This window comes from Knoellia altitudinis, from assembly GCF_042666355.1.
GTDB lineage: Bacteria > Actinomycetota > Actinomycetes > Actinomycetales > Dermatophilaceae > Knoellia > Knoellia altitudinis.
Genome location: NZ_JBHTDK010000001.1, coordinates 610,384 through 723,709, shown reverse-complemented (window position 1 = coordinate 723,709; position 113,326 = coordinate 610,384). Strand labels below are relative to the sequence as shown.

At 70.3% G+C, this 113,326-nt stretch carries 104 protein-coding genes and 2 tRNA genes (1 of these 106 cut by a window edge); 70 read left to right on the top strand and 36 right to left on the bottom strand.

What is annotated here, in order from left to right:
* The first annotated feature begins 19 nt into the window (after positions 1–19).
* The 4 genes from ACFQW8_RS03310 to ACFQW8_RS03295 are packed head-to-tail and all read left to right on the top strand — an operon-like array spanning position 20 to position 4,945.
* The gene (locus ACFQW8_RS03310) at positions 20–1,825 is read left to right on the top strand and encodes an ABC transporter substrate-binding protein (RefSeq protein ID WP_380085553.1); all 1,806 of its coding nucleotides are present in this window, start codon (positions 20–22) and stop codon (positions 1,823–1,825) included.
* Positions 1,822–2,688 (top strand): PIG-L family deacetylase, encoded by an 867-nt coding sequence (locus tag ACFQW8_RS03305; protein ID WP_380085552.1) that lies wholly within the window; start codon positions 1,822–1,824, stop codon positions 2,686–2,688. Before ACFQW8_RS03310 ends, ACFQW8_RS03305 begins: the two co-directional genes overlap by 4 nt.
* Entirely contained in the window at positions 2,685–3,191 is a 507-nt protein-coding gene (locus ACFQW8_RS03300) for a flavin reductase family protein (protein ID WP_380085551.1), read from the top strand. The genes ACFQW8_RS03305 and ACFQW8_RS03300 overlap by 4 nt, the downstream gene beginning before the upstream one ends.
* A gap of 38 nt (positions 3,192–3,229) precedes the next feature.
* A complete protein-coding gene (locus tag ACFQW8_RS03295; protein WP_380085550.1) occupies positions 3,230–4,945 on the top strand; it encodes a VanW family protein in 1,716 nt (571 codons plus the stop codon).
* 9 nt (positions 4,946–4,954) lie between these two features.
* Here ACFQW8_RS03295 and ACFQW8_RS03290 read toward each other — a convergent pair whose 3' ends face one another.
* Positions 4,955–6,004: a GNAT family N-acetyltransferase gene (locus tag ACFQW8_RS03290; RefSeq protein WP_380085549.1), complete on the bottom strand. Its 1,050-nt coding sequence runs from the start codon at positions 6,002–6,004 to the stop codon at positions 4,955–4,957.
* A gap of 20 nt (positions 6,005–6,024) precedes the next feature.
* Between ACFQW8_RS03290 and fdxA the strand changes: the two genes are divergently transcribed.
* The 3 genes from fdxA (at position 6,025) to ACFQW8_RS03275 (ending at position 8,986) form a co-directional block, all read left to right on the top strand.
* Positions 6,025–6,351: a ferredoxin gene (gene fdxA, locus ACFQW8_RS03285; protein WP_380085548.1), complete on the top strand. Its 327-nt coding sequence runs from the start codon at positions 6,025–6,027 to the stop codon at positions 6,349–6,351.
* 87 nt (positions 6,352–6,438) lie between these two features.
* Positions 6,439–7,575 carry a succinyldiaminopimelate transaminase gene (gene dapC / locus ACFQW8_RS03280; protein WP_380085547.1) on the top strand — a complete coding sequence of 379 codons (1,137 nt, stop codon included), beginning with the start codon at positions 6,439–6,441 and terminating at the stop codon, positions 7,573–7,575.
* 112 nt (positions 7,576–7,687) lie between these two features.
* Positions 7,688–8,986, top strand: coding sequence for a citrate synthase (locus ACFQW8_RS03275; RefSeq protein ID WP_380085546.1), 1,299 nt, complete (start codon positions 7,688–7,690; stop codon positions 8,984–8,986).
* Positions 8,987–9,129: 143 nt separating this feature from the next.
* Here ACFQW8_RS03275 and ACFQW8_RS03270 read toward each other — a convergent pair whose 3' ends face one another.
* The 4 genes from ACFQW8_RS03270 to dapD form a co-directional block, all read right to left on the bottom strand.
* Positions 9,130–11,493, bottom strand: coding sequence for an MMPL family transporter (locus ACFQW8_RS03270; RefSeq protein ID WP_380085545.1), 2,364 nt, complete (start codon positions 11,491–11,493; stop codon positions 9,130–9,132).
* 82 nt (positions 11,494–11,575) lie between these two features.
* Positions 11,576–12,157 (bottom strand): TetR/AcrR family transcriptional regulator, encoded by a 582-nt coding sequence (locus ACFQW8_RS03265; protein WP_380085544.1) that lies wholly within the window; start codon positions 12,155–12,157, stop codon positions 11,576–11,578.
* 283 nt (positions 12,158–12,440) lie between these two features.
* The gene (locus ACFQW8_RS03260; RefSeq protein ID WP_380085543.1) at positions 12,441–13,322 is read right to left on the bottom strand and encodes a hypothetical protein; all 882 of its coding nucleotides are present in this window, start codon (positions 13,320–13,322) and stop codon (positions 12,441–12,443) included.
* A complete protein-coding gene (gene dapD / locus ACFQW8_RS03255; RefSeq protein WP_380085542.1) occupies positions 13,322–14,245 on the bottom strand; it encodes a 2,3,4,5-tetrahydropyridine-2,6-dicarboxylate N-succinyltransferase in 924 nt (307 codons plus the stop codon). The genes ACFQW8_RS03260 and dapD overlap by 1 nt, the downstream gene beginning before the upstream one ends.
* Before the next feature lie 93 nt (positions 14,246–14,338).
* Here dapD and dapE point away from each other — a divergent pair, with 93 nt between their 5' ends.
* From dapE to ACFQW8_RS03210, 9 genes are all read left to right on the top strand, one after another.
* Positions 14,339–15,421, top strand: coding sequence for a succinyl-diaminopimelate desuccinylase (gene dapE, locus ACFQW8_RS03250; RefSeq protein ID WP_380085541.1), 1,083 nt, complete (start codon positions 14,339–14,341; stop codon positions 15,419–15,421).
* Between the two features lie 81 nt (positions 15,422–15,502).
* On the top strand, positions 15,503–16,237 hold the full coding sequence (locus ACFQW8_RS03245) for an LOG family protein (RefSeq protein WP_380088576.1): 735 nt from the start codon (positions 15,503–15,505) through the stop codon (positions 16,235–16,237).
* 21 nt (positions 16,238–16,258) lie between these two features.
* Positions 16,259–16,552 (top strand): hypothetical protein, encoded by a 294-nt coding sequence (locus ACFQW8_RS03240; RefSeq protein ID WP_380085540.1) that lies wholly within the window; start codon positions 16,259–16,261, stop codon positions 16,550–16,552.
* Positions 16,533–16,952 (top strand): SRPBCC family protein, encoded by a 420-nt coding sequence (locus ACFQW8_RS03235; RefSeq protein ID WP_380085539.1) that lies wholly within the window; start codon positions 16,533–16,535, stop codon positions 16,950–16,952. Before ACFQW8_RS03240 ends, ACFQW8_RS03235 begins: the two co-directional genes overlap by 20 nt.
* A complete protein-coding gene (locus tag ACFQW8_RS03230; RefSeq protein ID WP_380085538.1) occupies positions 16,949–19,066 on the top strand; it encodes a hypothetical protein in 2,118 nt (705 codons plus the stop codon). Before ACFQW8_RS03235 ends, ACFQW8_RS03230 begins: the two co-directional genes overlap by 4 nt.
* Complete coding sequence (locus ACFQW8_RS03225; RefSeq protein ID WP_380085537.1) at positions 19,063–20,364, top strand: hypothetical protein; 1,302 nt, start codon at positions 19,063–19,065, stop codon at positions 20,362–20,364. Before ACFQW8_RS03230 ends, ACFQW8_RS03225 begins: the two co-directional genes overlap by 4 nt.
* Before the next feature lie 122 nt (positions 20,365–20,486).
* Complete coding sequence (locus tag ACFQW8_RS03220) at positions 20,487–20,663, top strand: DUF3117 domain-containing protein (protein WP_082569572.1); 177 nt, start codon at positions 20,487–20,489, stop codon at positions 20,661–20,663.
* Between the two features lie 76 nt (positions 20,664–20,739).
* Positions 20,740–22,260 (top strand): leucyl aminopeptidase family protein, encoded by a 1,521-nt coding sequence (locus tag ACFQW8_RS03215; RefSeq protein ID WP_380085536.1) that lies wholly within the window; start codon positions 20,740–20,742, stop codon positions 22,258–22,260.
* The gene (locus ACFQW8_RS03210) at positions 22,257–22,622 is read left to right on the top strand and encodes a hypothetical protein (RefSeq protein ID WP_380085535.1); all 366 of its coding nucleotides are present in this window, start codon (positions 22,257–22,259) and stop codon (positions 22,620–22,622) included. The genes ACFQW8_RS03215 and ACFQW8_RS03210 overlap by 4 nt, the downstream gene beginning before the upstream one ends.
* Positions 22,623–22,727: 105 nt before the next feature.
* On the opposite strand, the gene ACFQW8_RS03205 is transcribed toward ACFQW8_RS03210, so the two are convergent.
* Complete coding sequence (locus tag ACFQW8_RS03205; protein ID WP_380085534.1) at positions 22,728–23,363, bottom strand: O-methyltransferase; 636 nt, start codon at positions 23,361–23,363, stop codon at positions 22,728–22,730.
* A gap of 102 nt (positions 23,364–23,465) precedes the next feature.
* Between ACFQW8_RS03205 and sigE the strand changes: the two genes are divergently transcribed.
* From sigE to ACFQW8_RS03185, 4 genes are read left to right on the top strand one after another with little or no spacing between them, the layout of a single operon-like run.
* Positions 23,466–24,113, top strand: coding sequence for an RNA polymerase sigma factor SigE (gene sigE / locus ACFQW8_RS03200; protein WP_380085533.1), 648 nt, complete (start codon positions 23,466–23,468; stop codon positions 24,111–24,113).
* Positions 24,110–24,679 carry a hypothetical protein gene (locus tag ACFQW8_RS03195; protein WP_380085532.1) on the top strand — a complete coding sequence of 190 codons (570 nt, stop codon included), beginning with the start codon at positions 24,110–24,112 and terminating at the stop codon, positions 24,677–24,679. Before sigE ends, ACFQW8_RS03195 begins: the two co-directional genes overlap by 4 nt.
* Positions 24,676–26,190: a S1C family serine protease gene (locus ACFQW8_RS03190; RefSeq protein WP_380085531.1), complete on the top strand. Its 1,515-nt coding sequence runs from the start codon at positions 24,676–24,678 to the stop codon at positions 26,188–26,190. Before ACFQW8_RS03195 ends, ACFQW8_RS03190 begins: the two co-directional genes overlap by 4 nt.
* A gap of 27 nt (positions 26,191–26,217) precedes the next feature.
* Entirely contained in the window at positions 26,218–26,622 is a 405-nt protein-coding gene (locus tag ACFQW8_RS03185; protein ID WP_380085530.1) for a hypothetical protein, read from the top strand.
* 55 nt (positions 26,623–26,677) lie between these two features.
* Here the strand turns inward: ACFQW8_RS03185 and ACFQW8_RS03180 are convergent, their stop codons facing one another.
* The 4 genes from ACFQW8_RS03180 to ACFQW8_RS03165 form a co-directional block, all read right to left on the bottom strand.
* Complete coding sequence (locus ACFQW8_RS03180) at positions 26,678–27,823, bottom strand: Mrp/NBP35 family ATP-binding protein (RefSeq protein WP_380085529.1); 1,146 nt, start codon at positions 27,821–27,823, stop codon at positions 26,678–26,680.
* Between the two features lie 9 nt (positions 27,824–27,832).
* The gene (locus tag ACFQW8_RS03175; RefSeq protein WP_380085528.1) at positions 27,833–28,426 is read right to left on the bottom strand and encodes a DUF1003 domain-containing protein; all 594 of its coding nucleotides are present in this window, start codon (positions 28,424–28,426) and stop codon (positions 27,833–27,835) included.
* Positions 28,419–29,699: a magnesium transporter MgtE N-terminal domain-containing protein gene (locus ACFQW8_RS03170; protein ID WP_380085527.1), complete on the bottom strand. Its 1,281-nt coding sequence runs from the start codon at positions 29,697–29,699 to the stop codon at positions 28,419–28,421. Before ACFQW8_RS03170 ends, ACFQW8_RS03175 begins: the two co-directional genes overlap by 8 nt.
* Positions 29,700–29,778: 79 nt before the next feature.
* Entirely contained in the window at positions 29,779–30,324 is a 546-nt protein-coding gene (locus ACFQW8_RS03165) for a hypothetical protein (RefSeq protein ID WP_380085526.1), read from the bottom strand.
* Positions 30,325–30,378: 54 nt separating this feature from the next.
* Between ACFQW8_RS03165 and ACFQW8_RS03160 the strand changes: the two genes are divergently transcribed.
* The 3 genes from ACFQW8_RS03160 (at position 30,379) to ACFQW8_RS03150 (ending at position 33,152) form a co-directional block, all read left to right on the top strand.
* A complete protein-coding gene (locus tag ACFQW8_RS03160) occupies positions 30,379–31,479 on the top strand; it encodes an HpcH/HpaI aldolase/citrate lyase family protein (RefSeq protein WP_380085525.1) in 1,101 nt (366 codons plus the stop codon).
* A complete protein-coding gene (locus tag ACFQW8_RS03155) occupies positions 31,479–32,348 on the top strand; it encodes an HpcH/HpaI aldolase/citrate lyase family protein (protein ID WP_380085524.1) in 870 nt (289 codons plus the stop codon). The genes ACFQW8_RS03160 and ACFQW8_RS03155 overlap by 1 nt, the downstream gene beginning before the upstream one ends.
* A gap of 96 nt (positions 32,349–32,444) precedes the next feature.
* The gene (locus tag ACFQW8_RS03150) at positions 32,445–33,152 is read left to right on the top strand and encodes a L,D-transpeptidase family protein (RefSeq protein WP_380085523.1); all 708 of its coding nucleotides are present in this window, start codon (positions 32,445–32,447) and stop codon (positions 33,150–33,152) included.
* 39 nt (positions 33,153–33,191) lie between these two features.
* On the opposite strand, the gene ACFQW8_RS03145 is transcribed toward ACFQW8_RS03150, so the two are convergent.
* On the bottom strand, positions 33,192–34,052 hold the full coding sequence (locus ACFQW8_RS03145; RefSeq protein WP_380085522.1) for a serine protein kinase RIO: 861 nt from the start codon (positions 34,050–34,052) through the stop codon (positions 33,192–33,194).
* Positions 34,053–34,276: 224 nt separating this feature from the next.
* Here ACFQW8_RS03145 and ACFQW8_RS03140 point away from each other — a divergent pair, with 224 nt between their 5' ends.
* The 4 genes from ACFQW8_RS03140 (at position 34,277) to ACFQW8_RS03125 (ending at position 38,052) form a co-directional block, all read left to right on the top strand.
* Positions 34,277–35,200 (top strand): hypothetical protein, encoded by a 924-nt coding sequence (locus tag ACFQW8_RS03140; RefSeq protein WP_380085521.1) that lies wholly within the window; start codon positions 34,277–34,279, stop codon positions 35,198–35,200.
* A 164-nt stretch (positions 35,201–35,364) separates the two neighbouring features.
* On the top strand, positions 35,365–36,579 hold the full coding sequence (locus ACFQW8_RS03135) for an acyl-CoA dehydrogenase family protein (RefSeq protein ID WP_380085520.1): 1,215 nt from the start codon (positions 35,365–35,367) through the stop codon (positions 36,577–36,579).
* 80 nt (positions 36,580–36,659) lie between these two features.
* Entirely contained in the window at positions 36,660–37,238 is a 579-nt protein-coding gene (locus ACFQW8_RS03130) for a general stress protein (protein WP_380085519.1), read from the top strand.
* A 67-nt stretch (positions 37,239–37,305) separates the two neighbouring features.
* Entirely contained in the window at positions 37,306–38,052 is a 747-nt protein-coding gene (locus tag ACFQW8_RS03125) for a PIG-L deacetylase family protein (RefSeq protein WP_380085518.1), read from the top strand.
* Positions 38,053–38,071: 19 nt separating this feature from the next.
* On the opposite strand, the gene ACFQW8_RS03120 is transcribed toward ACFQW8_RS03125, so the two are convergent.
* Positions 38,072–39,565, bottom strand: coding sequence for an aminopeptidase P family protein (locus tag ACFQW8_RS03120; protein WP_380085517.1), 1,494 nt, complete (start codon positions 39,563–39,565; stop codon positions 38,072–38,074).
* Between the two features lie 18 nt (positions 39,566–39,583).
* On the opposite strand from ACFQW8_RS03120, the gene ACFQW8_RS03115 reads away from it, so the two are divergent.
* Entirely contained in the window at positions 39,584–40,615 is a 1,032-nt protein-coding gene (locus ACFQW8_RS03115) for a DUF2332 domain-containing protein (RefSeq protein ID WP_380085516.1), read from the top strand.
* 12 nt (positions 40,616–40,627) lie between these two features.
* Here ACFQW8_RS03115 and ACFQW8_RS03110 read toward each other — a convergent pair whose 3' ends face one another.
* Positions 40,628–42,346 carry a glycerol-3-phosphate dehydrogenase/oxidase gene (locus tag ACFQW8_RS03110; protein ID WP_380085515.1) on the bottom strand — a complete coding sequence of 573 codons (1,719 nt, stop codon included), beginning with the start codon at positions 42,344–42,346 and terminating at the stop codon, positions 40,628–40,630.
* 29 nt (positions 42,347–42,375) lie between these two features.
* On the opposite strand from ACFQW8_RS03110, the gene ACFQW8_RS03105 reads away from it, so the two are divergent.
* A complete protein-coding gene (locus ACFQW8_RS03105) occupies positions 42,376–43,266 on the top strand; it encodes a serine hydrolase (protein ID WP_380085514.1) in 891 nt (296 codons plus the stop codon).
* A gap of 28 nt (positions 43,267–43,294) precedes the next feature.
* Here the strand turns inward: ACFQW8_RS03105 and glpK are convergent, their stop codons facing one another.
* On the bottom strand, positions 43,295–44,809 hold the full coding sequence (gene glpK, locus ACFQW8_RS03100) for a glycerol kinase GlpK (protein WP_380085513.1): 1,515 nt from the start codon (positions 44,807–44,809) through the stop codon (positions 43,295–43,297).
* A 149-nt stretch (positions 44,810–44,958) separates the two neighbouring features.
* Here glpK and ACFQW8_RS03095 point away from each other — a divergent pair, with 149 nt between their 5' ends.
* The 3 genes from ACFQW8_RS03095 (at position 44,959) to ACFQW8_RS03085 (ending at position 46,977) form a co-directional block, all read left to right on the top strand.
* Entirely contained in the window at positions 44,959–45,903 is a 945-nt protein-coding gene (locus tag ACFQW8_RS03095; protein ID WP_380085512.1) for a type IV toxin-antitoxin system AbiEi family antitoxin domain-containing protein, read from the top strand.
* Positions 45,904–46,005: 102 nt separating this feature from the next.
* Entirely contained in the window at positions 46,006–46,548 is a 543-nt protein-coding gene (locus ACFQW8_RS03090; RefSeq protein ID WP_380085511.1) for a MaoC family dehydratase, read from the top strand.
* Between the two features lie 24 nt (positions 46,549–46,572).
* Complete coding sequence (locus tag ACFQW8_RS03085; RefSeq protein WP_380085510.1) at positions 46,573–46,977, top strand: VOC family protein; 405 nt, start codon at positions 46,573–46,575, stop codon at positions 46,975–46,977.
* A gap of 1 nt (position 46,978) precedes the next feature.
* Here ACFQW8_RS03085 and ACFQW8_RS03080 read toward each other — a convergent pair whose 3' ends face one another.
* Together ACFQW8_RS03080 and ACFQW8_RS03075 are read right to left on the bottom strand one after the other, a co-directional pair.
* A complete protein-coding gene (locus ACFQW8_RS03080) occupies positions 46,979–48,007 on the bottom strand; it encodes a hypothetical protein (RefSeq protein ID WP_380085509.1) in 1,029 nt (342 codons plus the stop codon).
* A complete protein-coding gene (locus tag ACFQW8_RS03075; RefSeq protein WP_380085508.1) occupies positions 48,000–48,497 on the bottom strand; it encodes a SigE family RNA polymerase sigma factor in 498 nt (165 codons plus the stop codon). Before ACFQW8_RS03075 ends, ACFQW8_RS03080 begins: the two co-directional genes overlap by 8 nt.
* Before the next feature lie 190 nt (positions 48,498–48,687).
* Between ACFQW8_RS03075 and ACFQW8_RS03070 the strand changes: the two genes are divergently transcribed.
* From ACFQW8_RS03070 to ACFQW8_RS03040, 7 genes are all read left to right on the top strand, one after another.
* Entirely contained in the window at positions 48,688–49,533 is an 846-nt protein-coding gene (locus ACFQW8_RS03070; RefSeq protein ID WP_380085507.1) for a PHP domain-containing protein, read from the top strand.
* The gene (gene purU / locus ACFQW8_RS03065; protein WP_380085506.1) at positions 49,530–50,438 is read left to right on the top strand and encodes a formyltetrahydrofolate deformylase; all 909 of its coding nucleotides are present in this window, start codon (positions 49,530–49,532) and stop codon (positions 50,436–50,438) included. Before ACFQW8_RS03070 ends, purU begins: the two co-directional genes overlap by 4 nt.
* Positions 50,439–50,504: 66 nt before the next feature.
* The gene (locus ACFQW8_RS03060) at positions 50,505–51,386 is read left to right on the top strand and encodes a RecB family exonuclease (RefSeq protein ID WP_380085505.1); all 882 of its coding nucleotides are present in this window, start codon (positions 50,505–50,507) and stop codon (positions 51,384–51,386) included.
* Between the two features lie 90 nt (positions 51,387–51,476).
* On the top strand, positions 51,477–54,848 hold the full coding sequence (gene fdh, locus ACFQW8_RS03055) for a formate dehydrogenase (RefSeq protein ID WP_380085504.1): 3,372 nt from the start codon (positions 51,477–51,479) through the stop codon (positions 54,846–54,848).
* A complete protein-coding gene (locus ACFQW8_RS03050; RefSeq protein WP_380085503.1) occupies positions 54,848–55,957 on the top strand; it encodes a 4Fe-4S dicluster domain-containing protein in 1,110 nt (369 codons plus the stop codon). Before fdh ends, ACFQW8_RS03050 begins: the two co-directional genes overlap by 1 nt.
* Positions 55,954–57,096: an NrfD/PsrC family molybdoenzyme membrane anchor subunit gene (gene nrfD / locus ACFQW8_RS03045; RefSeq protein WP_380085502.1), complete on the top strand. Its 1,143-nt coding sequence runs from the start codon at positions 55,954–55,956 to the stop codon at positions 57,094–57,096. Before ACFQW8_RS03050 ends, nrfD begins: the two co-directional genes overlap by 4 nt.
* Positions 57,097–57,123: 27 nt before the next feature.
* Entirely contained in the window at positions 57,124–58,416 is a 1,293-nt protein-coding gene (locus ACFQW8_RS03040; RefSeq protein WP_380085501.1) for an L-lactate MFS transporter, read from the top strand.
* A 9-nt stretch (positions 58,417–58,425) separates the two neighbouring features.
* Here the strand turns inward: ACFQW8_RS03040 and ACFQW8_RS03035 are convergent, their stop codons facing one another.
* Both ACFQW8_RS03035 and selD read right to left on the bottom strand, forming a co-directional pair.
* A complete protein-coding gene (locus tag ACFQW8_RS03035; protein WP_380085500.1) occupies positions 58,426–58,821 on the bottom strand; it encodes a rhodanese-like domain-containing protein in 396 nt (131 codons plus the stop codon).
* Positions 58,822–58,835: 14 nt separating this feature from the next.
* A complete protein-coding gene (gene selD / locus ACFQW8_RS03030; protein ID WP_380085499.1) occupies positions 58,836–59,852 on the bottom strand; it encodes a selenide, water dikinase SelD in 1,017 nt (338 codons plus the stop codon).
* A 37-nt stretch (positions 59,853–59,889) separates the two neighbouring features.
* Here selD and ACFQW8_RS03025 point away from each other — a divergent pair.
* The 5 genes from ACFQW8_RS03025 to ACFQW8_RS03005 all read left to right on the top strand — a co-directional run bounded on the left by ACFQW8_RS03025 (position 59,890) and on the right by ACFQW8_RS03005 (position 64,166).
* Positions 59,890–59,985: transfer RNA gene (locus tag ACFQW8_RS03025), tRNA-Sec, on the top strand.
* Positions 59,986–60,027: 42 nt separating this feature from the next.
* Positions 60,028–61,362, top strand: a complete 1,335-nt coding sequence (gene selA, locus ACFQW8_RS03020) for an L-seryl-tRNA(Sec) selenium transferase (RefSeq protein ID WP_380085498.1) — start codon at positions 60,028–60,030, stop codon at positions 61,360–61,362.
* Positions 61,359–63,215, top strand: a complete 1,857-nt coding sequence (locus ACFQW8_RS03015; RefSeq protein ID WP_380085497.1) for a SelB domain-containing protein — start codon at positions 61,359–61,361, stop codon at positions 63,213–63,215. Before selA ends, ACFQW8_RS03015 begins: the two co-directional genes overlap by 4 nt.
* Before the next feature lie 124 nt (positions 63,216–63,339).
* On the top strand, positions 63,340–63,723 hold the full coding sequence (locus ACFQW8_RS03010; protein WP_380085496.1) for a VOC family protein: 384 nt from the start codon (positions 63,340–63,342) through the stop codon (positions 63,721–63,723).
* 5 nt (positions 63,724–63,728) lie between these two features.
* Positions 63,729–64,166, top strand: coding sequence for a VOC family protein (locus ACFQW8_RS03005; RefSeq protein ID WP_380088575.1), 438 nt, complete (start codon positions 63,729–63,731; stop codon positions 64,164–64,166).
* 67 nt (positions 64,167–64,233) lie between these two features.
* Here the strand turns inward: ACFQW8_RS03005 and ACFQW8_RS03000 are convergent, their stop codons facing one another.
* Positions 64,234–65,298, bottom strand: a complete 1,065-nt coding sequence (locus ACFQW8_RS03000; RefSeq protein ID WP_380085495.1) for a hypothetical protein — start codon at positions 65,296–65,298, stop codon at positions 64,234–64,236.
* A gap of 196 nt (positions 65,299–65,494) precedes the next feature.
* Between ACFQW8_RS03000 and ACFQW8_RS02995 the strand changes: the two genes are divergently transcribed.
* Both ACFQW8_RS02995 and ACFQW8_RS02990 read left to right on the top strand, forming a co-directional pair.
* Positions 65,495–66,277, top strand: a complete 783-nt coding sequence (locus ACFQW8_RS02995; protein ID WP_380085494.1) for a ParA family protein — start codon at positions 65,495–65,497, stop codon at positions 66,275–66,277.
* Positions 66,278–66,353: 76 nt separating this feature from the next.
* Complete coding sequence (locus ACFQW8_RS02990) at positions 66,354–67,418, top strand: NAD(P)-dependent alcohol dehydrogenase (protein WP_380085493.1); 1,065 nt, start codon at positions 66,354–66,356, stop codon at positions 67,416–67,418.
* Between the two features lie 72 nt (positions 67,419–67,490).
* Here the strand turns inward: ACFQW8_RS02990 and ACFQW8_RS02985 are convergent, their stop codons facing one another.
* Positions 67,491–69,116, bottom strand: coding sequence for a DEAD/DEAH box helicase (locus tag ACFQW8_RS02985; protein WP_380085492.1), 1,626 nt, complete (start codon positions 69,114–69,116; stop codon positions 67,491–67,493).
* Between the two features lie 201 nt (positions 69,117–69,317).
* Between ACFQW8_RS02985 and ACFQW8_RS02980 the strand changes: the two genes are divergently transcribed.
* Entirely contained in the window at positions 69,318–69,995 is a 678-nt protein-coding gene (locus ACFQW8_RS02980) for a ferritin-like fold-containing protein (RefSeq protein ID WP_380085491.1), read from the top strand.
* Positions 69,996–70,222: 227 nt separating this feature from the next.
* Here the strand turns inward: ACFQW8_RS02980 and ACFQW8_RS02975 are convergent, their stop codons facing one another.
* The 3 genes from ACFQW8_RS02975 to ACFQW8_RS02965 all read right to left on the bottom strand — a co-directional run bounded on the left by ACFQW8_RS02975 (position 70,223) and on the right by ACFQW8_RS02965 (position 71,619).
* Positions 70,223–70,492: a GlsB/YeaQ/YmgE family stress response membrane protein gene (locus tag ACFQW8_RS02975; RefSeq protein WP_380085490.1), complete on the bottom strand. Its 270-nt coding sequence runs from the start codon at positions 70,490–70,492 to the stop codon at positions 70,223–70,225.
* Positions 70,493–70,690: 198 nt separating this feature from the next.
* A complete protein-coding gene (locus ACFQW8_RS02970) occupies positions 70,691–70,915 on the bottom strand; it encodes a DUF3107 domain-containing protein (protein WP_380085489.1) in 225 nt (74 codons plus the stop codon).
* Between the two features lie 62 nt (positions 70,916–70,977).
* A complete protein-coding gene (locus ACFQW8_RS02965) occupies positions 70,978–71,619 on the bottom strand; it encodes a TetR/AcrR family transcriptional regulator (RefSeq protein ID WP_380085488.1) in 642 nt (213 codons plus the stop codon).
* 101 nt (positions 71,620–71,720) lie between these two features.
* Between ACFQW8_RS02965 and ACFQW8_RS02960 the strand changes: the two genes are divergently transcribed.
* The 3 genes from ACFQW8_RS02960 to ACFQW8_RS02950 are packed head-to-tail and all read left to right on the top strand — an operon-like array spanning position 71,721 to position 79,490.
* On the top strand, positions 71,721–72,944 hold the full coding sequence (locus ACFQW8_RS02960) for a ThiF family adenylyltransferase (protein WP_380088573.1): 1,224 nt from the start codon (positions 71,721–71,723) through the stop codon (positions 72,942–72,944).
* 49 nt (positions 72,945–72,993) lie between these two features.
* Entirely contained in the window at positions 72,994–76,137 is a 3,144-nt protein-coding gene (locus tag ACFQW8_RS02955; protein WP_380085487.1) for an ATP-dependent helicase, read from the top strand.
* A complete protein-coding gene (locus ACFQW8_RS02950; RefSeq protein WP_380085486.1) occupies positions 76,134–79,490 on the top strand; it encodes an ATP-dependent helicase in 3,357 nt (1,118 codons plus the stop codon). The genes ACFQW8_RS02955 and ACFQW8_RS02950 overlap by 4 nt, the downstream gene beginning before the upstream one ends.
* Here ACFQW8_RS02950 and ACFQW8_RS02945 read toward each other — a convergent pair.
* A complete protein-coding gene (locus tag ACFQW8_RS02945; RefSeq protein ID WP_380085485.1) occupies positions 79,456–81,090 on the bottom strand; it encodes a macrolide 2'-phosphotransferase in 1,635 nt (544 codons plus the stop codon). The two genes, ACFQW8_RS02950 and ACFQW8_RS02945, sit on opposite strands and share 35 nt — an antisense overlap.
* Positions 81,091–81,129: 39 nt before the next feature.
* Between ACFQW8_RS02945 and nudC the strand changes: the two genes are divergently transcribed.
* Positions 81,130–82,095, top strand: a complete 966-nt coding sequence (gene nudC / locus ACFQW8_RS02940; protein ID WP_380085484.1) for an NAD(+) diphosphatase — start codon at positions 81,130–81,132, stop codon at positions 82,093–82,095.
* 1 nt (position 82,096) lies between these two features.
* Here nudC and ACFQW8_RS02935 read toward each other — a convergent pair whose 3' ends face one another.
* The gene (locus ACFQW8_RS02935) at positions 82,097–82,357 is read right to left on the bottom strand and encodes a mycoredoxin (protein WP_380085483.1); all 261 of its coding nucleotides are present in this window, start codon (positions 82,355–82,357) and stop codon (positions 82,097–82,099) included.
* 60 nt (positions 82,358–82,417) lie between these two features.
* On the opposite strand from ACFQW8_RS02935, the gene ACFQW8_RS02930 reads away from it, so the two are divergent.
* The 6 genes from ACFQW8_RS02930 (at position 82,418) to ACFQW8_RS02905 (ending at position 87,395) form a co-directional block, all read left to right on the top strand.
* Positions 82,418–84,604 carry an ATP-dependent DNA helicase UvrD2 gene (locus ACFQW8_RS02930; protein ID WP_380085482.1) on the top strand — a complete coding sequence of 729 codons (2,187 nt, stop codon included), beginning with the start codon at positions 82,418–82,420 and terminating at the stop codon, positions 84,602–84,604.
* A 130-nt stretch (positions 84,605–84,734) separates the two neighbouring features.
* The gene (locus ACFQW8_RS02925) at positions 84,735–84,956 is read left to right on the top strand and encodes a hypothetical protein (protein WP_380085481.1); all 222 of its coding nucleotides are present in this window, start codon (positions 84,735–84,737) and stop codon (positions 84,954–84,956) included.
* Positions 84,957–85,104: 148 nt separating this feature from the next.
* Positions 85,105–85,392, top strand: a complete 288-nt coding sequence (locus ACFQW8_RS02920; protein WP_380085480.1) for a WhiB family transcriptional regulator — start codon at positions 85,105–85,107, stop codon at positions 85,390–85,392.
* 492 nt (positions 85,393–85,884) lie between these two features.
* Positions 85,885–86,373 (top strand): cysteine dioxygenase, encoded by a 489-nt coding sequence (locus tag ACFQW8_RS02915; protein ID WP_380085479.1) that lies wholly within the window; start codon positions 85,885–85,887, stop codon positions 86,371–86,373.
* Positions 86,374–86,379: 6 nt separating this feature from the next.
* On the top strand, positions 86,380–86,793 hold the full coding sequence (locus ACFQW8_RS02910; RefSeq protein ID WP_380085478.1) for a rhodanese-like domain-containing protein: 414 nt from the start codon (positions 86,380–86,382) through the stop codon (positions 86,791–86,793).
* Between the two features lie 23 nt (positions 86,794–86,816).
* Complete coding sequence (locus ACFQW8_RS02905; RefSeq protein WP_380085477.1) at positions 86,817–87,395, top strand: HhH-GPD-type base excision DNA repair protein; 579 nt, start codon at positions 86,817–86,819, stop codon at positions 87,393–87,395.
* 39 nt (positions 87,396–87,434) lie between these two features.
* On the opposite strand, the gene ACFQW8_RS02900 is transcribed toward ACFQW8_RS02905, so the two are convergent.
* The 3 genes from ACFQW8_RS02900 to ACFQW8_RS02890 form a co-directional block, all read right to left on the bottom strand.
* Positions 87,435–88,769 carry an ABC1 kinase family protein gene (locus ACFQW8_RS02900; RefSeq protein ID WP_380085476.1) on the bottom strand — a complete coding sequence of 445 codons (1,335 nt, stop codon included), beginning with the start codon at positions 88,767–88,769 and terminating at the stop codon, positions 87,435–87,437.
* Positions 88,766–89,377, bottom strand: a complete 612-nt coding sequence (locus ACFQW8_RS02895) for a hypothetical protein (protein WP_380085475.1) — start codon at positions 89,375–89,377, stop codon at positions 88,766–88,768. Before ACFQW8_RS02895 ends, ACFQW8_RS02900 begins: the two co-directional genes overlap by 4 nt.
* A gap of 141 nt (positions 89,378–89,518) precedes the next feature.
* Positions 89,519–89,680: a DUF5679 domain-containing protein gene (locus ACFQW8_RS02890; protein WP_009775774.1), complete on the bottom strand. Its 162-nt coding sequence runs from the start codon at positions 89,678–89,680 to the stop codon at positions 89,519–89,521.
* Positions 89,681–89,932: 252 nt separating this feature from the next.
* Between ACFQW8_RS02890 and ACFQW8_RS02885 the strand changes: the two genes are divergently transcribed.
* Positions 89,933–90,481: a M48 metallopeptidase family protein gene (locus ACFQW8_RS02885; RefSeq protein ID WP_380085474.1), complete on the top strand. Its 549-nt coding sequence runs from the start codon at positions 89,933–89,935 to the stop codon at positions 90,479–90,481.
* A gap of 46 nt (positions 90,482–90,527) precedes the next feature.
* On the opposite strand, the gene ACFQW8_RS02880 is transcribed toward ACFQW8_RS02885, so the two are convergent.
* Together ACFQW8_RS02880 and ACFQW8_RS02875 are read right to left on the bottom strand one after the other, a co-directional pair.
* The gene (locus ACFQW8_RS02880; RefSeq protein WP_380085473.1) at positions 90,528–91,127 is read right to left on the bottom strand and encodes an NUDIX hydrolase; all 600 of its coding nucleotides are present in this window, start codon (positions 91,125–91,127) and stop codon (positions 90,528–90,530) included.
* Complete coding sequence (locus tag ACFQW8_RS02875; protein WP_380085472.1) at positions 91,124–92,554, bottom strand: zinc-dependent metalloprotease; 1,431 nt, start codon at positions 92,552–92,554, stop codon at positions 91,124–91,126. Before ACFQW8_RS02875 ends, ACFQW8_RS02880 begins: the two co-directional genes overlap by 4 nt.
* A gap of 89 nt (positions 92,555–92,643) precedes the next feature.
* Between ACFQW8_RS02875 and ACFQW8_RS02870 the strand changes: the two genes are divergently transcribed.
* Together ACFQW8_RS02870 and ACFQW8_RS02865 are read left to right on the top strand one after the other, a co-directional pair.
* Positions 92,644–93,102: a molybdenum cofactor biosynthesis protein MoaE gene (locus ACFQW8_RS02870; protein ID WP_380085471.1), complete on the top strand. Its 459-nt coding sequence runs from the start codon at positions 92,644–92,646 to the stop codon at positions 93,100–93,102.
* Positions 93,099–94,244 carry a YlbL family protein gene (locus tag ACFQW8_RS02865; protein ID WP_380085470.1) on the top strand — a complete coding sequence of 382 codons (1,146 nt, stop codon included), beginning with the start codon at positions 93,099–93,101 and terminating at the stop codon, positions 94,242–94,244. The genes ACFQW8_RS02870 and ACFQW8_RS02865 overlap by 4 nt, the downstream gene beginning before the upstream one ends.
* 16 nt (positions 94,245–94,260) lie before the next feature.
* On the opposite strand, the gene ACFQW8_RS02860 is transcribed toward ACFQW8_RS02865, so the two are convergent.
* Complete coding sequence (locus ACFQW8_RS02860; protein ID WP_380085469.1) at positions 94,261–94,797, bottom strand: PPA1309 family protein; 537 nt, start codon at positions 94,795–94,797, stop codon at positions 94,261–94,263.
* A gap of 91 nt (positions 94,798–94,888) precedes the next feature.
* Here ACFQW8_RS02860 and ACFQW8_RS02855 point away from each other — a divergent pair, with 91 nt between their 5' ends.
* The gene (locus ACFQW8_RS02855; protein WP_380085468.1) at positions 94,889–98,035 is read left to right on the top strand and encodes a UPF0182 family membrane protein; all 3,147 of its coding nucleotides are present in this window, start codon (positions 94,889–94,891) and stop codon (positions 98,033–98,035) included.
* A 71-nt stretch (positions 98,036–98,106) separates the two neighbouring features.
* Positions 98,107–98,180: transfer RNA gene (locus ACFQW8_RS02850), tRNA-Met, on the top strand.
* Positions 98,181–98,332: 152 nt separating this feature from the next.
* Here the strand turns inward: ACFQW8_RS02850 and ACFQW8_RS02845 are convergent.
* Positions 98,333–99,100 (bottom strand): SRPBCC family protein, encoded by a 768-nt coding sequence (locus tag ACFQW8_RS02845; RefSeq protein WP_380085467.1) that lies wholly within the window; start codon positions 99,098–99,100, stop codon positions 98,333–98,335.
* A 284-nt stretch (positions 99,101–99,384) separates the two neighbouring features.
* On the opposite strand from ACFQW8_RS02845, the gene ACFQW8_RS02840 reads away from it, so the two are divergent.
* From ACFQW8_RS02840 to ACFQW8_RS02830, 3 genes are read left to right on the top strand one after another with little or no spacing between them, the layout of a single operon-like run.
* Entirely contained in the window at positions 99,385–100,824 is a 1,440-nt protein-coding gene (locus tag ACFQW8_RS02840; protein WP_380085466.1) for an NAD(P)/FAD-dependent oxidoreductase, read from the top strand.
* 9 nt (positions 100,825–100,833) lie between these two features.
* Positions 100,834–102,120 (top strand): M16 family metallopeptidase, encoded by a 1,287-nt coding sequence (locus ACFQW8_RS02835; RefSeq protein WP_380085465.1) that lies wholly within the window; start codon positions 100,834–100,836, stop codon positions 102,118–102,120.
* Positions 102,117–103,490, top strand: coding sequence for a M16 family metallopeptidase (locus ACFQW8_RS02830; RefSeq protein WP_380085464.1), 1,374 nt, complete (start codon positions 102,117–102,119; stop codon positions 103,488–103,490). The genes ACFQW8_RS02835 and ACFQW8_RS02830 overlap by 4 nt, the downstream gene beginning before the upstream one ends.
* Before the next feature lie 25 nt (positions 103,491–103,515).
* On the opposite strand, the gene hisN is transcribed toward ACFQW8_RS02830, so the two are convergent.
* Positions 103,516–104,298, bottom strand: coding sequence for a histidinol-phosphatase (gene hisN / locus ACFQW8_RS02825; protein WP_380085463.1), 783 nt, complete (start codon positions 104,296–104,298; stop codon positions 103,516–103,518).
* Between the two features lie 195 nt (positions 104,299–104,493).
* Between hisN and ACFQW8_RS02820 the strand changes: the two genes are divergently transcribed.
* The 5 genes from ACFQW8_RS02820 (at position 104,494) to ACFQW8_RS02800 (ending at position 110,415) form a co-directional block, all read left to right on the top strand.
* A complete protein-coding gene (locus tag ACFQW8_RS02820) occupies positions 104,494–106,140 on the top strand; it encodes a peptide ABC transporter substrate-binding protein (RefSeq protein ID WP_380085462.1) in 1,647 nt (548 codons plus the stop codon).
* Between the two features lie 170 nt (positions 106,141–106,310).
* Entirely contained in the window at positions 106,311–107,240 is a 930-nt protein-coding gene (locus ACFQW8_RS02815) for an ABC transporter permease (protein ID WP_380085461.1), read from the top strand.
* The gene (locus ACFQW8_RS02810) at positions 107,233–108,150 is read left to right on the top strand and encodes an ABC transporter permease (protein ID WP_380085460.1); all 918 of its coding nucleotides are present in this window, start codon (positions 107,233–107,235) and stop codon (positions 108,148–108,150) included. The genes ACFQW8_RS02815 and ACFQW8_RS02810 overlap by 8 nt, the downstream gene beginning before the upstream one ends.
* 8 nt (positions 108,151–108,158) lie before the next feature.
* Positions 108,159–109,190 carry an ABC transporter ATP-binding protein gene (locus ACFQW8_RS02805; protein ID WP_380085459.1) on the top strand — a complete coding sequence of 344 codons (1,032 nt, stop codon included), beginning with the start codon at positions 108,159–108,161 and terminating at the stop codon, positions 109,188–109,190.
* Positions 109,183–110,415, top strand: a complete 1,233-nt coding sequence (locus tag ACFQW8_RS02800) for an ABC transporter ATP-binding protein (protein ID WP_380085458.1) — start codon at positions 109,183–109,185, stop codon at positions 110,413–110,415. Before ACFQW8_RS02805 ends, ACFQW8_RS02800 begins: the two co-directional genes overlap by 8 nt.
* 119 nt (positions 110,416–110,534) lie before the next feature.
* Here the strand turns inward: ACFQW8_RS02800 and rsgA are convergent, their stop codons facing one another.
* The 3 genes in view from rsgA to ACFQW8_RS02785 are tightly spaced (each overlapping or abutting the next) and all read right to left on the bottom strand, a layout consistent with a single transcriptional unit that may run on beyond the window.
* Positions 110,535–111,566, bottom strand: coding sequence for a ribosome small subunit-dependent GTPase A (gene rsgA, locus ACFQW8_RS02795; protein WP_380085457.1), 1,032 nt, complete (start codon positions 111,564–111,566; stop codon positions 110,535–110,537).
* Positions 111,566–112,864, bottom strand: coding sequence for a 3-phosphoshikimate 1-carboxyvinyltransferase (gene aroA / locus ACFQW8_RS02790; RefSeq protein ID WP_380085456.1), 1,299 nt, complete (start codon positions 112,862–112,864; stop codon positions 111,566–111,568). The genes rsgA and aroA overlap by 1 nt, the downstream gene beginning before the upstream one ends.
* Positions 112,851–113,326, bottom strand: the 3' portion of a protein-coding gene (locus tag ACFQW8_RS02785) for a DoxX family protein (protein ID WP_380085455.1). 64 nt of this gene lie beyond the right edge of the window; only the last 476 of its 540 coding nucleotides appear in the window; its start codon lies off the right edge, out of view — the gene reads right to left on this strand; its stop codon occupies positions 112,851–112,853. The genes aroA and ACFQW8_RS02785 overlap by 14 nt, the downstream gene beginning before the upstream one ends.

The window sequence follows — 113,326 nt, the reverse complement described above, 5'->3', positions numbered from 1 at the left end:
CTCCCAGGAAGTGCAGCACGTGAGCAGCCCCATCCGACGCCACCACCCACGGCCGCAGCGGGCTCACGTCCGGGCGCTGGTCGGGCTGTTCATCGTGGTGGTCCTGGGGACAGCTGGGGGATGCAGCGTCCTGGCCGGCGGCGACCCGCCGACGACGCCGGCGGTGACCGCGTCCCACGAGCGCACCGACGAGCGCGGCGGCACCCTCAAGGCGCTCTCGCTGGGTCCGGTGCTCAGCTGGGACCCGCAGCGCATCGGGGCGCGCGACGACGCCGCGTTCGCCGGGCGCACCTTCCTGCGGACCCTGACCGCCTACCAGCCCAGCACGGACGCGCGGACCCAGTCGCGTCTCGTGGGTGACCTCGCGACCGACACGGGCACGCCCAACAAGAACCTCACCGCCTGGTCGTTCACCCTGCGCGAGGGCATCGCCTGGGAGGACGGCAGCGCCGTCACGTGCGAGGACGTCAAGTACGGCATCTCGCGCACGTTCAGCACCGACTTCATCACCGGTGGTTCGACCGACGCCCTCGCCGTCCTCTCCGTCCCCAAGAAGCCGGACGGCACGCCCATCTATGCCGGCCCGTTCGTCAAGGCGGCACCGAACGACCCCGGCCGCGCGGCATACGACAAGGCCGTCGTCTGCCGTGGCACGACGATCACGTTCACGCTCAGCGCGCCGGTGAGCGACTTCAACGAGATGGTGACCCAGGCGGCGTTCGGCCCGGTGAAGAAGTCGACCGACAAGGGCGGGGACGGCACCTTCAACGTCTTCTCCAACGGTCCCTACAAGCTGGCCGCGCCGTGGCGCGCGTCCACCGGTGGCTCGTGGGTTCGCAACCCGCACTGGAGGGCTGCGACCGACGAGGTGCGCGAGGCCTACCCGAACACCATCGAGTACCAGGAAGGCATCGAGACCCAGACCGTCGCGCAGCAGATCATGGCGGACGGTGACAACTCGAAGTCCGCCGTCGCGCTCGGCTCCGCGCCTCCCGCCATCCAGCAGCACATCCTCACCGTCGACGCGCTCAAGGAGCGATCCGTGACGGCCGGCACGGGTCTCGTCGACTACCTCGTGCCCAATGTCAGGAGCAAGGTCTTCACATCTGTCGAGGCGCGCCAGGCCCTGGCCGTCGCCACCAACCGGGGCGCCTACGTCACGGCCCTCGGTGGTGGGTCCACCGGTCGGCCGACCGCCTCCCTCATCCCCGAGGCGCTGCCGGCGGCGCACGCCGCAGACCCCCTCAAGGCCGGCGACCGCGGCGACGCCGGGCAGGCCAAGGTGCTCCTGGGCAAGGCCGGCCTGACCCTGCCGGTGCCGATCAGGGTGGCCTACCGGTCGAGCCCGGTGGCCGACAAGGCGATGGCCTCGCTCGTCGCGGGCTGGACCGAGGCCGGTTTCGCCCCCAGGCTCACCCCGATCAAGGACGAGTACTTCACGGCCATCACCCAGCCGGGTGCTGCGGCGAACTACGACGTCTTCTGGTCGAACTGGGCGCCGGCCTGGGCCTCGGCCAGCACGATCCTGCCGGCCCTATTCGACAGCTCCATCAACATCACGCCGTCCGGACCCGGGCGGGACTACGGCTACTTCGTCGACCCCAAGGTCAATGCCGAGATCGTGCGGATCAACACCATCGCGGACCGGGCGGACCGTGAGGAGGCCTGGACCGCACTCGACGTCCGGCTCCAGACCCTCGGCGCCTACATCGGCCTCGCCGAGCGCCGCTCCCTCTACATCGCCGGCAGCGACGTCCGCAACCTCTCGGCCAACGAGGTCACCGGCGGGGTCGTGGAGTTCGCTGACATCGCGGTCCGACGATGAGCCGGCTCCTCTTCGTCCACGCGCACCCGGACGACGAGACCCTCGCGACCGGTGTCGCGATCCTCCACCACGTGGCCCGCGGGGACGACGTCCATGTCCTGACCTGCACGCTCGGTGAGGAGGGAGAGGTCATCCCTGCCGAGCTGGCCCATCTCGAGGGCGCCGCCGGCGACCCGCTGGCCGAGCATCGCCGGGGTGAGCTCGCGGGTGCCGTCTCGGTGCTCGGCGTGACGCACCACTATCTCGGCGCGCACGCCGACGGCGAGCGGCCGGCATACCGGGACTCCGGCATGGTCGGGTCGGTCGCGTTCGAGCACCCACGTGCCTTCGCCGGCGCCGACTTCCTCGAGGTCGCCGAGCTGATGCGCTCCACCGTCAGCGAGATCGCCCCGGACGTCGTCGTCACCTACGACTCCGAGGGCGGCTACGGCCACCCCGACCACATCCGCGTGCACGACGCCGTGCGTGCCGCAGTGGCCGAGCTGCCTGCTGGCCCGGCGCTCTTCGTCGTGCTCACCCCCCGTTCGTGGGCGGTCGAGGACCGTGAGTGGCTCGCGGCCCACGTCCCCCGTGAGACGGGGTATGCCGTTCCGTCCCCGTCCGAGCCGATGGCACCGTCCGTGGTCGACGACGCCACAGTGACCCATGCCGTCGTCGATCCCGAGGTCGTGCCCCGACAGGAGCAGGCGCTGCGGTTCCACGAGACCCAGGTCGTCGTCGGGGACGGCTGGTTCGCGCTCTCCAACAACGTGGCCGCCCGGCTGGCCGGGCGGGAGGGCTACTCCCTCATGGATCCTTCGACCGGTGCCCTCCTGCCCGGTGGTGGCGGTCGACGACCCGGGCTCGTCGAGGACGCCCGGTGACGACGACGGGGGAGGGGGCAGGGGTGGACGTCGACACCTACCGCCATGCCATGGGACGCCTGGCCAGGGGCGTCACCGTGCTGACCACGACCGCCTCCGGTCAGGACCATGCCCTCACGGCCAACTCGGTCACGAGCGTCTCTCTCGACCCCGTGCTCCTGCTCGTCTGCATCGAGACCGATGCGCGCTTCCACGACGCGGTCCTGGAGTCCCAGGTCTTCGGTGTGAGCCTGCTGGCGGCCGGTCAGCGTGGGCTCGCGGCCTGGTTCGCGACGCCGGGTCGCCCCCTGCCCGGACAGCTGGACCGCGCTCCGCACACGCGGGGCGCGGCCGGCGTGCCTCTCCTCGACGGGGCGCTGGCCTCGCTCGAGTGCCGTGTGCGTGACGTGCACCCCGCAGGCGACCACAGCATCATCGTCGCGACGGTCGCCTCGGCCCGTCTGGCGGGCGATCCGCAGGCCGCCCTCGTACACTTCCGCGGACAGTACTCCGCGCTGCCCTGAACCTCGTCTGACCTCACCCGACTGACCAAGGACCACCGATGACCGACATTTTCGACCAGCCGCAGGGGCCGCCTCGGCGCCGAGGCGGCGCCATCGCGGCCGTCGTGGGGGCCTTCGTCCTGCTCGTGGCCGGCTATGTCGGGGTGGCGGCATACACCAGTGGTCGGATGCCCAGTGACACCAAGGTGGGCGGCGTGCAGGTCGGTGGCCTCGAGCCGGCGCAGGCACGCAAAACGCTCGCGACCGCGGTCGCCGAGCGCGGCGCGACGCCGGTCACGCTCACGGCCGGGGGCAGGTCGGCCACCCTTGCACCGGCCGACGCCGGTCTGAGCATCGACATCGACACCTCCATCGGCAACCTCTCCGGCTTCAGCCTCAACCCGGCCGACGTGGTGAGCCACCTGACTGGCGGCGTGACCCGCAGCCTCGAGACCGACGTCGACGAGGCCAAGCTCAAGGCCAGCGTCACCAAGGCGTCCAAGGCTCTCGCGGTGCCGGCCAAGGAAGGCGCGATCTCCGTGGCCGGCGGCAAGGTGACGATGACCGAGCCGGTCAAGGGTCAGGCCATCGAGATCGACCGCACGGTCGAGGCGATCGCGCAGTCGTGGCCGCGCAGCACACCGATCGTGGCCCCGGTCACCGTGGCCATGCCCAAGGTCTCCGCCGAGGAGCTGCAACGCGTCAGGACCGAGTTCGCCGACAAGGCGATGTCCGGGCCCATCGCCGTGAAGGCCGGCGACAAGACGTTCGAGATCAGTGCGGCGACCCTCGCCCCCGCGATCACCTTCCCCGCGGACTCGCAGGGCAAGATCACTCCGGCGTTCGACGAGAAGCTGATCATCGCTGCCGTCAGCAAGGCAGCGGACCGGGCGGATGCCACCTCCGACCCCCGGGACGCCACCGTCTCGTTCCCCAGCGGCCAGCCGACCGTCATCCCGTCCCGGACGGGTGTCGCGCTCGAGACGAGCAAGATCGTCGCGCCGGTGACGGCGGCACTGACCTCACCGGAGCGCGCTGCGATCGTCCCGGTGAAGGTCTCGCAGCCGGAGTTCACCACCGAGAAGGCCAGGGCCACGCTGCCCAAGGGCATGATCTCGACCTTCACGACCTACTTCCCGGCCAACGGAGGCGGGCGGGTCTCCAACATCCGGCTCGCCGCGAGGACGCTCAACGGCACCTATGTCGCACCGGGAGCCACCTTCAGCCTCAACGAGGTCCTGGGACGCCGCACCCCGGAGAAGGGCTACCAGAAGGGTGGGGTCATCCAGGACGGGCGACTCAGTGAGAACTATGGCGGTGGCATCTCCCAGGTCTCGACGACGCTGTTCAACGCGGCCTTCTTCGCCGGAGTGAAGTTCGAGCAGTACATGGCGCACGGCTTCTACATCTCGCGCTACCCCGAGGGGCGCGAGGCGACGATCTCCTATCCCTACCCCGACAACCGCTGGACCAACACCACGGACGGCGGCATCCACATCCGTGCCTCCTCGACGGGTGGGCAGGTGACCGTGGCGTTCTACGGGACGAAGAAGTGGGATGTCGTCGCGTCCAAGAGCCCGCGGCGCAATATCGTCCCGCCGAAGAAGATCAACGACCCGTCGCCGGAGTGCATCACCCAGAACCCCGTCCCGGGTTTCGACGTCACCGTGACGCGGATCTTCAAACAGGGTGGCGCGACGGTCAGGACCGAGCCGTTCAACACGCACTACAACCCCGAGGACGACGTCACCTGCACGCACCCCGACGCCAAGTGACCTGAGGTCTCAGGTGGTGGGTCCGTTCGTCAGGTAGACATAGCCCGAGTGCCGCTGGAACCCGAGCCGCTCGTAGAGGCGGATGGCGGTGGCGTTGTCCGCCTCGACCTGCAGGTGCATGAGCCGTATGCCGTCCGCCCTGGCCGTCGCGGCCAGCCGGCTCGTGAGGTGGGCGGCCAGGCCCCGCCCGCGCAACGCCGGGTCGGTCCAGACGGCGCCCAGCCCGGCCCAGCCCTGGGCGATGCCCAGCCGGCCGATCGCCACGGGCCGGGGGTCGCGCAAACCGGGAGTGCCGAGGCCGAGCTGCTGCGCGAGACCTCCCCCCAGGGCGATGCTGCCGAAGAGCTGCCGCGGGCTGCCCTCCAGAACTCCCGCGACGGCCACCGGGACCACGGCCCTGGTCTGGCCGTAAGCCTCCAGCCACACGTCGTCGAGCTCCTCGCTCATCCGGACGTCCGGCCCTCCGGGATCGGCGTCGGCGACGGTGTCGGTCGTGGTGGTGAGGCTGAGGGTGCGGACGCCGACGGTCCAGCCGCGCGACAGCAGCTCGGCGCCGACGGGGTCGTCCGCTGGTTCGAACGCGGTGGGACCGCTCAGGGACATGCGGGCCGGAAGCCCGCGCGCGGCATACCAGGCCTCCACGCGGTCGACGGCCGCCGAGAGCGGCAGGCCCGGATCGCCCATGGGGAGAACGGAGTTGCCGCGTTGGGTGAAGCCGCGCGAGGCCCGCAGCTCCCACTCACCGAGGGCCTCGCGCTCCAACGCACCCCAGCTCGGCCCCATGACGCGCTGAAGGTCGGCGACCGAGATGGCGAGGTGTGGAGCCCCGCGTCGACTCGGTCTGGGTGGGATCTCCTTCGCCGCGACGATGCGGGTGCGGCTGATGACGACATCGCCCTCGCGCGTCGCGACCGTGACGTCGTGCTCGGTGCGGGCCACGAGCTCGCCGACGGAGTCGGTCATCGACGGGGTGCCGGCCTCGGCGTCGCCTGGTGGGTCGAGCCGCCAGCGCACGACGACACGGGCACCGATGTGGACGGCGTCGAAGGAGGCAGGCACGAGCGGCATACTATGGCCGCATGACGTACGTGATCGCGCAGCCTTGTGTCGACCTCAAGGACAAGGCCTGCATCGAGGAGTGTCCCGTCGACTGCATCTACGAGGGGGAGCGGTCGCTCTACATCCACCCGGACGAGTGCGTCGACTGCGGTGCGTGCGAGCCGGTCTGCCCCGTGGAGGCCATCTACTACGAGGACGACACCCCGGAGCAGTGGGCCGACTACTACAAGGCCAACGTCGAGTTCTTCGACGACCTCGGCAGCCCGGGTGGCGCCGCCAAGATGGGCCTCATCAACAAGGACCACCCGTTGATCGCGGACCTGCCGCCCCAGTCGCACCCGGAGTGATGACAGGCGCGTGAGGACACGAGTGAGGAACGAGCGAGGCCCGGAGCGCGCCGCGGAATCGCGACAGAGAACACAGGGTGATTCCGTTTGATCTCGTTGCCCGACTTCCCATGGGACTCGCTCGCTCCGGTCAAGGAGCGGGCGAGTTCTGTTGCCACCTCCGACGGTCTTGGGCTCGTCGACCTGTCGGTCGGCACCCCCGTCGACGCGACACCCGAGGTCGTGCAGGAGGCCCTGCGCTCGGCGTCGGACGCACCCGGCTATCCCCAGACCTGGGGCACGCCCGCGCTGCGGGAGGCCGTGGCCCGCTGGTTCGCGACGCGGCGCGCAGTGCCCGACGTCGACCCTGACGGGGTGCTGCCGACGATCGGGAGCAAGGAGCTCGTGGCCTGGCTCCCGACACTGCTCGGGCTCGGCCCCGGCGACGTGGTCGGCTTCCCCTCGGCGGCCTACCCGACCTACGACGTCGGTGCGCGCCTCGCCGGCGCCACGCCCCAGGTGGTGGACGGACTCGCCGCTCTCGGCCCGCTGACGCCGTCGACCACCCCACGGCTGCTGTGGCTCAACACTCCGGGCAACCCGACCGGACAGGTTCTGGGCATCGAGCACCTCGCCAAGGTCGTGGCCTGGGCCCGTCAGCACGGGGTCGTCGTCGCCAGCGACGAGTGCTACGCCGAGCTCGACTGGCGCACCGAACGTGGCGGGTCGACCGCCCCGACGACACCCTCCATCCTCGACCCACGGGTCACCGGCGGCTCGCACGAGGGCCTGCTCTGTGTCTACTCCCTCTCGAAGCAGTCCAACCTCGCCGGCTATCGCGCAGCGTTCGTGGCAGGTGACCCCCGGCTGGTCAGGCAGATCCTCGAGGTGCGCAAGCACGCCGGCATGATTGTCCCCTGGCCGGTCCAGGCCGCGATCACCGCCGCGGTCGGGGACGCGGGTCATGTCGAGGCGCAGAAGGCCGTGTATGCCGCGCGCCGAGAGGTCCTGCTGGCCGGCGTGCGTGCCTTCGGGCTCAAGACGACCCACAGCGAGGCCGGCCTCTACCTGTGGGCCACGGCCGGCGAGGACGCCTGGGTGACGTTGGAGCGGCTGGCCGCACGCGGCATACTCGCGGCTCCGGGGACCTTCTACGGCGCAGCCGGACGACAGCACGTGCGGATCGCTCTCACGGCGCCGGACGAGCGGATCCGGGCCGCGGCCTCGCGCCTCTCGGCCGGCTGAGCCACGGGTGGGCGGACGCTCTTTTCGTCGTCGCGGACCTCTGGGGTAGCGTCAATGGTGCGCGAGCGACGCCCACTGCGACCTCGCCCGAGACGTGAGGATTGAAGACACGATGAGCACAGACGCAGCCGCTGCCGCGACCTTCCAGGTCCGCGACCGGGAACTCAGGTTCCCCCTCATCAAGGCCACCGAGGGCAACAACGGTTACGACATCTCGGCCCTGCTCAAGGAGACCGGCGACACCACCCTCGACATCGGGTTCGTCAACACGGCCTCGTGCAACAGCGCCATCACCTACATCGACGGCGATGCGGGCATCCTGCGCTACCGCGGTTACCCGATCGAGCAGCTCGCGGAGGGGTCGACCTTCCTCGAGACCTCCTACCTGCTCATCTACGGCGAGCTTCCCTCCCAGTCCGAGCTCGACGACTTCACCGACCGGGTCCGTCAGCACACGATGCTGCACGAGGACCTCAAGTCCTTCTTCGGTGGCTTCCCGCGCGACGCCCACCCCATGCCGGTCCTGTCGTCCGCGGTCTCCGCGCTGGGCACCTTCTACCAGGACAGCCTCGACCCGTTCGACAAGGAGCAGGTCGAGATCTCGACGATCCGTCTCCTCGCCAAGCTCCCGACGATCGCGGCCTACGCCTACAAGAAGAGCATCGGCCAGCCGTTCCTCTACCCGGACAACGAGCTCTCGCTCACCGAGAACTTCCTCCGGATGACCTTCGGCGTCCCGGCGACGAACTACGACATCGACCCGGACATGGTCAAGGCGCTCGACCAGCTGCTCATCCTGCACGCCGACCACGAGCAGAACTGCTCGACGTCGACGGTGCGCCTCGTCGGCTCGGCCCACGCCAACCTCTTCAACTCCGTGTCGGCCGGCATCCACGCCCTCTCCGGACCGCTGCACGGTGGCGCCAACTCAGCGGTGCTCGAGATGCTCGACGGCATCGTCAAGAGCGGCGGGGACGTCGACACCTTCGTCAAGAAGGTCAAGAACAAGGAGGACGGCGTCAAGCTCATGGGCTTCGGGCACCGGGTCTACAAGAACTACGACCCGCGCGCGGCGATCATCAAGAAGACGACCGACGCGATCCTCAGCAAGGACGGCGTGCGCGACCCGCTCCTCGACATCGCCCTGCAGCTCGAGCAGCGCGCTCTGGAGGACGACTACTTCATCGAGCGCAAGCTCTACCCGAACGTCGACTTCTACACCGGCCTGATCTACAAGGCCATGGGCTTCCCGACCAAGATGTTCACGGTGCTCTTCGCCCTGGGACGCCTCCCCGGGTGGATCGCACAGTGGCGCGAGATGATCGAGGACCCCGACACCAAGATCGGCCGTCCGCGCCAGATCTACACCGGGGCCACGGAGCGCGACTACCGCGCCATCACCAGCCGCTGACCCAGCTCCTGCTCCCCTGAGGGGACGTGAAGGGCCCGGAGGGATCTTTCCCTCCGGGCCCTTTCCACTTTCCTCTGGTAGCGGATCGCCTGACAGGTATGCCGCCCGCGCAAGGTGCGTGGACGGCATACCTGCGTCGTGGGTCAGGCGCGGTGCCGACCTGCGCCGACGAGCTCGTGCTCCTCGGGCGCGTCCGAGTCGGGGGCGTCGGCGAACGTCTCGGACGACGGGGTCTGGCCGGGGCGGCCGAGCTTCTGCCCCTCGACATCGACGTCCGGCAGGATCCGGTCGAGCCAGCGCGGCAGCCACCACGCCTTGTCGCCCATGAGGTACATGAGGGCCGGGATCAGGGTCATCCGCACGATCACCGCGTCGAAGAAGACCGCGGCCGCGAGGGCGAAGCCGATCGACTGGATGAGTGGCTCGTCCTGGAGCATGAACGCGGCGAAGACCGAGATCATGATGGCGGCCGCGGCGGCGACGACGCGGGCGCCGTGACGGAAGCCGTCGACGACGGCGTCACGGGCGCTCTCGCCGTGCACGAAGGCCTCGCGCATCCGGGTCACGAGGAAGACCTGGTAGTCCATCGCCAGCCCGAAGACGATGCCGATGACGAGGATCGGCATGAAGCTCATGAGGGGTGCGCCGTCGAAGAACCCGCCGACGCCCTCCTGGAACACGAGGATCGTCGTCCCGAGCGTCGCGAGCACCGAGAGCAGGAACCCGAGGGTGGCCGTGAGCGGCACGAGGATGGAGCGGAAGACGATCATCAGCAGGATGAACGCGAGCCCGACGACGACGGCGAGGTAGGGGAGCAGGGCGCTCTGCAGCTTCTCGGACACGTCGGTCTGGATGGCGGTGAGGCCGGTGACACCGACCGTGGTGCCGGTCCGGGCCTCGATGTCGGCGCTGGTGCCGCGCAGGTCCTCGAGCAACGTCAGCGTGGCCTCGTCGTCCGGGCCGCTCTGGGGGGTGATGAGGATCTGGGCGCCGGTGCTCTCCTCGTTCATGCCGATGATCTGCGCATTGGCCACGTCGCTCTGTCCGGCAGCCCAGTCGACGACCTCGCCGTAGGCCGCAGAACGCTCGGCAGGGTCGCTGATCTGACGCCCGTCGACGACGAGGACGAGCGGACCCTGGCGCCCGGCGCCGAACGCGTCCGTCATGAGGTCGGCAGCCTTGCGCTGGGTCGTCTCGACCGGAGAGGTCGAGTCGGAGGGCAGGGCGAGGTGCAGGTCCTTCATGGGGATGGCCAGCGAGCCGAGCACGACGACGGCGAGCACGGCGACGAGAGCCGGCGCCCGACCCACGAGAGCGGCCCAACGCACCCCGTTGTTGACGATCTCTCCCTCGTCGGACCTGACCTTGCGGACGCGACCCGCGAAGGCCTTGCCCTTGAGCATGCCGAGGATGGCCGGTGTGAGGGTGAGGGCGATGAGCACCGACACGAGGACCGTCGCTGCGGCCGCGAGGCCCATGGTCGTGAGGAACGGGATCCTGACGAGGGCGAGGGCGGAGAGGGCGATGATCACGGTGAGTCCTGCAAAGACCACGGCCGAGCCTGCGGTCCCCAGGGCGCGTCCAGCCGCCTCGGCCCGGTCGTCGGTGTGTCGCAGCTCGCTGCGATAGCGGCTGAGGATGAAGAGCGCGTAGTCGATGCCGACGGCCAGACCGAGCATCGTCGCAAGGGTCGGCGTCATCGTGCCGAGCTCCCAGAACGCGGTCCCCCCGACGACGAGCAGCGCGCCGATTCCGACGCCGACGACCGCGGTGACGAGCGGCAGGCCCGCGGCCACGAGTGAGCCGAAGGTGAGGACGAGGACGAGGGCAGCGATGGCGAGGCCGATGAGCTCGGACGTGCCGCCGGGTGGGGCGAAGCTCTGCATCCCGGCACCGTTGACCTCGGCCGTGAGTCCCTGCTCACGCGCAGTGTCCAGCGCGCCGAGGACGGCGTCCTGGGTTTCCGGCGCGACATCGGTGACGGTCTTGACGTCGAAGGTCCAGGTGATCGTGCCGATGCGCCCGTCAGCACTCAACGGAGAGATGGCTGCGGCGTTGGCCTCGGCCTGGGCGACGGACGTGCCCCCCTCGGTCGCGGCCTCGAGCATCTGCTCGCGCTGACCGGCGGCGGAGTCGACCGGGCTCACGAGCTGAGCGGCGCCGGGGCTGTCCTGCGCCGGCATCTGCGGGAGGGCCTTGAGGTCGGCGAGCAGCGCTTCCACCTTGGCCACGTTGGCCGGGTCGGCAAGCTTCTGACCCTCCGGTGCGGCGACGACGACGGTGGCCGTGGCCTGGTCGAACGCGTCCCCCGTCTGCGGGAAGAGCTCCTGCTGGAGCTGCGCCGCCTGCTCGGACGGGATCCCGGGGATGGAGAACTTGTCGATCATCGGCTTCGAGATCGACGTCGCCACCCCGCCGATGGCGACGAGGGCGACGAGCCAGGCCGCGATGAAGTACGGCCAGCGACGGTATGCCGTCCGGCCCAGTCGATAGAGGTATGTCGCCATGGCGAAGCTGCTCCTTGTGGTGGAGGTGGGTGAAGAGGAACCGATCGGCCGCGCGGCTGAGCTGGGTGGGTGCGCGGACCGGTCAGGAGAGAAGGCGGGTGGCTTCGTCGACACCAGCCATGAAGTCGGTGGGGAAGTCGCGGTCCTCATCGCTGAGGAAGGAGGTCATCGAGTGGTGGAAGAGGCCCACGATGATCGCGACCGCCACCCGTGCCCGAGGGTGGCCGGAGGGAAGTCCCTCACGCTGCTCTATGGCCTCGCGCACCTGGGTGACCATCCCCTCGAACCGCTCCTTGGCGACGGTGATGAGTCGCGGGTTGCGCTCGAAGAGGGCGTGGATGCGGTGCCAGTCCTCCCGCGTCGGCTCCTCGCGGGTGTAGATGTTGGTCACCAGATGGCCGAGGTCGCGCAGGAGGTGCCCCTCCGGTCCGCCGGCGACGAACACGGCCACGTCGTCGGGGCTGATGCGGTCCGGGCTGTCGAGGACGGCCGCTTCCTTGCCGGGGAAGTAGTTGAACAACGTCCGCCGGGACACCCCGACCTGCTCGGCCAGCTCGTCGAGGGTGAACCCGTCGAAGCCGTGCTCGATGGCCAGCTCCTGCGCACACCTCGAGATCCGGCGAGCAGTCTGCTCCCGACGCGAAACTGCACTCTCACCGGCCATAGTGCAAGTTTGCACTGGCACCCCACATAGTGCAAATCGGTCGACGAGAGCGTTCCACCAGCTCTGAGGCCACCGACAGGGACGGGCGGGGAGGGCAGCGCCGGGCCGCGGCGGAAGGAACCTCTGGAGAGCACGAAAGTGCCGGTTCGCCGCTGGCTGGGTCTGGCGGGAGCGCGGAGTGCGTTCTACGCGCGCAGCGCGGATGGGACTGCGGCGAACCGACACGTGCACGCGACTCCACAACGCAACGGAACGGCATGCGCCGGGCTGTTGCGAGCCAGCGTCAGGTGAGGTGGAGGATGACCTGCTGCGCGGGAGCAGGGGAGTCCGTTGGCTGCCACTCCCACGCATCGGAGTCGCGGCTGCGCGTCCAGCGGCGGTCGCCGACCGTGACGCCGGTGACGCCCGTGTCCACGGCCTTCGCGACCGACCAGGAGCCGATGGACCACGCCATCCGGTCACTGGGTGCCTTGACCGTCAAGGTGCCCTGGCCCGCGGTCGCCTTGAGGGCGTACTCGTTGTCGAGGAGGCGTTCGATGAGCGCGACGTCGGCCTCGCCCTCGGGGTCGTCGAGCCGGCAGGCGACGCCCCGGGGTGAGTGACCGGCCAGCGAGGACGCCAGGATGCGGCCCTCCTGCTCGTGGTCGGCGTAGGCCTCGGGGTAGGCGCTGCGCTGGACCTTCTGGGCGACCACCGTGATGGTGCCGGTCTCCCAGTCCTTGACCTTGACGAGGGCGTCGTAGAACTTGTTCGTCGTGTACTCGGGGTCGAGGATCTCCTCGACCGTGCCCCACCCCTGCGACGGACGCTGCTGGAACAGGCCGACGGAGTCGCGGTCGCCGTAACGGATGTTGCGGAGCTTGGACTCCTGGATCGCCGTCGCCAGGGCGATGGTCGCGGCCCGCGCGGGGAGCCCACGACGCAGGGCGATCGCGGTGATCGTGGCGGCGTTGCTCATCTGGTCCGGGTCGAAGTCGACCGAGTTCCCCGCTGCCGTCGCCTGGCACCGCGGGCCGAGGACGCTCTGGAACAGGTTGCGCCCGCCGAACCACGCTCCCAGAGCGACGAGCGCCACGAGGCTGAGGACGAGGGCGCGGGCGACCCACCGGGGGGCGCGAGTGGGCTGGTCCTCGGCAAGGGTCATGCGGCCGCGGGTCGAGCGCATCAGTCGTTGTCGTGGAGGACGGAGTTGAGGACGATGCCGTGGCCGTCGCGCGGACGCGCCTCGACCGTGCCCGTCACGGAGTTGCGCAGGAAGAGCAGGTTCGACTGGCCGGAGAGCTCGCTTGCCCTGGTGACCGTGGCGTCGGGAAGCGTCACCTTGGTGCCGGCCGTGACATAGAGCCCGGCCTCGATGACGCAGTCGTCGCCGAGGGCGATGCCCAGACCCGACTCGGCGCCGAGCAGGCAGCGCTCGCCGATCGACACGCGTTCGGTGCCGCCACCCGAGAGGGTGCCCATCGTCGAGGCCCCGCCACCGATGTCGGAGCCGTCACCCACGACGACGCCTTGGGAGATGCGGCCCTCGACCATCGACGTGCCGAGGGTGCCGGCGTTGAAGTTGACGAAGCCCTCGTGCATGACCGTCGTGCCGCTGGCGAGGTGTGCGCCCAGTCGCACCCGGTCGGCGTCGGCGATGCGGACGCCCGAGGGCACGACGTAGTCGGTCATGCGCGGGAACTTGTCGATGCCGAAGACCTGCACCGGGCCGCGGGCCAGCAGGCCGAGGCGGGTGAGCTCGAACCCGTCGACGGCGCACGGCCCCTGGCTGGTCCACACGACGTTGGTCAGGGCACCGAAGAGGCCGTCGAGGTTGATCGAGTTCGGGGCCACGAGTCGGTGCGACAGCAGGTGGAGGCGGAGCCACGCATCGGCGGTCTCCGTGGGCGCGTCATCGAGATCGATCTCCACCAGGCGCACCTCGCGGGTCACGCCGCGCGCGTCGTCGGACACGGCCAGGTCCGACAGGCCGCTCGGCTCCTGCGCGTCGCCTGCATCTCCCAGTGCGGGTGCCGGGAACCACACGTCGAGGACGGTGTCTCCGTGGAGAGTGAGGAGGCCGAAGCCGTGTGCGGTGCGCGCAGTCATGCCGCCAAGCCTAGGGGGCGCACCTGATGACCCCGATCGTGGTCTGCCGCTCCCGTGGCGTCCCGACTCGGTGTCCTCGATAGGGTCTCGCGTATGCCGCTCGACCTCACTGCCGATGTAGTCACCCTCACCGCTGCGCTCTGCGACATCGAGTCGGTGAGCCTCGACGAAGGCGCCGTCTGCGACGCGATCGAGGAGGCGCTGCGCCCCCTCCAGCACCTCACCGTGACGCGCATCGGCAACACCGTCATCGCCCGCACCGAGCTCGGCCACGGCGAGCGGGTCGTGCTCGCCGGGCACATCGACACCGTGCCCCTCACGGACCCGCCGAACCTCCCGACGCGGCGACTCCCCGGTGCCGACGGTGAGGGCGAGGTCCTCTGGGGTCGGGGCACGGTCGACATGAAGGGCGGCGTCGCCGTCCAGCTGCGGCTCGCCGCAACGGTTCCCGCGCCGAGCCGTGACGTCACCTACGTCTTCTACGAGGGCGAGGAGATCGAGAGCGAGTTCAACGGGCTGCTCCACATCCAGCAACAGCGACCCGAGCTCATCGAGGACGCCGACTTCGCCGTCCTCCTCGAGCCCACCGGAGCCATCGTCGAGGGCGGCTGCAAAGGCACGTTGCGCATCGACCTCACCACCAAGGGCGCAGCCGCCCACTCGGCGCGACCGTGGAACGGGCACAACGCCATCCACGACGCAGCCGAGATCCTCAGTCGGCTCACGGCATACGAGCCGAGGACGGTGGTCGTCGACGGGCTCGAGTACCGCGAGGCGCTCAACGCCGTCCACATCTCCGGTGGCATCGCCGGCAACGTCATCCCCGACCGGTGCACGGTGTCGGTCAACTACCGCTACGCACCCGACACCGACGAGGACCAGGCAGTCGCGCACATGCACGAGGTCTTCGACGGGCTGACCTTCGAGATCACCGACAACGCCGGGGGGGCGCGACCGGGCCTGGACCTGCCTGCGGCCAAGGCGTTCGTCGAGGCACTCGGCGTGGACGTCGTCGCCAAGCAGGGATGGACCGACGTGGCCCGCTTCCAGGCGATGGGTCTGCCGGCGGTGAACTTCGGTCCGGGCGACCCCAACTTCGCCCACCACGACGAGGAGCGGTGCCCCGTCGACCAGCTCGTGTCGTGCGAAGCCGCCATGCTCAGGTGGCTCGCCTAGGTTGGTGCCGTGACTGACTCAGCGACTGACGCACCGGAGCCCTGGGACGAGACGCAGGACTACGTCAAGGGGCCGGTCGTCATGCGGCGCTCCAAGGTGCCCGAGGAGACGACCGACCAGCGACTCCTCGACAGCACCGGCTCCGCCGACTGGGTCCACACGGACCCGTGGCGGGTGATGCGCATCCAGTCCGAGTTCGTCGAGGGCTTCGGCGCGCTCGCGGAGCTTGGACCGGCGGTGAGCGTCTTCGGCTCGGCCCGCACCCGGGAGGACGACCCGACCTACGAGCTCGGCGAACGGGTCGGCTCGGCCCTCGTCAGGGCTGGGTATGCCGTCATCACCGGTGGCGGTCCCGGCGCCATGGAGGCGGCCAACAAGGGTGCGTGCGAGGCTGGCGGTGCGTCGGTCGGTCTGGGCATCGAGCTGCCCTTCGAGACGGGGCTCAACAGGTACGTCGACCTCGGGGTGAACTTCCGCTACTTCTTCGCCCGCAAGACGATGTTCGTCAAGTACGCGCAGGGGTTCATCGTCCTGCCCGGCGGCTTCGGCACCCTCGACGAGCTCTTCGAGGCGATCACGCTCGTCCAGACCCAGAAGGTGACGTCGTTCCCGATCATCCTCATGGGCACGGCCTACTGGCAGGGGCTCCTCGACTGGCTCCGGTCGTCCGCCCTGACGGCCGGGACAGTCAGTGCCAAGGACCTGGCACTCATCACCCTGACCGACGACGTCGACGAAGCCGTCGCGGCCATCGTCGCGTCGGATCAGGCGCATGCGCCGAAGGCCGCCGAAGGCAGTGGAACCCACCCCGAGTGAGCGCCACCTAGGATCAGCCACGTGGAATGGGTTGCCCTCGGACTTCTCGCCGTCGCCGTCGTCGTGGTCACGGTGGGCGTCGTCACGGGTCGGCTCGACGCCCCCGGACTGGCCGCACCCACGTCCACGACCCCGCCGCTCGAGCTCCCACCGACCCTGACCAGTGCCGACGTCGACCACCTGAGCCTGGGCACGACGCTCTACGGCTACGTCCCGGCAGACGTCGATGCCGCCCTCGATGCGCGCCGGGATCGCCTCGCCGAGCAGGAGCGGGTCCTTGCGGAGCGGGACGGTCATGTTCACCCTGACGCGTGAGTCGCCGCTGCCGCCCACGGAGCTGTGGTCGCGCGTCGCCGCCCTCGCGGAGCACACCGAGACCGTCCCGTTGACCACGACCCTCGCTGACGCCGGTGAGCCGGGCGTCGGATGGCGGTTCACCGTGCGGACGGCCCTGGGGCCGCTCCGCTTCGACGACACGATGGTCGTGGAGGCCTGGGACGCCCCTCACCGGTGGCGGATTCGCAAGACCAGCCGCCTGGCCGGGTGGGCGCAGGTCGACGTCACCCCGTATGCCGGCGGGTCGCGCCTGACCTGGACCGAGGAGCTGTGGCTCGGGGTGCCGGGGCTGCGGCGCGTGACGAGAGCGGTCGGTGACCTGCTCGGCCCCCTCGTCTTCGGCCGCGTGGTCGACCGTCTCGTGTCGGAGCGGCCGTGATGTGGGCACTGCTCCTCAGCGCCCCCGTGGTCGTGGTGGCCCTGGCCATGGCGTGGTTCCTCGGGCGGCGTCCGGCAGGCGGCACGGGTGAACGCGCCGACGGCGGCGAGGACGAGGCGTTCGGCCTCCAGCTCATCGGCTACCCCGTTGCGCGGGTCGACGAGGTGCTGGAGCACCTCGACGCCCAGATCGCGACCAACGACACCCGGCTGAGCGGCACACCCTCCACCGTGTCCGCGGATCCGCTGGCTGGAACCGCCATCTCCGCGGACCGCAGGGGAGGGCCATCCCAGACGCCCGCGGTCGCGTCTGCGGACCCGGTTGCCGGAGCGGCCCCAGCCGCATCGGGAGTGGCGAGCGCCAAGGTGACGTGGAGGTGGCTCGACCTCGCCGTCGTGGCGGCCTATCTCGGAACCGCACTCCACGTGCTCAGCGGCCTCCTGGGCCGCACGTCCACGAGCTACCTCTCCCAGGGCGTCCAGGACCATCAGGCGTTCGAGTGGTACTTCGGGGCATCGGCCCGCAACGTCGCGACGCTGTCGAACCCGCTCTTCAGCGACCGCCAGAACTTCCCCGAGGGCGTCAACCTCATGGCCAACGCCGCGGTCACCGGCCTCGGCATCCCGCTCGCACCCCTGACCCTCGCCACGAGCGCCCACGTCACGTTCTTCGTCGTCGAGCTGCTCGGACTGGCCGGCACGGCTGCCGCCTGGTACTGGTTCATCCGCCGGCGCGGCCTCGGGCGCACGGCAGCCGCGGTCGGCGGGTGGTTCGTCGGGTTCGCCCCGGCCATGGTATCGCACGCCAACGGCCACCCGAACTTCGTCGCGCTCTTCCTCATCCCCGTCATCGTCGACCGGGTCCTGCGGCTGGCGGAGGGCGATGGGCGGCGACGCATCCGTGACGGAGTGGTCCTCGGGCTCCTGGTCACGTGGCAGATCTTCATCGGCGAGGAACCGTTGCTGCTCGCGGCGATCGGGATGGCGATCGCCGGCCTCGTGCTCCTCGCCCACCGCAGGCTCGACGTCGGGCGGGCGCTCCCCGGCGTGGGCCTGGGCGCGGCGCTCTGCCTCGCGCTCGTCGCCGTCCCCCTCTGGTGGCAGTTCGCCGGTCGACAGAGCTACACCTCGATCTTCCACCTGCCGGGCGGCAACGACCTAGCGGCGCTCTGGGGCCGCGCGACCCGAACCGTCGGTGCCGACCCCTTTGCCTCTGCTGCGGTGTCGATGAACCGCACCGAGGAGAACGCCTTCTTCGGCGTGCCGCTCTGGCTGCTCGCCGGCGTCATCGTGCTGACCCTGGTCCGCCGCCCGGCCGTCCAGGCGCTCGCGGCGGTGGTCCTCGTCAGCTCCTGGCTCTCGCTGGGAGAGGAGGTGCTCCTCCACGGCCGGCCCACCGGCATACCCGGTCTGTGGGCGCTGTTCGACCAGCTTCCCGTCATCGAGAACGTCCTGCCGACCCGCTTCGTCATGATCGCCGTGCCGGCCCTCGGGGGCCTGCTGGCCATCGGCATCGACGCCGCGATGAGGAGGTCCCCGCTCGGTCGCGACGACGCCGACGAGCTCGAGCTGCCTGCGTGGCTCCCACGGTTGGGTGGGTGGCTCGTGACTGCGGCGGCTGTCGTCGCCCTGCTGCCCGTCTTCCCGACGGCACTCCGCGTCGACCCCCGTCCGCCCGTGCCGACGTTCTTCACGGGCGACGCGTGGCGCGACTGGAGCCATGGCGGCTCGATCCTCGCCGTCCCCCCGACCGACATCGTCGACGCCCGGGCGTTCGACTGGCAGCTGGCCGCGGACACCATGGCCTTCCCGATCGTGGAGGGCTACTTCGTCGGCCCCAACGGCCGGCCCGACCGCGGCGGTCAGTACGGCGCAGTCCGCCGCCCCTTCTCCCTCTGGCTCTATGACGTCAACGCGGCCAACGCCGTCACACCTGCGACAGAGGCGCAACGGCTCCAGTTCGCCGAGGACCTGCGGGCGTGGCGAACCGATGCCGTCGTGCTGCCCATGCGCGCCGAGACGACGGCCCTGCGGGACTCGCTGATCACCGTGCTCGGGGACCCGGTCCGGGTCGAGGACGTTTTCGTGTGGGACGTGCGCGAGCTGCGGTCATGAGTGCCGACACCCGCTCGGCGAACGCGGCTCCCGCGACCTCGCGCTCCCTCCTCACCCTCGCCGGACGCTCGCACCTGACCACTCTCGCCCTGGCGCACCCGATCCGGACGATCCTCGTCGTCTACCTCGTCTCCCGGCTCGTCGCACTGGCCGCGATGTGGGTCGCCGCCACGTGGTTCCAGAACCCTGCCGGCGTGGGTCACCTCGACCCGACCGTCGGCGACCTCCTCGTCCTGTGGGACAGCGAGTGGTATGAAACCGTTGCGACACAGGGCTATCCGGTCCCGCTGCCGGCAGACCCCGCATCGGGCAAGCTCACCTACAGTGCCTGGGCCTTCTATCCGCTGTTCCCCCTCCTCGTGAAGGGACTGATGCTGCTCGGCATCCCCTTCACGGTCGCCGCGGTCGGCCTCAACGTCGTCCTGGGCGGTCTCGGAGCCGTCCTCATCTGGGCCCTCTTCCGCCACGGGCTCCATGCCGACCCGCAGCCGGGACGCGAACGGCTCGCCCTCGTGGCCGCCTGCCTGTGGTGCTTCTACCCGGCGACCGGGGTGATGCTCAAGGCCTACACCGAGCCGCTCGCGATCGTGCTCGTCGCAGCCTCGCTGCTCTATCTCATGAGACGCCGGTATGCCGTTGTCGCCCTGCTCGCGGTGCCGTTGGGCTTCACGCGCGGCGTCGCCGCAGCGATCGGGGTCGCGGCCCTCGTCCACCTCATCGTCCGGATCCGGGAGGAACGTGCCGCGGGAGTCCTGCCGTTGCGAGGTCAACGGGTCACGGCCTCGGCCATGCTCGTCGTCATCGGGCTGTCCGGCATCGCCTGGCCGGTGATCGTCGGTGCCGTGAGCGGCATACCGACCGCCTTCCTCGACGTGCAGGCGGCGTGGGGACAGAACCCCGCGTCGGGACCGTTCGTCCTCTGGTTGCAGTGGGCGTGGGATGCCCGCGGCGCCTTCGGCGCGGCAGTCCTCGTGGCCCTCTGCGGGACCTACGTCGGACTCATCCTCGGTCGGCACGGGCGGTGGATCCCCGTGGAGGTGCGAGCCTGGGCGGTCGCCTACCCGCTCTACCTCTTTGCCGTGGTCCGACCGATCACGAGCATGTGGCGCTTCCTGCTCCTCGACTTCCCCATCGCCGCACTGCTCGCGAGCGTCGCGATGAGGACCTCGACGGGGGAGCGGATCGTGACGCACTGGCGCAGGCGGGTGGCGATCCTCCTCGTGCCCATCCTCGCCGGTCTCGTCTGGTGGACGTGCGCCCTGCTGACCTACATGCCGTGGGGCTCACGACCTCCGTGATCGACCCCGGATTTCGCTCCCACCTCGCGGACAGGAATAATGGACCGGGACACCGGTGCGCCAACGCCGGCACGTGAACACGTGACGCACGACTGTGCGCCGCGGCAACGAAGGGAACACCCATGGCGGCAATGAAGCCCAGGACGGGCGACGGCCCTCTCGAGGTCACCAAGGAGGGTCGCGGCATCGTGCTCCGCATGCCTCTGGAGGGTGGTGGCCGACTCGTCGTCGAGATGACGCCGGACGAGGTGCGAGCGCTGGGTCAGGCCATCGACGACTGCGAGGCACTGAAGAAGTGACTCGTCGACTCTGACGTGTTGAGAGGGCCCGCACCGACATGGTGGGGGCCCTCTCGTCGTCGGTAGGGTCGAGTGCGTGCCTGCCGAAGATCTCCTCGCCCCGACCCTTCCCTCCTGGACGGCGGCCGACGGACCCCTCGCCGACGTCCTCGCCGATCTCGACCCGACCGACCTCGCGCTCGTCGTGGGCGTCGTTGACGGAGACGGGGACGGGCCCTGGGAGAGTCGCGCCCACGCCGCGCTGACGGAGGCGGGCTTCGCACCGGACGAGCTGGCCGAGACCCACGAGCCCTCCACGGCCGCAGGAGCCACGACGACGGTCCGTATGCCGCGTGGCGAGCTTCCCGTGCGCGTGCTGGTGCTCGTCGGGCTGGGTGACGCGGGTCCCGCCGACCTGCGTGCCGCCGGTGCCGCCGCAGGTCGGGCCACCCGGGGTCGCGCCCAGGTCGTGGCCCTGGCCCCGTCGTCCGACGAGGCCGGACAGGCAGCGTTCGTCGAGGGCGCGGTCCTCGGCGGATGGGCCCCCGCGAGGCTCACGGGAGGCGGGTGGACCTCGGGGTCGGACGTCGCCGGAGCGGTCGTCCTCGTCGACGCCGAGGGCGACGTCGTGGAGAGGGCTGTTCGACGGGCTCGCGCCACCCTGCTCGCCCGCAACCTCGCCAACACTCCCTCCAACATCAAGAACCCTGCCTGGATGGCCCGGCAGGCCTGCACCGTTGCGTCGCGCGCCGGCCTCGATGTCAAGGTCTGGGACGAGAAGGCCCTTGCCGCAGGCGGATTCGGAGGTCTCCTCGCTGTCGGCGGAGGGTCTGCGACTCCGCCGCGACTCGTCCAGCTCGGTTACACCCCCAAGGGGTCGGACGACTCGACCCCCCACGTCGTCCTCGTCGGCAAGGGCATCACCTTCGACTCCGGTGGCCTGCAGGTGAAGCCGGCCGAAGGGATGCTCGCCATGAAGACCGACATGTCCGGGTCCGCGGTTGTCCTGGCCGTCCTCGCGGCCTGCCGCGAGCTCGACGTGCCGGTCCGGGTGACCGGCCTCCTCGCTCTCGCCGAGAACATGGTGGACGGGGCGGCATACCGGCCCGGTGACGTCGTCACGCACTTCGGTGGGACGACCACCGAGATCGGCAACACCGACGCCGAGGGGCGCATCGTCCTCGCGGACGCGCTGGCCTATGCCGACGCCGAGCTCGACCCGGACGTGCTCGTCGACATCGCCACCCTCACGGGAGCGGCCAGGGTCGCCCTGGCGCGCAGCATGGCGCCGGTCTATGCCACCGACGGCGAGCTCTCGGAAGAGCTGCGTGCAGCCGGCGAGACAGCAGGTGAGACGCTCTGGCCCTTCCCGCTGGTGCAGGCCTACCGTCAGGCACTGGAGTCCGACGTGGCCGACATCAACCACATCGGGCCCTCGGTCGGAGGTGGCTCGATCACGGCAGCACTCTTCCTGCGGGAGTTCGTGGGGGAGCGTCGCTGGGCCCACCTCGACATCGCCGGTCCCGGCCGGTCCGATGTCGACTCCGGAGTCCACGGCAAGGGTGGGACGGGGTTCGGTGCACGACTGCTGCTGCGATGGTTGGAAGGTCTCTCATGAACGCCGGATACGGGCTGGCAGTGCGTTGGTCCCTCGAGGACGCCCCCGAGAACGCACCGGACCTGCTGCGTGAGTACGTCGTGGGGACCTCGATCGCCCGCTTCATGTTCCTCGACGGGCTGGCCTTCAAGGTGTGGCGCATGCGCGAGGGTGAGTGGTTCGAGGGGACCTACGTCTTCGACAGCGAGCAGGAGCGCAAGGTCTTCCGCGAGGAGTTCGAGGCCACCGCCGCCGAGTCCAAGGGCACCGAGCTCATCGGCTCTTCACCCATCGCGATCGAGGAGTTCGAGGTCGTGGCGATCGCCGAGGGGCCGGCCGGCTTCCGTCGCGGAGCCGGGCCCCGGGTCGACGCCCACGCCTGAGCGCGGCTCCACCCGACTTCGTGCCGCTTCACCCGAGCTGCCAACCCGGGTCGAGCTCCCCTTTATCGGGTCACCCGATAATGCGGCAGGGCGACGCTGTCGGGGTCAGCGCTTGACGGCGATGAGCAGGCCGTCGCTGACCGGGAGCAGCGCCGGCAGGAGGTCGTCGTTGTCGCGCAGCGACTTGCCAAGGTCTCGCAGGATGCTGGTCTCACCGTCCCGTGCCGCGGGGTCGGCGACCTTGTCGTGCCAGAGCATGTTGTCGAGGGCCAGCACGCCGCCGCTGCGCAGCAGCCGGAGCCCGTGCTCCACGTATGCCGGGTAGCTCGCCTTGTCGGCGTCGATGAGCACCATGTCGTAGGCACCGTCGGTCATGCGGGGCAACACGTCGGTGGCGCGCCCCGAGATCACGCGGGTGCGCTGCGTCGGGTAGCCCGCCGCGGCGTAGGCCTCGCGGGCGGCCTTCTGGTGCTCCGGCGAGATGTCGATCGTGGTGAGGACGCCGTCCTGGGGCATCCCGGCGAGGAGCCACAGCCCCGAGGTGCCCGCACCGGTGCCGACCTCGATGACGTGCCTGGCACCGATGGCCGCTGTGAGGAGTCGCAGGGTCGCGCCCGCACCGGTCCCGACAGGGGTCGCAGCCTCGAACGCGAGACCGCGAGAGCGCGCCTGCTCGATCACCTCGGGCTCGGGGACGAAGTCCTCGGCGTACGACCAGCTCGCGGGCTTGAGGGTGCTCATGGGCGGCAACCCTACTCGCGCGGGGACACCCGAACGGACTCACAGCCGGCACACAGCGTTCTCCGGAACATTTCCCGGTTCCGACGCGTAGACACCTGTGACATGGACAGCCAGGTGGCCACGGAGCAGGGGACGACGATGACGAGCGACGCCGGTGCGGCCACGGGGGAGTGGACGCCGCCGTCGTGGGAGCAGATCGTCGAGGAGCACTCGGCCCGGGTCTACCGCCTGGCCTATCGCCTCACCGGCAACGTGCACGACGCCGAGGACCTCACTCAGGACGTCTTCATCCGGGTGTTCCGCTCGCTGCACACCTATCGTCCGGGCACGTTCGAGGGCTGGCTGCACCGCATCACGACCAACGTCTTCCTCGACAAGATGCGCCGCAAGCAGCGCATCAGGTTCGACGCGCTCTCGGACGAGTCCGCGGCCCGGCTGCCCGCCCGTGAGGCCGGCCCGGAGCAGACCTTCGCCGACACGCACTTCGACGACGACGTGCAGCGTGCGCTCGACTCCCTCGCGCCCGACTTCCGCGCCGCGGTGGTGCTCTGCGACATCGAGGGCCTGTCCTACGAGGAGATCGCGGCGACGCTCGACATCAAGCTGGGCACCGTGCGCTCCCGCATCCACCGCGGTCGCGCCCAGCTCAGGGAGGCCCTGGCCCACCGTGCCCCCGAGGTGCGCAACGCCCCCGCGTCCTCGCCGTCACTCCGGCCGGGGCTCCTCACGCCCGCGCGAGGTGCCGTGTGATCCACCTGTCGCGTCCCTCGCGCTGCCGGCTCGACGAGCTCCCCGACTACGTGTCGGGCCAGCTCTCGGCGCAGCGCACCCTCGACTGGGACCGGCACCTCATCTCGTGCGTGGGTTGTCAGCACGCCGTCGCCGGCGAGCGCCGGCTCCAGTCACTGCTGGCGTCGGGATGCCCGTCGATGCCCGGCAGCCTCCACGCGCAGCTCGTCGCGCTCGCCTCGTCGATGACCGGACCGGCGACGGCCCAGACGAGCGAGCGCGCACCACTCGAGATGGTGGCGCCGTCCGCCCCACCGGCACACCGCAGTCCCCTGCGGTCGGCCGCGATCGCGACCGCCGCAGCTGGGGCCACGGCGGCGGTCGCCTGGACCCTTACCATCGCCGGGACAGGGGCGGTCACCACGACCGTCACCTCGGTCGGTGGCGCGTCCCCGTCGGTGCGCCCCGCGGTCGGCTCACCTGGTCCGTCCGTGGGTGGTCTGCGGGCCCGCAGTGTCTCCACCGGGTGGACGAGCAGCACCTCTGTTCGGAATCTCGACCTGTGCGAGGCAGAATCGCGGGCATGACCGAGGACAGCGAACGCCACGACGAGGCAGAGCAGCCCCGCGTCGATCCGGACCACACGCAAGAGGTCGACCTGAGCCACACCCAGGAGTTCGGTCCACCTCCGGGTCAGCCGCCGCTGCTGCCGCCCCACGAACCCACCCGTGACTCGACATGGGCCGACCGTGCGCCCACCTACGGCGAACCCGCCCCTCGCTACACGCAGCCGGCCTCGAACTACGCCCCACCAGCCTCGCCCTACGCCCCACCGCCCCGGGACCAGGCCACGACGGGGTCGAGCCACGGGGCCCTGCCACCCGCCAACGGTCCGCAGGGCTGGGGCTCGGGTGAGCACCCGGCATACCCGCAGAATCCGTATGCCGCGTCAGCGGCTCCCAGCACCGACGCGCGTGACCGGAAGCGCGGACCGGGGTGGTGGGGGGTCTTCCTCATCGCGGGCCTCGCTGCCCTGCTCGCGGGCCTGGGTGGTGGTCTCCTCGGCGGCTGGCTGGGAGCCACCGACCGCTTCGACGGCCTTGACGTGTCGAGCTCCGAGGCCAGTGGTCCGACGCCCGAGCCCGGCGCCGGCGCGACGACGCGACCGGACGGCTCGGTGGCCAACATCGCCGCCAAGGCCATCCCCAGCGTCGTGACCATCCGGGTCGAGGCAGATGCGGGCGATGGCACCGGCTCGGGCTGGGTACTCGACGACAAGGGCCACATCGTCACCAACAACCACGTCGTCTCGGCGGCAGCCCGCCAGGGCGAGATCACGGTCGTGCTCACCAACGGCAAGCAGGCCAAGGCGACCATCGTCGGCCGCGACGTGTCCTACGACCTGGCCGTCCTCAAGGTCGACCGCACCGACCTCACCCCCCTGCCGCTCGGCGACTCGGCCCAGGTCGTCGTCGGCGACCCGGTCATCGCCGTGGGCGCGCCGTTGGGCCTCGAGTCGACGGTGACGACCGGCATCGTGTCGGCGCTCAACCGGCCGGTCACTCCCGGCGAGGCCGACGACCAGTCGTTCATCAACGCCATCCAGACCGACGCAGCGATCAACCCGGGCAACTCTGGTGGTCCGCTCCTCGACATGCAGGGACGCGTCATCGGGATCAACTCGGCCATCGCCCGCGTCGCGGGCAATGCCATCGGCGGGCAGAGCGGCAACATCGGTGTCGGGTTCGCCATCCCCAGTGCCCAGGTCAAGATCACGGTGGACCAGCTCATCCGCACGGGCAAGGCCGAGCACCCGATCATCGGCGTCCTTCTCGATCGTGAGTTCCAGGGTGAGGGCGTGCGGATCGCCGACGACTCCGGTGACACCCCCGCGGTCACACCCGACGGACCAGCTGCCAAGGCCGGTCTCAAGGCCGGTGACGTCATCACCGCCTTCGAGGGTCGACCCATGATCGACCCCGATGCCCTTGTCGTCGCGATCAGGTCCAAGCCGGTCGGATCGACGGTCACCCTGACCGTGCTGCGTGACGGCAAGCCCCGGGATGTCAAGATGGTGCTCCAGGGCAGAAGCGACTGACGCGCGTCACAGCGCACAGGAGGACGCGTGTTCGGCATCAATGGCTGGGAGATCGTTCTCCTTGCCCTCATCGCTGTCTTCGTGCTCGGGCCGGAGCGGTTGCCTGAGTACGCCCAGAAGCTCGCCCAGCTCATCAAGAAGGGGCGGGTGATGGCCGAGGGCGCCAAGGGGCAGCTCAAGGACCAGCTCGGGCCCGACTACGAGGACATCAACTGGCGCCAGTACGACCCGCGCCAGTACGACCCGCGGCGGATCGTGCGCGAAGCACTGATCGAGCCCCTCGAGGATGCCGCGTCAGGCCTGAAGTCGGACGGCAACAACCCCGACATGGGTGAGGTCGACGTCCTCGACGACAGTGCGCTGACCTTCGGGTCGGACGAGGGTGGCTGGGACCCGCTGCGTCCCACGCCCTACGACGTCGACGCCACGTAGGTCCAGCTCAGTCGGTGCCGCCGACCACTCGATGCGCGTCGTAGAGCCTGGTCTGTCAGCGGCCGGAGGGCGTGAGGCCGAGGGAGCGTCCGGCGAGACCGCGGGAGCGGGTGCCGAGCTCGCGGGCGATGCCGCGCAGGGCCACCGCCGCGGGTGACGTCGACTCGCTGAGCACCACGGGCATGCCCTGGTCGGAACCGATGCGCAGCGTCGTGTCGAGCGGGATCTGTCCGAGCAGCGGCACGGGCGCGCCGATGCTGCGAGTGAGCGAGTCCGCGACGATCTGACCGCCACCGGACCCGAAGATCTCCTGACGGGAGCCGTCGGGCAGCTCGAGCCAGGACATGTTCTCGATGACGCCGGCGACGCGCTGGTGGGTCTGGATGGCGATCGCCCCGGCACGCTCGGCGACCTCGGCCGCGGCCTGCTGCGGGGTCGTCACCACGAGGATCTCGGCGCCGGGGATGAGCTGGGCGACCGAGATCGCGATGTCGCCAGTGCCCGGGGGCAGGTCGAGGAGCAGGATGTCGAGGTCGCCCCAGAAGACGTCGGCGAGGAACTGCTGGAGCGCCCGGTGGAGCATCGGTCCACGCCAGACGACGGGCTGGTTGCCCGGCACGAACATGCCGATCGAGATGACCTTCACTTCGTGCGCGATGGGCGGCAGGATCATCTCGTCGACCTGCGTGGGTCGCTGCTCGACACCCAGCATGCGCGGGATGGAGAAGCCGTAGATGTCGGCGTCGACGACACCGACCTTCAGACCCTGCTGGGCCAACGCAGCCGCGAGGTTGGCCGTGATCGACGACTTGCCGACGCCGCCCTTGCCCGACGCCACGGCATACACGCGGGTCAGGCTGCCCGGCTTCGCGAAGGGGATCTCCTTCTCGGCTGCGCCTCCACGGAGGTTGGTGCGCAGCTCGGCCCGCTGCTCCTCGGACATGACGCCCAGGGTGACGTCGACCGCGTTCACCCCGGCGACCTTGAGAAGGGCGTTGGTGGTGTCGTTGGTGAGGGTCTCCTTGAGCGGGCAGCCCGCGATCGTCAGGAGGATCGTCACGGCGACGCGACCGGTGTCGTCACACTCCACGGACTCGACCATGCCGAGCTCGGTGATCGGCTTGCGGATCTCGGGGTCGTTGACGGTGGCAAGGGCGGCGCGCATCGCCTCGTCGCTCACAGGTACAGCAGTGACAGGCATTGCTCCATGCTAGGTCGAGCGCCGCGATCCACCCTCATCGGTCCGGCGCTTCTGGCTGTCTGACGCGTCACGCCGGCCGGGCTTGTCCGCCTTGGCGAGCCGGCCGATGACGAGTCCTCGCTCCTCCATCTCGTCGAGGAGGTCACGCAGCTCACCACGCACGAAGTCACGGGTGGCGGAGTCACGCATCGCGATGCGCAACGCTGCCACCTCCCGGGTGAGGAACTCGGTGTCGGCGAGGTTGCGCTCGTCCCGGGTCCGGTCCTGCTCCAGCATCACGCGGTCGCGGTCGGCCTGTCGGTTCTGCGCGAGCAGGATGAGGGGAGCGGCATACGACGCCTGCAGGCTGAGCATGAGGGTGAGGAAGATGAAGGGGTACTCGTCGAAGCGCCAGTCCTGCGGTGCGGCGAGGTTCCACACGACCCACGCGAGGACGAAGAACGTCATGCCGATGAGGAAGTACGCCGTCCCCATGTAGCGCGCGAACTTCTCGGACAGCACACCGAAAGCCTCCGAGGTGAGGGCCTCCGGTCGGGTGAGGAACTGGCGGCGAGCCTCGCGAGGCTGGTCCAGACGAGGCGCGCGGTCGCGACGCTCAGCCATGAGTCGTCACCTCGTGCCGGTCATCGCGCCAGTCGTCCGGCAGCAGGTGGTCGAGGACGTCGTCGACGGTGACGGCGCCGACGAGCAGGCCGTTCTCGTCGACCACCGGGAGAGCGATGAGGTCGTAGGTCGCGAGCATCCGGGTGACCTGACCCATGGTCGCCTCGGTCGTGACGGGCTCGACGTCCTTGTCGAGGATGGTGCCCACGGAGGCGTGCGGCGGCTCGCGCAGCAGCCGCTGGATGTGGACCATCCCGAGGAACTTCCCGGTGGGGGTCTCCAGGGGCGGGCGACAGACGAAGACGGTGCAGGCCATCGTCGTCGACAGCTCCTGGCGTCGGACCACGGCCAGCGCCTCGGCGATCGACGCGTCCGGGCCGAGGATGACCGGCTCGGTCGTCATGAGTCCGCCGGCGGTGTTCTCGTCATAGGTCAGCAGGCGTCGGAGGTCGGCGGCCTCGTCGGGCTCCATGAGCTGCAGCAGCTCCTCCTGGCGCTCGGCGGGCAGCTCGGCGAGGAGGTCGGCCGCGTCGTCGGGCTCCATCGCTTCGAGGACGTCGGCGACGCGGTCGTTGCCGAGTCCGGAGATGAGCTCGACCTGCTCGTCCTCGGGCAGCTCCTCGAGGACGTCGGCGAGCTGGTCGTCGGCGAGGGCCGCGGCGACCTCGGCCCGTCGCTTGACGGGCAGGTCGTGGATGGCTTCGGCGAGGTCGGCTGGCTTGAGGTCCTCGTAGTGCTCGAGCAGCCGCGCGGCGCTCTGCTCGTCGGCCGTGTCGCGCAGGCCCGTGACGTCCTCGACGGGGACGACGAACGTCTCACCCCGTCGGCGCCCGAGACGGGTCAGCGGGGTGCGGTTGGACGTGCGCCGGACGAAGACACGCGTCACCGACCAGCTGCGGGCGTGGTTCTGCTCGAGGCCGATGTCCTCGACGGTGGCCTCGACGGTCTCGCCCTGCTCGTCACGCACCTGCACGTGGCGCTCGATGAGCTCGGCGAGGACGAGGGTCTCGTTGGGACGCTGCTCGAAGCGACGCATGTTGACGAGGCCGGTCGTGATGACCTGCCCACCATCGACGGAGGTTACGCGTGTCATCGGCACGAAGACGCGGCGGCGGCCGGGCACCTCGACGACGAGGCCGATGACCCGAGGTCTGGACCGCTGCACGCTGAAGGTCAGGACGACGTCCCGAACGCGACCGACCGGGTCGCCCAGGGGGTCGAACACGGCCAGCTCGGCCAGTCGGCCGACGAAGACTCGGGTGCTCGTGCTCACGACGACAGGCTAGTCGTGTCCGCGGCAGTGCCAGCGCCACGACCCGGTCAGCGCGCGTCGTGACGGTGGCCTGAGCGAGTCAGCTGCGTCCGCGACCGCGCCAGTGCCACGGGCGCCAGCGCGCCGTCGTGCCGCGGGCGGGGGAGACGGTCACACGACCCGACCCGGCGGCATACCCTCCAGGACCTTCCTCGGGTATGCCGTGTGGCGTGAGGACGTGGATCGTGGCACCTTCGCGCCACCGGGCGAGGACGTCGCCGGTCGCGTTGAGCCGCTTGGCCACCAGGACCTCGGCGGCGCGGTCCCACTTGGGCGAGGCCGGGTCGAGGGAGCGCACGGTCGCTCTGAGCCGGAGGAGGCGGGCGCCGGTGTCCTTGCTGCGCAGGATGACCGTCACCTCGTCGGGAAGGAAGGGCAGCGTCTGCTCCCCGATGCCCGAGACGACGTGGACGGCGGGCCCTGCGCCACGAGGATCCTCGTCGTCGTGCCACACGAACCAGACGGCGTGGGTGCTGCCGTCCGGGATCTCGATCCACAGCACGCCGGACTTGCTTGCGGCCTCGGCCAGGAGGCGCGTGACATTGACGGAGGTCTGTCCGGGGGTCGGGATCGGCGAGCCGCTCACGGCGTGAACTGTCTCATAACGCCCGGCTCGCCCGCACTGCTAGCGTCCGGCAACATGCGCTCACCCAAGGACTTCTTCGGCCCGCTCGCCGTCGGTGCTCCGGCGCCGGTGCGCGAGGTCCCGGCCCTGCCCAGCCGGATGATCCACTTCTTCGACCCCAGCAACGAGAAGATGGCGGCCAAGGTCCCCGGCATGGTGGGCACGGTCGACGTCCTCCTCGGCAACCTCGAGGACGCCGTCAGGGCCGACCGCAAGGAAGCCGCCCGTCAGGGCCTCGTCGACATCGCCAGGGCGACCGACTTCGGTGACAGCACGCAGCTCTGGACCCGCATCAACAGCCTCGACAGCCCGTGGGTCCTCGACGACCTCGTCACCCTGGTCACGGAGATCGGCGACAGGCTCGACGTCATCATGGTGCCCAAGGTGCAGGGGCCCGAGGACATCCACTACGTCGACCGCATCCTCGCGCAGCTCGAGGCACGCGCCGGGCTCAAGCGCCCGATCCTCGTCCACGCGATCCTCGAGACGGCCCGGGGCGTGGCCAACGTGGAGGAGATCGCCGGTGCGTCGCCGCGCATGCAGGGCATCAGCCTGGGCCCGGCGGACCTCGCCGCCGACCGTCGCATGAAGACGACACGCGTGGGTGGCGGACACCCGGGCTACCTCGTGCGGCAGGACCCGGCCAAGGACCTCGGTGAGGGCGTGGACCCGGTCGCCGCCGAGCGCGCGACCTACCAGCAGGACCTCTGGCACTACACGATCGCCCGCATGGTCGACGCCTGCGCGATGCACGGGATCTTCCCGTACTACGGCCCCTTCGGGGACATCAAGGACGTCGTGGCGTGCGAGGACCAGTTCCGCAACGCCTTCCTCCTCGGCTGCGTGGGCACCTGGACGCTGCACCCGGTCCAGATCGACATCGCCAAGCGTGTCTTCAGTCCCTCCGCCGAGGACGTCGCGCACGCGCGTCGGGTCAAGGAGGCGATGGGTGACGGCACAGGCGCCGTCATGCTCGACGGCAGGATGGAGGACGACGCCTCGCTCAAGCAGTGCCTCGTCATCCTCGAGCTGGCCGAGCGTCTCGGTGCGAGCGACCCCGACCTCGCAGCCCTGTATGCCGTGCCGGCACCGAACGCTGACGGTGAGGCGTCCTGATGGGTGGGCAGGCGGCATACACGCCTCGTCGGTCCGTGCTCTACATGCCGGGCTCCAACGAGCGCGCGCTCGAGAAGGCGAAGACACTGCCGGTCGACGGACTGATCCTCGACCTCGAGGACGCCGTCGCACCTGACCACAAGGAGGCCGCACGTGAGAACGCCTGTGCCGCAGTCGCATCAGGCGCGTATGGCAACCGCGAGGTGACGATCCGGGTCAACGGCATCGGCACCCGGTGGCACGAGGCCGACCTCGCCGCTGCCGCTGCTGCCGGACCGGCCGGCGTCGTCGTGCCCAAGGTCGGCTCGGCCGACGAGGTGCGCTCGCTCGTGGCTGGGCTCGAGGCCGCCGGCGCGCCGGAGCACACGAAGCTCTGGGCCATGATCGAGACGCCCCGGGCCGTGTTCGACGTGCGTGAGATCGCGGCAGCGTCGCCGCGCCTCGCAGTCCTCGTGCTCGGCACCAACGACCTCGTCAAGGAGCTGCACGCCGACCATGTGCCGGGACGCGGGCCGCTCGTCACCGCGCTGCAGCTGTCGCTGCTCGCGGCTCGGGAGGCGGGCATCGCCATCCTCGACGGCGTGCACAACGACGTGAAGAACGCCGAGGGCTTCGAGGCGGAGTGCGTCCAGGGTCGTGACTTCGGTTTTGACGGCAAGACCCTCATCCACCCGGCGCAGGTCGAGCCGTGCAACGCCATCTTCGCTCCGAGCGAGGACGCGGTCGCAGATGCACGCGGCATTCTCGAGGCCTGGGAGGCTGGAGCAGGCAGTGGTGTCGTCACGCACAACGGCCGCATGATCGAGAACCTGCACGTCGACATGGCGCGTCGGGTCCTCGCCATTCACGACGTGATCTCCAAGCGCTAGAGTTCGTTCTCGAGCATCCTGCGTGTCAGCGCGGGCCCGGCCCGCTCTGGTGCGTCTCCGGGAGTCACGGGGAGCCGGACGAAGGGCAGGGCGGTCATGGACATCCAGCGACACGAGGTCAGCCGCAGGGCGGCCGTGGCCGCAGTGGTCGGGGCTGGCGCGTTCGGGGTGGCGGGAGTCGTCGCGACCCCTGCCCACGCAGCAGTCCGCACCCTCGAGCGCGGCCACACCGGTGCCGACGTCCTCGCGTTGCAGAAGCGGCTGGCACAGCTCAGGTACTGGGTGGGCACGCCCGACGGGACCTTCGGGCACCTGACGCAGCAGGCCGTGTGGGCCCTGCAGAAGGTGGCCGGGGTCAGCCGCACCGGCAAGGTCGCCGCAGTCGAGCGCTCCCTGCTCAGCCGAGGCGTTCGCACACGCCCGAGGTCGACCAGCGGGAACGTGCTCGAGGTCGACCTCGCGCGCCAGCTCCTCTTCGTCATCGGCAACGGCGCCCTGGTCTACGTCCTCAACACGAGCACCGGCAGTGGCGAGCGCTACTACTCGGGCTCGAGCTGGAAGACGGCTCGCACGCCCACCGGCAGCTACTCGATCTACTACCGGTGGCCCAACGGCTGGCAGAACGGCTCGCTCGGCTCCATGTGGCGCCCGACGTACTGGAAGGGCGACTTCGCGATCCATGGATCCCAGTCCATCCCGCCCTACCCCGCCTCGCACGGCTGCTGCCGGGTGAGCACCGCGGCGCAGGACATGCTCTGGGCCCAGGGACGGGTCGCCATCGGCCGCAGGGTCTGGGTCTACTGACCCCGGCCGGCCGCCCCGACCTCGGCTGACCCGCTCGAGTCACCAGCTGCTTCCGGCGGCGCGCGCCGCCGCGTCCCCGAAGAGCAGGTCGGCGTCGACGTCGAGCCCGCGCCGCCTGAACCATTCGCACATGACCCGGATGTCGCGCTCGAGGAACTCGAAGCCGTGCGGGTTGCCGACCACGTCGACGATCTGCGGCCAGTCGATGACGACGAGCCGCTCGTCGTGGACGAGGACGTTGTAGGGCGAGAGGTCGCCGTGCGCCCAGCCTTCCTCGGCGAGGGTGAGGACGACGTCGCGGAACTCCTCGAACAGCTGGGGGAGCAGGTCCGCAGACGGCCTCGTCTGGACGAGGCGAGGAGCAGCGGTTCGGCCCTCACCGATGAACTCCATGAGCATCTCGGTCTCGCTGAGCTGCACCGGATAGGGAACCGGGAGGCCGAGCTCCCAGAGCCGACCCAGCGCGTCGAACTCGGCCGCCGCCCACTGCCCGGCGATCATGGCGCGCCCGAACTCGGTGCGACGCGCCATGGCCCTTGTCTCGCGGCTCTTGCGGACGCGTCGGCCCTCGAGGTAGCCGCCGTCGCGGTGGAAGAGCCGGTTCTCGCTGCCGCGGTATCTCTTGGCAGCGAGCAGGCTGTCCCGGGCCGGTGTGGCCGTGGCGGCCGGGAGGCTCGGGACCCAGCGCCGGATCAGGTGGACATCTGCCTCCTTGCCGGTCTTGAGGACGCCGAGGTCCTCCTCGACGGCGCCGAGGGCGGTGATGACCCAGTCGGGTCGGGGGGTGGGGCCGTGCATGGCGCCGTCCCAGGAGGACCAGCGCTCGCCCTCGGGTGGGGCGTCGGGGAAGCTGTCAGTGGCGAAGAGCGGTGACTCGGTGGTGCTGTCGTGCAAGGGCATGGTGGGACTCCGTGTGCAGAAGGTGCAGGGCGCAGGAACGGCCCAGGACAGTCGTGGACATGTCGTGCCTCCTCGGAGTCCGGTGCACGGCGGCGTGTGCCGTGCGTCTGGGTCCCAGCGTCCCAGACGAGGGACGGCGCCTGCCACTGCATTTCCGGCCCGCTCGGGCGTGGCAGTGGCTACGTTGTAGGGAGCCCGTCCGGGCAGCCATGAAAGGGACAACCATGCGCAGACCTCTCACCGCCGCCGCGACCGCCCTGGCTGCAATCGCCTCGTGCGTCGCCTTCGCCGCTCCCTCCAGCGCCATCAACACGTACAACTCGGCCCCGGCACCGGAGCGCACGGAGGTCGGCGCGTTCGTCGGCCTCTACGACCGCGACGGTGACGGCTACCTCGACCGGCTCCGTTGGTACTGCAGCGGGACGATGGTCGACGACGACACCTACCTCACGGCAGCACACTGCACGACGGGTGGGCTCCCCGACGACCGCTACTTCGTCAGCCTCGAGCAGGACGTCCAGGGTCTGCTCGATGCCTACGACGTCGACCACGGTCCAGTGCCGACCGACCCTGCGGCTCTCGAGGCCTACCTCGAGACCAAGACCCAGTACTTCCTCGACCAGGGCTGGATCGTCGAGGGCACGCCGCACCAGGACCCCGACTATCCGGGGAACGGTGCCGACAGCCATGACATCGGCGTCGTCGACTTCGCCGACTGGGACGTCACCCCGCAGGACGTGTGGGACTTCATCCCAGCCACCCTCCCCACGGCCGGTCAGCTCGACGAGCTGGGTTCTCGTGCGCTGGACGCCGCCGACTGGCTGACCGTCGGCTACGGCACCAGCGAGGCGGTGCGCGGACCGGGCGGCCACACCCACCCGGGCGGCGGCGAGCGGCTCAAGGCGCTGGTCGACTTCAACGCGCTCAACCCGACCTGGGTCCGGCTGGCGATGAACGCGTCGCGAGGTCTCGGCGGCGCCTGCTACGGAGACTCAGGTGGACCCAACTTCGTCGAGCTGGACGGCGAGCTCGTTCTCGCCGCGACGACGATCACCGGTGACGCTCCCTGCTATGCCACCAACGTCGCCTACCGGCTCGACTCCGAGAGCGCCCGGGACTTCCTCGAGCCCTTCGTCGACCTGCCCTGACCCGGCGTCGCCGCTGAGCCGGCAGATCGGGTGCACGCACCCGACCTGCCGGCTCAGGCGCGTTCGGGTGGGGGGACTCACACCCGGGATCGGTGGGCGCGGAGGGGGGCGGGCGGCATACTCGAAAGGTCTGCCCACACCCCCGACGAAGGTGGTTTCCACGCATGTCCCGGCTCCAGCGCACTGAAGGTCTCACGGACGAGCAGAGCGAGCTGATCAAGCTCGTGCGGCAGTTCGTCGAGGAGCAGATCCTCCCGGTGGCGCAGCAGCTCGAGCACGCGGACGAGTACCCCACCGAGATCGTCGAGGGCATGAAGGAGATGGGGATCTTCGGGCTGATGATCCCGGAGGAGTACGGCGGTCTGGGGGAGTCGCTGCTGACCTACGCGCTGTGCGTCGAGGAGATCGCGCGCGGCTGGATGTCGGTGTCCGGCATCATCAACACGCACTTCATCGTGGCCTACATGCTGCTGCAGCACGGCACCGAGGAGCAGAAGCAGCGCTACCTTTCGCGCATGGCGACCGGGGAGGTCCGCGGCGCGTTCTCGATGTCCGAGCCGGGGCTGGGCTCCGACGTGGCCGCGATCAAGTCCAAGGCGATCGCCGGGGAGGGTGAGGGCGAGGACCAGAAGTGGACGGTCAACGCCCAGAAGATGTGGCTGACCAACGGTGGTTCGTCGAACCTCGTGGCCGTTCTCGTCAAGACCGACCTCGGTGAGTCCGACTCGCCCTACAAGAACATGACGACGTTCCTCGTCGAGAAGGAGCCCGGCTTCGGACAGACCGCACCGGGTGTCACGGTGCCCGGCAAGATCGACAAGATGGGCTACAAGGGCGTCGACACAACGGAACTCATCCTCGAAGGACATGAGACGACCTCCGCGCAGATCCTCGGCGGAGTGCCCGGCAAGGGTTTCTACCAGATGATGGACGGGGTCGAGGTCGGCCGCGTCAACGTCGCCGCGCGCGCCTGTGGGCTCGCCCGTCGCGCCTTCGAGCTCGGCATCGCCTACGCCCAGCAGCGCGAGACCTTCGGCAAGCAGATCGCGCAGCACCAGGCGATCATGTTCCGCCTCGCCGACATGGCGACCAAGGTCGAGGCCGGGCACCAGATGATGGTCAAGGCCGCCCGCCTCAAGGACGCTGGGCAGCGCAACGACCTCGAGGCCGGCATGGCCAAGTACCTCGCCGCCGAGTACTGCCACGACGTCGTGGAGCAGTCCTTCCGCATCCACGGTGGTTACGGCTACTCCAAGGAGTACGAGATCGAGCGGCTCTACCGCGAGGCGCCCATGCTGCTCATCGGCGAGGGGACCGCCGAGATCCAGAAGATGATCATCGGTCGCCGGCTGTTGGAGGAGTACGCGCTCAAGCGCTGACGCCTGCGGCGCCGGACCGTCCCGTATGCCGGCCAGCCACCTCTCAGCCGTCGTCCAGTCCCAGGTGGGAGACTGGGGCCATGAGCACCCAACCGACGCGCGGTCTCGGGCCCGCGGCCGCTGCCCGGATCCTGTCCCTCGAGTACCCCATGTCCCTCGGCGTGCACGACACCTACGCGTCGGCGCAGAAGGTCGTGGACTACCTGTCCGACCACGAGTTCCCCGTCGAGAACGTCCTCATCGTCGGCACCGACCTCAAGCAGCTCGAGCGGGTCACGGGCCGGCTCACGCGAAGCCGGATCCTGCTCGGTGGATTGCTGTCCGGCGCCTGGCTCGGTCTGCTCATCGGCCTGATCTTCGCGCTGTTCGACACGAGTGGCTTCTCGTGGACCTCCGTCGTCGCCACCGTGGTCTTCGGGTCCGTGTTCGGTGCCATCTGGGCGCTGGTCGGCTACTCGCTCACCGGTGGTCAGCGGGACTTCACGTCCGTGACCCAGGTCGTCGCGACGAAGTACGAAGTGCTCACCGAGCACAAGCACGCCACCCGTGGGCGTGAGCTCATCGCCGAGATGGATCCCATGGCAGCGGCTCAGGCAGAGGCGCAGCGGGCACAGGAAGCGGCTCGCCGGACCCACCCCGGCACGTCGGCGACGGGCTGACCGTCCGCACTGCTGGTGATGCGCAACGGGCTGATGGACGACCACCCGCAGGTCTAGCCTGAGATCCATGGATGCGCCCCGGAACGCCCCTCTGGAATCGCTGACCGAGGACTTCTCCTCGGTCCTGTGCGTCGTCGCCCACCCCGACGACATCGAGTACGGCACGGCCGCCGCCGTGGCCAAGTGGACCGCGGCGGGCAAGACGGTCACCTACTTCCTGCTCACCCGCGGCGAGGCCGGCATCGACACGATGTCTCCGGCCGAGGCGGGCCCGGCGCGTGAGGCCGAGGAGCGCGCGAGTGCCGCGGTCGTCGGCGTCACCGAGGTGGACTTCGGCGACCACAAGGACGGGAACGTCGAGTACTCACTGGACCTCCGTCGCGACATCGCCCGCGAGATCCGGCGCAGGAAGCCGGAGTTCGTCATCACTGGCGACTACGGGAACCGGTTCGTCCAGGGCATGCTGAACCAGGCCGACCACCGGGCGGTGGGACTGGCCTGCGCCGATGCCGTTGCGGACGCCGGCAACCGGTGGATCTTCCCCGAGCTCGTCAACGAGGGCTTCGAGCCGTGGAACGTCGGGATGCTCGCGTTCGCGGGGTCGATGAACCCGACGCACTACGTCGACGTCGGAGACAAGGTCGCGGTGGCCGTGGCGTCCCTGGAGGAGCACGCGGCCTACAACTCCGCGCTGCCGGACGAGTTCCCCAAGCCGGACCAGCTCGTGCCCATGATCCTCGAGATGGGTGCCCAGGCAGCGCAGGCCGAGGGCGTCACGCACGCCGTCGCGCTCGACGTCGTCAACCGCCGCTGAGCCCGGCTGTCCGGGACGGTCAGGCGTTCTCCTCGCGGACGTCTGCGATCCAGGCCTCGACGTCGGCGCTCGAGCGCGGCATGGCTGCGGAGAGGTTCTCGTTGCCGTCCTGCGTGATGACGATGTCGTCCTCGATGCGCACGCCGATGCCACGGAACCTCTCGGGCACCTTGAGGTCGTCGGCCTTGAAGTAGAGGCCGGGCTCGACGGTGAGCACCATGCCGGGCGTGAGCTCGGCGTCCATGTACTCGGCGCGCGTGGCGAGGGCACAGTCGTGGACGTCGAGGCCGAGGTGGTGTGACGTGCCGTGCACCATCCAGCGTCGGTGGTACTGGCCGTGCTCGGTGTCCAGGGTGTCGTCGACCGACACGCCTTCGGGCAGCAGTCCCCACGCATGCAGGTGCTCGGCGATGACGCGGATGGCCGCGGCGTGGATGTCGGAGAACTTGGCTCCCGGCCGGGCCGCAGCGATCCCGGCCTCCTGCGCGGCATACACGGCGTCGTAGATCTCGCGCTGCGTGTCGGTGAAGGTGCCGCTCACGGGAAGGGTGCGGGTGATGTCCGCGGTGTAGAGGGAGTCGACCTCGACTCCGGCGTCGAGCAGGACCAGGTCGCCGTCGGCGACGTCACCGGTGTTCCTGATCCAGTGCAGCGTGTTGGCGTGGTCGCCCGCCGCGGCGATCGAGTCGTAGCCGACTCCGTTGCCCTGGTGTCGTGCGTGGAGCCCGAAGATCCCCTCGATCCATCGCTCCCCGCGGCCGAGCTCGACCGCCGTGGTGAGCTCGGCGATGACGGCCTCGAACCCGACGTGGGTGCCGGCGACGGCCTCGCGCATCTGCTCGATCTCGAACTCGTCCTTGGTCAGGCGGAGCACCGACAGCGCATGTGCCAGCGCGTCGTCGCTCTCGACGAGAGACTCCTCGGCAGCGCCGTTCTCGACGCGCGCGGAGTCGAGGGTCCGGGTGAGGTCGCGGTCGGCGTCACGAACCAGGCGGACGGTGACCTCACCGGCGTCCTTCGCCGCGGCAGCCTCGAACTCGTCGACGTGCCGGGCCGTCAGTCCGAGCTCGAGCTCGAGGTCGGCCAGGCTGGGGCGCGCACCGACCCAGAACTCGCCGTAGCGGGCGTCCGCGAAGAAGTCGTCGCTGTCACGCTCGCCGAGGGGCCGGAAGTAGAGGATCGCCTCGTGACCGTCACCGGTCGGCTCGAGCACGAGCACGGCGTCGGGCTCACGGTCGGCACCGAGTCCGGTGAGGTGGGCGAAGGCGCTGTGGGGGCGGAAGACGTAGTCGGTGTCGTTGCTGCGCACCTTGAGGCCACCGGCGGGCACGATGAGCCGCTGCTTCGGGAAGGCGGCACTGACCAGCGCACGGCGAGCCGCGGCATACTCCGCCGCCGGTGCCCGGCCGTCAGCCTGCGGTCGACGCTCGGCCCAGTCCTCGCGGACGAAGCCGCGGAACTCCTCGGTCGTCGGGCGGGCGCGGTTCTCGGCTTGCTTCTGCTCTTCGCTCACACCCCTATCGTGGCACGGGTGAGTGCGTACGACGGAGCCACGTTGGGTGAGCGGATGGGGAGCCACTTCGGAGGGAGCACGGACCACCTCTACGGGGTGCTTGTCCGGGACCTCGCCGCCGACTGGGAGCGCGGGGGCGTGGTGCGACAGATCCTCGAGGGGCATGAGGACGCGCCACCCGGTGACATGGTGCAGCTCCGGCTCCTCGCCGGCATCCACCGGGTCGTCCTGCGTGGGGACGCGCCTGAGCTCGCTCGGTTCTATCCCTCGGTGGGTGGCACGGCGGACCGGTATGCCGTGTGGCCGGCACTCGAGCCGGTGTTGCGTGCCCACGTGGCCGAGCTGAGGTCGGCACTGGCCGTCGCGCCCCAGACCAACGAGGTGGGACGCTCGCTCGCACTGCTCGCCGGTCTGTCAGAAGCCGTGCGGCGCACCGGGATCCGGCGGGTGAGGCTGCTCGAGCCCGGTGCGTCCGCAGGTCTGAACCTGCTCGTCGACCGGTTCCGGTTCGAGGGTGCGGGCTGGGCAGCTGGGCCGGACGATGCCCAGCTCGTGCTCGAGGGATGTGGTGCGCCCGGCTTCGCGCCGGCCCACGTCGAGGTCGTCGAGCGACGCGGTTGTGACCTCGAGCCGTTCGACGCCACGACCCCCGAGGGAGAGGCGTACCTGCGTTCGTTCATCTGGCCGCACATGCCCGAGCGCGACGGCCGCCTCGTGGCGGCCCTCGCGACGTTGCGTGAGCACCCGGTGGTCATCGACCGTGCCCCTGCGGCCGAGTGGGTGCGACAAGAGCTGGCCGAGCCGGGTCGTGACGATGTCCTCACCGTGGTCTGGCACTCGATCACCCGTCAGTACTGGCCGGCCGCCGAGTATGCCGCGATGCTCGCCGCCATCGACGAGGCCAGGTCACGGATGCCGCTGGTCCGAGTTGCCCTCGAGGATCCGCATCCGCTGCCTGCCACGGGTTCGTGGCAGCCCCAGATCGAGGTCGACGACGACGTCATCGGCCACTGCACCCACCACGGTCCGCCCCTGGCGCTCCACTCCTGACCGACGCGACGGTCAGAGGGCGGCGTCGGGGGCGAGTCGGCGCGCCTGGTCGGCGCTCTCGTCGTCGGGCATCGTCTGGCTCGACATCTCGGCCTCGACCCGGCGGTGGTAGATGTCGATCTCCTGGGACACCCGCGCGTCGTCCCACCCGAGGATCGGCGCTGCGAGGGCCGCCGCGTGCGGTGCAGCACTGAGGCCACGGTCGCGGGCCTCGATGGAGATGCGCGTGCGGCGCGTGAGGATGTCGGTGAGATGCACCGCACCCTCGGTGGCGGCGGCATACACGATCTCGGCCTTGAGGTGCGTCTCACCGCCGGGGAGCAGCTCGCCCAGCACGGGCTGGGCGTTGATGAGCGCGAGCAGCTCCTTGGTGAGCGTGCCGTAGCGCTCGAGGAGGGTCTCGACGTGCTCCTGGTCGATGCCCGCCGAGCGAGCGAGGATCTGGGGCCGTTCGCTGAGCCATTCCCAGCCCACTGCTCCGGCCAGGGGCACCTTGTCGGTGGAGGACTCGGCAACCTCGTTCTCGAAGTCCTTGACGGCCTCGTCGACGGCGTCCTTGGCCATGATCCGATAGGTCGTGTACTTGCCACCAGCCACGAGGGTGATTCCGGGAACCGGTGTGGCGACGACGTGCTCACGCGAGAGCTTGGTCGTCTCGTCCTCCTCGTCACCGGAGATGAGTGGACGCAGGCCGGCATAGACACCGTCGATGTCGTCACGGGTCAGGGGGGTCACGAGGACGGAGTTGACGGTCTCGAGGAGGTAGTCGATGTCCGCCGAGGTCGCTGCCGGGTGGGCCTTGTCGAGGCTCCAGTCGGTGTCGGTCGTCCCGATGATCCAGTGCTCGTCCCACGGGATGATGAAGAGCACGGACTTGTCGGTGCGCAGGATGATGCCGGTCTCGGACGTGATCCGGTCGCGGGGGACGACGAGGTGGATGCCCTTGCTCGACCGCACCTTGAGGGGGCCGTCGTCGCCGACCATCGACTGGATCTCGTCGGTCCAGACACCGGCCGCTGCGATGACGCGGCGTGCGTGGATGTCGAACTCCTCCCCGCTCTGGTGGTCCCGGGCACGCACTCCGATGACGCGCTCACCGTCATCGGACCGCAGGAGGCCCACAGCGGCGACCCGGTTGACGACGTGCGCCCCGTGCATGGCGGCGGTGCGGGCGAGCTCCAGCACGAAGCGGGCATCGTCGACCTGGGCGTCGTGGTACTGGATGGCACCGGTCAGCGCGTCGGGACGCAGGCTCGGCATGAGCCGCAGCGCGGCCTTCTTGCCGAGGTGGCGGTGGCGGGGGAGGCCGGCCGTCTGCCGCACGCCGAACGCCAGGCCGTCATAGAGCGCGATGCCGGAGCCGACGTAGAAGCGCTCCCACGCCGGCTTGCTCAGCGGGTACATGAACGGCACGGGACGCACGAGGTGGGGGGCGATGACCGTCAGGAGGAGGCGTCGCTCCTGGAGGGCCTCGTGGACGAGCCCGAAGTCGAGCATCTCGAGATAGCGCAGCCCTCCGTGGATGAGCTTGCTCGAGCGGGAGCTCGTGCCGCTGGCGTAGTCCCGGGCCTCGATGAGGCCGGTGGACAGGCCCCGGGTCACCGCGTCGAGGGCTGCACCACAACCGACCACTCCGCCGCCGACGACGAGGACGTCCAGTTCCTCACCGGACCGGAGTCGTTCGAGGGTGGACGCGCGTGCCGCGGGCGAAAGGGTCACGGGAATGAGCATAGATCGCTCGCGCGGCCTACCCTCGGTGCATGTCCAGTCCTCGTCCGGTGACCCGCAGGGTCGTTGTCGACTCGACGCTCGCGCTCGTCGGCGTGGTTGTCCCGATGTGGGTTGCCACGAGAGCGACCTCGCCGGGTTCCACGACGCACACCGCGCTCAGCACCTCGTCCGCGCAGGCGCTCCCGAGAGCGACCGTCGACCGCGCGGCCCTCGCCGCCCGCCTCGACGCCCATCGGGATGCCCGCGGCGGCACCATGGGCCTCGTCGTGCACGACCTGCGAAGCGGGCAACGGTTCGCCTGGCGTTCCTTCACCAACGAGTCGCTCAGCACCATCAAGGTGCTCATCCTCGTCGCCTGCCTGCGCAAGTGTCAGGAGGACGCCAAGGACCTCACCGACGAGCAGCACAAGCGGGCCCGCCGGATGATCCAGTCCAGCGACAACGTCGCGACCGACTCGCTCTTGGCCTGGGTGGACACCGCCAACGTCCAGCGCGCGGCGGTCGACCTCGGTCTCAAGGGCACGGAGGTCAAGGGCGGGTCGGCGGGTGGCTGGTGGGGCTACAGCACCACCACCCCGGATGACCTCGTGACGCTCCTCGACGCGATCGCCTTGGGGACGGCGGTCATCCACGCGGGTCATCGTGCCTACATCCGCCACCTCATGGCGGGCGTGGTGCCGGCGCAGCGGTGGGGCGTGGCCGATCCGCCGCTCCCGAACGGCGTCTACACGGAGACCAAGAACGGCTGGGGTCCGTTGCCGGACGGCTACCGGCTCAACTCGATCGGTCGCGTCGTCGGGGACGGGCGCAGCCACACGATGGCGATCCTCACGCGCAGCCCGCAGGGCTTCCGCTATGGCAAGGAGACCATCAGTGGTCTCTCCAAGATCGTCCACGAGGCGCTCGCCCTGCCCCTCTGACTCCGGCCTCCCAGGGCTGGGCAGCGACTCAGTCGACCTCGACCCAGTCCAAGGTGCGGCCCACAGCCTTGCGCCACCCGGCATACCCGTCCCGCCGTTGTTCGTCGGACCACTGCGGCTCCCAGCGCTGGTCCTCCGCCCACTTGGCCCGCAGCTCGTCCGTGCCGGCCCAGAAGCCGGTGGCCAGCCCCGCGGCATACGCAGCTCCGAGGGCGGTCGTCTCGGCAACGACCGGCTTGCTCACCGGGACGCCGAGGATGTCGGCCTGCAGCTGCATGCAGAGGCGGTTGGCCGTCACCCCACCGTCGACGCGCAGCGTCTCGATCTTGACCCCCGAGTCCGCGGTCATCGCGTCGGCGACGTCGCGGCTCTGGTAGCAGATCGCCTCCAGGGTGGCGCGCGCCAGGTGGGCGTTGGTGTTGAACCGGGACAGGCCGACGATGGCCCCGCGTGCGTCGCTGCGCCAGTAGGGCGCGAAGAGCCCGCTGAAGGCCGGCACGAAGTAGACGCCACCGCTGTCGTCCACCTGGGCGGCGAGCGTCTCGACCTCGGAGGCGCCCGAGATGATGCCGAGCTGGTCGCGCAACCACTGGACGGCGCTGCCGGTGACCGCGATCGACCCCTCGAGCGCATAGACCGGGTCGGCCCCGGCGAACTGGTAGGCGACCGTCGTGAGCAGCCCGTTGGAGCTGCGGACCAGCTCGGTGCCGGTGTTGAGGAGGAGGAAGTTGCCGGTGCCGTAGGTGTTCTTGGCCTCGCCGGGCTCGAAGCAGACCTGGCCGACGGTCGCCGCCTGCTGGTCACCGAGGACGCCGGTGATCGGCACGTTGGCCGTGCCCCGCTCCCCGGACGTCTTCCCGTATGCCGTGTCGTCACTGCTCGCGTGGATCTCCGGGAGCATCTGGCGCGGGATGTCGAAGAAGCCGAGCAGCTCGTCGTCCCAGTCGAGCGTCGTGAGGTCCATGAGCATCGTGCGACTGGCGTTGGTGACGTCCGTGGCATGAACTCCGCCCCGGGGACCGCCGGTGAGGTTCCAGACCAACCAGGTGTCGAGCGTCCCGAAGATCGCGTCACCGCGCTCGGCCGCCTCACGCACGCCGTCGACGTTCTCGAGGATCCACTGGATCTTGCCGGCGGAGAAGTAGGTCGCGGGAGGGAGCCCGGCCTTGTGCCGGATCGTCTGGCCGCGCTCGTCGGCGTCGAGGGCCTTGGCGATCGAGTCGGTGCGGGTGTCCTGCCACACGATGGCGTTGTAGTGGGGGCGGCCGGTGCGGCGGTCCCACACGATCGCGGTCTCACGCTGGTTGGTGATGCCGATGGCGGCAAGGTCTGTGGTGGCCAGGCCGGCGGTCGCCAGGGCGCTGCCGATGACCGTCTGGGTCCGGTCCCAGATCTCGAGCGGGTTGTGCTCGACCCAGCCCGGCCTGGGGAGAACCTGCTGGTGCTCGAGCTGGTGCCGCGCGACCTCGCGCCCGTCGTGGTCGAAGACCATGAAGCGCGTGCTCGTCGTGCCCTGGTCGACTGCTCCGATGAAGTCCGCCATGGCGTGAAGCCTAGAAGGCACCGACCGTCTGTGACGCACATCCGGCGCCAGGGCGCGGAACGTTCCGGGTCTGCGGGCCGGATCCGCGTCAAGGGAGCGGCTGTGGATGACGCCGCGGCCGACATCCGACTTTGCGCCACGCTGGTCGTATGGATCTGGGACTGCTCGACCAGGCTCGCGCGCAGGGCGGTGTCCTCACGACGGGCCAGGCAGGGTGGCACGGGGTCACGCCGCGCGGCCTCACCAGGCTCGTGAACGCTGGTGAGTTGGTGCGCGTGCGCAAGGGCGCGTTCGTTCTCGCCGGAGCGTGGACGGCCGCCAAGCCCGTCGAGCGGCTGGCCCTGCGCACCCGAGCCGTGATGGCCGGTCGTGCTGGTGCCGTCGCAGCAGGAGAGTGTGCCGTTGCCCTGCACGGACTGCCGCTCTGGGGCGTCCCCCTCGAGCGCGTCCTCCTGCATGGTGACGTCACCCGGACGCGCAGCCGGTCGGGGTTGACGGTGATCCCACAGCTCAGCACGGTTGGCGCAGTGTCCTCGGAGACCGGCGTTCTCGCGGTGACATCGGCGTATGCCGTGGTGCAGCTGTGCACCGCTCACGGCCATCGCGCGGCTCTCATCGCCCTGGACGCCGCCCTGCACTCGCGACGTGTCGTGCTGTCCGAGGTCGTCCGGGCCGCAGCATGCCTGAGCCTGTCCGGGAGTGACCTTTGGGAGGTCGAGCAGATGGTCCGGCTGGCTGATCCATCCTGCGAGTCGGTGGGGGAGTCGCGCACCCGGCTGCTCCTGCACGATCTTGGCTACGCCGCGCGCAGTCAGGTCGCATTGAGCGACGCCCACGGCTTCGTGGCCCGGGTGGACTTCCTCGTGGAGGATCGTGTGGTCGTGGAGTTCGACGGGCTGATGAAGTACGACGGGTTCGAGGGCCGTGCTGCCCTGGCTGCCGAGAAGCGCCGGGAGGATCGGCTCCGCTCGATGGGCTTCGTCGTCGTGCGGCTCGTGTGGTCCGATCTGGAGCATCCGGAGCGCGTCGCAGCGCTCATGAACCGGGCGGTGGCGCAGATCCGGCGCACGGGCGCGGAACGATCCGCGTCCTGACGCCGGATCCGCGTCACCTGCGGGGCAAGGCATAGGGGCTGTGAGGGAACCCACGCGGCATACGTGCTGTCTCCAGGCGAGCGGCACGCAAGGATGGGCGTCATGCAGTTCGGACGCAGCTATGAGGAGTTCGAGGTCGGAGCGACCTACAAGCACTGGCCCGGGAAGACGGTCACCGAGTACGACGACCATCTGTTCAGCCTGCTCACGATGAACCACCACCCGCTCCACCTCGACGCGCACTACGCGAAGGAGACGACGCAGTTCGGCAAGAACGTCGTCGTGGGCAACTACGTGTACTCGATCCTGCTCGGCATGAGCGTGCCCGACATCAGTGGCAAGGCGATCGCCAACCTCGAGGTCGAGTCCCTGCGTCACGTCGCGCCGACCTTCCACGGCGACACGCTCTATGGCGAGACTCGCGTCCTCGACAAGCGGGAGTCCTCCTCGAAGGACGACCGCGGCGTCGTGCACGTCGAGACGATCGGCTACAACCAGGACGGCAAGGTCGTCTGCATCTTCCGCCGCAAGGTCATGGTGCCCAAGGACAGCTACCTCGAGGCCCGGGGTGGCGAGCAGCCCGGGCGCCCCGTGCCGCAGCCGGACAAGAACTGGAGCGGCCCGGAATCCGCTGGCCCGGACTGAGGTCTTCCTGCCACTCTGGCGGGCATGACCTCACGGATCTCACACACGACCTTCGACTCCCGCGACGCGCACGCCCAGTCCCACTGGTGGAGCGAGGTCCTCGGCTGGTCGGAGGATCCGCAGGACCCGAACCTCCCGGGTCACGAGGAGTGCATGATCTTCAGCCCCGACGGGCGGCAGCGGGTGCTCTTCATCGAGGTGCCCGAGGGCAAGACGACCAAGAACCGGCTCCACCTCGACCTCACTCCCACCGACCGCACCCGGGACGAGGAGGTCGAGCGCGTGCTCGCCCACGGAGCGACGATGCACCAGGACCTGCGCAAGCCCGATGGTGGCTGGGCCACGCTCCTCGACCCCGAGGGCAACGAGTTCTGCATCCTGCGCAGCGAGTCCGAACGACCGGACAACTACGCCCACCTCGTCGTCTGACTCACGCCACGTCTTCGGTATGCCGTTCGCCCGACTCGTCCGTCCACGTCACCGACAGAACGACCGGTGCGGAGGACCCCGACCGGTCACTGCTCGCCACCTCAGACAGGGCCAGAGTCCCATCACCACCCGGGAGGGCGTGGAGAGTCACTGGCGCAATCCAGTCCTTGAAGGACCAGTTCACCCGGACGTCGCGGGCACCACCGGGCAGCAGAGTGATCGAACGGTAGTTCCATGAACCGTTCTCCGACTGCTCACCCGAGCTGAGCTCGGTGACTCCGGACGGCTTCACGAAGGTGTGGGTTCCGCCCGTCTTGCCGATGACGCCGAGAACGCGGGCATCGGAGCGAGCGACGAAGACGCGCTCGTCGGTGCCGGGCACAGGAACGCTGGGGACGACCTCTCCGGTGGCGTGGTGCACGACTCCGTCGCGATCGAGCCAGATGGTGTCGAGGTAGCCCGCGGTGTGCGTCGGGTCCTCGAAGTCCAGTGCCACCGCCTGGAAGCCGGTGCCGGGCAGCGGTTGCTGGTCGCCCTCCACACCACCACTGCCACTGCCGTCGCGGGTCACCGTGAGAAAGCCCCTCGCATCGGCGGGCGCGGTGCCGAGCATGACGCCCTCGGCACCGCTGCCGGTGCCCATGGAGACGACGTCCGGGCTGGCGTCGGAGCCGGCCAGCTGCTGGCGCTCACCGTTCTTCACGGCGTGGAAGAGGACGTTCGGCTGCCCGGCCGGCGCGCCGGGGACGACCTCGACGGCATACCGGCCGTCGAGGAGCTCTGCCGACACGCGGCCAGGTTCTGGCGCCGACGGTGAGGGACCGGCGGGGAGGGAGGCATCGTCGACGCCGGAGCCCAGCGTGCCGAACGCGATGGCCGCGGCACCGACGATGCCGACGACACCGATTCCGGTGCGGCGCAAGGCCCGTCGACGCAGGCGACGGCGCCCACCGGCATACACGGCCGTCTCGTCGACGGACATCGACGGGTTCGGCGGAGCCGCGAGGAGCTCGAGGATCGGGTCAGACATGACGTCCTCCTTCGGTGACGAGCAAGGAACGCAGACGGGCGAGACCGCGCGAGGTCGAGGACTTGACCGTCCCGGTGCTGATGCCCAGGGTGTCGGCGACCTCGCGCTCGGAGAGGTCGACGTGGTGCCGCAGCACGACGCACTGACGTTCGCGCACCGGGAGCTGCGCGAGGGCCGTGGTGAGCTGGTCGGCGAGAGCGACCGAGTCCGACCGGTCCGGCTGCCCGGTCTCGGGCACCTCGGAGGTGAGGTCCTCGCGCCAGCGACGCCGGTGGGAGTCGGTGTGGAGGTTGACGAGGACGCGGCGGGCGTAGTTGTGGGTGCCGCCCGCCTCGATCCGGGGCCACGCCACGTAGACCCGTTCGAGGGTCTCCTGGACGAGGTCCTCGGCGCTCGACGCGCCACCAGTCAGCAGCCACGCCAGGCGCAGCAGCCGTGGAGAGCTCGAGTGCATGAACTCGTCGAACGACCCGTCGTTACGCCTGGTCACGACACCACCCCCTTCTCGACTCATCGAACCGGACACCCCTGATACGGGCGTCCGGTCCGAAAGGTTGTCACGAGATCCTCTCCGTGTCGGGCTCCGCAGGGGTATGCCGCAGAAGGTGCCTGCGCCCGCCCCTCACCTTCGCGCCATGGGGCGGCAACGCCCTGGAACGCGCGCGCATAGGGTACGGAGCGTGACGATCGACCTGCACGCCCACTCGACCGCGAGCGACGGGACCGAGAGCCCCGCGGAGCTCATGGCCGCGGCCGGGGCAGCAGGCCTGACGATGATCGCGCTCACCGACCACGACACGACGACCGGGTGGGAGGAGGCGGCCGAGGCGGCCGTCCACGAGGGCGTCGGGCTGGTGCGAGGCATCGAGATCTCGTGCAGTCGCGCCTATCGCAGCATCCATCTGCTCGGCTACCTGCCCGACCCGGACGACCCGCACCTCGCCGTCGAGCTGGCCCGCGCCCGCGACAGCCGGGTCACCCGGATGGACCGGATGATCGAGCGGATGGCCCGGGACGGCATACCGATCACGGTCGCGCAGGTGCGTGCGCAGCTGGCTCCGGGGGCGACGCTCGGTCGACCCCACCTTGCCGACGCGCTGGTCGCGGCCGGAGTCGTGCAGAGCCGTGACGACGCCTTTCGTGACCTGCTGCACGACGGCAGCCGCTACTACGTCGGGCACTATGCCCCGGACCCGGTCGCGGCGATCGAGCTCGTGCGGGGCGCCGGGGGAGTGCCGGTGCTCGCGCACCCCTTCGCGATGCGCACCGCCACGATCACCGACGAGATGGTCGAGGAGCTGACCGCCGCGGGGCTCGCCGGGCTGGAGGCGCACCACCGGGACCACGAGCCGGCCGACGTCGAGCGCGCCCTCGAGCTCGCCCGACGCCACGACCTCGTCGTCACCGGCAGCAGCGACTACCACGGCACCGGCAAGCTCAACCGTCTCGGCGAACACACGACGGAGCCCCACGAGTGGTTGCGGCTCGTCGAGCAGTCGCACGGTGTCGAGGTGATCGAGGCATGAACAACGACCCCGTGCCGACGCACACCCGTCGACAGGCGGCACTGCAGGACGAGGTGGGTGACCTCGTCCTCACCCTGTCGTGCCCGGACCGGCCCGGCATCGTCGCCGCCGTGGCCCAGCGGCTCTTCGAGCACCGGGGCAACATCGAGGAGAGCCAGCAGTTCTCCGACCACCGGACCGGTCGCTACTTCATGCGCGTGCGCTTCGCGACGCCTGCGGACGGGCTTGACCTCGACCAGTGGCGAGCCCAGATCGGTTCTGTCGCAGCCGAGTTCGACATGACCTGGGAGCTGAGACCGGCACTCACGGCATACCGGACGCTGGTCATGGTGAGCCGGTTCGGACACGTCCTCAACGACCTCCTCTTCCGGTGGAAGTCAGGGCAGGTCAACGCTGACATCGTCGCCATCGTCAGCAACCACACCGACCTGCAGCCGATGGCGCGCTCCTACGGCATCCCGTTCCACCACATCCCGGTGACCCGTGAGACCAAGGCCGAGGCGGAGCATCAGCTACGTGCGCTCGTCGCCGAGCACGACGTCGAGCTCATCGCACTCGCTCGCTACATGCAGGTGCTGAGCGACGACCTGTGCCGCGACCTCGGCGGGCGGGTCATCAACATCCACCACTCGTTCCTGCCGAGCTTCAAGGGCGCCAAGCCCTATCACCAGGCCTATGCCCGCGGCGTCAAGGTCATCGGTGCGACCGCGCACTACGTCACGGCCGACCTCGACGAAGGGCCCATCATCGAGCAGGACATCCATCGCGTGGACCACCGCATGGACGCCGACGACCTCGTCTCCGCCGGCGAGGAGGTCGAGTCCCGGGTCTTCGCCCGCGCAGTGAAGTGGCACTGCGAGAGCCGCGTCATCCTCAACGAGGACCGCACTGTCGTCTTCAGCTGAGGGCGCCACCGTCGCGCCTGTGGATGGCGTCCGCGCGCTGTCGGCCCGGCTGGCTAGGTTGGTCCGGTGACCGAGGTGAGTGCCGGGCGACCGGTCCAGGCTGAGTTCGCAGGCATGCCACCGAAGCTGTATGCCGCGAGCCCTTCACGCCTGCTCGCGCACGTCGACTGTCCCCGCCGCTACCGGATGCAGTACCTCGACAAGCCGCGCCCCGAGCAGCGGCCGCAACGCGCGCACACCTCCTTCGGCCTGGCCGTCCACAACGCGTTGCGTGACTGGTGGGACCTGCCGCGCGACCGGCGCACGGCGTCCGCCGGGCGTGAGCTGGTGCGCACCTCGTGGATCGACGTGGGCTTCCGCGACCCGGAGCAGTCGGGCCTGTGGCGCAGACGGGCGCAGGAGCACGTCGTCTCCTACCTCGGCGGAGTCGATCCCGACGACCCGCCACGAGGCATCGAGCGCACGGTGTCCTTCGTCAGCGGAGCGCTGCGGGTCACCGGGCGCATCGACCGGCTCGACGACCGCGACGGAGAGCTCGTCGTCGTCGACTACAAGACCAGCCAGAAGCCTCTCGGGACCGATGACGCGCGCACGTCCCTCCCGATGGCCCTGTATGCCGCTGCCGTCTGGAAGATGTTCCGTCGCCCGTGCCTGCGGGTCGAGCTCCACCACGTCACGTCGGGGGAGGTCGTGGCGCACACCCACACGCCGGAGTCGCTGACCCGCAAGGTCGACGAGGCCAAGTCGATCGCTCGAGACGCCCAGCGCGCCGACGCCGACTTCGCCGAGCGTGGCGTCGAGTCGCAGCTCTTCCCGCCGGTCGTGGGTCCCATCTGCACGTGGTGCGACTTCCGCGCGCACTGTCCGGAGGGGCAGGCCGCCGGTCCGGAGAAGTCGGGATGGGCTGCGCTCGAGGCCGCCGCTGCGTCCGCGCTGCAGAAGCCATGAAAAGCTCGCCGCTGCCTTCTCCCGTGAGGGCGCCCGAGACGCTACGGTGGGCCTGACCAGCGCAAACGTCCGCGTCGAAAGGGCTTGGTCATGGCTCGTAAGGACACCACCTTCCTCGGTTGGCCCGTGCTCCGGCAGCTGGCCAGCGGTGACTTCATGGGACGGGGCACGTCGGTCACCTCGCGCCGCACGCGGGAGATCGAGCCGCGCACGTCCACTGCGGACCGTGTCGTGCAGAGCGTGTGCCCGTACTGCGCCGTGGGATGCGGTCAGCGCGTCTTCGTCAAGGACGAGAAGGTCGTGCAGATCGAGGGCGACCCGGACTCGCCCATCAGCCGTGGCCGGCTCTGCCCCAAGGGGGCGGCGAGCGAGCAGCTCGTGAACTCACCCTCGCGCCAGACGCACGTGCTGTACCGCGCCCCGCGCGCGAGGGACTTCCAGCGGATCGAGCTCGACGAGGCCATCGACATGGTCGCCGACCGGTTCCTCGAGGCACGTCGCAACGGCTGGCAGGAGCTGGACGACAAGGGCCGCCGGCTGCGGCGCACGATGGGCATCGCCTCGCTCGGGGGAGCCACCCTCGACAACGAGGAGAACTACCTCATCAAGAAGCTCTTCACGGCCGCCGGCGCGATCCAGATCGAGAACCAGGCGCGTATTTGACACTCCTCCACGGTTCCCAGTCTGGGGGCCTCGTTCGGCCGCGGTGGCGCCACGCAGTCCCTCCAGGACATGGCGAACGCGGACTGCATCATCATCCAGGGCTCCAACATGGCCGAGTGCCACCCCGTGGGGTTCCAGTGGGTCTCCGAGGCCAAGGCTCGCGGTGCGCGCGTCATCCACATCGACCCGCGGTTCACGCGCACCTCGGCGATCGCCGACACCCATGTGTCGATCCGGGCCGGTTCCGACGTCGTGCTCCTCGGCGCGCTCATCAACCACGTGCTGTCCAACGACCTGTACTTCCGCGACTACGTCGTCGCCTACACCAACGCGGCCACCCTGGTCAGTGAGGACTTCGTCGACACCGAGGACCTCGACGGTGTCTTCTCGGGTTTCGACCCCGCGACCGGCAAGTACGACATGACGTCGTGGGGGTACGCCGAGCGGGAGGATGCAGACGGCGGTGGGGAGGACGACGGTGACCAGATCGACGATCCGGCCGGCGACGACGACGGCGCCAAGGACTCCGCCAGGGCGGCCCCACACGCCCTGGGTGCCGCCGGCGCGGCCATGGAGCACGCCAAGGTGGTGCGGGACGAGACCCTGGAGCACCCCCGTAGCGTGTTCCAGGTCCTCAAGCGGCACTACGCCCGCTACACACCGGAGATGGTCCGGGACCTGTGCGGCATTCCCGTCGACCAGTTCCACGAGGTCGCCCGCGCCCTGACCGAGAACTCCGGGCGTGAGCGCACCACGTGCTACGCGTATGCCCTCGGCTGGACCCAGCACAGCCTCGGTGCGCAGTTCATCCGCACCGCGGCCATCCTCCAGCTGCTCATGGGCAACATGGGCCGGCCCGGCGGCGGGATCATGGCGCTGCGCGGCCACGCGAGCATCCAGGGGTCGACCGACATCCCGACACTGTTCAACCTGCTGCCGGGCTACCTGCCGATGCCGATGGTGGGGCTGCACGACAGCCTCGAGGAGTACCTCGGGGCGATCTCGTCACCGAAGCAGAAGGGGTTCTGGACCGCGGCGGACGCCTACACGGCCAGCCTGCTCAAGGCCTGGTGGGGCGACGCCGCGACGCCGGAGAACGACTTCTGCTTCGACTACCTGCCGCGCCTCACCGGGGCCCACGGGACCTACCAGACGGCCATGGCGATGATCGACGACGAGGTCGAGGGCTACTTCGTCCTCGGCCAGAACCCGGCGGTCGGGTCGGCCCACGGCAAGATGCAGCGCGAGGCGCTCACGCACCTCAAGTGGATGGTGGTGCGCGACTTCCAGCTCATCGAGACCGCGACGTTCTGGAAGGACGGGGTGGAGGTCGCCTCGGGGGAGACCAGTCCCGAGGAGATCGAGACGGAGGTCTTCTTCTTCCCCGCGGCCACCCACGTCGAGAAGTCGGGAACCTTCACCCAGACCCAGCGGATGCTCCAGTGGCACCACCAGGCGGTCGAGCCGCCGGACGACGCGCAGAGCGAGCTGGAGTTCTTCCACGAGCTCGGGGTCCGCATCCGCGAGCGCCTGGCCGACTCCACGGACGAGCGCGACCGCCCCCTGCTCGACCTCACCTGGGACTACCCGAAGGACGAGCGCGGCGAGACCGACGCCGATGCGGTGCTGCGCGAGATCAACGGCCACCACCTCACCGGCGACCGGGCCGGCGAGCTCCTCGACAAGTTCGCCGACATGAAGGCCGACGGATCCACCGCCGGCGGCTGCTGGATCTACACCGGCGTCTACGCCGGCGGGGTCAACAGGTCGGCCAACCGTGTGCCGGGGCAGGAGCAGGACGAGGTGGCAGCGGAGTGGGGCTGGGCGTGGCCGATGAACCGCCGCATCCTCTACAACCGCGCCTCCGCGGACCCGCAGGGGCGCCCGTGGAGCGAGCGGAAGAAGTACGTCTGGTGGGACGAGACGCAGAAGAAGTGGGTCGGCAAGGACGTCCCCGACTTCCCGGTGGACCGCGACCCGTCGTTCCGCCCGGACCCCGACGTCGGCGGGCCGGGAGCTCTCGCCGGCGACGACCCCTTCATCATGCAGGCCGACGGCAAGGGTTGGCTGTTCGCCCCGAAGGGCATGGTCGACGGCCCTCTGCCCACGCACTACGAGGCGCAGGAGTCCCCGGTCACCAACGCCCTGTACACCCAGCAGAGCAACCCGAGCCGGCTGGTCTTCCCTCGCAAGGACAACCTGTGGAGCCCGTCCGCGGACGACGCCGGCACCGACGTCTACCCCTACGTCTTCACGACGTACCGGCTCACCGAGCACCACACCGCCGGTGGGATGAGCCGCTGGCTGCCGTACCTGTCGGAGCTCCAGCCCGAGATGTTCTGCGAGGTCTCCCCCTCGCTCGCCGAGGAGCGCGGACTGGTCAACGGGGAGTGGGCGACGCTGGTCTCCGCACGCAGTGCCATCGAGGCCCGCGTGCTCGTCACCGATCGCATGAAGCCGTTGACCATCAACGGTTCCACGGTCCACCAGATCGGGCTGCCCTACCACTGGGGTGTCGGCAGGGACGCCGTCGTCGAGGGTGACGGTGCCAACGACCTGCTCGGGGTCGTGCTCGACCCCAACGTGCAGATCCAGGAGTCGAAGGTCGGCTCCTGCGACATCCGTCCCGGACGACGACCACACGGGGAGGAGCTCTTGCGGCTCGTCGCCGAGTACCAGTCGCGGGCAGGGACCACCGTCGAGACGGGCTCGCAGCGGGCCGACCCGGTGTCCGCCGAGATGACGCAACGCCGTGCGGCCACCCGGGACAACGGTGACGAGAGCGGAGGACGGAACTGATGGGCTACTTCGAACGACAGCTCAGTGGGCGCACTGATACCGCGCGCGACGCGGGGTGGGAGGAGCCACCGAGCCGCAAGGGGTTCTTCACCGACACCTCGATCTGCATCGGGTGCAAGGCCTGCGAGGTGGCCTGCAAGGAGTGGAACGCCGTGCCGCTAGACGGTCTCGCGCTCTCCGCGAACTCCTACGACAACACCGGCGACCTCGGAGCCAGCACTTGGCGGCACGTCGCGTTCGTCGAGCAGGACGCGGAACGAATCAGCGCCGCCCGGGAGTCGGGCCGACGCCTCGTCGAGCTCGGCATGCCGGGTGTGGGCGCTCCTGCCGACGCGCCGGCCACTGGCCGGGCTGCTCCCGCCGGATACGGAGTGCTCCCCGCACCCAGCGAGGAGCACGGCCCCAACCTGGGCGACATGCTCAACCAGACGACCTCGATGTCCGGCGGAGTCAGCCCGCACGGCACCACTTTGGAGGGTGTGCCGATGGTCGGGGCCCTGCCGGAGTTCCGCTGGCTCATGGCCTCCGACGTGTGCAAGCACTGCACGCACGCCGGCTGCCTCGACGTCTGCCCCACCGGGGCCTTGTTCCGCACCGAGCACGGCACCGTCGTCGTGCAGCCCGACGTCTGCAACGGGTGCGGCTACTGCGTCGGCGCCTGCCCGTTCGGGGTCATCGAGCGACGCTCCGAGAGCAGCACGACCGTTCGGAGCGACGGACACGTCCCCAACGTGGGAGTCGCCCAGAAGTGCACCCTGTGCTACGACCGCCTGCAGCACGACCAGACGCCCGCCTGCGCCCAGACCTGTCCCACCACCTCCATCAAGTTCGGGGAGCACGACGACATGGTGGCCACCGCCCGGGAGCGGGTGGCCCAGCTGCACGAGCAGGGGTTCACCGAGGCCCGGCTCTACGGCGCCAACAAGGACGACGGCGTGGGCGGCACCGGTTCGGTGTTCCTCCTGCTCGACGAGCCGGAGGTCTACGGACTGCCGCCGGACCCGGTGTGTGCCACCTCCCGCCTGCCCGAGATGTTCCGCACTGCCGGGTATGCCGGCTTGGGCATGCTGGGCGCTGCAGCGGTCGCCTTCCTGGGGAGGCGCGGATGACGACCTCCGCCTTCGACAGCTACCGCCCGCCCGACGAAGGCGGTCGGCGCCGCCGGCGCACCACGGTGCGCGACTCCGTGGCAGGCGCCGCCCGCAGCGTCGCCCGGGGCGGGAGCGGCTGGCTGACCGGGGACGGAGGCGGTCGCCGTGAGGCCCCGGCCGTGCCGGAGGTGGAGTTCTCCAGCTACTACGGCCGCTCCGTCGTCAAGCCGATGCCGTGGAAGCACGAGATTCCGGCCTACCTCTTCCTCGGCGGCGTCGCAGCCGGCTCCGGACTGCTCGGATCCGGGGCGTCGGCCACCGGTCTCGACGTCCTCCGGCGTCGCAGCCGACTGACGGCCATGACCGCCGTGGCGCTCAGCGGGGCCGCCCTCGTCTCCGATCTGGGACGACCGGAGCGCTTCCTCAACATGCTGCGCACCGTGAAGCTCACCTCACCGATGTCCGTCGGCACCTGGATCTTCTCCGCGTATGCCGCGTTCGCCGGCGTGACCACGGCCGCAGAGGTCGGGCGGATGCTTCCAGGGGCCACCAGTGGAGGAATGGGGAGGCTGCTGCGGCTCCTCAGCACCCTGGAGGCGCCGGCGAGCGTGGGGCAGGCCGTGTTCGCACCTCCGCTGGCGGCCTACACGGCGGTACTCCTGTCCGACACGTCCACCCCCGTGTGGTTCGAGAGCCGCGCGCAGCTGCCCTTCGTCTTCGTCGGGTCGGCCGCGATGGCCTCGGCGGGAGTCCAGATGATCCTCTCGCCCGTCGACCAGGCCGCACCGGCCCGACGGCTGGCCGTTCTCGGTGCGGCGACGGACCTCGTCGCGATGCAGCGGCTGGAAGCGCACCTCGAGACACGAGGGATCGATGAGCCCGTCAGCTCGGGCAGAGCCGGATCGATGCTGCGTCTCGCCCGGACGCTGACCGTCGTCGGGGGGGTGGGCACGCTACTCGCAGGCCGTAGCCGGGTTGTTGCCGTGGCAGCGGGGACTGCTCTCGCCGGCGCCTCGGCGCTCACGCGGTTCGGCTTCGTCGAGGCAGGGCTCGAGTCGGCACGCGACCCGAAGTACACCGTCGACCTGCAGAAGGCGCGCCTGGAGGAGCGTCGTTCGCAGGGCACCGTCCACGACAGCATCGTCACGGCGAGATAACCCCTCGTCTTTCCACCAGGAGGACGCATGAGCACGACACGCACGCGCGAGCAGGAGAACCGCGGCCACGAGACCGGTGGCGGCGGCAACCGGTGGCTCGTCCTCGCGGGAGGCGTGCTCGTCCAGCTCTCGATCGGCGCGGTCTACGCCTGGAGCACCTTCAGCAAGGCGATCCAGGCCGATCCGTCGGCCCTCGAGCTGAGCAAGGTCCAGTCCACGATCCCCTTCACGGTCGCCATCGGCATGATCTTCGTCGGGGCCTTCCTGGGTGGACGTATGCAGGACCGGCGTGGTCCACGCGTCGTGGCCCTCGTCGGCGTGACGATCTACTCGATCGGGATCATGCTCGCCAGCCTGGCCCGCGACGCCGGCGACCTGTGGCTGCTCACCCTCGGCTACGGCGTCCTGGGGGGCTTCGGGCTCGGGCTGGCCTACATCGTGCCGATCGCGATGCTGCAGAAGTGGTTCCCCGACAAGCGCGGGCTCATCACCGGCATCGCCGTGGGCGGCTTCGGCTTCGGTGCGGTCATCACCTCACCGGTGGCACAGGGGATGATCGCGGGCAGCGCGGACTACCAGCGCTACCCCACCAAGGTGTTCCTCTGGCTCGGGATGGCCTACCTGGTCGCGGGGCTCCTGGGTGCCTCGGTGTTCCGCAACCCGCCGGAGGGCTACACGGTGGCCAGCAAGGGCGGAGCCAGTACGGCCAAGGCCACGACGGCCAACGCCGCGGGCCGCGACTTCACCTCGCAGGAGGCGTTGCGTACGCCGCAGTGGTACATCCTCATGTTCATCCTCACCATCTCGGTCACCGCGGGGATCTCGCTCATCTCGGTGGCCGCGGGGACGGCGACCGACGTCGCCGGCTTCAGCGCCGCGGGTGCTGCCACGCTCGTGGGGATCATGGGCCTGTTCAACGGCGGCGGCCGCATCCTGTGGGCGGCCGTCTCCGACCGCATCGGGCGGCGACCGGCCTTCATCGGTATCCTCGCGATCCAGGGCCTCGCGCTGATGGCCATCCCGCACGCAGGCAGCGTCGCGGTCTTCTACGTCCTGTGCGCCCTGGTCTACACGTGCTACGGCGGGGGCTTCGGGACCATGCCGTCCACCGCGGGCGACTTCTTCGGCGTCAAGCACGCGGGCGCGATCTACGGCCTCATGCTCGTCGGCTGGTCCATCGGTGGGGTCGTCGGCCCCCTCCTCATCTCGGGCCTCATCGGGGAGGACGAGGCATACACCCGCGGCTTCACGGTCGTTGGCCTCATCGCCCTCGTCGGCGCCGCGCTGCCCCTCATCGCCCGACCGCCCAAGCACGCCTGACCTGGCGAATCACTCGCGCACGTCGGCCGGAATGTCCGCCAGGGGCAGTCCGTCCGACAGCCAGGCCTCGACCCCGCCGACCACGTCGGTGGCATCGACTCCGAGCCGACGCAGCGACTCGGCGGCGAAGGACGAGCTGTAGCCCTGGCGGCACAGGACCACGACCGTGCGCCCGGGACGCGCCTCGGGGATGCGGTGCGGCGACGTCGGATCGAGGCGCCATTCGAGGACGGTGCGATCAATGACCAGGGCGCCGTGCAGCTCGCCCTGACGCTTCCGTTGCACGGGGGTGCGGGTGTCCACGAGGAGCGCTCCGCGGCGCTGCGCGTCGAGGGCCTCGGACGGGCTGAGCCGGGGACGGTCGCCGCGAGCGTCCTCGAGGGCCTGGGACACCCGTGACCGCACCAGCCGGTCCTCGTTCATACGACCTCGACGACGACGCCGGGTCCGAGGGAGCCGGCCGGCACGGTCTCGCCGACGATCGGCGCACCGGGGACCTCACCCACGACGAGCAGCCCACCGGACGTCTGGGCGTCGGCGAGCAGGATCAGCTCCTCCTCGTCCACACCCAGGGCGACGGCCAGGTGGGGTCGCACCCAGTCGAGGTTGCGGCGCGACCCACCGGGCACGTGCCCGGCGGCGAGTGCCTCACGGGCACCGGTGACGTACGGCACGGCGGCCGCGTCGACCCGAGCGGCGACGCCCGAGGCGCGGCCCATCTTGAACAGGTGGCCGAGCAGCCCGAAGCCGGTGACGTCGGTGGCGGCGCGGGCCCCGGCTGCCACCGCCGCCGACGAGGCGTCCCGGTTGAGGGTGGTCATGACGGCGACGGCCTCGGCGCTCGTCTCACCGGTCGCCTTGTGGCGGTTGTTGAGCACTCCGAGCCCTAGCGGCTTCGTCAGGCTGATGGGCAGCCCGGCCTCGGCGGCGTCGTTGCGCAGCAGCCGCTCCGGGTCCGCCGTGCCGGTGACCGCCATCCCGTAGATCGGCTCCGGACCGTCGATGCTGTGCCCGCCGATCACCGGGCAGCCGGCCTCTGTCGCCACGTCGAGGCCGCCTCGCAGCACCTCGCGCAGCAGCTCCATCGGCAGCAGCTCGCGCGGCCAGCCGACGAGGTTGATCGCCATGACGGGTGTCCCGCCCATGGCGTAGACGTCGGAGAGGGCGTTGGCCGCCGCGATCCGTCCCCAGTCGTACGCGTCGTCGACCACCGGGGTGAAGAAGTCCGCGGTGGACAGGACTGCGAGTCCGTCCCGCACCTGCACGGCGGCGGCGTCGTCACCGTCGTCCAGACCGACCAGCACCTCCGCGGACCAGGGGGAGGGGGAGTTGTGTCCCCGATGCAGTCCGGCGACGAGCTGCTCGAGCTCGCCCGCCGGTATCTTGCAGGCGCAGCCACCGCCACGCGCGAACTGGGTCAGGCGTCGGGCCTCCATACGCACTGAGCCTAGCCACGTGTCTAGGCTGTGTGGCGGAGGCGTCAGGGTTCCTGGTGGGCCCCCCGGTCTTCAACACCGGTGAGACCGAGCACCTCGGTCTGGCGGGTTCGATTCCCGTCCGTCTCCGCCAAACGTCGAAGGGTCCCCCTTCGCCCACGAAGGGAGCAGCCACGTGAGCGACGCCGATCCGCGCCGGGCCATCCCGCGCACCGACGTCCTCCTCGCGGAGCCACGCCTGTCGGCGGCCATCGAGCGACTCGGGACTGACGCCGTCCGCTCGGCCATCACGACCGCCCAGGCACGGGCCCGCCGTGGCGAGATCGCGCCCACCGACGTCGCCGACGTCGCCGTTGCCTCGCTGCCGGCACGGGCCTCCTCGCTGACACCGGTGCTCAACGCCACCGGGGTGGTCGTGCACACCAACATCGGCCGCGCCCCCCTCTCGGACGCGGCGCTGCAGGCCGTGGTCGACGCGGCGGGATACGTCGACGTCGAGCTGGACCTCATCACCGGCAGCCGTGGCCGCCGTGGCGCCGGTGTCCTCGGGGCCCTGCGTGAGGCGGTGCCGGCTGCGGGGGACGTCCTTGTCGTCAACAACGGGGCGGCGGCCCTCGTCCTGGCCACGACGGCCTTGGCTGCGGGCCGCGACGTCGTCGTCTCCCGCGGGGAGATGGTCGAGATCGGGGACGGGTTCCGGCTGCCCGACCTCATCGCCTCCACCGGCGCAAGCCTGCGCGAGGTCGGTACGACCAACCGAACCCACCAGCGCGACTACCTCGAGGCGGTCGGACCGGACACGGGCTGCATCCTCAAGGTCCACCCCAGCAACTTCCGTGTCGACGGGTTCGTCGCCTCCGTGGGTGTCGATGAGCTCGCCGATGTGCGACGACCGGACGGGTCGGTCGTCCCCGTGGTGGCCGACATCGGCTCCGGGCTGCTCGTCCGCGACCCGGCGCTGCCGGACGAGCCAGACGCCGCGTCGTCGTTGCGCTCCGGTGCCACCCTCGTCACTGCGAGCGGCGACAAGCTGCTCGGCGGACCCCAGGCCGGCCTCATCCTCGGAGAGGCCGGGGTCGTCGAGCGGCTCCGTCGGCACCCGTTGGCGCGAGCGGTACGCGTGGACAAGCTCACCCTCGCCGCGCTCGAGGCCACCCTGCGCGGTCCGGTCACCCCGGTGACCGCGTCGCTGCACCTGACGGCCGACCAGCTGCGTCCCCGAACCGACCGCCTGGCCGAGGTGCTCGGCCGGCAGGTCGTCGCGGTGGTGGGTCGGGTGGGGGGAGGTGGCGCCCCCGGAGTCCCCCTGCCAGGGTGGGCGGTCGAGGTGCCGGTCGGCGTGGTCCAGCGGCTCCGCCGACCGTCGGGTGACGATCCCGTCGTGCTTGCCCGGGTCGAGGACGGTCACGGGCTCATCGACCTGCGGTGCGTCCCACCGGAGCGGGACGCCGACGTCGAGCGGGCACTGCTCGCTGTCCTCGCAGGGGCCGGGACACCCCCGCCGCCATGAGGTGGGTCCTCGCCACCGCGGGGCACGTCGACCACGGCAAGTCCACGCTGGTGCAGGCGCTCACAGGGCGCGACCCTGACCGACTGGGGCAGGAGAAGGTCCGCGGGCTCACCATCGAGCTTGGCTTCGCGTGGACCAGCCTGCCGGGGGCTGGCGACGTGGCGTTCGTCGATGTGCCCGGTCACCAGCGCTTCGTGGGCACGATGCTCGCGGGACTGGGACCGACACCGGCGGTCCTCTTCGTCGTCGCGGCGGACCAGGGGTGGCAGGCGCAGAGCGAGGAGCACCTCGCCGCCGTCGAGGCCCTCGGCATCTGCGACGGGCTCCTCGTCCTCACCAGGTGCGACCTGACGGACGCCCGCAGGCGCGACGAGGTCGCGGTCGAGGCCGCGGGCCGCCTGGCCAGGGCAGGTCTCCGGGTCCCGGTGGTCTCCGTCTCCGCGAGGACCGGACGGGGTCTGGACGACCTGCGCCGGGCTCTGGTCGACCTCACGGCAAGGATGCCCGCCCCGGACCCTGACGCCCCCGTCCGCCTGTGGACCGACCGTTCCTTCAGTGTCGCCGGGGCGGGGACCGTCGTGACCGGGACCCTCGGTGCGGGGACCGTGCGCAGCGGGGACCGGCTCACCCTCGTCGACGACGGGGTCGCTCGCGAGGTCGTCGTGCGCGGTCTGCACAGCCAGGACCAGCCGTGTGAGAGCGTGGGACCGGTCTCCCGGGTGGCCGTCAACCTGCGCCGCATCGAGGCCGGACCCCTCTCGCGCTCAGCCGTCCTGTGCGCCCCCGGGGCCTTCGCCCTGTCATCGGTCGTGGACGTACAGCTCACGAGGGTCGGATCGGAACGTGCGCGGTCCAGAGGGGCGCCCCCCGTCGAGGTGGCGCTCCCGGACCACGCCGTCCTCCACGTCGGCTCCGCCGCCATGCGCGTGGACGTGCGCCCGCTCGGCGAGCGCCACGCGCGCCTGCGCACGCACCAGATGCTGCCGTGGTGGGTCGGGGACAGCGCCATCCTGCGTGACCCGGCCAACCGGGCAATCTGGTCGGTTCGTGTCGCCGATGTCGAACCGTTGCCGCTGCGTCGCCGAGGTTCGGCCGCCCGGCGGGGGGAGGAGCTCAGCAGACCCCTGGCCCCAGCCGACCTGCGTCTGGCCGATCGCGGCGGCGATCACCACGTGCAGCTCGTCGCCCGAGGACTGCCGGACCCGATCGGTGGCGTCCGGGTCGGGGACTGGTGGTTCCACCCCGCCACGCTGTCCGGCTGGGTAGAGCGCCTCCGAGCGCTCGTCGGCGCGCACCACGACGCACACCCGCTGAGTCCCGGGCTGACGGGGGTTGCGGTCCTGCACGGACTGCATCTCCCGGCGCACCTGCGGGCCGCCAGCGACGGGGGCGACCTGCCCCCGGGCCTTGCGCCTCCTGGAGCGGACCTCGTCCGGTACCTGGCGCGAAGCGCGGGACTTCCCGTGACCCAGGGGCGTGTGCACGATCCGCGTGCCGGCGGCCTCGGGAAGGCCGAGTCCGCGGTTGCCGCCGTCGAGGCGGCGTTGCTGACGGCGCCCTTCGCCGCGCCGGAGCGGGACGAGCTGGCGGCGCTGGGGCTGGGTTCCGTGGAGCTCGCCGCGGCCCAGCGGACCGGTCGGCTGCTCCGCCTGGCCGACGACGTCGTCCTGCTGCCGGCTGCGCCCGCCCTGGCGATGCGCGCGCTGGCCTCGCTGGAGCAACCGTTCACTCTCAGTGCGGCCCGCCAGGCCCTCGGCACGACCCGCCGCGTGGCGGTTCCGCTGCTCGAGCACCTCGACGCCCGCGGTTGGACGCGGCGCGTCGACGGTCGTCTGCGCCGAGTCGTCCACTGAGGCGCCGAGCCACTGACGACCACGGAGAGCACCGCGCAGACCGTCGCGGAGGAAGGGGTCATCAACGTTGGATGCGGTCGCCACCCAGCAGTTCCCTGTCCGAGGTCACTGCCACCATGGGCTCATGATCGTCGACCACATTGGAATCACCTGCGCGGACCTCGATGCCGCGAAGCGCTTCTACGACGCGGTGCTCGGCACCCTGGGCCACCGCCGTGTCATGGACTTCGACGTCGCCGTGGGCTACGGCACCGAGCAGCCTGACTTCTGGCTGTCCCGACCCGAGGTGGACGGCCCCAACCGGGAGTCCCACCTCGCGTTCACCGCGGCCGACGTCGACGCCGTGCACGCCTTCCACGCGGCTGCCACGGAGCTCGGAGCCGAGACGCTGCACGAGCCGCGCCACTGGCCGGAGTACCACCCGGGCTACTACGCCGTCTTCGTCCGTGATCCCGACGGCAACAACGTCGAGGCCGTCTGCCACACGGCTGCCCCGGCGGGGGAGTGAGCACGATGGAGCAGCGGGTCTCGTTCATCACCCTGGCTGTCCGGGACGTGGCTGCCTCGCACACGTTCTATGCCGAGGGCCTCGGGTGGACGCCCGAGTTCTATGACCCCGACGACGTGCTCATGTTCCGGGCCGGGCCGCTGACCGTGCTTTCCCTATGGAGCCGGGCGCACTTCGAGGCCGAGGTCGGTTCCCCGTCCCAGTCGGGGCCCGGGGTCGTCCCCCTGACGCTGAGCCACAACGTCCACACCCGCGAGGAGGTCGACGCCGTGCTCGCCGATGCCGGCGCGGCCGGAGCCGCTGACGTGTCCGACGGGCAGGAGCGGGAGTGGGGTGGCTACACCGGCTACTTCGCCGACCCCGACGGCTTCCGGTGGGAGGTCGCCTGGAACCCGGGACCCATCGGCGAGCTCGTCCTGCCCTCGGTGCGCGAGAGCGACTGAGACCCGCTGAGATCGACTGACGCGAGCACTCCCGGGCTAGGGAGGGCTCGCGTCAGGTCGGTGAAGCTCACTTACCGGAGCTGTTCCTCCAGCCCTGGAGGGCGCCCTTGAGCGCACCCTTGCCACGCCGGGCCGCGGCGCGAGCAGCCTTGCCTGCAACAGCCTTGGCGTGGTCGGTCGAGGTGCCGCCGCCAGCCGGTGCTGACGGTGCACCTGAGGGAGCGGTGGAGGCTGAGCCTGCGGGAGCGGCCGACCCTGCGGCTGCGGCGGGCGCGGACGCCTTCGGCGGGGTCCAGCCCGGGTAGGGGAAGGGCTTCCACAGCTCTTCGAGTCCCGCCTCGGGATCGTTCATGACCTCGGCGGGCATGTCGCGCAGGATCAGTCCGGCGTCGCGGGCCTGCTGACGGATCTCGTCGTCATACGGCATCTTCCGCCACGCCTGGACCATGTAGGTGCGGGTCTTGAGGTAGTCGGCGTACCGCTTTCCGTGGCTGTCGTGGGCGCCGAGGTGCGCGAAGACGGCGATGCGGTCACCATCCGCAGGCGCGACCTCGTCCGGCGAGAAGTTGCCCTGCTCGTTGGGCTCGGGGTACTTCGCGTCCGGGTCCTTGAGCAGCATCCCGTTGCCCGAGTGGGAGATGCGCATCGACCAGACCGCCAGGTCGCCGGGCCGGGTCTTGACGTAGAGGGTCTCGCCGCTCTTGAGGTCGCAGATCTCGTGGCTGCCGATCTTGAGGTTGAGGCCGCCGGTGTGCGTCACGTGGTCCTGGCAGTAGATGCCGAACCGCAGCTGGGTGTAGGAGCTGGCCCAGTCGGGTCCGTTCGGGTCGAGCCGGTCCGTGTTGTCCTTGTGCCAACCCTTCTGCACCCCGTTGATGGTGAACGAGCTGTCACCGGCGTAGAAGATGTCCTCGGTGTCGAGCAGCTTCTTGGCGACCGAGGCCATCCGTCCGTCGGTCAGGATGTGCCGCATCCTGGGGTTCGCGAGGAGGTCACCCCCACCGCCGCGCGAGTCGTAGGCCTCCTGCCGGATCTGGGCGATCTCCTCCGGCGTGTACACGTCGTGGAGGATCGCGTAGCCGCGCTCCCAGAACGCGGCGACATCAAGCTCCTCGAGCGCCTTCTCGATCATCCCGTACTCCTCACTGTGGACGGCGCTGTCTGCACCTTTGCTGGCGAACCTAGCATCCGCACAGAAGGACGGCCGGGACCGCAGAGCCCCATCCCGTTGCCCGTGGCCGATACCACCTGAGCGGGTCAACGCGTCGTCACCCTCGCCTGCGAGACTGGGGTGGACGGCATACCCCCTCTTGTTGCAAGGACTCCTCGTGCCCCCACGCCAGCGCTCCTCCGGTGCCACGATTCTCGCCGTCGCCAACCAGAAGGGCGGCGTGGCCAAGACCACCTCGGTCGCCTCGCTGGGTGCGGCCTTCGCCGAGCTGGGCAAGCGCGTGCTCCTCGTCGACCTCGACGCGCAGGCCTGCCTGACGTTCAGCCTGGGGGTGGACCCGGACACGGTCGAGGAGTCGATCCACCACGTCCTGCTGGGTCAGGCCGAGCTCCGCGACGTCCTCGTCGCCTGCGACGACGGGGTCGACCTCGTCCCCAGCTCGATCGACCTCGCGGGCACCGAGGCCGTGCTCCTCGGGCGCCCGGCTCGTGAGTACGTCCTCCAGAGTGCACTCGCGGACGTGCGCAAGGACTACGACGTCATCCTTCTCGACTGCTCGCCGAGCCTGGGGGTCCTCACGCTCAACGCACTCACGGCCGCTCAGGGGCTGATCATCCCGATGCCGTGCGAGATGCTCAGCCACCGAGGGGTGGGCCAGCTGCTCGACACCGTGGCCGACGTCAAGAAGTTCCTCAACAAGAAGCTCAAGGTCATCGGCATCCTCCCCACCCTCTTCGACGGCCGCAGCACCCACGCCCAGGAGGTCCTAGCCGACGTCGGTGAGCGCTACGGCCTGCCGGTGCTGTCACCGCCGATCCCACGCACGGTGCGCTTCGCCGAGGCGCCGGCCGTGGGTCGCTCGATCCTCGCCACGTCACGCTCGTCCAAGGGCGCCAAGGCCTATCGCGACGTCGCGACGTCACTCGTCCCGACGCTGTAGCCCAGCGGCCGTCCGCGACGGCCGAGCGGTCCGCGCGAGGTCGTGAGCAGCGCCTTTGCGGGGTTACGGTGGATTCATGCCCACCACGACTTCCGCCCTTTCCGTCCCGTCCGCCGGGGCTCCCTTCGAGGCCGTCGAGATCGAGCGCCGCGACCTGCGCGACGACGACGTCCGCATCGACGTCGCGTTCGCCGGAATCTGTCACAGCGACATCCACACCGTCCGCGACGAATGGGGCCCGGCGCACTACCCGATCGTCACCGGTCACGAGATCGCCGGGACCGTGAGCGCCGTCGGCAGCGCCGTGACCAGGCACAAGGTCGGCGACCGGGTCGGCGTCGGCTGCCTCGTCGACTCCTGCGCCGAGTGCGAGAACTGCAAGAACGGTCAGGAGATGTTCTGCTCCAAGGGTTCCGTCGGCACCTACAACGCCAAGAACTACGACGGTGAGTGGGCTGCGGGCGGCTACAGCCAGCAGATCGTCGTCACCGAGCGCATGGTCGTGCGCATCCCGGAGGGCATCGAGCTCGACGAGGCGGCACCCCTGCTGTGCGCCGGCATCACGACCTACTCGCCCCTGAAGCGCTGGGGCGCCGGCACCGGCCGCAAGGTCGCCGTCGTGGGCGTGGGCGGTCTGGGACACATGGGCGTCAAGATCGCCAAGGCCATGGGCGCCGAGGTCTCGACCCTGTCCCGCTCGTCGGCCAAGGCCAAGGACGCCGAGGAGCTCGGCTCGAGCAACCACATCGCCACGAGCGACAAGGACGCCATGAAGGCGGCACGCGGGAGCTTCGACCTCATCCTCAACACGGTGAGCGCCGACCTCGACATGGACACCTACCTGCGCCTGCTGCGGCCCAACGGCGCGCTCGTCAACGTCGGCCTCCCGCCGAGCAGCCTCTCGGTGCAGCCGGGCAGTCTCATCATGGGCAACAAGGTCCTCACGGGCAGCAACATCGGCGGCATCGCCGAGACCCAGGAGATGCTCGACTTCTGCGCCGAGCACGGCATCGGCGCGACGATCGAGACGATCGACGCGAGCGACACGACGACGGTCGACGCGGCATACGACCGCGTCGTCGACGGTGACGTCCGCTATCGCGTCGTCATCGACACGAGCACGATCAACGCCTCCGCCTGACGCTCGATCGACGAAGGCCCTTCCCGTGGTGCGGGAAGGGCCTTCGTCATCCGGGTATGCCGGGTGGCTGGCTCAGTCGGTCGCTGCGGCTGGCTTGCCGCCCTGAGTCCGCCGACGGTTGCGGTTGCGGCGCGGTGCGGCCGAACCCTCTGCCGCCGCGTCCGCGGACACACGCGGGGCCTCAGAGCGAGGACGGTCACCATCGCGGCTCCCACGTCCGCCACCATCACGCGAGCCACGTCCACCGTCACGTGAGCTCCCATCGCGGGAGCCACGACCGCCGTCGCGCGAACCGCCACCGCCCTGGCGACGACCGCCCGACTTGCCGGTCTCTCCGAGGTCCTCGAGCTTCTCGGCGCCGAGCCCGGCGCGCGTCTGCTCGGACTTCCTGAGACGGCCCTTGGAGCCGACCGGGATGTCCATCTGCTCGAAGAAGTGGTCCGAGCTCGAGTAGGTCTCCTCGGGGTCCGGGATCCCCAGGTCGAGCGCCTTGTTGATCATCGTCCAGCGGTGCAGGTCGTCCCAGTCGACGAAGGTCACGGCGATGCCGGTCTGCCCCGCGCGGCCGGTGCGACCGATGCGGTGGATGTAGGTCTTCTCGTCCTCGGGGCACTGGTAGTTGATGACGTGCGTGACGTTCTCGACGTCGATGCCGCGGGCGGCGACGTCGGTGGCGACGAGGACGTCCACCTTGCCCGAACGGAAGGCGCGCAGCGCCTGCTCACGCGCCCCCTGCCCGAGGTCCCCGTGGATGGCAGCGGCCGCGAAGCCACGGTCGGCGAGGTCGTCGGCAACCTTGGCGGCCGTGCGCTTGGTCCGGCTGAAGACGATGGTCAGGCCGCGGCCGTTGGCCTGCAGCATCCGGGCGAGCATCTCGACCTTGTCCATCGCGTGGGCCCGGAAGACGTGCTGCGCGACGGCCTTGACCGTCTGCGAGGTGTCACCCTCACCCTCCTGCATGGCGCGGATGTGCGTCGGCTGGGTCATGTAGCGACGGGCCAGCGCGACGACGGCACCCGGCATGGTGGCCGAGAAGAGCATCGTCTGCCGGGCTGGGGACGTCATCGCGAGAAGCTTCTCGACGTCGGGGAGGAAGCCGAGGTCGAGCATCTCGTCGGCCTCGTCGAGGACGACCGTCTTGGCGTGCGACAGGTCGAGGTGACCCTGCTTGGCGAGGTCGATGAGGCGACCGGGGGTGCCGACGACGACCTCGACACCCTTGACCAGGGCGTCGATCTGGGGCTCGTAGGCCCGGCCGCCGTAGACGGTGAGGACGCGGATGCCCCGGGTCTTGCCGGCCCGCTCGAGGTCGGCCGCGACCTGGACGGCGAGCTCGCGGGTCGGGGCCACGGCGAGGGCCTGCGGCTTGCCCTTGTGGACGAAGCCGTCCCACGCGTCGTCGCCACGCGCGACGACCTTGTTGAGGAGCGGGATGCCGAACCCGAGCGTCTTGCCCGTGCCGGTCTTGGCCTGGCCGATGATGTCGTGGCCACCCAATGCGACGGGCAGGGTCATGGACTGGATCGGGAAAGGCGTCGTGATGCCGTGGGAGGCGAGTGCCGAGACGATGTCGGGGTGGATCGCGAAGTCCGAGAAGGACTGGACCGCGGCGGTGGCCTGCTTCGTCGCCTCGATGGCTGCCTCGTCCGGGATCGCCTCGGCGGTCGGGTCGGCAGGGATCGTTGATGCGTCTGTCATGGGAACTCTCTGATCTGCGGCGTCACGCGCGTGAGGCTTCTCGCCGCTGTGGCGGGCCGATCGGAGTTCTTCGGGCGAGGCTCGCCGTGGGCGGGCCCTCGCAGAGGGTGTTCGTCGTGCCGACCGGGCACCGTGGACCTGCTCAGCCTACCGCGCCGTATGCCGTCCGGTCGCCGTGGCGAGGTGGCTAGGCTGCGCAGCATGGAGACCAACGGTGCGACGGGTCTGGACGACCCGGCATACAGGGCCGCGGTCGTGGACCTCCTGGGGGTTCTGGCCTACGGCGAGCTGACGGCCTGCATCCGGATGGCGACCGACTCGGACCTCGCACCGTCGTTGCGCATCAAGGCCCAGATGGCGGGTTTCGCGGCCACGGAGTACCGCCAGTACGAGGTGCTCGTCGACCGCCTGGGCGCTCTCGGGGTGGACGCCGAGACCGCCATGCAGCCCTTCGTCGCGCCCTTCTCCGCCTTCCACGACCGGACCCGCCCCAAGAGCTGGGTGGAAGGACTCATCAAGGCGTACGTCGGCGACGGCATCGCCAAGGACTTCTATCGCGAGATGGCCTCGTTCGTCGATGACGAGACGCGCGCCGCCATGGACCACGCCCTCGACGACGCCGGTGCGGGCGACTTCATCGTCTCCGTCGTCCGGGACGCGATCCAGACCGACAGGACCGCCACGGGCAGGCTCAGCCTCTGGGGCAGGCGGCTGCTGGGTGAGGCACTGAGCCAGGGTCAGTCGGTCGCCGTCGAGCGTGACGCGCTCAGCGGGCTCCTCATCGGTGGGGGAGCCGACCTCACGGCCATCGGGCAGATGTTCACCCGGCTCACCGACCGGCACAGCCAGCGCATGGCACGGCTCGGTCTCTCGGCCTGACGCGTCGTCTTCGGTCGTCCAGGTCGGGTCAGGTTGGGTCGAGGTCACACATTTCGGCATGCACCCTCAGTTGCTCCTTCGTCGCAAACGCGCGCATCCCGAAAATATGTGACCTCGGGGCAGAGGACCACGTCTCGGCGGACGTGACCTCTCGGGGGCACAGGGGAAGGCCCCGATCCTCTGGTGAGGATCGGGGCCTTCGCCGTGCTGCAGGTGGACGCGCTGCGTCAGACCTGCCTCTTGTTGGTCGCCATGCCGTAGCCCACGATGAGGAGGGCGGCAACGACGATGCCGGCGAGGAACGGGATGAACTGGAATCCGCCGTTGCCGTTGCTGTATCCGAGCTGGTAGACGAGCCAGGTCGCGATCAGCGAGCCCAGGATGCCGAGAATGACGGTCACGAGGACCGAGATGCTCTGCTTGCCCGGAAGAACCAGGCGGGCCAGGGCCCCGATGATGGCGCCGACGATGATGGCGCCGATGATGGTGGCGAGCACGGTATGCGCTCCTTTCTGGCCCTCACGGGCGCAGGGGTGGTCACCTGTCTGGTGACCTTGACGAACAAACCCTATGCCACATCGCGGGCCGAGAACGCGCAGCGCGCCGCACAAGTTCCCGACCGGTCCGGTTTGTCATCCCGGCAGGTCAGGGCCGGTTTCGCCCGGCTTCGCCGACCTCACGCCCGAGTGGCGTCCTCAGATCTGTCCGAACCCGACGCGGCTCTTCTCGGACTCGCCGACGAGGACCCAGCCCAGTGCCCGGCCCGGGACGAGGAGCTCACGGCCCTTGCTGTCGGTGAGGCGCAGGACCCCGCCGTCGGTCAGGGCTGCGTCGACGGCCTGGGACACCTCGGCCGGAGAGGCGTCGGTCTCGAGTGCGATCTCGCGTGCGACGTTCTGCACGCCGATGTTGACCTCCACGGTCAGTTCCCTTTCGTTCGTGGGGGCCGCGCGGCGAAAGCCGACGACCTGTTCACGAGAGGCTAACCGTGTGCCGACTCGGATCGTTCCCCGCCCGCCATGGGGAGGGAGCTGATGCCGCGCCACATGAGGGCGGTGACGAGCTCGCTCGCCTCGTCGCGCTCGAGGTCGGACTCGGCGGCGAGCCAGTGTCTCGCGGTGATCTGCGACATGCCGGAGAGGCCGGTCGCGAGGAGCATGGCGTGCTCGTCGGGGATGCCGGCATCGTGCGCGATGACGTCGGCGATGGCCTCTGCACAGGCGAGCTCCAGGGTGTCGAGCCTGGCCCGGACCTGCGGGACTCCGGTGAGGTCGGACTCGAAGATCATCCGGAAGGCGGCGCCCTCGCGCGAGACGAAGTCGAAGTAGGCGCTGATGGTCGCGCGGACGCGGTCCTGGTTGTCCTCGGCGGGTTCCTGCATGGCTTGGCGGACGAGGCTCTCGAGGGTGTCGCAGTGCTCATCGAGGAGGGCGAGGTAGAGCTCGAGCTTGCCGGGGAAGTGCTGGTAGAGGACCGGCTTCGACACACCTGCGTGCTCGGCGATGTCATCCATCGCGGCAGCGTGGTAGCCCCGCTCGACGAAGACTGCCTGCGCCGCCTCGAGCAGCTGGGCACGGCGCTCTGATCGGGGCATGCGCTGTCCGCGGTGAGGGCTGGTGTCCATGGGAGTCCTGTCTGCGCTTCAAATCAGGGTGGTGCGCGTCATAGTACGGAACGCCGGAGTCGTCCGGGCGCGCCCGGACGTATCGTGGCCGGGTGGCTGCCATGGACAGGACAAGCGGGCGTATGCCGCTCGCACCCGTCGGCGAGCCGCTCTCGCCTGCCGAGCGGACGCGCTTTGCGCGCCACGTCATCCTGCCCGGGATCGGTGACACGGGACAGCGGCGTCTGCGCGCGGCCCGGGTGCTCGTCGTGGGTGCCGGCGGGCTGGGTTCGCCGATCCTGCTCTACCTCGCAGGCGCGGGCGTCGGGCACCTCACGGTCGTCGATGACGACGTGGTCGAGTCGACCAACCTGCAGCGGCAGGTCGTGCACGGGGTCGCCGATGTCGGACGGCCCAAGGTCGAGTCGGCCGTCGGGGCGCTGGCAGCCCTGGCCCCCGACTCGCTCGTCGTGCCGGTCGCGGAGCGCCTCACGGCCGCCAACGTCCTTGCCCTCGTCGCCGACCACGACGTCGTCGTCGACGGCGCGGACAACTTCCCCACCCGCTACCTCGTCGGGGACGCGTGCGCCCGCCTCGGAGTTCCCCACGTGTGGGGCTCGGTCTACCAGCACGACGCACAGACGAGTGTCTGGTGGGCGGGCGAGGGCCCCTGCTACCGCTGCGTCTTCCCGACGCCCCCGCCGCCGGGTGCGGTGCCGTCGTGCTCGACCGGCGGTGTCCTCGGCGCCAGCTGTGGCGCCGTCGGCTCGGTCATGGCCGAGGAGGTCGTGAAGCTCCTCATCGGTGGTGGTGAGCCGCTCGTCGGTCGGCTGCTGCTGCACGACGCCTGGCGACAGGAGTGGAGCTCGCTCCCCGTCGCGGCAGATCCCGACTGCGTCGTGTGCGGAGTCGATGCCGACCCGCGGCGTCCCCTGGGGATCGACGAGCGGCCCCTCTCGGATGACGCCGGGGGCTCATCGTCGGCCGCTGACACAGCCCGTCTCGCCTCACCGACGATCACGGTCATGGAGCTGTCCCAGCGACTGCTGGACCGTGAGGTCGGTGACGACGAGTTCGTGCTCGTCGACGTCCGAGAGCCGGGTGAGCGTGAGGTCGTGACCATCCCCGGTGCCGTGGCTGTCCCGCTGGCGCAGGTGCGCCACGGCGAAGGTGAGGCGCTCGCGCAGGTTGCGGGCGGCATACCGGCGCTCGTCTACTGCAAGTCCGGGGCACGCTCGGCGGAGGCCGTGACCCTGCTGCGCCGCCGGGGTGTCGACGCGGTCGACGTCACCGGCGGGGTGCTGGCCTGGGTGCGGGACGTCGACCCGACCCTGGCGACCTACTGACCGCGGAGCCCGCGAGGCCGGTGTCGGTCCGGCGTGATGGGATCGGGACGTGCTGACCCTCCGACGTCCCGCGAGGACCGAGACCGCAGTCCCGGTCCTGGACCCCGTGCAGCAGTCGGTCGTCGACTGGCGGGGGACGGGCGTGCTGCGCGTGCTCGGGGCTCCGGGCACGGGCAAGTCGACCGTGGCCGTGGAGCTGGTCGCTGCCCACGCCCGCGACGGCGTGCGCCCCGACCAGTGCCTGCTCCTCGCCTCGTCGCGGCGCAGCGCGGCGCGGCTGCGTGACCAGGTGACCGCGCGGGTCGGGGGCACGTCGACCGAGCCGCTGGCGCGCACCTTCCCCTCGTTCGGCTTCGGGGTGCTTCGCGCGGCGGCCGCCCTCGACGGCGACGCCCCTCCGCGGCTGCTCAGTGGACCAGAGCAGGACGTCGTGCTGCGTGAGCTGCTGGCCGGGCATGCGTCGGGCGAGAGCATCGGTCCCCGCTGGCCGGGGCGGGTCCAGCTGGCGCTGCCGACGCGGGCGTTCCGCGCCGAGCTGCGTGACCTGCTCATGCGCGCCGTCGAGCTGGGTCTCGACGCCGACGAGCTGGCTCAGCTGGGCATCCTGCACGGGCGCGACGAGTGGGTGGCCGGGGCCGAGCTGCTGCGTGAGTACGACGAGGTCACCGCGCTGCTCACGCCGGGTGCATTCGACCCGGCCTGGATCCTCGGTGCTGCCGCGAGCGCGCTCGCGGGTGATGAGGAGCTCGCGCACTCGCTCACCTCCTCGCTGCGGCTCGTCGTCGTGGACGACGCCCAGGAGATGACTCCCGCGGCACTGCGTCTGCTCGAGGTGCTGCGACAGGTCGCACCCGCCGCCGGCATCGTCCTCCTCGGAGACCCCGACAGTGCGACCCAGACCTTCCGGGGTGGGGACCCCACACTGCTGGCCCGCGAGTGGGCCGTGCTCGGTGACGGGCCGACCGTCCTGCTCCCGCGCAGCCACCGGCTGCCGGAGTCCCTGCAGGCCGTCACGCGGGCCGTGGCCGGTCACATCGGTGTCCTCGGGGATGCGGCCCACCGCAGGGCCGAGGCGCGCGGCGACGGCGGGGAGGCGCAGGTGCACCTGTTGCGGTCGGCGAGCCAGGAGGCCGGTTTCATCGCCTCCCGCCTGCGAGCAGCGCACCTCCTCGACGGCGTGCCGTGGTCCGACATGGCCGTCATCGTGCGTGGGCAGTCCCGAAGCGCGGCGTTGCGCCGGGCCCTGCAGTCCTCGGGTGTGCCCGTGAGCGCCGCCGAGGCGGAGCTGCCCGTGCGCGACGAGCCCGCGGTGCGTCCGCTGCTCACGCTCCTCCAGGTCGTCACCGACCTTGCGCTGGAGCGGACCGAGGACGTGCCCGTGGAGGTGGCGCTCGACGTGCTCGTCTCACCCCTCGGGGCAGCCGACCCGGTCGAGCTGCGACGGCTGCGTCGGGCCCTCCGGCGGGACGAGCTCGACGCGGGCGGTTCGCGCACGAGCGACGAGCTCATCGCCGAGGTCCTGCTGCGGCCGGCGGTCCACGACCGGCTCGGTCTCGAGGGGCGCTCGGTGCAGCGCATCGGGCGGATGATCCGGGCCGGTGTCGAGGCGTGCGGAGCAGTCAACGGCAGCTGGGGTCCGGGCGCGAGCGCCGAGCGCATCCTCTGGTCGATGTGGGATGCCTCGCGCCTCGCCGGGCCCTGGCGCGAGACGGCGCTGGGTGGCGGTGCGGCCGGCGCGCGCGCCGACCGTGACCTCGATGCCGTGCTCGCCGTGCTGAGGTCCGCCACCACCTACGGCGAGCGGCTGCCGGGTTCCTCGCCGGAGGCCTTCCTCCACCACGTCCTCGGGCAGGACGTGCCCGGCGACACGCTCGCTGCCCGGGCTCCTGCCGGCGAGGCGGTCTCGCTGCTCACGCCCCAGTCCGCGGCCGGGCGCCAGTGGCCGCTCGTCGTCGTCGCAGGCGTCCAGGAGGGGAGCTGGCCCGACCTCCGGCTCCGCGGCTCGCTCCTCGGCTCCCAGGACCTCGTCGACGTCGTGCGGGGTCGCGCGGGTGGGCATCGTGCCGCACTTGCCGCGGTCCGTCACGACGAGACCCGCCTCTTCCACGTCGCCGTGTCGCGCGCGAGCCGGTCGCTGCTCGTCACCGCGGTCCGCAGTGAGGACGAACAGCCTTCTCCCTATCTCGATGTCGTCGATCCGCTGCCCGATGACGCAGACCGCCGGGAGCCGAGCGACTGGGCACGTCCGGTCACGCTGCCGACACTCGTCGGTGCCCTGCGGCGCGATGTCGTGTCGACCGACCCCCGTCGCCGTGGCGGCGCGATCACCGGCCTGGCCAGGCTCGCGCGAGCCGGTGTGCCCGGTGCCGATCCGGCCTCGTGGTGGGTGCTGCACGGGCTGTCCGACGAGCGACCCAGGCGGGGCCCGGACGACGCGGTGCGGGTCGGCCCGTCGGCCATCGACGGATTCAGCTCGTGCCAGCTCAAGTGGGCGCTCACCAAGGTGGGTGGCGACGGCCCGATGATCGGTCAGCGCGACATCGGCACGCTCATCCACGAGATCGCGGCCGAGGGGGACTCCGACGCAGCGACGATGCGCGCGACGCTCGACGAGCGCTGGCCCCGACTCGGGCTTCCACAGGGGTGGTCCACCGACCTCAAGCGCCGCGAGGCCGAGCGGATGGTCGACCGGCTCGCACGCTTCTTCGCCGAGAACACCGCCGCGGGGTGGCGCCGGCTCGCGGCGGAGTCGCGGATGAAGGTCGAGCTCGGCCGCATCGTCCTCAATGGGACTGTGGACCGGCTCGACGTGGGGCCTTCGGGCGAGGTTCGCGTCATCGACTACAAGACCGGTTCGAGCAAACCCAAGGCGGCGGACGTCCCGCGGCACGGCCAGCTGGGCGCCTACCAGTTGGCCGTGGTCTCCGGCGGGTTCGAGGATGTCGAGGTGCCTTCGACGTCGTCCGGCGCGGCCCTGCTCCACGTGGGCAAGGCGGCGAACAAGTCGACGACGATCCAGGTCCAGCCACCACTGTCCAAGGATCCCGACCCCGAGTGGGCGCAGCGTCTCGTCGTCGAGACGGGTGAGCTCATGGGCGGCGCGACGTTCGTCGCCACACCGAGTGACGAGCTGTGCCGCACCTGCCCGGTACGCAGCTCGTGTCCGGCCCAGGCTGAGGGGAGGGCACTGTGACTGCCCTCCCCGAGACGGAGGTCCGCTGGTCCGCGGCCGCTGTCGCCGAGGCGATCGGGTTGCCGCACCGCCCGACACCAGAGCAGACAGCCGTGATCGAGGCGCCCCTGCGGCCGCTGCTCGTCATCGCAGGTGCCGGTTCGGGCAAGACCGAGACGATGGCCGCACGCGTCGTCTGGCTCGTCGCCAACGGCTTCGTCGAGCCCGAGGACGTGCTCGGGCTCACCTTCACCCGCAAGGCGGCAACGGAGCTCTCGGACCGGATCGGCAACCGGCTCGCCCAGCTGCGCAGAGTCGGACTGTGGACCCCGCAAGCGGTCGATGGCGCACCCTCCCTCGGGGCTGCCGTGAGCGTGTCGACCTACCACTCGTATGCCGGTCGGCTCGTTCGCGAGCACGGCCTTCGGCTCGGCTACGAAGCCGACACCCGCCTGCTGTCCGAGGCCGCTGCCTGGCAGACCGCACACGAGGCCGTGTCCCGCTACGACGGACCGATGGACGAGGTCGACAAGGCGGAGGCCACGGTGACAGCGGCCGTCGTCGACCTCGCCGGTGAGATGGCAGAGCATCTCCAGAGCCCCGAGTCCGTAGCGGCGCACCTCGACCGGGTCATCGCGGGCCTCGAGGAGCTCGAGCGTGGCGACACCAAGAGGCGCGTCCACCCGGTGGCCGACGAGCTGGCGAACCTCCGGCTGCGACGTGCGGTCCTGCCCATCGTCGACCGCTACGCGCAGCTCAAGCGGAGCCGTGACGCGATGGACTTCGCCGACCAGATGGCCCTGGCCGCGCGTCTGGCCATGACCTTCGACGACATCGGCGCGATCGAGCGGGCCCGTCACCGCGTCGTGCTCCTCGACGAGTTCCAGGACACGTCCGAGGCGCAGCTCGCGCTGCTCAAGGCGCTCTACGTCGCACCGGGCGAGACCTCGGCGGTCACGGCGGTCGGTGACCCGCACCAGTCGATCTACGGCTGGCGCGGAGCGAGCGCGACGACCCTGACCCGGTTCGCGGTGGAGTTCGCAGACCCGGAGCCCGCCGAGAAGCTCGACCTCTCGACGAGCTGGCGCAACGACAGCGCCATCCTCGAGGTCGCCAACCACCTGGCACACCCGCTGCGAGCGGCGTCGCGCGTCCCCGTGGAGCCGCTCTCGCCACGCCCCGGCGCAGGCTCCGGCTCGGTCGAGGTCGCTCGCCTGCTCAGCGCTGCCGACGAGGCCGACCACATCGCTCGGTGGCTGGCCGCCCAACGCTCCCGGGGGCCCGTGAGCGCTGCCGTCCTGTGCCGCAAACGGGCCGAGTTTGCCACGGTGACAACGGCACTGGAGGAGCACGGCATACCCCACGAAGTGGTTGGTCTCGGTGGTCTCCTGCTCACTCCGGAGGTCGAGGACGTCGTCGCCCTCCTGCACGTCGTGCAGGATCCCGCCCGCGGTGACCACCTCGTCCGGCTTCTCTCCGGACCGATGATGAGGCTCGGCATCGCCGACCTCGATGCCCTGGCCCAGTGGTCCCGGGTGCAGCAGCGCCAGCGCGGCGGGTCGGTGGCTCGCCACGAGCGCGACCTCGCCCCGGACGCTGCCGACGCGCCGAGCATCATCGAGGCGCTCGATGACCTGCCGCCCCGCGGCTGGGTCGGCGACGAGGGCGAGCGGCTCTCCGACGTCGCCCGCGACCGGCTGGCGGGGCTCGCGGCCACGGTGCGGCGCCTGCGCGGGCTGACCTTCCTCCCTCTCGCCGATCTCGTCCTCGAGGCCGAGAAGGCCCTGGGCCTCGACATCGAGGTGCTGTCCCGCCCGGAGTACACCCCGGCGGCAGCCAGGGCCCATCTCGACGCCTTCGGCGACGTGGCCGCGCAGTTCTCGCAGAGCGCCGACCGAGCGACTCTCGGAGGGTTCCTCGACTGGGTCAAGGCGGCGATCGACGAGGAACGCGGTCTGGACCGCGGCTACGCCGACGCCACGCCCGACGCGGTGCAGGTCATGACGATCCACGCTGCCAAGGGCCTCGAGTGGGACGTCGTGGCCGTGCCCGCTCTCGTGGAGAGCACCTTCCCGGCCCACAACCTCCACACGCCGCGCTTCAAGGACGAGCAGTGGCGCATCTCGGCTCCGAAGGACAAGGGCTGGCTCGGCGGTCTCACGGACGGTGGGCTGCCCTACGAGCTGCGCGGAGACCGTGACGGCCTGCCCGACTTCGGCTGGCGCAGCGCGGGCGGATGGGACGAGCTGGCCGACCGTCTGGAGGAGTTCGCTCTCGCTGGTGGGGAGCACGCCGTCGCGGAGGAGCGCCGCCTCGCGTATGTCGCGACCACGCGGGCCCGACACGCTCTGCTGCTCACTGCCAGCGTCTGGAGTCGGCCCAGGACACCGCGACTGACCTCACGCTTCCTCGACGAGGTGCTGGCGCTCGCGCGCGACGACACCTCGTCCCCGGTCCGGCTGGGTCCTTGGACCGACCTCCCCGAGTTGCCGGCGGACGGGTCGGCCCTGGTCAAGCCGGGCACGGAGGACGGCCAGGAGTTCGTCTGGCCGGTCGACCACCTGGCACATCGCCGCGTGCGGGCCGGTGCAGCCGCCCGCGCGGTCATCGATGCCGTCACCGCCGAGCTCGCGGCAGGCGCGGCCGAGGACGACGGACCCGGGGGAGACCGGCGGACCGTGCCCGGGTCGGACGACGCCGGCCCGTGGGCGCGTGAGCTCGAGATCCTGCTCGCGGAGCGCGAGGCGCGCAGGACCCGTCACGACGACGTCGTCGAGCTGCCGTCGCACCTGTCCACGTCGTCGCTGGTGGCGTTCGCCACCGACCCCGAGGCCTACGCCGCCGAGCTGCGCCGACCCATGCCGTCGGCACCCGCGCAGGCGGCCAGCCGGGGGACCGCCTTCCACGCGTGGGTCGAGGAGCACTATGCCCGGGCCGCCATCGTCGACCTCTTCGACCTCCCCGGCAGTGCCGATGAGGACCCCACGGGCGACGAGGAGCTGCCGGCCATGCGCGAGCGCTTCCTCGCGAGCCCGTGGGCGGCCCGAGAACCCCTCGAGATCGAGACGGCTCTGGAGACCGTGGTCGACGGCGTCGCCGTCCGCGGACGGATCGACGCGGTGTTCCGTGACGTCGAGGATGCTGACTGGGTCATCGTCGACTGGAAGACCGGGCGTCGGCCCACGGGCGAGGTCGCCCGGCTGCGGGCACTGCAGCTCGCGGCCTACCGGGTCGCCTGGGCGCGCTTGCGCGGAGTCGACCCGCAGCGGGTGCGTGGGGCGTTCTACTACGCCGCCACCGGTGAGACGGTCTGGCCCGAGCTCGCCGACGAGACCGAGATCAGCGACCTTCTCGCCGGAGTTCCTCGGGAGTGAGGCTGGGCTCCGCCGTCTCGTCCTCGGAGTGCTCGGGCCTGCTCGACGACCCGAACGTGCGCGGCGTCCAGGCGACCTCGTCGTCGAGCGAGGGGTTCTCCTCCGGCTCGTCGAAGTCGAGGTCGAGCCCCAGGCGAGAGGTCGCCGAGGGCTCACGGACCTCGGAACCATCGTCGACCTCGGCGAACTGGTTGCCCTCGGTGGTCTCCGTGGCTTGTGGCGTCGGGGTCGACTCGTCGGACTCATCGCGGTCGTCGGACTCGGCGAGGTCGTCGGAGCCGTCGAGGTCGTCTGACTCGTCGGAGTCGTCGGAGCCATCGAAGTCGTCTGACTCGTCTGACTCGTCGGAGTCGTGAGGGTCCGTGGTCTCCGCCGGGTCGGGCGACGCAGCCGAGGGGGTGGACTCAGCGACATTGGGGGGCTCGACGGCTCGCGGAGGGGCCGTCGACTCAGCGGGCTCTCCAGGGTCGACCGCCACATCGGGTTCGGCGGCGACGCTGGGCCCAGCCGGGTCAGCGGCTCTGTGCGGCGCGTCGGTGTCGGCCTCAGCCGGCTCGAACTCGACGACCTCGTCCTCGTCATCGTCGTCGTCGGCCAGTGAGGGCGGGGGAGTGGTCCGGGCTCGCAGCGCGACCGGCGTCAGCGAGTTCCGGCGGTAGTCGTCGGTCTCACGATCCTCGTGCACCGACTCGTCGAGGCGCCGCAGTCGGCTCGAGAGTCCCTCGATCGCCGGCTCGTCACCTCGGGCATCGGCCCGCATCAGCTCGGCCAGCACCGTGAGCTCGGCGGCGAGCCGGGCTCGCACGAGGAGGTTCGCATCCGGCCGCTCGACCCGCGCGTGCGCGTAGGCCTCGAGGACCGTCTCGACCGTCGCCGCGTCGGCTTCGTCGACCAGCGCAGCGAAGTCATCGGCGGGATCGGCGACCTTGGCGTCCTCCCAGCCGGTGATGCCGCGGATGCGACCCGTCGAGGCGTCACTGTCGTCCTCGAAGACGGCAAGGACCTGGTCGCCGGTGAGGTCCCCGTGCACCGGCGTGGGGGCGAAACGCCAGAGCGCCACGTCCTCGAGGGCTCGCTCCCAGCGTGCCAGCAGGGCGGTGGGCACGCGTCCGGACTCGGCGGCGCGGTCGAGATCGGCGAGTCGGCGGGTGCGGTAGGAGTCGGTGTCGTACGACGGCATACCGGCCTCGTCGAACAGCCGCGGGTCCGTGTTGTGCAGCGCGGCGATGGCGCGACCGAGGTCCGCGGCGGGGCCCACACCGGCCGGCAGGGCGTCGAAGGCGAGGTTGTGCCCGGGAATGTAGGGGTAGACCATCGCGCGACCGCCGGTCTTGAGCTCGACGAAGCCCCGAGGCGCTGGGACCGTGAAGGGCAGGCGCCTGGCCAGCAGCTGCAGCAGCCTGACGGTGAGGTCCATCCGGGCCGCCGCCAGCTCGTTGCGGGGGGCTCGCACCACCCATCGGCGGTGCTCGGTGTCCTGGACGAAGGCGACGTCGTAGTCCTGCTCGGGCACGCTCGGGAGGGCCTCGACGCTCACCGGGTCCAGTCCCGGGACGCCGGCGCTCGCGAGGGCTGCGAGGAAGGTCGGGGTGCGTTCCACCCGTTCACCGTATGCCGTGCGGCCCCCTAGGGTGGTGACGTGGCGCGTGCAGCAGCGAGTCTTCCCTCCCTTGCCCTCTCTCGTGGCGGCCTCGACCGCCACAGCGAGCTCCGCACCGAACCCGGTCTGCTCGACGTCCTCCTGGACGATCCGGCCACGAAGGTGCTCGAGCTCGTGGACGGCCGGGCCGAGGTCGACGACCTCGACGAGGGCGGCGAGGACGCAGGCGAAGGTCAGGTGGCGCTCCGTTATCGCTCGCCGCTGCCCGCTGACCGCGAGGCCTTCGTCGCCTATCTCGGCCACGACGCGCCGACGGGCGGCACGGCATACCTCCTCTCCGTCGCGGAGGAGGCTCCGGCGGTCGTCGACGACCCACGCAGGCGCGGGCTGCGGGCGGTCGGTGCCCGACTCGGGGACCTCGACGCCGGAGTCCTCACCACGGCAACGGGCCTGGCCAACTGGCATGCGCGCCACCGCTTCTGCCCACGATGTGGCTCGCCCACCGAGCCGGCCCACTCGGGCTGGACGCGAGTGTGTCCGATCGACGAGAGCGAGCACTACCCGCGCACCGACCCCGCCGTGATCATGTCGGTGATCGACGACCAGGACCGGCTGCTGCTCGCCAGAGGCGTCGGCTTCGCACTCCAGGGCATGTCGGTCCTCGCTGGCTTCGTCGAGCCGGGCGAGAGCCTGGCGAGTGCCGTGGCCCGCGAGGTGCACGAGGAGGTCGGTGTCACCGTGAGCGACGTGGCCTACCTCGGTGACCAGCCCTGGCCCTTCCCGTCGTCACTCATGATCGGGTTCACCGCGCGCGCCGTGACGACCGAGCTGACGCTGCAGGAGAGCGAGATCGCTGCGGCTCGCTGGTTCGACCGTGACGAGTTCACGCGTGCCCTCGCCGACGGTTCGCTGCGGATCTCCAGCCGGATCTCGATCGCCCGCCGACTCATCGAGCACTGGTACGGCAGCGAGATCGACGTCGCCGAGACCACGCTGCGCAGCTGAGTCAGCCGGCGAGGCGCTGCTTGACCTCCGAGAGGGACGGGTTCGTCGCCGCGGATCCGTCCGGGAAGACCACGGTCGGCACGGTCTGGTTGCCACCGTTGACCTGCATCACGTAGACCGCCGCGTCCTCGTCGCGCTCGATGTCGACGACGTCGACGGCGATCCCCTCGCGGTCCAGCTGCGACTTGAGGCGACGGCAGTAGCCGCACCACGTGGTCGAGTACATCGTGATGGTTCCCGAGGCGGGGTTCCTGGGGCTCATGGGGCGCTCCTGTGGACAGGCGAGGACGGGTGGTCGTGACTGCAACCTAGGATCTCACCGATGTCTTCCATGCCCTCGCACCCGTCCGCCGACGCCATCCTCGACGGCCTCGACCCGGAGCAGCGAGAGGTGGCCGCCAACCCGACCGGACCGATGGTCGTGCTCGCCGGCGCAGGCACGGGCAAGACGCGCGCCATCACCCACCGGATCGCGTATGCCGTGCTGTCCGGTGCGCAGCAGCCGCAGCGGACGCTTGCTGTCACCTTCACCGCGAGGGCCGCGGGGGAGATGCGCACCCGGTTGCGCGACCTCGGCGTGGGCGGGGTGCAGGCCCGGACGTTCCACGCGGCCGCGTTGCGACAGCTGCACTACTTCTGGCCGCAGGCGATCGGTGGTGCGGCGCCCGAGGTGATGCCACACAAGGCCGGTGCCGTGGCAGAGGCGGCCGGTCGACTGCGGATGCGGTTCGACCGCACGGGTATTCGCGACCTGGCCGCCGAGGTCGAGTGGGCCAAGGTGAGCATGCTGACGTCGGAGACCTATGCGGCTGCGGCACGGGCGGCGGGCCGTGAGGCGCCGGGCCTCGACCTCACGGCGATGTCTCGAGTCCTCGCGGCCTACGAGGAGGTCAAGGCTCAGCGCGGGGTGATCGACTTCGAGGACGTGCTGCTCGTCCTCGTCGGCATCCTCGACGAGAACGAGGGCGTGGCCCGGGCCGTGCGAGAGCAGTACCGCAGCTTCGTCGTGGACGAGTACCAGGACGTCAACGCCCTGCAGCAACGGTTGCTCGACCTGTGGCTGGCCGACCGGCAGGACATCTGCGTCGTCGGCGACCCGGCGCAGACGATCTACTCGTTCACCGGCGCCTCGCCGGTCCACCTGCTCGGCTTCCGGGCCCGCCACCCGCAGGCCCGTCAGGTCGAGCTCGTGCGCAACTACCGGTCCACCCCGGAGATCGTCGGCCTCGCCAACCTCGTGCTGCGCTCCCCGAGCGGTGGTCGGCGCAGCGGGTCTGTCGTGCTCGAGGCCCAGCGAGAGACCGGCCCGGCGCCGGTCCTGCTCCACCATCCCGATGACCCGAGTGAGGCCGCGGCCGTCGCATCCGCGATCGGTGACCTCATCGCCGCCGGCACGGCGCCAGCCCAGATCGCTGTCCTCTTCCGCACCAACGGGCAGTCCGAGGTCGTGGAGTCAGCCCTCGCCGACCGTGGCATCCCCTACCTCGTGCGGGGTGGCGAGCGCTTCTTCCAGCGCAAGGAGGTGCGCGAGGCGATCGTCCTCATCCGCGGCGCGGCCCGCTCGGACGACGGCTCGGTGCCGCTGGCCGACCTGGTGCGCGACGTGCTGCTCGGCGCCGGCTGGACGCGCGAGGCCCCGAACGCCGGTGGTGCAGCCCGCGAGCGTTGGGAGTCGCTGGCGTCGTTGGCCGCCCTGGCCGACGACCTCGTTGCCGCGGATGGTGAGGCGCGCATGCCGGCGTTCGTCCGTGAGCTCGACGAGCGCATGGCCTCCCAGCACGCGCCGTCCGTGCAGGGTGTCACGCTGGCCTCGCTCCACGCGGCCAAGGGGCTGGAGTGGGGGACCGTGTTCCTCATCGGCGCGTCCGACGGCTACCTCCCGATATCGATGGCCGACACCCAGGAGGCCATCGAGGAGGAGCGCCGGCTGCTCTATGTCGGGGTGACGCGCGCCCGCGATCGCCTCGTCGTGTCGTGGTCGGGTGCCCGCACGCCCGGCGCGCGCGCGACGCGCCGCCCCTCCCGCTTCCTCGACGGCACGGCCAGCATCCTCGGTGAAGGCGCACGCTCCCAGCCCAGACGTTCCACACGCGTCGGGGGTGGCGCGGTCAAGGCACCCAAGGTCGCTCGTCGCAGCACCTGCCGCACCTGCGGTGCCGACCTGTCGACCGCGGCCGAGCGCACCGTCGGTCGATGCTCCAGCTGCCCAGCTACCTACGACGAGGCGATTTTCGAGCGTCTGCGCGAGTGGCGTCTGGCCACGTCTCGCGTGGCGAGCGTGCCCGCCTTCGTCGTCTTCACCGATGCGACGCTCACCGCCATCGCCGAGCAGACGCCGAGCGACCTGGCGGGCCTGTCAGCGATCGGTGGGGTCGGGCAGCGCAAGCTCGACCTCTACGCCAGCCAGGTCCTCGCGGTCCTGGGCGGCGAACCTCCCGAGTCAGTTGTCGAGTCCGCAACAAATTCTCAGAGCGAATCGCCCTCTGCCACAACGGAATCCGGCGCCTGACGCGCTGCTTCACCAAACCGGTTCCTTAATTCCGTTGCACCGCCTCGCAGCGGTCCCCTAACCTGATCTGACAAAGCACGGCAACCGCCGTGCCACGACGTCACCAGGACAGTAGAGGAGGGTTGGCCGCATGGACATCATGAAGAGCATCGCGACGGATTACACCGTCCCGTTCCGCACGCGTGAGCGTCAGGGCGCACTGCCGACCCTCGCACCGTTCAGCGCTCCGGTCCAGGGGACCAGTGTGTCCGCCGGCACGGCTGTCGCTGCCTTCGGCGCCGGCGTCCGCGCCGATGGTGCCTTCAACCCCACGGGTGACCTCTCCGCCTCTCTCCAGGCGTCGCTGCTGTAGACCACAGCAGCGACTGGCCTCGAGGCCGCGGAACCCACCCGGGATCCGCGGCCTTTTTCGTTTGTCGCTCGATCCACTGACATCACCCACATCAACCGATCGAAGAACACGAACCCGCCCGGACCGGGCGGAGAAGGAGGTGACACTCGTGCAGCTGACTGACCTCATCGACGCACAGGAGTGCACTGCCGATCTCGGTGACGCCGTGCCCTGTCGTGAGAACGACGCCGAGATCTGGTTCGCCGACACCCCTGTCGGTGTCGAGTTCGCCAAGACCCTCTGCGGGACCTGCCCCATCAAGAGCGCCTGCCTCGCGGGTGCCCTCGACCGGCAGGAGCCCTGGGGAGTCTGGGGTGGCGAGCTCTTCGAGCACGGCGTGGTGATCCCCCGCAAGCGGCCCCGGGGTCGCCCGCGCAAGGACACCGTGGCGGCATGACCCCTTCGTCGAACCGCAACTGACCTCATGACCACCCCCTTGGATCCTTGGAGGAACCATGTACCGCAGGCGAATGCAACAGGTTCGTCGCATGCTGCACGAGCGGAACGCGCACGATGCGCACCGCCGGGCGCAGGCGCACCTCGTGCGAGAGCGAACGCTCGCCGAGGTCCGCATGATCGTGCGATGACCGATCGACTCGGCGCCGCCCCTGAACGCTGGGGGCGGCGTCGTTTCACGTCCGGGTAGGGTCCGGCACCGGTCCGCCGAGCCGGTATGCCGTCGCCTTCCATCCGTGAGACGCCCCAGATCGCGGGTGGACCGGGGGCACGCGCCGTGCTTCGCTCTACCCATGTCGTCGACCGCAGCCGCCCGGAAGTTCCCGGTCATGCCCGCTGCCGTCACGTGCTGTCGCTGTTGCTGCTGACCCCGCACAGCCCTGGTCGCTGATCTGCCGCGACCTCCACAGACGACACCCCTTGAGAGAACCCCATGACCCTTGCCCGTCCGACGTCGGCACTTCCCGGCGTCAGCACCTTCACCCCTGTCCAGCTCCTGCGCGTGGCCCGGCTCTTCGCCGCGGACCCCGACCTGCCCGACCTCCTGCCCGAGCGGGCGGAGGACCGGGGCGGGCGCCGATGGCACCAGCTCGCCGAGACGCACCACCTTCAGCTCTGGGTCATCGAGTGGCCACCGGGTGCCAGCACCGGGTTCCACGACCACGGTGGCTCGCGTGGTGCCTTCACGACCGTGAGGGGGGCCCTGACCGAACGCCAGGTCATCCACGGAGAGCTCCACGCACGGGTGCTGCCCGCCGGCGAGGGCCGGGCGTTCGGGACCAACCACGTGCACGACGTGGTCAACGCCAGTGACAGTCCCTGCCCTGAGCGTCCACGCCTACTCGCCGCGCCTGGACCAGATGACCCACTACGACCTCGTCCACGGCCGGCTCGTCGTCGCCGGCGTCGAGCAGCGTGGTGAGTCCTGGTGAGCGGCACCGGAATCGAGGACCAGCTGGCGCAGGCCCGTTCACGCCTCGACCGGTTGTCGGCGCGGGCGGCCTGGCGTGAGGTGCGCTCGGGTGCTGCCTGGCTCGTCGACATCCGACCTGCTGCGCAGCGTGCGGAGGAGGGTGAGGTGGCGCCCGGGCTGGGACCGCTGGTCATTGAGCGGAACGTGCTCGAGTGGCGCTTCGACCCACGCCAGGATGCCGTCCTGCCGGGGGTCGACTTCGACATCCGCGTCATCGTCATGTGCCAGGAGGGCTACACCTCGAGCCTCGCCGCGGACGCCCTGCGCTCGCTGGGGCTGTCCCGCGCCACCGACCTCATCGGCGGTTTCGCGGCGTGGCGCGGTCACGGGCTCCCGGTCGCACGGCCGGCGATCCTCCTGCAGTCCTGAGCGCGTGCGGCAGGATGGGACCCATGGCCATCCAGATCCGCATCGCCCAGGACGAGACCGCCGACAAGGTGCTCAGCGAGGACCCGTTCGCGCTGCTGACTGGCATGCTGCTCGACCAGCAGTTCCCCATGGAGCGGGCCTTCGCCGGCCCCGCCAAGGTGCTGGAGCGTTTCGGCACGCTCGACCCGGCCGCGATCGCCGCGGCCGAGCCCGAGGCGTTCGCGGACCTCTGTGCGACGCCGCCCGCGGTGCACCGTTATGGCCGCTCGATGGCGGGACGCATCCAGGCGCTCGCCGCCGTCGTGCGTGACGACTACGACGGTGACGCCAGCCGCATCTGGTCGCAGGCGTCGACCGGGGCCGAGCTCTTCGCCCGCGTCAAGAAGCTCCCGGGCTTCGGGGAGCAGAAGGCCAAGATCTTCGTCGCCCTGCTCGCCAAGCAGCTCGGGGTGCGCCCAGACGGTTGGGGCACGGTCGCGGGCGCCTACGCGGAGGAGGGCAGCTTCCGTTCCGTGGCCGACGTCGTCGATGCCCAGTCCCTCCAGAAGGTGCGCGACTTCAAGAAGGCGACCAAGGCGGCGGCCAAGGAAGCGAAGGGCTGAGCCACGCGGCATACGCCACTGCTGGTGTGTGCCGTCCGCTCACCTCGGTGGGGGAACGGCGTCCTCGTCGATTCCCGGTGCGTGGGCGAAGACGAGGCCACGCATCGGCACGGTGCCACCGATCTGGCAGAGCACGCCGATGCTGCCAAGCCAGACGCGGTGGATGAGCAGGTAGTCGGGTGGCAGGTTGAACTTCAGGCCCACGAGGAACTGCTCGCGGCGGGGGTCCTGGATCGTCGCCGAGACCGAGCGCAACCAGGCGCGGCTGAAGGTGAACGTCTCGCGCTGGAGTGGCTCGACGAACGTGCTCAGATAGCGCAGCAGGGCGCTGTCGGACACCTCGACACCCGGGCGGATGAACCCGGCTTGGCGCAGGACCGCGCCCAGTGCGGCCTCGTCGCCGGCGAGGGTGTGGGTGAGGATCTCGCCCATGGCGGGCGGCATGCCCTGGGGCAGCCGGTTCACGGCGCCGAAGTCGAGGACGCCGAGCCGGCCGTCGGCGGTGATCCGGAAGTTGCCCGGGTGCGGGTCGGCATGGAGGAGGCTGGCGCGGTTGGGGCCGCGCAGCAGGAACTCAAGATAGAGGCTCGCGGCCTGGTCGCGTTCGGCGGGAGTGCCGTCCGAGATGATCTGCGAGAGGGGGCGGCCCTGCACCCACTCGGAGACGATGACCTGTGCGCTGTGGGCGAGGACGTCCGGCACGAAGACCTCGTCGTCGTCGCGGAACGCCTTGGCGAAGACCTTCTGGTGCCTGGCTTCGAGGTCGTAGTCGAGCTCCTCGCTCATGCGGCTCCGCACCTCGTCGAGGATCGGCCCCATGGCGATGCCAGGGATCCAGGCACCGGCGAGCCGGGCCACCCGAGACAGCTGGGTGATGTCCGACAGGAGGGCTGCCCCTGCGCCGGGGTACTGCACCTTGACGGCCACCTCGCGCCCGTCGCGCCACACGGCGCGGTGCACCTGACCGATCGACGCAGCGGCGACGGGTAGGTCCTCGAACGACCGGAACTTCGCGGTGCGCCAGCGGGGACCCAGCTGCTCGGCGAGGATCGCGTGCACCCGCTCGACCGCCATGGGCGGCGCAGCCTCCTGGAGCTTGGTGAGGGTGGCCCGATAGGGGCCGGCGAGCTCCTCTGGCATGGCCGCCTCCATGACCGAGAGCGCCTGCCCGAACTTCATGGCACCGCCCTTGAGCTCGCCGAGCACGGCAAAGAGCTGCTCGGCGGTCCGGGTCTGGAGCTCAGCAGCGATGGCCTCGGCCGGTGCGCCTCCGACGCGACGCCCGAGACCCACGGCCGCACGCCCGGCATGCCCCAGGGGCAGGCCGACGAGCTTGGCGGTGCGGGTCAGGGACCGCCGCGGGATGTCGCTCACCCAGCCATTGTGTCCTGACCACCTGATGACCGTGCGGCGGTCCCCGGAGTCGGGCAGTCGGTGCACATGGGGTGCCTTCCCCAGTGCCGGTGGGTGACGCTCGGACCCTCGACCTCGAGCTCGGTCGACACGCCGCTGAGTCGGGTCGCACCGGCGACGGCAGCGAGGGTGACGCTGGCGGTGACGGCTGCCGTCAGGACGCCGAGACCCCCGGCGGGCAGGGCCACGGGGTCGAGTGCGAAACGGCCGACGGGCAGGGCGCCCACCGCATCGAGGTCATGGGCGGTCAGTGCGCGGCAACGCCAGCAGCCGCCGCGACCGGGGACGATGAGTGGGCCGACGACGGCGACGCGCCCGTCACAGGTGACCGGGAGGTGGGGCACACCGGCACGGTGCCAGGGCGCGGTCGCCTCGACCGTGACCGTGTGGTTGCCCACGAGGACGACCGCGGCCGGACGCTCGCGTGGGCGGAGACCGAGGTGGGCTTCGGCGGCGTCCGCGGCGTACGGCCCACCGTGCACGCGCGATGCGCCGGCCAGGCGCAGCTGGCGGCAGATCTCGTCGGGGAGGCCACCGCGGCCGTCCACGACGATTGCCGGCTGGACCATCGATGCCTCCTTCAGGACGTGTGGTCCTGACAATCTGGCACAGCGCGGGGGAGCGACCCTTCGGTCATCCACAGGCCCGGGCAACGCGGCGGCCCCCGGTGGGAACCGGGGGCCGCAGGATGGTGCGGGTGGGCTGGGCGCTCAGGCCTTGCCGAGGATGCGGTTGAGGTTGGTGCCGCAGACGGGGCACTTGCCCTTGGCCATGCGACGGCCGTTGTCGGAGACGACGACGTTGCCCTCGGCCTCGCGCTTCTCCTTGCACTTCACGCAGTAGAACTCGCCCTTGTAGGTCTCGTCTGCCATTGCATCTCCTTGGTCGTGGTGCCGCGGGAAGCGGCGAGAACTCTTTCACCCTAGACCGAGCGAGCACGGATTCGTCCCGTACCACGCTCAGCCGGAGCGGCCTTGCCCGTGCTCGTCCACCGCGATCCTGACCTCACGCATCCCACCAGCCACCTGGGTCGCAGTGGGCACCTCCCGCCTCCTCGTCGCGCTTCCGTCGGCACCGTCGCGTGGCTCCGGCAAATGTCGGTGCTCTGGCCTACCGTGGGAGACGTGAGCACCGAGGACGTCGAGGTCCGACGCAGCCCGCGACGCCGCCGCACGGTCAGCGCCCGTCGCGAGAACGGCCGCGTGGTCGTGCTCATCCCCGCCTCGATGTCACGCGCCGAGGAGCGCGTCTGGGTCGCCCGCATGCTCGACAAGCTCAAGGCGGGCGATCGGCGTCGCCGACCGAGTGACGAGGACCTCCTGGCCCGTGCGACCGACCTGTCCGACCGCTACCTCGGCGGGCACGCGCGACCACGCAGCATCCGGTGGGTCACCAACCAGCGCTCGCGATGGGGGAGCTGCACGCCGGCGGACGGGTCGATCCGCCTCTCCGACCGGCTCCAGGGGATGCCCGGCTACGTCGTCGACTACGTCATCCTGCACGAGCTCGCCCACCTGCTCGTCGCGGGTCACAACCGCGACTTCTGGACCCTTCTGCGGTCCTATCCCAAGCTCGAGCGCGCTCGCGGCTTCCTCGACGGCGTCGCGCTGGCCAAGGGCATCGACATCGCCGAGGACAACGACGTGGAGTCGGTCGAGGACGCGTCCGCCTGAGCGTGACCACGTGACCGCGTGATGGCGCGGCCAAGGGGGTCGTGGGTCAGAGGTCGAGCGCGCGACGGGCGGACGTCACGAGCGCCGTCAGCTCGGCGCGGGTGCCGGACGGCAGCGCCTCGGTCGACCACCACGCCACGTCGAGCGACTCCGTGCTGGGCGACGGGCTGACGGACCGGTCCACGATCGCGGCATACCGCACGTCGAGGTGCTGCCGGCACCTGCCGAAGTCGCCGCTGAGGTCGTGCCGGTCGAGCTGGACGACGACCGGCTCGGGCGAGACCGACGCGATGCCGGACTCCTCACGTCCCTCGCGGGTCGCGGCGGACCACAGGCTCTCGTCGTCGACCTCGAGGTGTCCACCGAACTGGAACCACTGCTGCGCTCGCCGATGGTGCGTGAGCAGCACGTGCCCTCCGTCGGGACTGATCACGAGGCAACTGGCGGTGAGGTGGGCGGGTGGCCCAGCCTTGGCGACACCGTCGAGGTGTCGACCCAGATGGGTGAGGTATGCCGTCCGCAACCGTTCCTGAGCAGCATCCGGCGCGCTCCAGGCAGCGAGCGCCGAGGTGGCGTCGGTGTGCAGGTGAGCGAAGGCGCGCTCGACCTCGAGGTCGGCCGAGTGCTCGTCGAACGCCTCGGTCACGGGCGGGCAGACCCGTCGGCGGACTCGCCGCTGGTGTCGTCCCGGAGCAGGGCATCGAGCTCGGCGTCGAAGGTGTCGCTGCCCGAGGCCACGGCGTTCTGGCGCTCGACGTAGCCCAACGGGTCGTCGAGGTCCGACGCCGACGGGGCGACGTCGGGGTGCGCCCAGGCGGCGTCGCGGGCGTCGGCGCCGCCGGAGGCCTCCAGGGCGGCGAAGAGGTTGGCGGCGTCCCGGAGCCGGCGCGGTCGCAGGTCCAGACCGACGAGCGCCGCAAAGGTCTTCTCGGCAGGACCGCCGCTGGCCCGTCGCCGACGGATGGCCTCACCGAGCGCCTCGGCCTGGGGGAGCTGCGGCGTCACCGCGGCAGCGGTCACGACGTCGACCCATCCCTCGACGAGGGCCAGGAGGGTCTCGAGGCGCGTGAGGGCTGCCTTCTGGGTCTGCGACTGCTGGGGGGCGAACAGGCGCCCGGCGAGGGCCTGCTGCATGGCCTCGGCGTCGGTGGGATCGATCGAGCGCAGGCCCTCCTCGATGGCGTCGGTGTCGATGGTCGTGTCCCGGGCGTAGTCGCGCACGGCCCCGAGCAGCTGCGGAGCGAGCCAGGGGACGGCGTGGAAGAGGCGGGTCCGGGCACTCTCACGGACGGCGAGGAGCAGCCGAGCCTGCGGCTCGTCGATCTCCAGACCCTTGGCGAAGGCGGTGATCGCCTCCGGCATGAGGACCACGTCGGGCGCAGGGACCAGCGGCAGCGACACCTCACCACCGGTGAGGATCTCACCCGCAAGGGTGCCGACCGCCTGGCCGAGCTGGACCGAGAACATCGAGCCCTGCATGCGCCTCAGCATCGGGCCCATCTGCCCCATCACGGCGGCCGGGTTCGTGCCCGGGGGGACGAGCCCTTCGGGGAGCCCACCTTCGCCGAGGTCACCGAGCTGCTTGGTGAGGGCGGCGCCCATCGCATCGCTGACACCGACCGCGATCGGGTCGACGAGCTCACGCCACACGGGCATGGTCGCCTCGACCCACTCGGCGCGACTCCACGCCCGGCCCGTCAGGCCGGAGTGATCGAGGTCCGTGACGGCGTCGAGCCAGAGGTTGGCCACGTCGACCGCCTGTCGTGCCTGAGCGTCGACGGACGTCGACACCGTGGGGTCACCCTCTGCCGCAACGGTCTTGCGCGCGATGTCTGTGGCCACGGAAGCATCGACCGCGCCGGACTCGTCGGCTCCGGCGAACATCGACTGCACCTGGCCGGCGACCATCTGCAGCATCTGCGGGTCGACCTTGTCCAGGCCCATCCCGCGCAGCATCTCGACCATCTGCGGGTCGAGTTCCTGACCGCCGGTGAGGCCCTTCAGGACCTGCTCGAGCTCGGGCGGGAGGCCGGACTCCTCGGGCTCGTCGGGGCGGTCCTGCGAATCGGTCACTGGGGGTCTCCTGGGGGCGACGATGAGAAGATGTGGTCTCATCAGTACCCAACCACGGATGACCCGGGGATAGTTCCGAGGAGGAACGTGTGGAGCACGACGTGACCGACGCGGCCGGAGCGACGACGGGCACCGTGACCCTGGCGCAGATCCGGGAGGAGCCGCTCTCGGTCGACGAGGTCCTCGCGTCCGTGCAGCACCCCACCTGTGGTGGCGTCACCGTCTTCGTGGGGATGGTGCGTGACCACGACGGGGGCCAGGACGTCGCCTCGCTCGACTACTCCGTGCACCCCACCGCCCAGGCGCGGCTGACCGAGGTCTCCCACGTCGTCGCTGCCCGGTCCGGTGCAGTGCGGGTCGCCGCTCTGCACCGCAGCGGCCACCTCGAGATCGGCGACGTCGCGGTCGTCGTGGCGGCCTCGGCTCCCCACCGGGACGCGGCCTTCGCGGCCTGTCGCGACCTCATCGACACCCTGAAGTCCGAGGTGCCGATCTGGAAGCACCAGCACCTGGGTGCCGGCGGCACCGAATGGGTGGGTATGCCGTGAGCTCGTCCGATCCTGCCGCTCCCGTGAGCGGCGCGGTTGGGTCTGCCGCCTCGCACGAGGCGGCCGCGGATGCACCGGAGCCGAACCCCTACCTCGTGAGCCGGCGCAGCGGCGGACTGCTGACGATGCTCTTCGTGCTGATCGTCCTCGCCGCAGGCATCTCCTTCATCTCGCTGCCCTACGTCGTCCTGCAGCCGGGACCCATCACCAACACCCTCGGCCAGCTCGACGGGAAGCCCATCATCCAGGTCAAGGGCGTCGCGGCATACCCGGCCAAGGGCGCTCTGGACTTCACCACGGTGCGGATCAGCGGGGGTCCGGGCCAGCGGGTCAACCCCTTCGACCTGGCGGTGGCCCGACTGCGAGACGAGGAGGAGATCTTCCCGCGCGAGGCGTACTACCCCGAGGAGACGACCCGCGAGGAGGTTCGGCAGGAGAGCGCCGCCGAGATGGTGGACTCCCAGGAGGTTGCGGCCGCCATCGCCCTGCGCGAGACCGGACGCACGGTGCCCGAGCGTGTCGTCGTGTCCCAGGTCCCCGATGGCTCACCGGCCAAGGGAGTCCTCGAGGCAGGCGACGAGTTCGTGTCCATCGCGGGGAGGCCCACCGCCGATGCTGCTGCGGTCCAGGCGGCGGTGCGGGCGCAGAAGGCCGGCACCAAGGTCGCCATCGTGGTGAAGCGCCAGGGTGCGCAGAAGGCGCTGTCGGTGCCCACCCGGGACAACGGCGGCTCCACGATCATCGGGGTCCTGCTCGGACGTGAGTACGACCTGCCGGTGGACGTGACGATCACGGCCGGGGGAGTCGGCGGGCCGTCTGCGGGAACGATGTTCACCCTTGCGGTCTATGACGTCCTCACTCCCGGGGACCTCACCGGGGGCAGGCGCATCGCCGGCACGGGGACCATGGAGCCCGATGAGTCCGTGGGCCCGATCGGTGGCATCCGGCAGAAGCTGCACGGGGCTCGCGACGGCGGAGCCGACTACTTCCTGGCGCCGGCGGACAACTGCGACGAGGTCGTCGACCACGTGCCCGACGGACTCACCGTCGTGCGGATCGGCACCTTCGACGACGCACTCGGAGCAGTGAGGGCCATCGCCGCCGGCGAGGCCGACTCGCTCCCCACCTGCTCTCAGGGCTGACCGTTAGTGGCGCTGGTCAGCTGGTCAGGGTGGCTCGCAGCGCTGCGACGAGCCCCGGTGCGAGGTCGCTGCCCGTCGCCACCCGGTCGTCGCGGTCGTGCTCGCGCTGCCGGAGCAGGCAGATGGTGCGACCGTCCCGGGTCACCGCTGCCAGCAGCCGAACGTCGCGACGGTCCGGGTGCTCGGCCAGGGCCGCCACGGCCGCCTCGTGGTCGTCGGGGAGGTCCCGCTCGGCCTCCGGGGGGACGACGAGCCGCTCGACGACGATGGCGCAGCCCTCAACCGTGTCGGGCCACGCGATCTGACCCAGCAGGCTCTCGATCGAGTCGGTCGTGGGCAGGTCCTCCTGCTCGATGGCCGTGAGGGCGCCGGCGATCTGGTCCGACACGGTGAGCCCGGCGGCGAGGTGGGGCTCACGCTCGAGCAGGTCGGCGGTGGGAACGAGTGCGAAGAGCCGTGGTGGCTGGTCCCATCCGGTTGACGCGACATGGCGCTCGGTGTCGAGGGCGGCGAGGGAGAGGGGGTCCGTCACAGGCTGCGGGGCTGAGGTCACGAACCCATCGTGCCGCACCCATCTTCGCCATATATGTTGGCCCTCCAGCCCGGGCGGTGCCCGGGGAGGCACGGACGTGGAGTCAGCACAAGTGAGCCGGTCAGAGTGGTTCGACGGGATCAACCCCGACGACGCAGGCAAGGGCCCCGGCGCGTCCGGGTCCGGCGAATCCGGACGGTCCTCCCGTCCTGACGGCCCGGCGGCTGGAGGGGCTGGCTTCGGTGGCCAGGCCCGCCCTCGGGGTGCGGGGACGCCCCCTCGGCGCGGACCGCTCGGCACGACGCTCGGCATCCTCGCGGGACTCGTCATCCTCGCCCTCATGGCGGCCGGCATCCTCACGGACCTCTGGTGGTTCGACTCCGTCGGCTTCCGCGACGTCTTCATGACGCAGCTCGGCACGAGGGCTCTGCTGTTCATCACGGCCTTCATCCTCACAGCGGGTGCGGTGGCGGCAAGTCTCGTCACGGCATACCGGACTCGTCCGCTGCGCATCACGCCCTCACCCTCCGCGCAGGTCCTCGACCAGTATCGGCAGGTCCTCGACCCGTTGCGCCGTCTCGCGACGGTCGTCATCCCCTCCGTGCTCGGGCTGCTCGCCGGTGCGGCGGCCATGGGTGCGTGGCGCACGTTCCTCCTGTGGCGCAACGCTGTTCCCTTCGGCGTCAAGGATCCGCAGTTCGGTCTCGACGTCGGCTTCTTCGTGTTCACGCTGCCGTGGCTGCGCTTCCTCGTCAGCTTCTTCACCGTCATCCTGCTGCTGGCGCTCATCGCGGCGGCCTTCACTCACTACGTCTATGGCGGTCTCCAGCTCCCCGGTCGAGGCACGACGACCCGAGCCGCGTTCATCCAGATCGCGACGATCGCCTCGCTCCTCGCGCTCGTGCGGGCAGCGGCCTACTGGCTCGACCGCTACAGCCTCACCACGCACGAGTCGAGGCTGATCACCGGCATCACCTACACCGACGCCAACGCCGTCCTGCCCATCAAGGCGATCCTCGCGGTCGCGACGGTGATGTGCGCGGGCTTCTTCATCGCGGCGATCTGGACCCGCAGCTGGCGACTGCCCCTCATCGGCGTCGGGCTGCTCACGGTCCTCTCGGTCGTCGCCGGTGGGCTCTACCCGGCCGCCGTGCAGTCGCTCAAGGTTCGCCCGTCCGAGAAGTCGCTCGAGGCCATGTACATCCAGCGCAACATCGACGCGACCCGCGCCGCGTTCGCCATCGACGGCATCAAGAAGACGCCCTACGCGGCCACCACCGACGCGGCGCCGGGCCAGCTGCGTGAGGACGCCCAGACGATCCCCGGGATCCGGCTCGTCGACCCCAACGTGGTCTCCCCGACCTTCCGGCAGTTCGAGGGCCTGCGCCAGTACTACGCGTTCCCCGACATCCTCGACGTCGACCGGTATGCCGTCGACGGCAAGAAGAGTGACTCGATCGTCGCCGTCCGAGAGCTCAACCTCGAGGGGGTGCCCGCGGGGCAGCGCAACTGGCTCAACGACCACACGGTCTACACCCACGGCTTCGGGTTCATCGGCGCCTACGGCAACAAGCGCACGAGCGAGGGTGACCCTCAGTTCTTCTCCAACGGCTTCTCCACCAAGGGCCCCATGGGCGTCGAGTACGAACCGCGCATCTACTTCGGCGAGCAGTCCCCTCCGTACTCGATCGTCGGTGCACCCGCAGGTGCCAAGCCGCGGGAGTTCGACTTCCCCGACGACAAGGGCGAGGGCGGGCAGGCCAACAACACCTTCGAGGGCGATGGTGGGGTCGAGATCGGCTCCTTCGTCCGCAAGCTCGCGTATGCCGTGAAGTACCGCGAGCCCAAGTTCCTCCTGTCCGACGCGGTGAACGAGGAGTCACGCATCCTCGACCACCGGCAGCCTCGAGAGCGCATCGAGCGAGTGGCGCCGTGGCTCACCATCGACGGCAACGCCTACCCGGCCGTCGTGGACGGCCGGATCAAGTGGATCGTCGACGGCTACACCACGACGGCCCGATACCCCAACAGCAAGCTCACCGAGCTCTCCGACGCCACCTCAGACTCCGTGAACGCCAACTCCCGGGTCGTCGTCGCAGGCGCGGGCCAGGTCAACTACATCCGCAACTCGGTCAAGGCCACGGTCGACGCGGCCGACGGCTCCGTCAACCTCTATGGCTGGGACACGACCGACCCGATCCTCAAGGCGTGGAGCAAGGCCTTCCCCGGATCGGTGTCCCCGCTCTCCGAGATGTCCTCGCAGCTCATGTCGCACGTGCGCTACCCGCAGGACCTGTTCAAGGTCCAGCGCCAGCTCCTGTCGAGCTACCACGTGACCGACGCGAACTCCTTCTACGGCGGTGGTGACTTCTGGCGGGTCCCCAAGGACCCGACCCACGCGACCCAGGACCAGCCGGTCTACTACCAGTCCCTGGCGATGCCGGACCAGACGACGCCCGCGTTCTCGTTGACGACGACGTTCATCCCCTCGGGTACCGGCCGGGAGATCCTGCGCGGGTTCCTGGCCGTGGACGCGGACGCGGGCACGACGGCGGGCAAACCGGCTGGGACCTATGGGGCCATGCGGTTGCTCGAGCTGCCACGCAACTCGGCGGTGGACGGGCCCGGTCAGGTCCAGAACCAGATCGAGGTCTCGACGGCTCGGTCGCAGAGCCCCACCGAACCTCTCAACCTCAGCCAGTTCATCGCCCAGAACAGGCAGGCCGGCAAGCAGCTGACCTACGGCAACCTGCTGACCCTGCCCGTGGGCGAGGGGCTGCTCTACGTCCAGCCGATGTATGTGCAGGCCTCCCGAGAGGGTGGATCGTTCCCCCAGAACAAGGCCACGGTGGCGGTCTTCGGCAAGCGGATCGCCTGGGGCGAGACGCTCGACCAGGCCCTCGACGGCCTCTTCGGTGGCAACTCCGGTGCAGACGCCGGTGACGTCGGATCCGCTCCGGGTACGCCGCCGCCGACGGGCGGGACACCGCCGCCGACGTCGACCCCGGGCGCCCAGCTGGCGGGCATCATCCGTGACATCGAGACGGCCAACGCAGCGGGACAGGCGGCGCTCAAGAAGGGTGACTTCGCGGCATACGGGCTGGCCCAGAAGGACCTGCAGGACGCCATCGCCCGAGCCGCGGCCATCAGCCCGCAGCTCACCGCGACGCCGGCTCCGAGCGGCTCCGCCACCCCGACGCCCACGCCCACATCGACACCGACGGGAAGTCCGACGCCGACCCCAACCCCTTCTCCCTGACCGGATTTGGCGCTCAGCCAACCGTCCCGTAACCTAGGGGATACCGAGAGGCCGCAAGGTCACTTACCCGACGCGGGGTGGAGCAGCTCGGTAGCTCGCCGGGCTCATAACCCGGAGGTCGCAGGTTCAAATCCTGCCCCCGCTACGCACGTCAGGCCCGGAGAACTCACGTTCTCCGGGCCTGACCTCGTTCTCCCCCCGGTACGCCGCTCCACCACGAGCTGCGCCCTCACGCACGACCTAGCCGCCCCTCCGGTCACGCGGGAGGGGCGGCTCGACGCGACGTGCAGGAAGAGGCTAGATGTTCGCCCGGGGATCGGTGAGCGTGTCCTCATCGACGACGACCGCCTCGACGACGACCGCCTCGGCGACGACCGGTTCGGAGACGAAGGTCTCGTCCTCCGTCACCGGTGCCACGACTTCGGCCTCGGCGGGTGAGTCCTGCGAGCTCTGGGAGTCCTCGCCAGAACCCCCACCACGCGTGGCCGCGACGGCAGCGGCGCCAGCAGCGACGGCGGCAGCACCCGCGGCCATCGCCGTCTTGGAGATGCCCGCCTTGCCGCTGTCGCCCTGCGAGGTGGCGCTCTCGACGCCGGGCGTGCCCGGGACGGCGCCTTCGACGTCACCCCGCCAGGCACCTGTCGGCGTCGACCGGCCCTCGATGAACGTCTTGAAGGACTCGACGTCCTTCTCGGCCTGGCGCTCGACGATGCTGAGGGTCTCGCCGGCCTTCTCGACGAGCCCCTCGGGCTCGTACTCGAGCTCCAGGGTGACGCGGGTCTGCCCCGCGCCGACAGGGGCGAAGTAGACGGCGCCGGCGTTCGTGGCGCCCTCGGTCGCGGCCCAGGCGATCTTCTCGTCCGGTCGCTGCTCGAGGATGCGCGCCTCCCACTCGCGCTTCACCCCCGCGATCTGGGCGACCCAGCGCAGTCGCTGGTCGTCGAGCTGCTCGACCTGCTGCACGGCTCCCATGAACTGTGGGAAGTCCTCGAACTGCGTCCACTGGTTGTACGCCGTGCTGATCGGAACGTCGACGACGATGCTCTTCTCGACCTTGGTGCTCATGCTTCCTCCTTCGGGCGGCGCACGGGGGGCCGCGGCCGCGAGTGGGCGTTGTGACTGTCCCCTGCCCGCGCACGAGGCGCCCAAACATCGGCCGTGAGCATCGACCGTCGGCTGTCCGCTGCGACCCCTCGACCGTCCGATAGCATGGGGATGTCGACAGGGTCCTCGCCACGATGGTCCGAGTGCCTGTCGCACGCGACAACGGTGGGTCGGCGAATGCCTGGCTCGCCGTTTCGTCATTTCCCCCGGGTGGAGGTCACCCGGGATCCTCGAGGAGGCACAGCATGGCCCCGCATCGCGTCGTCGTCATCGGATCCGGCTTCGGTGGGCTCTTCGGCACGCAGGCCCTCAGGCGTCGAGACGACGTCGAGATCACCCTGGTGGCCAAGACCTCCCACCACCTCTTCCAGCCGCTCCTCTACCAGGTCGCCACCGGCATCCTGTCCGAAGGCGGGATCTCCCCGAGCACCCGCGAGATCCTCGCCAGGCAGAAGAACGCGCGCGTCATCCTCGGCACCGTCACTGCCATCGACCTCGGGGCCAAGACGGTGACGAGTGAGGTGCTGGGGCGCGAGACCGTCACGCCGTTCGACACGCTGCTCGTGGCAGCCGGCGCCGGGCAGTCCTACTTCGGCAACGACCAGTTCGCCGAGTACGCCCCGGGCATGAAGAGCATCGATGACGCCCTCGAGCTGCGTGGCCGCATCTTCGGTGCGTTCGAGTGGGCCGAGCTGGCCACTGCCCCCGCGGAGCGCGATCGTTACCTCACCTTCGTCGTCGTGGGTGCCGGGCCCACGGGAGTCGAGATGGCGGGGCAGATCGCCGAGCTCGCTCACCGCACGCTCAGGCGCGACTTCCGGTCGATCGACCCACGACAGGCACGGATCGTGCTCATCGATGCCGCACCCCAGGTCCTGCCGTCCTTCGGTGACCGGCTCGGAGGCTCCGCCAGGGACCGGCTGACCAAGATGGGCGTCGAGGTCGAGCTCGGCACCAAGGTCGTCGGAGTCGACTCCACCGGCATCGACATCGAGAAGTCCGACGGGACCCCGGCGCGCATCGAGGCCATGACCAAGGTCTGGGCGGCCGGCGTCCAGGGCTCCGAGCTCGGGGCGATGCTGGCTGACCAGTCCGACGCGGAGCTCGACCGCGCGGGGCGCGTCAGGGTCAACCCCGACCTCACGCTCCCGGGCCGACCGGACGTCTACGTCATCGGCGACATGGCCTCGCTGGACAACCTGCCCGGCGTGGCCCAGGTCGCGATCCAAGGTGCTCGCTACGCGGCCAAGCACCTCATGGCGCGCCTCGACGGCAAGCCGGCGCCGCCGTCCTTCTCGTACTTCGACAAGGGCTCGATGGCCACGATCTCCCGCTTCAGCGCCGTCGCGAGTGTGGGAAAGCTGCGGTTCTCCGGGTTCCTCGCCTGGGTGCTGTGGCTCGCGATCCACATCGTCTACCTCATCGGCTTCAAGCAGCGCATCACCACGCTGCTGCACTGGACGGTGAGCTTCATCGGCCGTGGTCGCTCGGAGCGCACGGTGACCGCGCAGCAGATCCTGGCGCGCAACATCATCCGCACGATGGATCCGAAGGACCTCCCGAAGCTCCCCGTGGTCGAGTCCGACCATGTCACGCCCACGCCGGCCCCCACGTCGACCACACGTGCATCGGCGTCCGCTCCCGGCGAGCCGGCGAGCGATGAGGGCGGGCACAGCGCCACGTAGGGTGGCGCCATGCCGCTCGACTACCCGGTCCACGAGCGCACGCTGCCCAACGGTCTGCGTGTCGTCGTCTCCCCGGATCCCAGCGTCCCCAACGTCACCCTCAACATCTGGGTGGGAGTGGGCTCGCGCCACGAAGCCAGCGGCCGCACCGGGTTCGCGCACCTGTTCGAGCACCTCATGTTCCAGGGCTCGCGTGGTGTCGCGAGTGGCGAGCACTTCGAGGCCCTGATGGCGCAGGGTGGTCGGCTCAACGCCACGACGTGGTTCGACCGCACCAACTACTTCGAGACGGTCCCCAAGGGCGCCCTCGAGCTCGCCCTGTGGCTCGAGGCCGACCGGCACGGGCACCTCCTCGATGCCGTGAACCAGGCCAACCTCGACAACCAGCGGGACGTCGTCAAGGAGGAGAAGCGGCAGCGCTACGACAACCAGCCCTACGGCAACGCCCTCATCGACGTCTATGCCGCGGTCTTCCCCGAGGGGCACCCTTACCACCACTCGACGATCGGGTCGATGGAGGACCTCGACGCCGCGAGCGTCGAGGACGTGCACGCCTTCTTCCGCCTTCACTACGCCCCCGACAACACCGTCCTGACCCTGTGTGGTGACATCACTCCAGAGCACGGGTTCACCCTCGTGGAGCGTTATCTCGGCTCGATCGAGCCACATCCACAACCGCGTCGCGGACCGGTCGAGCCGCTGCCCCCGCTCACCGCGCCGGTGCGGGTCGAGCGCCGTGAGGACGTGCCGAACGACCGGCTGCACATCGCCTTCCGGCTGCCGGTCGACGAGACCGAGGAGTTCAACGCGGCCAGCCTCGCCCTGGACGCTCTCGGGGGCCTCGCGTCGTCCCGTCTGGTCCGACGCCTGGTCCGCAAGGAGCAGACGGCTTTCGGCGCCCACGCGACCGCCTGGGGCTTCGTCGACGGCGTCTCCCTGGGGTTCATCGTCGTCGACATCGCCTCCGACGCCGAGACCGACGAGGTCGAGGTGGCGTTGCTCGAGGAGCTCGAACGGTTCGCCGTCGAGGGCCCGACCGTGGCCGAGATGGAGGCCGCCCTGGCCCAGGCCGAGCGGTCGTGGCTGTCGATGCTGGCAAGCCAGGAGGAGCGTGCGGACGCCCTGTCGCACTACACGCTGCTCCACGGCGACCCCAGGCTCGTCAACACCCACCTCGACCGCCTGCGCGCCATCACCCCGGAGCAGGTGCGGGCGGCGGCCGCGCGGTGGTTGCGCCCCGAGAGCCGCGCCGTGGTCGCCTACCGCGCCGACATCGAGTCCGAAGAGGTCGCATGAGCGCCACCCCGACCAGCAGCCCCACGGTTCCCCGGCCCGATGTCGCCCCACCCGGGTCGTGGGCCTTCCCGCTGCCGGACGAGACGGTGACGGACAACGGCATACGCGTTCTGTCGTATGCCGTCCCCGGTCAGTACGTTTTGTCCATTCGGCTCGTCGTGCCACTTGCGCTCGCTGACGAGCCGGCGGATCGCGAAGGTGTCGCAGCCATGACGGCCCGCCTCCTCGACGAGGGGACGGCACGCCACTCCAGCGACGAGTTCGCCGAGCTCATGGAGCGCACCGGCATGGTGCTCGGCGCGTCGGTGACCGACGGTGCGCTGACTGTCGACGTCGACGTGCCCCAACGCTTCCTCCCGGCGGCGCTGGACCTGATGCGCCAGGCGCTGGCCGAGCCGGTCTTCCCGGAGGCCGAGGTGCGCCGCATCCTGCGCAGCCGCCTCGCGGAGATCGAGCAGGAGCGCGCTTCCGCGCCCCATCGGGCAGCCCGCGAGCTCACCGCGAACCTGTGGGCTCCCACCGAGCGAGCCTCACGCCCGACGGCCGGGACCCCCGACTCGATCGCGGCCATGGCCCGCAAGGACGTCGTGGCATTCCACCGTGCCCACGTGGGACCTCGGGGTGCCACCCTCGTCGTGGCCGGTGACCTCACGGGCATCGACGTGCCGGAGGCCGTGGCGGTCGGGCTCGGCGGTTGGGTCAACCCGGAGCACGTCCCTGCCACGCCGGCGCGGCCACCGATGCCCATCGGTGGCGGCACCCGGGTGGTGCTCGTCGACCGCCCGGGCTCGGTGCAGAGCGAGCTCTCCGTCGCCGTGCCCGGGCCAGATCGCTCGGTCAGCACAGGTTGGGACCCCTATCCCGTGCTCTCGTTCATCATCGGTGGCTCGCCCAGCGCCCGTGTCGATGCCGTGCTCCGCGAGGACAAGGGCTACACCTACGGCATCCGAGCCAGCTTCCGGCCGCGGGCTCGTGGTGGGTCGTTCATCACTGCTGGCTCCGTGCGAGCCGACGCGACCGTCGATGCCCTGCGTCTCCTCGTGGACATCCTTGACGAGGCGCGAGCCGGTTTCTCCGACAAGGAGATCCGTTCCGGTGTCGACTACGTCGTGCAGACGGCGCCCGGCCGCTACGCGACGGCTGACGCGGTCGCCGACGAAGCCTCCGCGCTGGCCATCGAAGGCCTCCCGCTCGACTTCCAGACCACGACCCTGCAACGCATGGGTGCACTCGACGACGCACGTCTGACGGCGGCATACAACGACGTCGTCACGGGGGAGTGGGTCATCATCGTCGTCGGTGACGCGGCACTCCTGCGGGAGGGCATCGACGGGCTCGCGCTGGGCCCGATCACAGTTCTGCCCAACTGACCGGTCCCGACTCGCGGCCGGCGGGTCACAGGCCGATGCGCGCCATGACCTCGTCGTGCAGCAGCCCGTTGGTCGCGACGGCGTTGCCGCCGAAGGGGCCGTCCTCGCCCCGCAGTGAGGTGAACCGCCCGCCGGCCTCGGTGACGATCGGGACGAGGGCCACCATGTCGTGGAGGTTGAGCTGGGGCTCGGCCGCGATGTCCACCGCACCCTCGGCCAGCAGCATGTAGGACCAGAAGTCGCCGTAGGCACGCTCACGCCAGCAGTCCCGGGCCAGGTCCAGGAAGGCCTGCTGACGGCCCACCGCCTCCCACGACGACGACGAGCTGTAGGACAGCGACGCGTCGGCGACCGCCGAGACCTTCGAGACCGAGATGCGCTTCGCGGAGGTGAGGCTGCGACCGGCCCAGGCGCCGCTGCCGAGCGCCGCCCACCAACGGCGGTTCAGGGCGGGGGCTGCGACAAGGCCGAGGACCGGCCGGCCGTCGTCGATTAGCCCGATGAGCGTGCCCCAGACGGGCACCCCGCGCACGAAGTTGTGGGTCCCGTCGATGGGGTCGATGACCCACTGGCGAGGGCCGTGCCCGGTGGGCTCCATCTCCTCGCCGATCACGGCGTCACGCGGGCGGGTGCGCTTGAGCTGCGACCGGACCAGCTCCTCCGCCGTCCGATCAGCGTCACTGACGAGCGTCAGGTCCGGCTTGGACTCGACGTGCAGGTCCTCGGCACGAAAGCGAGAGACCGTCACTCGCTCGACGGCGTCCGCGAGGACATGGGCTAGTCGCAGGTCGTCGTCATAGGTCGGCACGTCCGTCACCGTAGCCCCTCGCAACGGTCACAATCGGGTCTCGGGTCGGTCACGCCTCTCCCGCCAGTCGCACTTGTGGTCTTACATGGGGACCGCGTGCCCTTCCGGGGCATGCGGGGGCCACCCGACCGGGACCGGCGCTCACTTGATGTCCGTTCATTTTCCCTGGGCGGCTCTACACGTAGGAGGACATCCATGCGAGGAACCACTCGCACGGTGGCCGTTGCCGGTATTTCGGCGGCAGCCCTGCTTCTCGCCGGTTGCGGCGGCGGCGGCGAAGAAGAGACCCCTGACGCGTCGTCGGCCAAGGCCGGCGGCGACATCTCCGTGGAAGGCTGCAGCCCGCAGAACCCCCTGATCCCGAGCAACACGTCCGAGACGTGTGGCGGCAACGTCCTCGACCTCGTCACGGCCAAGCTCGTGTCGTACGCCACCAAGGACGCGAAGCCCGAGATGGACATCGCCGAGTCGATCACGACGTCGGACAACCAGAACTTCGAGGTCAAGCTCAAGAAGGGCTACAAGTTCCACGACGGCACCGAGGTCAAGGCGAAGAACTTCGTCGACGCCTGGAACTACGCCTCGTACTTCCCCAACGGCCAGGGCGCGTCCTACTTCTTCACCCCCTTCGAGGGCTACGCCGACCTCCAGTCGGAGGACCCCGACGAGGACGGCCCCCAGAAGGCTCCGGCCCCCAAGGCCAAGGAGCTCTCCGGCCTCAAGGTCGTCGACGACCACACCTTCACGATCAAGACCAGCGAGAAGGTCTCGAACCTCCCGGTGCGCCTCGGCTACACCGCGTTCGCGCCGCTTCCCGACTCGTTCTTCGCGGACCCCGAGGCCTACGGCAAGAAGCCGATCGGTGCCGGCCCCTACGAGTTCGTCTCGCTGACGCCTGACGTCGACATCAAGCTCAAGAAGTTCGCGGACTACTCGGGTAAGGACGCCGCCAAGCCCGACAACATCACCTTCAAGATCTACGCCGACGACGAGACCGCCTACAAGGACCTCATCGCCGGGACGATCGACGTGATGGAGCAGGTGCCCACGAGCGCCCTCATCGGCGAGGCCTGGAAGACCGACCTCCAGGGCCGTGCGGCCACCAAGGCCGTCGCGGGCATCACCCACGTCGGCTTCACGAAGACCGACCCGCGTCTGTCCAACGTCAAGGTGCGTCAGGCCATCTCGATGGCGGTCAACCGCCAGGAGATCACCGACAAGATCTTCAACAAGGGTCGGGTCCCGGCCACCGGTTGGGTTCCGCCGGGCATCGACGGCTACGCCGCCGGCGCCTGTGGCGAGGCCTGCACGTTCGACGCGGCCAAGGCCAAGACGACGCTCGCCGAGGGTGGCGGCTTCACCGGCACGCTCGAGTTCGCCTACAACAACGACGGTGGTCACAAGGAGTGGGTCGAGGCGACCTGCAACCAGATCAAGACCAACACCGGCATCAACTGCGTGCCCCGTCCGTTCGTCGACTTCTCGACGATGCTGAAGGAGCTCGAGTCGCGCAAGTTCAACGGGATGTTCCGTCTGGGCTGGCAGATGGACTACCCGTCCATCGAGAACTTCCTGGCCCCGCTGTACGGCACGGACGCCGACAGCAACTACCAGGACTACAGCAGCCCCGCGTTCGACAAGCTGCTCAACGACGCTGCGGCTGACGGCGACCCCGCCTCCAGCAACAGCAAGTACCAGGAAGCTGAGAAGCTTCTCGGACAGGATCTCCCGACCATGCCGATGTGGTACACCGCTCGTCAGACCGGTTGGTCCGACAAGGTGAACACCGTCGAGGTGGACGCGTTCGGAGTTCCGGACTACGGAAACGTGACGCTGAAGTAAGCGCTTCGTGCACGATGGGGTGGGTGGCTCGCCACCCACCCCATCGTGATGTCCGTTAAGGCTCCACCACCCGGAGAGGTATGGTCGAGCGGCCCCGATGGTGGTCACACGACCGCGAGGCGTCGCTGACCTCGATCAGGTGGCGACGCACATAGTGAAGGAGGTGGCGCGTGGGCAAATACATTGTTCGCCGTCTGCTTTTGATGATCCCGGTGCTCTTGGGCACCACGTTCTTGATCTACGTCATGGTTTTCGCGCTTCCGGGTGACCCCACGGACAACAAGTGCGGCGAGCGCCCCTGCTCACCGGCATACATCGCGGCCTTCCGTGCCAAGTACAACCTCGACGACCCGCTGCCGCTCCAGTACCTCAAGTACATGGGCAACGTGCTGCAGGGCGACTTCGGCACCAACCAGCGTGACGTCCCCGTCATCGACGACATCATCGCCCGCTACCCCACGACCGTGAAGCTCGCGCTCATGGCCGTCGTCATCCAGGTCATCATCGGCATCCTCGCCGGCGTGCTCTCGGGCGTGCGCAAGGGCAAGTTCATCGACCAGGTCGTGCTCGTGAGCACCCTGCTCCTCATCTCCGTGCCGATCTTCGTCATCGGCAGCACCTCGCAGCTGGTCTTCGGGCTCCAGCTCGGGATCTTCCCGATCTCCGTGCCAACGCGAGACGCGTCGCTCTTCGACTTCGTCCTACCAGCCTTCGTGCTGGCGTCGGCCTCGGTCGCCTACATCGCGCGACTGACGAGGACGAACCTCGTCGACAACCTGCGTGCCGACTACGTGCGCACGGCCAAGGCGAAGGGGCTGACGCGCGCCCGGACCGTGGGTCTGCACACGCTGCGCAACTCAATGATCCCCGTCATCACCTTCATCGGCTACGACCTTGGCGCGCTGCTCGGCGGGTCGCTCGTCACGGAGCGCATCTTCAACATCAACGGCGTCGGTGGCTACCTCTTCCGCGCGATCCCCGCGCAGGACGGTGTGGCGATCGTGGGCACGGTGACCCTGCTGGTGCTCGTCTACCTCCTCGTCAACCTGCTCGTCGACCTGATGTACGGCGTGCTCGATCCCAGGATCAGCCATGAGTGACCAGATCGCTTCCCCCATGACCGTCGATGCCGGCGAGGTCGAGGCAGGTGGCTCGCTCGCCAGCGACGCGTGGAAGGCCCTGCGGCGCAACCCCGTCTTCTGGATCTCGGCGGCGCTCATCACCCTCTTCGTCGTGATGTCGATCTTCCCGGGCCTGTTCACCGACAAGGACCCGGCAGCCGGCAACCTCGCGAACTCGCTCAAGCCCCCGGGCGACGGCGCGATCTTCGGACACGACCGGCAGGGCTACGACATCTATGCCCGCACGGTCTACGGAGCTCGGTCGTCGATCCTCGTCGGGTTCCTCGCGACCACCTCCACAATGATCGTCGGTGTGGCGATCGGTGTGTTCTCCGGCTACTTCGGCGGGTGGATCGACATGCTGCTCTCGAGGCTGACGGACATCTTCTTCGCCATCCCCCTGCTGCTGGGCGCGCTGCTCTTCCTGGCGACCTTCCCCAACGACTCGTCGACTCCGTACCTGCTCATCGTGCTCAAGGTGGTGGCCGCGCTCGCCGTGCTGGGCTGGCCGTCCAACGCCCGACTGATGCGCTCGAGCGTGCTGCAGGTCAAGCCCCAGGAGTACGTCCAGGCGGCTCGTGCGCTGGGCGCCACCCCGTGGCGCATCATCCGGTCGCACATCATGCCCAACGCCTTCGCGCCGGTCCTCGTGGTCTCGTCGATCAACCTCGGTGTCTACATCTCCGTGGAGGCGACGCTGTCGTTCCTCGGCATCGGGCTCACGCCGCCGGCCATCTCGTGGGGCGTCTCGATCAGCGAGGCGCTCACCGCGATGCGCGCGGCGCCCCACGCCCTGTTCTTCCCCAGCCTGTTCCTGAGCATGGCGGTCCTGGCGTTCATCCTGCTCGGCGACGCCGTGCGCGATGCCTTCGACCCCAAGTCACGATGAGGAGCGACATGACCGCAGTTGCCCCAGCGCACAAGACCGACTCCAAGTACAAGGCCGCCCCCGACGGCACGCTGCTCGAGGTGGACGACCTCTTCGTCGAGTTCCACACCCCCGGTGGCGCCGCCAAGGCGATCAACGGTGTCTCCTTCAACCTCCACCAGGGCGAGACCCTCGCCATCCTCGGTGAGTCCGGATCCGGCAAGTCCGTCACCGCCCAGGCGGTCATGGGCATCCTCGACATGCCGCCGGCCGTCATCCCCTCGGGAGGGATCCGCTACTGCGGGGAGGACCTCCTGACGATGCCGGAGGAGCAGCGCCGCCTCATCCGCGGACCGGAGATCTCGATGATCTTCCAGGACGCACTGAGCGCGCTGAACCCGGTCTTCCCCGTGGGCTGGCAGATCGGTGAGATGTTCCGGAAGCACCGGGGCATGAACAAGTCCGACTCCTACGCACAGGCCGTCCGGCTCATGGAGCGCGTGGCCATCCCGGCAGCCAAGCAGCGGGTCAAGCAGTATCCGCACCAGTTCTCCGGTGGTATGCGCCAGCGCATCATGATCGCGATGGCCATCTCGCTCGACCCGGCTGTCCTCATCGCCGACGAGCCGACCACGGCCCTCGACGTCACTGTCCAGGCACAGATCATGGCCCTGCTCGCCGAGCTGCAGGAGGAGCGCCAGATGGGGCTCATCCTCATCACGCACGACCTCGGGGTCGTCGCCGACGTGGCTGACCGTGCGGCGGTCATGTATGCCGGTCGGATCGTCGCCCAGGCGGAGATCGAGGACCTCTACGCGCGCCCGGCGCACCCCTACACCCGCGGGTTGCTCGAGTCGATCCCGCGGCTGGACCAGAAGGGTCAGACCTTGGCGGCCATCGGTGGGCTTCCGCCCAACCTCACGCGCATCCCTTCAGGATGTGCGTTCCACCCGCGCTGCCGGATGTCCCAGGACATCTGCCGCACGGACGAGCCCGCACTGCGCCACGTCGGCCAGCAGCAGTCGGCCTGTCACTTCGCCGAGGAGGTCCTCAATGGCTGACGACATCATCCTCAAGGCCGACAACCTCTTCAAGCACTACCCGATCCGGGACGGCATCCTGAGGTCGACCGGCAAGCAGAACGTCAAGGCCGTCGACGGAGTCTCGTTCGAGCTGCGCCGTGGCGAGACCCTCGGCATCGTCGGCGAGTCCGGGTGTGGCAAGTCCACCCTGGGTCGCATGCTCATGCGGCTCGAAGAGCCCACGGCGGGCACGTTGAACTTCGACGGGCACGACATGTACAGCCTGAACAGCAAGGAGATGCGCGCGGTGCGCCGCGACATCCAGATCGTCTTCCAGGATCCCTACACCTCGCTCAACCCGCGCAAGACGGTCGGCGACATCATCGGCGAGCCGTTCGACATCCACCAGGACGTCGTGCCCAAGGCGGGTCGCAAGAAGGCTGTTCAGGAGCTGCTCGAGCTGGTGGGCCTCAACCCTGAGCACATCAGCCGCTACCCGCACCAGTTCTCGGGCGGTCAACGCCAGCGCATCGGCATCGCCAGGGGCATCGCCCTGCGTCCCAAGGTGCTCATCTGCGACGAGCCCGTCTCGGCACTCGACGTCTCGGTGCAGGCCCAGGTCATCAACCTGATGGAGAAGCTGCAGAACGAGCTCGGTCTGTCCTACGTCTTCATCGCTCACGACCTCTCCGTCGTCCGTCACATCTCCGACCGCGTCGGCGTGATGTATCTCGGCCGCATGGTCGAGCTGGGCACCGAGGAAGAGATCTACCAGCGACCGACGCACCCCTACACGCAGGCGCTGCTCTCGGCCGTCCCCGTGCCGGATCCCACGATGCGTGGCAAGCGCGAGCAGATCGTCCTCACCGGTGACGTCCCGTCTCCGGCCAACCCGCCCTCGGGCTGCCGGTTCCACACGCGGTGCTTCAAGGCACAGGAGCGCTGCAGTGTCGATGACCCGGAGCTGATCGACCGTCCGGACGGTGTCGCGGCGCACCGGTCCGCGTGTCTCTTCGCCGAGCCGCGTGTGATCGTCGAGACGATCGACGTCACCCACGTGGAGCCTGACGCACGCTTCGCGACGACGGACGTCGTCGACCAGGCAGCGTTCGGCGAGGACGCGGAGACGGAGCCTGCCGACGCTGCCGCCATGGCCGAGCGTTCCGAGGCCACGGTCGGCTCGGAAGGTCGCCAGAGCTCGACGCAGGACAATCTCCTCGTCGTCGACGACGAGCCGGACGAGAAGCGGGACCCGAGGGTCTGACAGACACCTCCGGCACAGCCGGAAGAACAGGTATGCCGTCCGCTCACGCGGGCGGCATACCTGCATCTGGGGGCATGACGAGTTCCGCGCAACAGAGCTCTCGGCGGAGCGCCGCCGGGTCAGTCGCCGGTCTGGGGTTGGCGGGTGCGCAGCAGCCGCCTCAACGACTCCAGGCGGGAGACCCCTGAGGGCCCGGCATGGCCGTCGGCCACCCACTGGTCGAGGGCGCACTCCTCCTCGTCGTGGGTGCAGCCGCGGGGGCACGCGTCGGTGCCGGACTCGAGCTCTGGGAAGTGCGTGATGATGCGTTCGGGGTCGACGTGGGCCAGGCCGAACGACCGGATCCCCGGCGTGTCGATGACCCAGCCGTCGCCGTCGGGCAGGCGCAGCGCGACGGCCGACGTCGAGGTGTGCCGCCCGCGACCGGTGACGTCGTTGACCACACCGACTGCCCGGTAGGCGCCCGGGACGAGGGCGTTGACGAGAGTGGACTTGCCGACCCCCGAGTGGCCGACGAGCACGCTGACATGCCCGCGCAGGGCGTCGCGCACGGCGTCGAGGCCGTCGGTTCCGTCGGCGTCCGTGGTCGCCGTGATGACGGCAGGCACCTCGAGGGGCGCGTAGTTCTCGAGGAACGGCGCCGGATCCGCCAGGTCGGCCTTGGTGAGGGCGAGCAGCGGCGCCATCCCCGCGTCGTACGCCGCCACGAGGCAGCGGTCGATGAGCCGGGGGCGAGGCTCGGGGTTGGCGAGGGCGCAGACGACGACGAGCTGGTCGGCGTTGGCCACGATGACCCGCTCGACGGGGTCGGTGTCGTCCGCTGTGCGGCGCAGGAGGGTGCGCCGGGGCTCGACCCGCACGATGCGGGCGAGGGCGTCGGGGCTGCCCGAGACGTCACCGACGAGCAGCGCGTCGTCGCCGACGACGATGCCCTTGCGGCCGAGCTCGCGGGCGCGCATGGCCACGACGATGCGTTCGTCAGCGGATCCGGGCTCCATCAGGACGGTGTAGCGACCGCGGTCGACTCCGATGACCATGCCGGGGACTGCGTCGAGGTGGGCCGGTCGGTCCTTGGACCGAGGACGGCTGCCACGCTTGCTGGGACGGATCCGGGCGTCGGACTCGTCGTAGTCGCTCGTGGCCCGCGCCATCAGGCAGTGCGTCCCTCGGCCCGGTGCCGCCCGAGCATGCCGGCCCACAGGGTCGTGAAGGTGGGCAGGGTCTTGGCGACCGTGTCGACGTCCTCGACGACGACGCCGGGCACGGCCAGCCCGATGACCGCACCAGCCATGACCATGCGATGGTCGGCGTAGGTGTGAAAGGTCGTGGGGGAGAGGGGCCGTGGCGTGATGTGCAGGCCGTCCTCGGTCTCGGTCACGATGGCTCCTAGGGCGCCCAGCTCGCGCGCCAGGGCGGCCAGCCGATCCGTCTCGTGGCCGCGGATGTGCGCCACGCCACGGATGAGGCTGGGTCCTTCGGCGAGCGCCGCGAGGGCAGCGACGACCGGTGTCAGCTCACTGGCGTCGTGGAGGTCCACGTCGACGCCGCCGAACCCGTCGACCGCGCTCACGGTGAGCCCGTCGCGAGCAAGACTGACGTCGGCGCCCATCTCGTCGAGGATGTCGCGGATCTCGTCGCCGGCCTGGGTCGTGTGCTGCGGCCACCCGGGGACGCGCACCCTTCCGCGGGTGACGAGCGCGGCCGCCAGGAAGGGGGCCGCGTTCGACAGGTCAGGTTCGATCTGGACGTCGAGCGGGTTGAGCGGGCCGGGCTCGACGCGCCACAGGTTGGGCTCGGTGTCGTCGACGTCCGCTCCGGCATCGCGCAGCGCCTCGACCGTCATGTCGATGTGCGGCTGGCTGGGCACCGGCTTGCCGTCGTGATGGATCGTCACGCCGTGGTCGTAGTGGGGACCTGAGAGGAGCAGGGCGGAGATGAACTGGGACGACGCCGAGGCGTCGAGGGTCACGGCACCGCCACGGACGGAGCCGGCGCCGCGAACGGTGAACGGCAGCGCACCACGGCCGTCGTCGTCGATCCGGACTCCGAGGGCGCGCATCGCTTCGAGTGCCGGACCCATGGGCCGGGTCCGCGCCTGTGGGTCCCCGTCGAAGTGCACCGGACCGTGGGCGAGTGCAGCGAGGGGTGGGACGAAGCGCATGACCGTGCCCGCGAGTCCGCAGTCGACCAGGGGCTCACCCTGCGTCTCACCGGGTGTGACGAGCCAGTCGTCCCCGTCGACCTCCTCGACCTCCGCCCCGAGACCGCGGAGGGCGCCCACCATGAGGAGGGTGTCCCGGGAGCGCAGCGGCGACCGAAGCCGAGAGACCCCACTGGCCCGGGCGGCCAGGACGAGGAAGCGGTTGGTCAGCGACTTGCTGCCGGGGAGGTCGACCACCGCGTCCACGGGCTCGGTGGTCGCCGGGCAGGTCCAGTCAGGTGAGGGCATTCTGTGCCTGGGCCGCCTTCAGTCGGGCCTCGCGGCGAGCGGCCTTGGCCGCGTGTCGGGCCTCGCGCTTCGTCGTGCGGGCGGTGCGTTGCGCGCTCTCACCGGCGAGCCTGGCACGGTAGCCCAGGCTGGGCTTGCCGTCGGTGTCGACAGCGGCGAGGAGCAGGCCACCGAGCAGGCCGAGGTTCTTGAGGAACTGGATCCTCTGCTGCGCCCGCTTCTGCGGGTCGGACTCGTTCCAGAAGGGGTGTGCCACGAGGGTCGTCGGCAGCAGGGTGCCTGCGAGGACCGTCGACGCCAGCCGTGGGACGTGGCCGGTCGCGAGCAGCGCGCCTCCACCGACCATCGCGGCGCCGCTGGCTCGCACGAGGAGCTCGGGGTCGTCGGGCAGGCCGAGCTTCTGCGCCTGGTCGAGCACCGGGCCCGCCGCCTTGGCCTTGGCGCCCGGATGCTTGAGCTGGT

What these genes read in the sequence shown, in the direction of transcription:
- ACFQW8_RS03305 (WP_380085552.1), top strand. Translation starts at nt 1,822, where the DNA reads ATGAGCCGGCTCCTCTTCGTCCACGCGCACCCGGACGACGAGACCCTC.
- ACFQW8_RS03295 (WP_380085550.1), top strand. Translation starts at nt 3,230, where the DNA reads ATGACCGACATTTTCGACCAGCCGCAGGGGCCGCCTCGGCGCCGAGGC.
- fdxA (WP_380085548.1), top strand. Translation starts at nt 6,025, where the DNA reads ATGACGTACGTGATCGCGCAGCCTTGTGTCGACCTCAAGGACAAGGCC.
- ACFQW8_RS03275 (WP_380085546.1), top strand. Translation starts at nt 7,688, where the DNA reads ATGAGCACAGACGCAGCCGCTGCCGCGACCTTCCAGGTCCGCGACCGG.
- ACFQW8_RS03270 (WP_380085545.1), bottom strand. Translation starts at nt 11,493, where the DNA reads ATGGCGACATACCTCTATCGACTGGGCCGGACGGCATACCGTCGCTGG.
- ACFQW8_RS03265 (WP_380085544.1), bottom strand. Translation starts at nt 12,157, where the DNA reads ATGGCCGGTGAGAGTGCAGTTTCGCGTCGGGAGCAGACTGCTCGCCGG.
- ACFQW8_RS03260 (WP_380085543.1), bottom strand. Translation starts at nt 13,322, where the DNA reads ATGCGCTCGACCCGCGGCCGCATGACCCTTGCCGAGGACCAGCCCACT.
- dapD (WP_380085542.1), bottom strand. Translation starts at nt 14,245, where the DNA reads ATGACTGCGCGCACCGCACACGGCTTCGGCCTCCTCACTCTCCACGGA.
- dapE (WP_380085541.1), top strand. Translation starts at nt 14,339, where the DNA reads ATGCCGCTCGACCTCACTGCCGATGTAGTCACCCTCACCGCTGCGCTC.
- ACFQW8_RS03245 (WP_380088576.1), top strand. Translation starts at nt 15,503, where the DNA reads ATGCGGCGCTCCAAGGTGCCCGAGGAGACGACCGACCAGCGACTCCTC.
- ACFQW8_RS03235 (WP_380085539.1), top strand. Translation starts at nt 16,533, where the DNA reads ATGTTCACCCTGACGCGTGAGTCGCCGCTGCCGCCCACGGAGCTGTGG.
- ACFQW8_RS03225 (WP_380085537.1), top strand. Translation starts at nt 19,063, where the DNA reads ATGAGTGCCGACACCCGCTCGGCGAACGCGGCTCCCGCGACCTCGCGC.
- ACFQW8_RS03220 (WP_082569572.1), top strand. Translation starts at nt 20,487, where the DNA reads ATGGCGGCAATGAAGCCCAGGACGGGCGACGGCCCTCTCGAGGTCACC.
- ACFQW8_RS03210 (WP_380085535.1), top strand. Translation starts at nt 22,257, where the DNA reads ATGAACGCCGGATACGGGCTGGCAGTGCGTTGGTCCCTCGAGGACGCC.
- ACFQW8_RS03205 (WP_380085534.1), bottom strand. Translation starts at nt 23,363, where the DNA reads ATGAGCACCCTCAAGCCCGCGAGCTGGTCGTACGCCGAGGACTTCGTC.
- sigE (WP_380085533.1), top strand. Translation starts at nt 23,466, where the DNA reads ATGGACAGCCAGGTGGCCACGGAGCAGGGGACGACGATGACGAGCGAC.
- ACFQW8_RS03190 (WP_380085531.1), top strand. Translation starts at nt 24,676, where the DNA reads ATGACCGAGGACAGCGAACGCCACGACGAGGCAGAGCAGCCCCGCGTC.
- ACFQW8_RS03180 (WP_380085529.1), bottom strand. Translation starts at nt 27,823, where the DNA reads ATGCCTGTCACTGCTGTACCTGTGAGCGACGAGGCGATGCGCGCCGCC.
- ACFQW8_RS03175 (WP_380085528.1), bottom strand. Translation starts at nt 28,426, where the DNA reads ATGGCTGAGCGTCGCGACCGCGCGCCTCGTCTGGACCAGCCTCGCGAG.
- ACFQW8_RS03160 (WP_380085525.1), top strand. Translation starts at nt 30,379, where the DNA reads ATGCGCTCACCCAAGGACTTCTTCGGCCCGCTCGCCGTCGGTGCTCCG.
- ACFQW8_RS03155 (WP_380085524.1), top strand. Translation starts at nt 31,479, where the DNA reads ATGGGTGGGCAGGCGGCATACACGCCTCGTCGGTCCGTGCTCTACATG.
- ACFQW8_RS03150 (WP_380085523.1), top strand. Translation starts at nt 32,445, where the DNA reads ATGGACATCCAGCGACACGAGGTCAGCCGCAGGGCGGCCGTGGCCGCA.
- ACFQW8_RS03145 (WP_380085522.1), bottom strand. Translation starts at nt 34,052, where the DNA reads ATGCCCTTGCACGACAGCACCACCGAGTCACCGCTCTTCGCCACTGAC.
- ACFQW8_RS03140 (WP_380085521.1), top strand. Translation starts at nt 34,277, where the DNA reads ATGCGCAGACCTCTCACCGCCGCCGCGACCGCCCTGGCTGCAATCGCC.
- ACFQW8_RS03135 (WP_380085520.1), top strand. Translation starts at nt 35,365, where the DNA reads ATGTCCCGGCTCCAGCGCACTGAAGGTCTCACGGACGAGCAGAGCGAG.
- ACFQW8_RS03130 (WP_380085519.1), top strand. Translation starts at nt 36,660, where the DNA reads ATGAGCACCCAACCGACGCGCGGTCTCGGGCCCGCGGCCGCTGCCCGG.
- ACFQW8_RS03125 (WP_380085518.1), top strand. Translation starts at nt 37,306, where the DNA reads ATGGATGCGCCCCGGAACGCCCCTCTGGAATCGCTGACCGAGGACTTC.
- ACFQW8_RS03110 (WP_380085515.1), bottom strand. Translation starts at nt 42,346, where the DNA reads ATGCTCATTCCCGTGACCCTTTCGCCCGCGGCACGCGCGTCCACCCTC.
- ACFQW8_RS03105 (WP_380085514.1), top strand. Translation starts at nt 42,376, where the DNA reads ATGTCCAGTCCTCGTCCGGTGACCCGCAGGGTCGTTGTCGACTCGACG.
- glpK (WP_380085513.1), bottom strand. Translation starts at nt 44,809, where the DNA reads ATGGCGGACTTCATCGGAGCAGTCGACCAGGGCACGACGAGCACGCGC.
- ACFQW8_RS03095 (WP_380085512.1), top strand. Translation starts at nt 44,959, where the DNA reads ATGGATCTGGGACTGCTCGACCAGGCTCGCGCGCAGGGCGGTGTCCTC.
- ACFQW8_RS03090 (WP_380085511.1), top strand. Translation starts at nt 46,006, where the DNA reads ATGCAGTTCGGACGCAGCTATGAGGAGTTCGAGGTCGGAGCGACCTAC.
- ACFQW8_RS03085 (WP_380085510.1), top strand. Translation starts at nt 46,573, where the DNA reads ATGACCTCACGGATCTCACACACGACCTTCGACTCCCGCGACGCGCAC.
- ACFQW8_RS03080 (WP_380085509.1), bottom strand. Translation starts at nt 48,007, where the DNA reads ATGTCTGACCCGATCCTCGAGCTCCTCGCGGCTCCGCCGAACCCGTCG.
- purU (WP_380085506.1), top strand. Translation starts at nt 49,530, where the DNA reads ATGAACAACGACCCCGTGCCGACGCACACCCGTCGACAGGCGGCACTG.
- ACFQW8_RS03050 (WP_380085503.1), top strand. Translation starts at nt 54,848, where the DNA reads ATGGGCTACTTCGAACGACAGCTCAGTGGGCGCACTGATACCGCGCGC.
- nrfD (WP_380085502.1), top strand. Translation starts at nt 55,954, where the DNA reads ATGACGACCTCCGCCTTCGACAGCTACCGCCCGCCCGACGAAGGCGGT.
- ACFQW8_RS03040 (WP_380085501.1), top strand. Translation starts at nt 57,124, where the DNA reads ATGAGCACGACACGCACGCGCGAGCAGGAGAACCGCGGCCACGAGACC.
- selD (WP_380085499.1), bottom strand. Translation starts at nt 59,852, where the DNA reads ATGGAGGCCCGACGCCTGACCCAGTTCGCGCGTGGCGGTGGCTGCGCC.
- ACFQW8_RS03015 (WP_380085497.1), top strand. Translation starts at nt 61,359, where the DNA reads ATGAGGTGGGTCCTCGCCACCGCGGGGCACGTCGACCACGGCAAGTCC.
- ACFQW8_RS03010 (WP_380085496.1), top strand. Translation starts at nt 63,340, where the DNA reads ATGATCGTCGACCACATTGGAATCACCTGCGCGGACCTCGATGCCGCG.
- ACFQW8_RS03005 (WP_380088575.1), top strand. Translation starts at nt 63,729, where the DNA reads ATGGAGCAGCGGGTCTCGTTCATCACCCTGGCTGTCCGGGACGTGGCT.
- ACFQW8_RS03000 (WP_380085495.1), bottom strand. Translation starts at nt 65,298, where the DNA reads ATGATCGAGAAGGCGCTCGAGGAGCTTGATGTCGCCGCGTTCTGGGAG.
- ACFQW8_RS02990 (WP_380085493.1), top strand. Translation starts at nt 66,354, where the DNA reads ATGCCCACCACGACTTCCGCCCTTTCCGTCCCGTCCGCCGGGGCTCCC.
- ACFQW8_RS02985 (WP_380085492.1), bottom strand. Translation starts at nt 69,116, where the DNA reads ATGACAGACGCATCAACGATCCCTGCCGACCCGACCGCCGAGGCGATC.
- ACFQW8_RS02980 (WP_380085491.1), top strand. Translation starts at nt 69,318, where the DNA reads ATGGAGACCAACGGTGCGACGGGTCTGGACGACCCGGCATACAGGGCC.
- ACFQW8_RS02965 (WP_380085488.1), bottom strand. Translation starts at nt 71,619, where the DNA reads ATGGACACCAGCCCTCACCGCGGACAGCGCATGCCCCGATCAGAGCGC.
- ACFQW8_RS02960 (WP_380088573.1), top strand. Translation starts at nt 71,721, where the DNA reads ATGGACAGGACAAGCGGGCGTATGCCGCTCGCACCCGTCGGCGAGCCG.
- ACFQW8_RS02935 (WP_380085483.1), bottom strand. Translation starts at nt 82,357, where the DNA reads ATGAGCCCCAGGAACCCCGCCTCGGGAACCATCACGATGTACTCGACC.
- ACFQW8_RS02930 (WP_380085482.1), top strand. Translation starts at nt 82,418, where the DNA reads ATGTCTTCCATGCCCTCGCACCCGTCCGCCGACGCCATCCTCGACGGC.
- ACFQW8_RS02925 (WP_380085481.1), top strand. Translation starts at nt 84,735, where the DNA reads ATGGACATCATGAAGAGCATCGCGACGGATTACACCGTCCCGTTCCGC.
- ACFQW8_RS02915 (WP_380085479.1), top strand. Translation starts at nt 85,885, where the DNA reads ATGACCCTTGCCCGTCCGACGTCGGCACTTCCCGGCGTCAGCACCTTC.
- ACFQW8_RS02905 (WP_380085477.1), top strand. Translation starts at nt 86,817, where the DNA reads ATGGCCATCCAGATCCGCATCGCCCAGGACGAGACCGCCGACAAGGTG.
- ACFQW8_RS02895 (WP_380085475.1), bottom strand. Translation starts at nt 89,377, where the DNA reads ATGGTCCAGCCGGCAATCGTCGTGGACGGCCGCGGTGGCCTCCCCGAC.
- ACFQW8_RS02890 (WP_009775774.1), bottom strand. Translation starts at nt 89,680, where the DNA reads ATGGCAGACGAGACCTACAAGGGCGAGTTCTACTGCGTGAAGTGCAAG.
- ACFQW8_RS02845 (WP_380085467.1), bottom strand. Translation starts at nt 99,100, where the DNA reads ATGAGCACCAAGGTCGAGAAGAGCATCGTCGTCGACGTTCCGATCAGC.
- ACFQW8_RS02840 (WP_380085466.1), top strand. Translation starts at nt 99,385, where the DNA reads ATGGCCCCGCATCGCGTCGTCGTCATCGGATCCGGCTTCGGTGGGCTC.
- ACFQW8_RS02835 (WP_380085465.1), top strand. Translation starts at nt 100,834, where the DNA reads ATGCCGCTCGACTACCCGGTCCACGAGCGCACGCTGCCCAACGGTCTG.
- ACFQW8_RS02830 (WP_380085464.1), top strand. Translation starts at nt 102,117, where the DNA reads ATGAGCGCCACCCCGACCAGCAGCCCCACGGTTCCCCGGCCCGATGTC.
- ACFQW8_RS02820 (WP_380085462.1), top strand. Translation starts at nt 104,494, where the DNA reads ATGCGAGGAACCACTCGCACGGTGGCCGTTGCCGGTATTTCGGCGGCA.
- ACFQW8_RS02810 (WP_380085460.1), top strand. Translation starts at nt 107,233, where the DNA reads ATGAGTGACCAGATCGCTTCCCCCATGACCGTCGATGCCGGCGAGGTC.
- ACFQW8_RS02805 (WP_380085459.1), top strand. Translation starts at nt 108,159, where the DNA reads ATGACCGCAGTTGCCCCAGCGCACAAGACCGACTCCAAGTACAAGGCC.
- ACFQW8_RS02800 (WP_380085458.1), top strand. Translation starts at nt 109,183, where the DNA reads ATGGCTGACGACATCATCCTCAAGGCCGACAACCTCTTCAAGCACTAC.
- rsgA (WP_380085457.1), bottom strand. Translation starts at nt 111,566, where the DNA reads ATGGCGCGGGCCACGAGCGACTACGACGAGTCCGACGCCCGGATCCGT.
- aroA (WP_380085456.1), bottom strand. Translation starts at nt 112,864, where the DNA reads ATGCCCTCACCTGACTGGACCTGCCCGGCGACCACCGAGCCCGTGGAC.